Origin of the sequence: Mucilaginibacter sp. McL0603 (assembly GCF_049992945.1) — a bacterium.
In the GTDB taxonomy this organism is placed as follows: domain Bacteria; phylum Bacteroidota; class Bacteroidia; order Sphingobacteriales; family Sphingobacteriaceae; genus Mucilaginibacter.
Map to the genome: position 1 here is coordinate 1959580 of NZ_CP188251.1, position 114469 is coordinate 2074048.

The 114469-nt window shown below is 41.2% G+C and carries 120 protein-coding genes (2 of these 120 running past the window's edge); 56 read left to right on the forward strand and 64 right to left on the reverse strand.

The features are described 5' to 3' along the window. From ACPPVU_RS09095 to ACPPVU_RS09125, 7 genes are all read left to right on the forward strand, one after another. Window positions 1-120, forward strand: partial view of a hypothetical protein gene (locus ACPPVU_RS09095; RefSeq protein ID WP_426671380.1) — the final stretch only. The gene continues 579 nt to the left of window position 1, outside the view; 120 of the gene's 699 nt are visible here — the last part of the coding sequence; its start codon lies off the left edge, out of view; it ends in the stop codon at window positions 118-120. Window positions 121-232: 112 nt separating this feature from the next. Further along, window positions 233-823 carry a hypothetical protein gene (locus ACPPVU_RS09100; RefSeq protein ID WP_426671381.1) on the forward strand — a complete coding sequence of 197 codons (591 nt, stop codon included), beginning with the start codon at window positions 233-235 and terminating at the stop codon, window positions 821-823. 416 nt (window positions 824-1239) lie between these two features. Continuing rightward, window positions 1240-2052 (forward strand): serine O-acetyltransferase, encoded by an 813-nt coding sequence (locus ACPPVU_RS09105; protein WP_426671382.1) that lies wholly within the window; start codon window positions 1240-1242, stop codon window positions 2050-2052. 175 nt (window positions 2053-2227) lie between these two features. After that, window positions 2228-3100, forward strand: coding sequence for a cysteine synthase CysM (gene cysM, locus ACPPVU_RS09110; RefSeq protein ID WP_426671383.1), 873 nt, complete (start codon window positions 2228-2230; stop codon window positions 3098-3100). Between the two features lie 508 nt (window positions 3101-3608). Next, complete coding sequence (locus tag ACPPVU_RS09115; RefSeq protein WP_426671384.1) at window positions 3609-4013, forward strand: hypothetical protein; 405 nt, start codon at window positions 3609-3611, stop codon at window positions 4011-4013. Between the two features lie 81 nt (window positions 4014-4094). After that, window positions 4095-6272, forward strand: a complete 2178-nt coding sequence (locus tag ACPPVU_RS09120) for a TonB-dependent receptor (RefSeq protein ID WP_426671385.1) — start codon at window positions 4095-4097, stop codon at window positions 6270-6272. Window positions 6273-6490: 218 nt separating this feature from the next. Further along, a complete protein-coding gene (locus ACPPVU_RS09125) occupies window positions 6491-6919 on the forward strand; it encodes a PepSY-like domain-containing protein (RefSeq protein ID WP_426671386.1) in 429 nt (142 codons plus the stop codon). Window positions 6920-6929: 10 nt separating this feature from the next. Here the strand turns inward: ACPPVU_RS09125 and ACPPVU_RS09130 are convergent, their stop codons facing one another. From ACPPVU_RS09130 to ACPPVU_RS09145, 4 genes are all read right to left on the reverse strand, one after another. Then, window positions 6930-7523, reverse strand: coding sequence for a TetR/AcrR family transcriptional regulator (locus ACPPVU_RS09130; protein WP_426671387.1), 594 nt, complete (start codon window positions 7521-7523; stop codon window positions 6930-6932). Between the two features lie 288 nt (window positions 7524-7811). Next, window positions 7812-7997, reverse strand: a complete 186-nt coding sequence (locus tag ACPPVU_RS09135) for a DUF5808 domain-containing protein (protein ID WP_426671388.1) — start codon at window positions 7995-7997, stop codon at window positions 7812-7814. Window positions 7998-8003: 6 nt separating this feature from the next. After that, window positions 8004-9248 carry an alpha/beta hydrolase-fold protein gene (locus ACPPVU_RS09140; RefSeq protein WP_426671389.1) on the reverse strand — a complete coding sequence of 415 codons (1245 nt, stop codon included), beginning with the start codon at window positions 9246-9248 and terminating at the stop codon, window positions 8004-8006. A gap of 180 nt (window positions 9249-9428) precedes the next feature. Further along, window positions 9429-10328: an alpha/beta hydrolase gene (locus tag ACPPVU_RS09145; protein ID WP_426671390.1), complete on the reverse strand. Its 900-nt coding sequence runs from the start codon at window positions 10326-10328 to the stop codon at window positions 9429-9431. A gap of 200 nt (window positions 10329-10528) precedes the next feature. Between ACPPVU_RS09145 and ACPPVU_RS09150 the strand changes: the two genes are divergently transcribed. Both ACPPVU_RS09150 and ACPPVU_RS09155 read left to right on the forward strand, forming a co-directional pair. Continuing rightward, on the forward strand, window positions 10529-10669 hold the full coding sequence (locus tag ACPPVU_RS09150; RefSeq protein ID WP_426671391.1) for a hypothetical protein: 141 nt from the start codon (window positions 10529-10531) through the stop codon (window positions 10667-10669). A gap of 70 nt (window positions 10670-10739) precedes the next feature. Beyond that, window positions 10740-11300 carry a hypothetical protein gene (locus tag ACPPVU_RS09155; protein WP_426671392.1) on the forward strand — a complete coding sequence of 187 codons (561 nt, stop codon included), beginning with the start codon at window positions 10740-10742 and terminating at the stop codon, window positions 11298-11300. 60 nt (window positions 11301-11360) lie between these two features. Here ACPPVU_RS09155 and ACPPVU_RS09160 read toward each other — a convergent pair whose 3' ends face one another. From ACPPVU_RS09160 to ACPPVU_RS09170, 3 genes are all read right to left on the reverse strand, one after another. Then, the gene (locus ACPPVU_RS09160) at window positions 11361-12116 is read right to left on the reverse strand and encodes an ABC transporter permease (RefSeq protein WP_426671393.1); all 756 of its coding nucleotides are present in this window, start codon (window positions 12114-12116) and stop codon (window positions 11361-11363) included. Window positions 12117-12326: 210 nt separating this feature from the next. Then, window positions 12327-13103 (reverse strand): ABC transporter ATP-binding protein, encoded by a 777-nt coding sequence (locus tag ACPPVU_RS09165; RefSeq protein WP_426671394.1) that lies wholly within the window; start codon window positions 13101-13103, stop codon window positions 12327-12329. Window positions 13104-13243: 140 nt separating this feature from the next. Next, entirely contained in the window at window positions 13244-13459 is a 216-nt protein-coding gene (locus ACPPVU_RS09170; RefSeq protein WP_426671395.1) for a hypothetical protein, read from the reverse strand. 271 nt (window positions 13460-13730) lie between these two features. On the opposite strand from ACPPVU_RS09170, the gene ACPPVU_RS09175 reads away from it, so the two are divergent. Then, window positions 13731-14093, forward strand: coding sequence for a hypothetical protein (locus tag ACPPVU_RS09175; protein WP_426671396.1), 363 nt, complete (start codon window positions 13731-13733; stop codon window positions 14091-14093). A gap of 126 nt (window positions 14094-14219) precedes the next feature. Next, a complete protein-coding gene (locus ACPPVU_RS09180) occupies window positions 14220-14618 on the forward strand; it encodes a response regulator (protein ID WP_426671397.1) in 399 nt (132 codons plus the stop codon). A 108-nt stretch (window positions 14619-14726) separates the two neighbouring features. On the opposite strand, the gene ACPPVU_RS09185 is transcribed toward ACPPVU_RS09180, so the two are convergent. The 3 genes from ACPPVU_RS09185 to ACPPVU_RS09195 form a co-directional block, all read right to left on the reverse strand. Continuing rightward, complete coding sequence (locus tag ACPPVU_RS09185; protein WP_426671398.1) at window positions 14727-15521, reverse strand: PAS domain S-box protein; 795 nt, start codon at window positions 15519-15521, stop codon at window positions 14727-14729. Between the two features lie 144 nt (window positions 15522-15665). After that, on the reverse strand, window positions 15666-16466 hold the full coding sequence (locus tag ACPPVU_RS09190) for a PAS domain S-box protein (RefSeq protein ID WP_426671399.1): 801 nt from the start codon (window positions 16464-16466) through the stop codon (window positions 15666-15668). A gap of 181 nt (window positions 16467-16647) precedes the next feature. Further along, window positions 16648-17121 carry a rhodanese-like domain-containing protein gene (locus ACPPVU_RS09195; protein WP_426671400.1) on the reverse strand — a complete coding sequence of 158 codons (474 nt, stop codon included), beginning with the start codon at window positions 17119-17121 and terminating at the stop codon, window positions 16648-16650. 49 nt (window positions 17122-17170) lie between these two features. Between ACPPVU_RS09195 and ACPPVU_RS09200 the strand changes: the two genes are divergently transcribed. After that, entirely contained in the window at window positions 17171-17791 is a 621-nt protein-coding gene (locus ACPPVU_RS09200) for a class I SAM-dependent methyltransferase (protein ID WP_426671401.1), read from the forward strand. A 70-nt stretch (window positions 17792-17861) separates the two neighbouring features. On the opposite strand, the gene ACPPVU_RS09205 is transcribed toward ACPPVU_RS09200, so the two are convergent. The 3 genes from ACPPVU_RS09205 to ACPPVU_RS09215 form a co-directional block, all read right to left on the reverse strand. Then, on the reverse strand, window positions 17862-18938 hold the full coding sequence (locus tag ACPPVU_RS09205) for a hypothetical protein (RefSeq protein WP_426671402.1): 1077 nt from the start codon (window positions 18936-18938) through the stop codon (window positions 17862-17864). A gap of 196 nt (window positions 18939-19134) precedes the next feature. Continuing rightward, window positions 19135-20136 carry an EamA family transporter gene (locus ACPPVU_RS09210; protein ID WP_426671403.1) on the reverse strand — a complete coding sequence of 334 codons (1002 nt, stop codon included), beginning with the start codon at window positions 20134-20136 and terminating at the stop codon, window positions 19135-19137. A 173-nt stretch (window positions 20137-20309) separates the two neighbouring features. After that, complete coding sequence (locus ACPPVU_RS09215; RefSeq protein WP_426671404.1) at window positions 20310-20789, reverse strand: Lrp/AsnC family transcriptional regulator; 480 nt, start codon at window positions 20787-20789, stop codon at window positions 20310-20312. A 226-nt stretch (window positions 20790-21015) separates the two neighbouring features. Between ACPPVU_RS09215 and ACPPVU_RS09220 the strand changes: the two genes are divergently transcribed. Then, window positions 21016-21756: an FkbM family methyltransferase gene (locus ACPPVU_RS09220; protein ID WP_426671405.1), complete on the forward strand. Its 741-nt coding sequence runs from the start codon at window positions 21016-21018 to the stop codon at window positions 21754-21756. Window positions 21757-21852: 96 nt separating this feature from the next. Here ACPPVU_RS09220 and ACPPVU_RS09225 read toward each other — a convergent pair whose 3' ends face one another. Next, complete coding sequence (locus tag ACPPVU_RS09225; protein ID WP_426671406.1) at window positions 21853-22914, reverse strand: hypothetical protein; 1062 nt, start codon at window positions 22912-22914, stop codon at window positions 21853-21855. A gap of 174 nt (window positions 22915-23088) precedes the next feature. On the opposite strand from ACPPVU_RS09225, the gene ACPPVU_RS09230 reads away from it, so the two are divergent. Then, window positions 23089-23742: a hypothetical protein gene (locus ACPPVU_RS09230; RefSeq protein WP_426671407.1), complete on the forward strand. Its 654-nt coding sequence runs from the start codon at window positions 23089-23091 to the stop codon at window positions 23740-23742. Window positions 23743-23843: 101 nt separating this feature from the next. On the opposite strand, the gene ACPPVU_RS09235 is transcribed toward ACPPVU_RS09230, so the two are convergent. The 5 genes from ACPPVU_RS09235 to ACPPVU_RS09255 all read right to left on the reverse strand — a co-directional run bounded on the left by ACPPVU_RS09235 (window position 23844) and on the right by ACPPVU_RS09255 (window position 27027). Continuing rightward, window positions 23844-24353 (reverse strand): GtrA family protein, encoded by a 510-nt coding sequence (locus tag ACPPVU_RS09235; RefSeq protein ID WP_426671408.1) that lies wholly within the window; start codon window positions 24351-24353, stop codon window positions 23844-23846. After that, complete coding sequence (locus ACPPVU_RS09240; RefSeq protein ID WP_426671409.1) at window positions 24353-24715, reverse strand: helix-turn-helix domain-containing protein; 363 nt, start codon at window positions 24713-24715, stop codon at window positions 24353-24355. Before ACPPVU_RS09240 ends, ACPPVU_RS09235 begins: the two co-directional genes overlap by 1 nt. 193 nt (window positions 24716-24908) lie before the next feature. After that, on the reverse strand, window positions 24909-25283 hold the full coding sequence (locus tag ACPPVU_RS09245; protein WP_426671410.1) for a hypothetical protein: 375 nt from the start codon (window positions 25281-25283) through the stop codon (window positions 24909-24911). A gap of 124 nt (window positions 25284-25407) precedes the next feature. After that, a complete protein-coding gene (locus ACPPVU_RS09250; protein ID WP_426671411.1) occupies window positions 25408-26205 on the reverse strand; it encodes a hypothetical protein in 798 nt (265 codons plus the stop codon). A 117-nt stretch (window positions 26206-26322) separates the two neighbouring features. Continuing rightward, the gene (locus ACPPVU_RS09255) at window positions 26323-27027 is read right to left on the reverse strand and encodes a 3-keto-disaccharide hydrolase (protein WP_426671412.1); all 705 of its coding nucleotides are present in this window, start codon (window positions 27025-27027) and stop codon (window positions 26323-26325) included. Window positions 27028-27380: 353 nt separating this feature from the next. Between ACPPVU_RS09255 and ACPPVU_RS09260 the strand changes: the two genes are divergently transcribed. Continuing rightward, a complete protein-coding gene (locus ACPPVU_RS09260) occupies window positions 27381-27536 on the forward strand; it encodes a hypothetical protein (RefSeq protein WP_426671413.1) in 156 nt (51 codons plus the stop codon). A 164-nt stretch (window positions 27537-27700) separates the two neighbouring features. Here the strand turns inward: ACPPVU_RS09260 and ACPPVU_RS09265 are convergent, their stop codons facing one another. The 5 genes from ACPPVU_RS09265 to ACPPVU_RS09285 all read right to left on the reverse strand — a co-directional run bounded on the left by ACPPVU_RS09265 (window position 27701) and on the right by ACPPVU_RS09285 (window position 32329). Beyond that, window positions 27701-28021: a GYD domain-containing protein gene (locus ACPPVU_RS09265; RefSeq protein WP_426671414.1), complete on the reverse strand. Its 321-nt coding sequence runs from the start codon at window positions 28019-28021 to the stop codon at window positions 27701-27703. A gap of 301 nt (window positions 28022-28322) precedes the next feature. Then, window positions 28323-28592 (reverse strand): UBP-type zinc finger domain-containing protein, encoded by a 270-nt coding sequence (locus ACPPVU_RS09270; protein ID WP_426671415.1) that lies wholly within the window; start codon window positions 28590-28592, stop codon window positions 28323-28325. A gap of 76 nt (window positions 28593-28668) precedes the next feature. After that, a complete protein-coding gene (locus ACPPVU_RS09275; protein WP_426671416.1) occupies window positions 28669-28890 on the reverse strand; it encodes a hypothetical protein in 222 nt (73 codons plus the stop codon). 166 nt (window positions 28891-29056) lie between these two features. Further along, a complete protein-coding gene (locus ACPPVU_RS09280) occupies window positions 29057-30718 on the reverse strand; it encodes an FAD-dependent oxidoreductase (RefSeq protein WP_426671417.1) in 1662 nt (553 codons plus the stop codon). 210 nt (window positions 30719-30928) lie between these two features. After that, the gene (locus ACPPVU_RS09285) at window positions 30929-32329 is read right to left on the reverse strand and encodes an ATP-binding protein (RefSeq protein ID WP_426671418.1); all 1401 of its coding nucleotides are present in this window, start codon (window positions 32327-32329) and stop codon (window positions 30929-30931) included. A 353-nt stretch (window positions 32330-32682) separates the two neighbouring features. Here ACPPVU_RS09285 and ACPPVU_RS09290 point away from each other — a divergent pair, with 353 nt between their 5' ends. Further along, window positions 32683-33567, forward strand: a complete 885-nt coding sequence (locus ACPPVU_RS09290) for an ATP-grasp domain-containing protein (protein WP_426671419.1) — start codon at window positions 32683-32685, stop codon at window positions 33565-33567. A gap of 20 nt (window positions 33568-33587) precedes the next feature. Here the strand turns inward: ACPPVU_RS09290 and ACPPVU_RS09295 are convergent, their stop codons facing one another. The 3 genes from ACPPVU_RS09295 to ACPPVU_RS09305 form a co-directional block, all read right to left on the reverse strand. Next, a complete protein-coding gene (locus ACPPVU_RS09295; protein WP_426671420.1) occupies window positions 33588-34172 on the reverse strand; it encodes a TlpA family protein disulfide reductase in 585 nt (194 codons plus the stop codon). A gap of 5 nt (window positions 34173-34177) precedes the next feature. Further along, on the reverse strand, window positions 34178-34507 hold the full coding sequence (locus ACPPVU_RS09300) for a YnfA family protein (RefSeq protein WP_426671421.1): 330 nt from the start codon (window positions 34505-34507) through the stop codon (window positions 34178-34180). Between the two features lie 83 nt (window positions 34508-34590). Further along, window positions 34591-35577, reverse strand: coding sequence for a helix-turn-helix domain-containing protein (locus ACPPVU_RS09305; RefSeq protein WP_426671422.1), 987 nt, complete (start codon window positions 35575-35577; stop codon window positions 34591-34593). 465 nt (window positions 35578-36042) lie between these two features. On the opposite strand from ACPPVU_RS09305, the gene ACPPVU_RS09310 reads away from it, so the two are divergent. The 4 genes from ACPPVU_RS09310 to ACPPVU_RS09325 all read left to right on the forward strand — a co-directional run bounded on the left by ACPPVU_RS09310 (window position 36043) and on the right by ACPPVU_RS09325 (window position 39996). Beyond that, a complete protein-coding gene (locus ACPPVU_RS09310) occupies window positions 36043-36513 on the forward strand; it encodes a hypothetical protein (RefSeq protein ID WP_426671423.1) in 471 nt (156 codons plus the stop codon). Between the two features lie 21 nt (window positions 36514-36534). Continuing rightward, complete coding sequence (locus ACPPVU_RS09315) at window positions 36535-37965, forward strand: MBOAT family O-acyltransferase (protein WP_426671424.1); 1431 nt, start codon at window positions 36535-36537, stop codon at window positions 37963-37965. Window positions 37966-37975: 10 nt separating this feature from the next. After that, the gene (locus ACPPVU_RS09320; RefSeq protein ID WP_426671425.1) at window positions 37976-38848 is read left to right on the forward strand and encodes a hypothetical protein; all 873 of its coding nucleotides are present in this window, start codon (window positions 37976-37978) and stop codon (window positions 38846-38848) included. A gap of 200 nt (window positions 38849-39048) precedes the next feature. Next, window positions 39049-39996, forward strand: coding sequence for a patatin-like phospholipase family protein (locus ACPPVU_RS09325; protein WP_426671426.1), 948 nt, complete (start codon window positions 39049-39051; stop codon window positions 39994-39996). Between the two features lie 51 nt (window positions 39997-40047). Here the strand turns inward: ACPPVU_RS09325 and ACPPVU_RS09330 are convergent, their stop codons facing one another. The 9 genes from ACPPVU_RS09330 to ACPPVU_RS09370 are packed head-to-tail and all read right to left on the reverse strand — an operon-like array spanning window position 40048 to window position 45470. After that, window positions 40048-40941 (reverse strand): phosphatase PAP2 family protein, encoded by an 894-nt coding sequence (locus tag ACPPVU_RS09330; protein WP_426671427.1) that lies wholly within the window; start codon window positions 40939-40941, stop codon window positions 40048-40050. Between the two features lie 35 nt (window positions 40942-40976). Beyond that, window positions 40977-41621 carry a sigma-70 family RNA polymerase sigma factor gene (locus ACPPVU_RS09335; protein ID WP_426671428.1) on the reverse strand — a complete coding sequence of 215 codons (645 nt, stop codon included), beginning with the start codon at window positions 41619-41621 and terminating at the stop codon, window positions 40977-40979. An 18-nt stretch (window positions 41622-41639) separates the two neighbouring features. Then, a complete protein-coding gene (arsB, locus tag ACPPVU_RS09340) occupies window positions 41640-42716 on the reverse strand; it encodes an ACR3 family arsenite efflux transporter (protein WP_426671429.1) in 1077 nt (358 codons plus the stop codon). 6 nt (window positions 42717-42722) lie between these two features. Beyond that, on the reverse strand, window positions 42723-43163 hold the full coding sequence (locus tag ACPPVU_RS09345) for a hypothetical protein (protein WP_426671430.1): 441 nt from the start codon (window positions 43161-43163) through the stop codon (window positions 42723-42725). 14 nt (window positions 43164-43177) lie between these two features. Beyond that, window positions 43178-43642, reverse strand: a complete 465-nt coding sequence (locus tag ACPPVU_RS09350) for an arsenate reductase ArsC (RefSeq protein ID WP_426671431.1) — start codon at window positions 43640-43642, stop codon at window positions 43178-43180. A 10-nt stretch (window positions 43643-43652) separates the two neighbouring features. Beyond that, window positions 43653-44093, reverse strand: coding sequence for an arsenate reductase ArsC (locus ACPPVU_RS09355; protein WP_426671432.1), 441 nt, complete (start codon window positions 44091-44093; stop codon window positions 43653-43655). After that, window positions 44090-44521 (reverse strand): arsenic resistance N-acetyltransferase ArsN2, encoded by a 432-nt coding sequence (gene arsN2 / locus ACPPVU_RS09360; protein WP_426671433.1) that lies wholly within the window; start codon window positions 44519-44521, stop codon window positions 44090-44092. The genes ACPPVU_RS09355 and arsN2 overlap by 4 nt, the downstream gene beginning before the upstream one ends. 10 nt (window positions 44522-44531) lie before the next feature. Further along, window positions 44532-45092 (reverse strand): DUF6428 family protein, encoded by a 561-nt coding sequence (locus tag ACPPVU_RS09365; RefSeq protein ID WP_426671434.1) that lies wholly within the window; start codon window positions 45090-45092, stop codon window positions 44532-44534. A 48-nt stretch (window positions 45093-45140) separates the two neighbouring features. Beyond that, complete coding sequence (locus tag ACPPVU_RS09370) at window positions 45141-45470, reverse strand: ArsR/SmtB family transcription factor (protein WP_426671435.1); 330 nt, start codon at window positions 45468-45470, stop codon at window positions 45141-45143. A 282-nt stretch (window positions 45471-45752) separates the two neighbouring features. Between ACPPVU_RS09370 and ACPPVU_RS09375 the strand changes: the two genes are divergently transcribed. After that, window positions 45753-47189, forward strand: coding sequence for a sensor histidine kinase (locus ACPPVU_RS09375; RefSeq protein ID WP_426671436.1), 1437 nt, complete (start codon window positions 45753-45755; stop codon window positions 47187-47189). A gap of 174 nt (window positions 47190-47363) precedes the next feature. Here ACPPVU_RS09375 and ACPPVU_RS09380 read toward each other — a convergent pair whose 3' ends face one another. Next, window positions 47364-47747: a hypothetical protein gene (locus ACPPVU_RS09380; RefSeq protein ID WP_426671437.1), complete on the reverse strand. Its 384-nt coding sequence runs from the start codon at window positions 47745-47747 to the stop codon at window positions 47364-47366. Window positions 47748-47955: 208 nt separating this feature from the next. On the opposite strand from ACPPVU_RS09380, the gene ACPPVU_RS09385 reads away from it, so the two are divergent. Continuing rightward, entirely contained in the window at window positions 47956-48138 is a 183-nt protein-coding gene (locus tag ACPPVU_RS09385; protein WP_426672191.1) for a Pr6Pr family membrane protein, read from the forward strand. Here ACPPVU_RS09385 and ACPPVU_RS09390 read toward each other — a convergent pair. Together ACPPVU_RS09390 and ACPPVU_RS09395 are read right to left on the reverse strand one after the other, a co-directional pair. Continuing rightward, window positions 48123-48614 carry a hypothetical protein gene (locus tag ACPPVU_RS09390; RefSeq protein WP_426671438.1) on the reverse strand — a complete coding sequence of 164 codons (492 nt, stop codon included), beginning with the start codon at window positions 48612-48614 and terminating at the stop codon, window positions 48123-48125. The two genes, ACPPVU_RS09385 and ACPPVU_RS09390, sit on opposite strands and share 16 nt — an antisense overlap. A 372-nt stretch (window positions 48615-48986) precedes the next feature. Beyond that, window positions 48987-50345 carry a DUF1214 domain-containing protein gene (locus ACPPVU_RS09395; RefSeq protein WP_426671439.1) on the reverse strand — a complete coding sequence of 453 codons (1359 nt, stop codon included), beginning with the start codon at window positions 50343-50345 and terminating at the stop codon, window positions 48987-48989. 243 nt (window positions 50346-50588) lie between these two features. Here ACPPVU_RS09395 and ACPPVU_RS09400 point away from each other — a divergent pair, with 243 nt between their 5' ends. The 4 genes from ACPPVU_RS09400 (at window position 50589) to ACPPVU_RS09415 (ending at window position 53649) form a co-directional block, all read left to right on the forward strand. Next, window positions 50589-50993, forward strand: coding sequence for a hypothetical protein (locus tag ACPPVU_RS09400; RefSeq protein ID WP_426671440.1), 405 nt, complete (start codon window positions 50589-50591; stop codon window positions 50991-50993). 51 nt (window positions 50994-51044) lie between these two features. Continuing rightward, a complete protein-coding gene (locus tag ACPPVU_RS09405) occupies window positions 51045-52454 on the forward strand; it encodes a DUF4403 family protein (RefSeq protein WP_426671441.1) in 1410 nt (469 codons plus the stop codon). A gap of 93 nt (window positions 52455-52547) precedes the next feature. After that, window positions 52548-52853: a hypothetical protein gene (locus ACPPVU_RS09410; protein WP_426671442.1), complete on the forward strand. Its 306-nt coding sequence runs from the start codon at window positions 52548-52550 to the stop codon at window positions 52851-52853. Between the two features lie 94 nt (window positions 52854-52947). Continuing rightward, a complete protein-coding gene (locus tag ACPPVU_RS09415; protein WP_426671443.1) occupies window positions 52948-53649 on the forward strand; it encodes an L-2-amino-thiazoline-4-carboxylic acid hydrolase in 702 nt (233 codons plus the stop codon). 204 nt (window positions 53650-53853) lie between these two features. Here ACPPVU_RS09415 and ACPPVU_RS09420 read toward each other — a convergent pair whose 3' ends face one another. After that, the gene (locus ACPPVU_RS09420) at window positions 53854-54039 is read right to left on the reverse strand and encodes a hypothetical protein (protein WP_426671444.1); all 186 of its coding nucleotides are present in this window, start codon (window positions 54037-54039) and stop codon (window positions 53854-53856) included. A 149-nt stretch (window positions 54040-54188) separates the two neighbouring features. Next, complete coding sequence (locus ACPPVU_RS09425) at window positions 54189-54809, reverse strand: hypothetical protein (protein WP_426671445.1); 621 nt, start codon at window positions 54807-54809, stop codon at window positions 54189-54191. A gap of 319 nt (window positions 54810-55128) precedes the next feature. Between ACPPVU_RS09425 and ACPPVU_RS09430 the strand changes: the two genes are divergently transcribed. The 3 genes from ACPPVU_RS09430 to ACPPVU_RS09440 all read left to right on the forward strand — a co-directional run bounded on the left by ACPPVU_RS09430 (window position 55129) and on the right by ACPPVU_RS09440 (window position 59315). Beyond that, the gene (locus ACPPVU_RS09430; protein ID WP_426671446.1) at window positions 55129-56694 is read left to right on the forward strand and encodes a carboxylesterase/lipase family protein; all 1566 of its coding nucleotides are present in this window, start codon (window positions 55129-55131) and stop codon (window positions 56692-56694) included. 382 nt (window positions 56695-57076) lie between these two features. Beyond that, on the forward strand, window positions 57077-57928 hold the full coding sequence (locus ACPPVU_RS09435; RefSeq protein WP_426671447.1) for an N-acetylmuramoyl-L-alanine amidase family protein: 852 nt from the start codon (window positions 57077-57079) through the stop codon (window positions 57926-57928). Window positions 57929-58052: 124 nt separating this feature from the next. Further along, entirely contained in the window at window positions 58053-59315 is a 1263-nt protein-coding gene (locus tag ACPPVU_RS09440; protein WP_426671448.1) for a glycosyltransferase, read from the forward strand. A 113-nt stretch (window positions 59316-59428) separates the two neighbouring features. Here the strand turns inward: ACPPVU_RS09440 and ACPPVU_RS09445 are convergent, their stop codons facing one another. Next, window positions 59429-60502: a phosphopantetheine-binding protein gene (locus ACPPVU_RS09445; RefSeq protein WP_426671449.1), complete on the reverse strand. Its 1074-nt coding sequence runs from the start codon at window positions 60500-60502 to the stop codon at window positions 59429-59431. Window positions 60503-60798: 296 nt separating this feature from the next. On the opposite strand from ACPPVU_RS09445, the gene ACPPVU_RS09450 reads away from it, so the two are divergent. Next, on the forward strand, window positions 60799-61407 hold the full coding sequence (locus ACPPVU_RS09450) for a sugar O-acetyltransferase (protein WP_426671450.1): 609 nt from the start codon (window positions 60799-60801) through the stop codon (window positions 61405-61407). 126 nt (window positions 61408-61533) lie between these two features. On the opposite strand, the gene ACPPVU_RS09455 is transcribed toward ACPPVU_RS09450, so the two are convergent. Together ACPPVU_RS09455 and ACPPVU_RS09460 are read right to left on the reverse strand one after the other, a co-directional pair. Further along, window positions 61534-62370 carry an ATP-grasp domain-containing protein gene (locus ACPPVU_RS09455; RefSeq protein ID WP_426671451.1) on the reverse strand — a complete coding sequence of 279 codons (837 nt, stop codon included), beginning with the start codon at window positions 62368-62370 and terminating at the stop codon, window positions 61534-61536. A gap of 84 nt (window positions 62371-62454) precedes the next feature. Continuing rightward, entirely contained in the window at window positions 62455-65079 is a 2625-nt protein-coding gene (locus ACPPVU_RS09460; RefSeq protein ID WP_426671452.1) for a non-ribosomal peptide synthetase, read from the reverse strand. 210 nt (window positions 65080-65289) lie between these two features. Between ACPPVU_RS09460 and ACPPVU_RS09465 the strand changes: the two genes are divergently transcribed. The 5 genes from ACPPVU_RS09465 to ACPPVU_RS09485 all read left to right on the forward strand — a co-directional run bounded on the left by ACPPVU_RS09465 (window position 65290) and on the right by ACPPVU_RS09485 (window position 68558). Then, entirely contained in the window at window positions 65290-66393 is a 1104-nt protein-coding gene (locus ACPPVU_RS09465; protein WP_426671453.1) for a Gfo/Idh/MocA family oxidoreductase, read from the forward strand. Beyond that, window positions 66393-67325 (forward strand): DUF5996 family protein, encoded by a 933-nt coding sequence (locus ACPPVU_RS09470; RefSeq protein WP_426671454.1) that lies wholly within the window; start codon window positions 66393-66395, stop codon window positions 67323-67325. The genes ACPPVU_RS09465 and ACPPVU_RS09470 overlap by 1 nt, the downstream gene beginning before the upstream one ends. 54 nt (window positions 67326-67379) lie before the next feature. Further along, window positions 67380-67709: a hypothetical protein gene (locus ACPPVU_RS09475; RefSeq protein WP_426671455.1), complete on the forward strand. Its 330-nt coding sequence runs from the start codon at window positions 67380-67382 to the stop codon at window positions 67707-67709. 67 nt (window positions 67710-67776) lie between these two features. Further along, window positions 67777-68130 carry a hypothetical protein gene (locus ACPPVU_RS09480; RefSeq protein WP_426671456.1) on the forward strand — a complete coding sequence of 118 codons (354 nt, stop codon included), beginning with the start codon at window positions 67777-67779 and terminating at the stop codon, window positions 68128-68130. A 227-nt stretch (window positions 68131-68357) separates the two neighbouring features. Further along, complete coding sequence (locus ACPPVU_RS09485) at window positions 68358-68558, forward strand: hypothetical protein (protein ID WP_426671457.1); 201 nt, start codon at window positions 68358-68360, stop codon at window positions 68556-68558. A gap of 91 nt (window positions 68559-68649) precedes the next feature. On the opposite strand, the gene ACPPVU_RS09490 is transcribed toward ACPPVU_RS09485, so the two are convergent. Then, window positions 68650-69030 carry a hypothetical protein gene (locus ACPPVU_RS09490; protein ID WP_426671458.1) on the reverse strand — a complete coding sequence of 127 codons (381 nt, stop codon included), beginning with the start codon at window positions 69028-69030 and terminating at the stop codon, window positions 68650-68652. A 146-nt stretch (window positions 69031-69176) separates the two neighbouring features. Continuing rightward, window positions 69177-69686: a DUF3347 domain-containing protein gene (locus ACPPVU_RS09495; RefSeq protein WP_426671459.1), complete on the reverse strand. Its 510-nt coding sequence runs from the start codon at window positions 69684-69686 to the stop codon at window positions 69177-69179. A gap of 121 nt (window positions 69687-69807) precedes the next feature. Here ACPPVU_RS09495 and ACPPVU_RS09500 point away from each other — a divergent pair, with 121 nt between their 5' ends. Beyond that, window positions 69808-70461: an HAD family hydrolase gene (locus tag ACPPVU_RS09500; RefSeq protein WP_426671460.1), complete on the forward strand. Its 654-nt coding sequence runs from the start codon at window positions 69808-69810 to the stop codon at window positions 70459-70461. Window positions 70462-70481: 20 nt separating this feature from the next. Here the strand turns inward: ACPPVU_RS09500 and ACPPVU_RS09505 are convergent, their stop codons facing one another. Together ACPPVU_RS09505 and ACPPVU_RS09510 are read right to left on the reverse strand one after the other, a co-directional pair. Beyond that, window positions 70482-71144 carry an NAD(P)-dependent oxidoreductase gene (locus tag ACPPVU_RS09505; RefSeq protein WP_426671461.1) on the reverse strand — a complete coding sequence of 221 codons (663 nt, stop codon included), beginning with the start codon at window positions 71142-71144 and terminating at the stop codon, window positions 70482-70484. Between the two features lie 88 nt (window positions 71145-71232). Then, window positions 71233-72450: an ROK family protein gene (locus ACPPVU_RS09510; RefSeq protein WP_426671462.1), complete on the reverse strand. Its 1218-nt coding sequence runs from the start codon at window positions 72448-72450 to the stop codon at window positions 71233-71235. Window positions 72451-72724: 274 nt separating this feature from the next. On the opposite strand from ACPPVU_RS09510, the gene ACPPVU_RS09515 reads away from it, so the two are divergent. Continuing rightward, a complete protein-coding gene (locus ACPPVU_RS09515; RefSeq protein WP_426671463.1) occupies window positions 72725-73408 on the forward strand; it encodes a porin family protein in 684 nt (227 codons plus the stop codon). Window positions 73409-73471: 63 nt separating this feature from the next. Here the strand turns inward: ACPPVU_RS09515 and ACPPVU_RS09520 are convergent, their stop codons facing one another. After that, on the reverse strand, window positions 73472-74938 hold the full coding sequence (locus tag ACPPVU_RS09520; RefSeq protein ID WP_426671464.1) for a PAS domain S-box protein: 1467 nt from the start codon (window positions 74936-74938) through the stop codon (window positions 73472-73474). 316 nt (window positions 74939-75254) lie between these two features. Next, on the reverse strand, window positions 75255-77648 hold the full coding sequence (locus ACPPVU_RS09525) for a glycoside hydrolase family 3 N-terminal domain-containing protein (RefSeq protein WP_426671465.1): 2394 nt from the start codon (window positions 77646-77648) through the stop codon (window positions 75255-75257). A 442-nt stretch (window positions 77649-78090) separates the two neighbouring features. Here ACPPVU_RS09525 and ACPPVU_RS09530 point away from each other — a divergent pair, with 442 nt between their 5' ends. Then, window positions 78091-78540, forward strand: a complete 450-nt coding sequence (locus ACPPVU_RS09530) for a DUF2147 domain-containing protein (RefSeq protein ID WP_426671466.1) — start codon at window positions 78091-78093, stop codon at window positions 78538-78540. Between the two features lie 65 nt (window positions 78541-78605). Here the strand turns inward: ACPPVU_RS09530 and ACPPVU_RS09535 are convergent, their stop codons facing one another. After that, window positions 78606-79178 carry a YceI family protein gene (locus ACPPVU_RS09535; protein WP_426671467.1) on the reverse strand — a complete coding sequence of 191 codons (573 nt, stop codon included), beginning with the start codon at window positions 79176-79178 and terminating at the stop codon, window positions 78606-78608. 398 nt (window positions 79179-79576) lie between these two features. Here ACPPVU_RS09535 and ACPPVU_RS09540 point away from each other — a divergent pair, with 398 nt between their 5' ends. The 7 genes from ACPPVU_RS09540 to ACPPVU_RS09570 all read left to right on the forward strand — a co-directional run bounded on the left by ACPPVU_RS09540 (window position 79577) and on the right by ACPPVU_RS09570 (window position 90873). After that, window positions 79577-81412, forward strand: coding sequence for an ABC transporter ATP-binding protein (locus ACPPVU_RS09540; RefSeq protein WP_426671468.1), 1836 nt, complete (start codon window positions 79577-79579; stop codon window positions 81410-81412). 329 nt (window positions 81413-81741) lie between these two features. Beyond that, a complete protein-coding gene (locus ACPPVU_RS09545) occupies window positions 81742-84552 on the forward strand; it encodes a type I restriction-modification enzyme R subunit C-terminal domain-containing protein (RefSeq protein WP_426671469.1) in 2811 nt (936 codons plus the stop codon). 76 nt (window positions 84553-84628) lie between these two features. Further along, entirely contained in the window at window positions 84629-86092 is a 1464-nt protein-coding gene (locus tag ACPPVU_RS09550) for an ATP-binding protein (RefSeq protein WP_426671470.1), read from the forward strand. Window positions 86093-86183: 91 nt separating this feature from the next. After that, window positions 86184-87473, forward strand: coding sequence for a restriction endonuclease subunit S (locus ACPPVU_RS09555; protein ID WP_426671471.1), 1290 nt, complete (start codon window positions 86184-86186; stop codon window positions 87471-87473). Then, on the forward strand, window positions 87470-88111 hold the full coding sequence (locus tag ACPPVU_RS09560) for a hypothetical protein (RefSeq protein WP_426671472.1): 642 nt from the start codon (window positions 87470-87472) through the stop codon (window positions 88109-88111). Before ACPPVU_RS09555 ends, ACPPVU_RS09560 begins: the two co-directional genes overlap by 4 nt. Before the next feature lies 1 nt (window position 88112). Then, a complete protein-coding gene (locus tag ACPPVU_RS09565) occupies window positions 88113-89387 on the forward strand; it encodes a hypothetical protein (protein ID WP_426671473.1) in 1275 nt (424 codons plus the stop codon). A 4-nt stretch (window positions 89388-89391) separates the two neighbouring features. Then, a complete protein-coding gene (locus ACPPVU_RS09570; RefSeq protein ID WP_426671474.1) occupies window positions 89392-90873 on the forward strand; it encodes an N-6 DNA methylase in 1482 nt (493 codons plus the stop codon). 132 nt (window positions 90874-91005) lie between these two features. Here the strand turns inward: ACPPVU_RS09570 and ACPPVU_RS09575 are convergent, their stop codons facing one another. From ACPPVU_RS09575 to tyrS, 3 genes are all read right to left on the reverse strand, one after another. Beyond that, a complete protein-coding gene (locus ACPPVU_RS09575; RefSeq protein WP_426671475.1) occupies window positions 91006-91413 on the reverse strand; it encodes a hypothetical protein in 408 nt (135 codons plus the stop codon). A 108-nt stretch (window positions 91414-91521) separates the two neighbouring features. Continuing rightward, window positions 91522-92328 carry a hypothetical protein gene (locus ACPPVU_RS09580; protein WP_426671476.1) on the reverse strand — a complete coding sequence of 269 codons (807 nt, stop codon included), beginning with the start codon at window positions 92326-92328 and terminating at the stop codon, window positions 91522-91524. Window positions 92329-92706: 378 nt separating this feature from the next. Further along, a complete protein-coding gene (tyrS, locus tag ACPPVU_RS09585) occupies window positions 92707-93990 on the reverse strand; it encodes a tyrosine--tRNA ligase (protein ID WP_426671477.1) in 1284 nt (427 codons plus the stop codon). 323 nt (window positions 93991-94313) lie between these two features. On the opposite strand from tyrS, the gene ACPPVU_RS09590 reads away from it, so the two are divergent. From ACPPVU_RS09590 to ACPPVU_RS09610, 5 genes are all read left to right on the forward strand, one after another. After that, the gene (locus ACPPVU_RS09590; protein ID WP_426671478.1) at window positions 94314-94985 is read left to right on the forward strand and encodes an ACP phosphodiesterase; all 672 of its coding nucleotides are present in this window, start codon (window positions 94314-94316) and stop codon (window positions 94983-94985) included. An 84-nt stretch (window positions 94986-95069) separates the two neighbouring features. Further along, a complete protein-coding gene (locus ACPPVU_RS09595; protein WP_426671479.1) occupies window positions 95070-95513 on the forward strand; it encodes a hypothetical protein in 444 nt (147 codons plus the stop codon). Window positions 95514-95688: 175 nt separating this feature from the next. Beyond that, window positions 95689-97644 (forward strand): 30S ribosomal protein S1, encoded by a 1956-nt coding sequence (gene rpsA / locus ACPPVU_RS09600; protein WP_426671480.1) that lies wholly within the window; start codon window positions 95689-95691, stop codon window positions 97642-97644. A 399-nt stretch (window positions 97645-98043) separates the two neighbouring features. Further along, a complete protein-coding gene (locus ACPPVU_RS09605; RefSeq protein WP_426671481.1) occupies window positions 98044-98349 on the forward strand; it encodes a hypothetical protein in 306 nt (101 codons plus the stop codon). Window positions 98350-98369: 20 nt separating this feature from the next. Continuing rightward, entirely contained in the window at window positions 98370-98765 is a 396-nt protein-coding gene (locus ACPPVU_RS09610; RefSeq protein ID WP_426671482.1) for an ACT domain-containing protein, read from the forward strand. A 224-nt stretch (window positions 98766-98989) separates the two neighbouring features. Here ACPPVU_RS09610 and ACPPVU_RS09615 read toward each other — a convergent pair whose 3' ends face one another. The 4 genes from ACPPVU_RS09615 to ACPPVU_RS09630 form a co-directional block, all read right to left on the reverse strand. Next, on the reverse strand, window positions 98990-99448 hold the full coding sequence (locus tag ACPPVU_RS09615) for a VOC family protein (RefSeq protein WP_426671483.1): 459 nt from the start codon (window positions 99446-99448) through the stop codon (window positions 98990-98992). A 50-nt stretch (window positions 99449-99498) separates the two neighbouring features. Then, on the reverse strand, window positions 99499-99771 hold the full coding sequence (locus ACPPVU_RS09620; RefSeq protein ID WP_426671484.1) for a hypothetical protein: 273 nt from the start codon (window positions 99769-99771) through the stop codon (window positions 99499-99501). Between the two features lie 91 nt (window positions 99772-99862). Continuing rightward, entirely contained in the window at window positions 99863-104635 is a 4773-nt protein-coding gene (locus ACPPVU_RS09625) for a gliding motility-associated C-terminal domain-containing protein (RefSeq protein ID WP_426671485.1), read from the reverse strand. Between the two features lie 80 nt (window positions 104636-104715). Continuing rightward, the gene (locus ACPPVU_RS09630; protein ID WP_426671486.1) at window positions 104716-105888 is read right to left on the reverse strand and encodes a hypothetical protein; all 1173 of its coding nucleotides are present in this window, start codon (window positions 105886-105888) and stop codon (window positions 104716-104718) included. Between the two features lie 245 nt (window positions 105889-106133). Here ACPPVU_RS09630 and ACPPVU_RS09635 point away from each other — a divergent pair, with 245 nt between their 5' ends. From ACPPVU_RS09635 to ACPPVU_RS09645, 3 genes are read left to right on the forward strand one after another with little or no spacing between them, the layout of a single operon-like run. Further along, the gene (locus ACPPVU_RS09635; protein ID WP_426671487.1) at window positions 106134-106856 is read left to right on the forward strand and encodes a DUF5020 family protein; all 723 of its coding nucleotides are present in this window, start codon (window positions 106134-106136) and stop codon (window positions 106854-106856) included. A gap of 59 nt (window positions 106857-106915) precedes the next feature. Further along, a complete protein-coding gene (locus tag ACPPVU_RS09640) occupies window positions 106916-107089 on the forward strand; it encodes a hypothetical protein (protein WP_426671488.1) in 174 nt (57 codons plus the stop codon). Window positions 107090-107118: 29 nt separating this feature from the next. Beyond that, window positions 107119-107286 carry a hypothetical protein gene (locus ACPPVU_RS09645; RefSeq protein WP_426671489.1) on the forward strand — a complete coding sequence of 56 codons (168 nt, stop codon included), beginning with the start codon at window positions 107119-107121 and terminating at the stop codon, window positions 107284-107286. A 38-nt stretch (window positions 107287-107324) separates the two neighbouring features. Here the strand turns inward: ACPPVU_RS09645 and ACPPVU_RS09650 are convergent, their stop codons facing one another. The 3 genes from ACPPVU_RS09650 to ACPPVU_RS09660 form a co-directional block, all read right to left on the reverse strand. Then, entirely contained in the window at window positions 107325-108191 is an 867-nt protein-coding gene (locus tag ACPPVU_RS09650; protein WP_426671490.1) for a glycoside hydrolase family 16 protein, read from the reverse strand. A gap of 9 nt (window positions 108192-108200) precedes the next feature. Then, window positions 108201-108938: a hypothetical protein gene (locus tag ACPPVU_RS09655; protein WP_426671491.1), complete on the reverse strand. Its 738-nt coding sequence runs from the start codon at window positions 108936-108938 to the stop codon at window positions 108201-108203. Window positions 108939-109143: 205 nt separating this feature from the next. After that, window positions 109144-110136 (reverse strand): IS110 family transposase, encoded by a 993-nt coding sequence (locus tag ACPPVU_RS09660; protein ID WP_426668270.1) that lies wholly within the window; start codon window positions 110134-110136, stop codon window positions 109144-109146. 447 nt (window positions 110137-110583) lie between these two features. Between ACPPVU_RS09660 and ACPPVU_RS09665 the strand changes: the two genes are divergently transcribed. Continuing rightward, on the forward strand, window positions 110584-111849 hold the full coding sequence (locus ACPPVU_RS09665) for a metallophosphoesterase (protein ID WP_426671492.1): 1266 nt from the start codon (window positions 110584-110586) through the stop codon (window positions 111847-111849). A 60-nt stretch (window positions 111850-111909) separates the two neighbouring features. Next, window positions 111910-112113 (forward strand): hypothetical protein, encoded by a 204-nt coding sequence (locus ACPPVU_RS09670; RefSeq protein WP_426671493.1) that lies wholly within the window; start codon window positions 111910-111912, stop codon window positions 112111-112113. Between the two features lies 1 nt (window position 112114). On the opposite strand, the gene ACPPVU_RS09675 is transcribed toward ACPPVU_RS09670, so the two are convergent. The 3 genes from ACPPVU_RS09675 to ACPPVU_RS09685 form a co-directional block, all read right to left on the reverse strand. Beyond that, window positions 112115-113191, reverse strand: a complete 1077-nt coding sequence (locus ACPPVU_RS09675; RefSeq protein ID WP_426671494.1) for a PAS domain-containing sensor histidine kinase — start codon at window positions 113189-113191, stop codon at window positions 112115-112117. 109 nt (window positions 113192-113300) lie between these two features. Next, a complete protein-coding gene (locus tag ACPPVU_RS09680) occupies window positions 113301-113663 on the reverse strand; it encodes a response regulator transcription factor (RefSeq protein WP_426671495.1) in 363 nt (120 codons plus the stop codon). A 376-nt stretch (window positions 113664-114039) separates the two neighbouring features. Then, window positions 114040-114276 carry a hypothetical protein gene (locus tag ACPPVU_RS09685; RefSeq protein WP_426671496.1) on the reverse strand — a complete coding sequence of 79 codons (237 nt, stop codon included), beginning with the start codon at window positions 114274-114276 and terminating at the stop codon, window positions 114040-114042. Between the two features lie 181 nt (window positions 114277-114457). Here ACPPVU_RS09685 and ACPPVU_RS09690 point away from each other — a divergent pair, with 181 nt between their 5' ends. Continuing rightward, window positions 114458-114469, forward strand: the start of a protein-coding gene (locus ACPPVU_RS09690) for a glycosyltransferase family 117 protein (RefSeq protein WP_426671497.1). Its footprint extends 3015 nt past the window's final position; only the first 12 of its 3027 coding nucleotides appear in the window; its start codon is at window positions 114458-114460; its stop codon lies off the right edge, out of view.

The window sequence follows — 114469 nt, forward strand, 5'->3', positions numbered from 1 at the left end:
TTGAAATGGATTGTTGTTAAAATTGATGCTATAATCATTGGGGTTATAGTTACTGTGGCCGGGGGGGTGTTACTTATATGTGTAGTGAATTACTTCTTACACAAAGGCTTTAGGATTTAAAGTTACAATTTTGAACTGACAGGTATATAGTTACCTAATAAGTTCCAATTATTTATCTCATATATAAAAGCATCAATGTGAATCTTTATTTTTAAAACATATTTCTGGAATAATGCTACTTAACATCTCGGAGGATTTAGGTGCTTTGGCATCGGTAAGTCAAGCTTTTATCGCTTTAGGAGCATTAGTATGTTTTTATTGGACTTTTAAGTTACAAACATACACGTTTGAGGAGCAGCTTAAGGTTTCAAAAGCTCAATTAAAATTATTAGAAATTGAGACAATTAGACATAGAAAAGAGATAATGCCTCAATTCAAAATGGCCTATTCAAAGACACCATATAAAATGCCTAGTACCCCTGAAGGAAAGTATTTACTTCATTTATCTTTTGAACTAAATGAAAATCCTGTCAGAGATTTTAGAATGAAAATTACTGAAGCAGTAAATTTTGAATCTTATAATCCTTTCCCAAGTGGAAACATGAATGCAAAGTGGCAATTTGGACTTCAATTTCTATTTGGTTCAAATGATGGAACTATCCCATCTAAAACGCCAAATCAAAGTCACCTTATATTTAAATTAGATTTTAAAGATATTAAAGGGAACGAATATGAACAAACTACTGTTTTCGTTCCACACCTGACTGAGACTTCCTTTTCTAATGAACCAGTTCTTATAAAAGCGGTAGATTTAATTAATTAACTCAGCTGTTTAACACCCCCAGCCCCTCTCTGCTACGCAAAGAGGGGAGTAAAAGAAATAAAAAATTCCCCTCTTTCCGCGCAGCGAAGGGTGGCCGAGCGAAGCAATGACCGGGTGAGTAAATAACCCTACGCACATCCTCAACCCCCACCCGCATAAAAATCCGATTTTGACTATTAACCCCCTATATTATACAGGCAATAACTTTTAAGTTGTAACTTTATAGCCTGATTATACGTTTTTAGTGGTGTCAATCTGCCTTTGGTCATTCGTTAAAAACCGGCCCGGCGCTTTAAAAAAGGCGGTTTGCTGAAACCTTTTACTATAGCCGGTATTTTGACGTTGTGACGACGCGGATAAATCATCTTTTAATTAAAATTGTTAAGTAATAGCACTTGCAGTAAAGTGCCCGTAATATGGATAAATCATTTTACCAGCATATATTAGATAAACAGCAAATAACCGGTGCTGTGCCGTCCAACAAGCAGATTGCGGACTGGGCGCTGCAGGTTATCCGTTTGCTTTATCCGGAGCAGTCTAATCGCTTGTTTGCCTTTGTGCATCAGTTGGAGTCGGAGTTTAAGAAACTGGAGCACCAGCTTAATGATATTCTGAATGCGGCAAGCGGTATGTATAACGAAGCCAATGAAAAAGTAGCACATGATTTTTTCGAAAGTCTGCCTGAATTGTACCGCTTGCTGAACACCGATATACAGGCCACTTTTGATGGTGACCCTGCTGCCAAAAGCGAATTTGAGGTGATAAGGGCTTATCCCGGTTTCTATGCCATCTCGTTTTACCGGCTGGCACATTCGCTTTACCAGTTAGGCGTACCGCTGATACCGCGTATCCTGACCGAATATGCGCACTCAAAAACAGGCATCGACATACACCCGGCCGCGCAGATAGGCGAGTATTTCCATATCGACCACGGTACAGGTGTAGTTATCGGCGAAACCTGTGTAATTGGCAGGCATGTGAAGCTGTTCCAGGGGGTTACATTAGGCGCTTTGAGCGTGAGCAAAACACCTGTACATAAACAACGCCACCCTACGGTAGAAGATGATGTGGTGATCTACGCCGGGGCAACCATATTGGGCGGTCGTACGGTGATAGGCGAGGGTAGTATTATTGGCGGTAATGTATGGCTCACCAAATCTGTTCCTCCTTTTTCAAAAGTATATCACACGCACGAGGTAAGTTTGCTGAAGGAGAAAATTAAGGAATAGTTGAGGAAGAGTCAAGAGTTAAGAATCAGGAATCAAGAATTAAGAGTCAAGAAATAGAAATTAAGGTCAGGAACTGTATCTAGGAACCAGGATAATAACATAGCAAACCATTTTAGGTTCTTTTTATCCTGACTCCTGATTCTTAACTCTTGATTCTCTAATATACAATTAAAAAATGGCCGGTATAATAGATCTGATAGGCAATACGCCTCTTGTCGAACTAAAAAAATTAAACCCTAACCCAAACGTTACTATTTACGCCAAGCTGGAAGGTAATAACCCCGGCGGCAGTGTGAAGGACCGTGCTTCGCTGAATATGATTCGCAGCGCCCTTGAACGCGGTGATATTAAGCCCGGCACCAAGCTGATAGAAGCTACAAGCGGCAATACTGGTATTGCTTTGGCCATGATATCCTGCCTTTTTGGGTTGGAGATAGAACTGGTGCTGCCATCCAACTCCACCCGTGAACGTACGCTGGCTATGGAAGCATTTGGAGCCAAAGTGGTTTTGCTGGATGGGATAGAAGCCTGCCGGGATTATGCCGAAGAAAAGGCGGCCACGGGCGAATATTATCAGCTGAACCAATTTGCCAACCCGGATAATTATGCGGCACATTATAAAACCACCGGTCCTGAAATTTGGCGCGATACTGAAGGTAAAATAACCCACTTTGTGAGCGCCATGGGTACTACCGGCACTATTATGGGTTGCTCAAAATATTTGAAGGAAAAATCAGATCAAATACAGATTGTAGGTTGTCAGCCAACCGACGGATCATCCATCCCCGGCATACGCCGCTGGCCGGAGGCTTACCTGCCAAAAATATTTGACCCGAAACGGGTTGATAAGGTAATGGACGTTTCTGAACAGGAAGCCACCGAAATGACACGTAAACTGGCCAAAGTTGAGGGCATCTTCTGCGGCATGAGCAGCGGTGGTGCAGCAGCTGCAAGCATCAGATTAGCACAGGAGTTAAAGGAAGGCGTAATTGTATTTATCGTATGTGACAGGGGCGACCGTTACCTCAGCAGCGACCTGTTTGGTTGAAGAAATGATAAAAATAATACCAGTAAATTAGTATCTTGATATAAATATTTAATATATGTGTCAAAAATTGATAATATGGTAATATTTGCCGTTTTGGTTATTGTTTAAGCCTGTTTAAGCAGCAAATCACCCCTACAAATATGAGTTATTAACATTTTTGCCGAAAAGTGGCGTATTTTAATATAAATGTTGAAAAAATAGCATTAAAATAATAATAAAATATTAGTCTGTTAACCCGATAGACTTTATATTTGTACTAATTCATGAATTATCAATCTAAAACAAAAAACCGTTCTTTATGATTTAATTATGAGTTCAGTTAATTATTGAGAAGAAAAGAGAGAGCCCCAAACTTTCTCTTTTTTGTTGAATTTATTTCTTTTTGTTTGTTGCAACACAGATATTATAATATATGCTATGCATGCATAATAATATTATAGTCAGATATTTTGGCTTATTGGTTAAAGTTATCATTTTACCCTCCCGCGTTTTACTATCTTTGTAGCGTATGGTTAAGAAAGTGATTACCGTATTAATGGCATGCTTTATTTTAACAGGCAGCGTTGTTTTGCCTTTGGGTGATTTTTCGCTGACCCGCGACCTGCCCGAAATGTACCGCAGCTATTCAAAGATCACCACACCAGAAGAATTAGGGGTACTTGATTTTATAGGCGATTACCTGCTGCACGGTAAGGAGATGTTTGGCCATAATAATCATGACAAATCGCAAAATGGTAGTAACACGGTACAGTTTCAGCATCAGCCCGTGCCATTCTATGTGGTGCTTCCACCAATACATTTATCAGCAATAACCGTACATATGGATATTGTTGCACATCCGCCTATCGGTATCACAGCTCATACTTCAGAGTTTAAGAATAAATTGTTCAGGCCACCACTCGCCCTTGCCTGATCCTTCCTATTAACTTATTCAATTATTTCTTAAACATCTTGTCATGGCATTTGATGCTTTGGCTTGTCTATTCATATATTAATGAAAATATTTTTCATGCTCGTACTTTGTACGCTGTCATCTTGTTGGGGGATGGCACAAAATACGTTTAGGGCAAAAGCAATTAACAATCAAACCAAAGCTGTGCTTAAAGGTGCCACAGCCAATATACCCGATCTTAAAATATCTGCGAGCGCCGATACCAGCGGCCTGATCACCATAACCAATGTCCCCAACGGGAAATTTGAGATTGAAATTACCTATGTCGGTTTCAGCAAGAGCGACCAGGTCTACACATTTCCGCTAAAGAACCCGGATCAGGTGATCAACATCAGCCTTGAGCCCACAACCGGCGAACTGGCAGAAGTTACCATACAAACAACCCGCACCAACCAGAACCTACAGGATATTCCCACGCGGGTTGAAGCATTGCCTTTAGAGGAGCTGGACGAGAAAAGCACCATGCGGCCCGGTGATATTAAGATGCTGCTGGGCGAAACAACGGGTATACATGTACAGCAGACTTCGGCGGTTAGTGGCACGGCCAGTTTCCGTATACAGGGATTGGATAGCCGGTACACCCAGTTGTTGCAGAATGGGATGCCGCTGTATTCTGGTTTTTCAGGAAGCCTGAGTTTGTTGCAGGTAAGTCCGCTTGATTTAAAACAGGTGGAGTTTATCAAGGGTTCGGCTTCTACCCTTTATGGTGGGGGCGCTATCGCGGGTCTCGTCAACCTAATTAGTAAAACACCCGAAGATAAACCCGAGCTAACATTTTTACTGAACGGCACCAGTGCCAAAGGTGCTGATGCAAGTGGTTATTACAGTCAGAAGTGGAAACATGTCGGTACTACCATCTTTGGCTCCTACAATTATAACGGAGCTTATGATCCCTCTAATACAGGGCTTTCTGCCATACCACAAACCAATCGTTTTAGCATCAACCCAAAAGTGTTCCTTTATATTGATGAGCATAACACGGGCTGGTTTGGTGTAAATACCACCTACGAAAACCGTTTAGGAGGCGATATGCAGGTGATTAATGGCAGGGCAGATAGCATCCACCAGTATTTTGAGCGGAACAAAACATTCCGCTTTTCTACCCAATTATCCTTCACCCATAAAATAGATGGACAAAGCCGGATTAATTTTAAAAATACCATCGGCTATTTCGACAGGCAATTGGAAGAACCGGGGTATGCTTTTAAAGGCAGGCAGCTTTCGTCCTTTAGCGAATTGAACTATGTACATAATGGCGAAAAAGCATTCTGGGTGGCAGGGGCTAACTTGATTACTGATCATTTTACTGCTCAGCCACCGCAAAACAATCTGAGCTATGCCCAAACTACTGTAGGAGCGTTTGTGCAAAATACCTATAAAGCTACCAACTGGTTCTCGCTGGAAAGCGGCCTGCGGGTAGACGATAACACGCCTGCGCCCAGCAAGCCAACCAGCGGACTTTTTATTTTACCAAGAATAAACGCTTTATTTAAATTAAGCGATCACCTAACCAGCCGCATTGGTGGCGGTTTGGGCTACAAAATGCCAACTTTGTTTAATGACGAAAGCGAGCAGGATGGTTATCAGCATATACAGCCGTTAAGCATCGGCAATACACAGGCAGAGCAATCTTACGGGCTTAATGGTGACATGAATTATCGTAGTGCATTGGGTGATGAAGCATCTATTAATGTGAACCAGCTTTTCTTTTACACTTTCGTGGATAGGCCATTGCTGCTGCAAAACAATGCCTTTATAAACGCGCCCGGCCATTTGACGACACAGGGTGCAGAGACCAATATCAAACTGGTGATGGACGAACTGGTTTTTTACCTGGGCTATACTTATACCGATACCAAACAGCATTTTAACGGATCGGCAAGTACACAACCACTGACACCCAAAAACCAGTTAAGCTTTGATGCGACTTACGAAATTGAGGGTAGCTTCCGTTTTGGGGCTGAAAGCTTTTATACCGGGCCACAGCTATTGAGTGATGGTACCACCGGCAGGGGATTTGTGACATTTGGCCTGCTGGTACAAAAGATGTGGAAACACCTGGATATTTTTGTGAATGCTGAAAACCTGACCGACCAAAGGCAAACCAGGTGGGGCAGTATTTATACAGGCAGCATCACTAATCCTGATTTTAAAGATATTTATGCACCGTTGGATGGGGTAGTGGTCAATGCGGGAATCAGGATCAAATTATTAAATTGATGATCAAATAAAATCGCCTGTAGCGTTTGTAATTCTTTTACCGTAATGTATATATAGGCTGGTGTAAAGATGGGAACCGGCCAATTTGAATATATAATGAGTGATGAATGGCCGGGATAGTCCCGGCCATTTTTTTGAAATCCAGTTTTACTACAGATACTTTACCATATTTATACAGATTGACTTCTTATACTTGGGTAAATCCAATCTATAACAATATGAAAAAAATCATTCTATCAGCGTTTGTACTGGCGACATTAGCTGGCAGTGCCATGGCACAGGATATTAAAGCCAAAGATGTACCTGCGGCAGTAAAAGAGACATTGACCAAAAAATATCCCAACGCCACCAAAGTAAGCTGGGAAAAAGAAAAAGGAAACTATGAGGCCAACTGGGGCGGAAAATCCGGCGAGGATACTTCGGTACAGTTTACCCCGGCAGGCGCATTTGTTGAGGAGGTGAATGCCATACCGGTGAGCCAGCTCCCCGCAGCTGTATCTGCTTATGTAAAAACTAATTATAATGGCGCCAAAATAAAAGAAGCAGGTAAAGTGACTGATGCTGCAGGTAACCACTTCTTCGAGTCTGAAATAAAAGGGAAAGACCTGCTATTTGATGAGAGCGGCAAGTTTCTGAAGATAGATTAATTAAAAACCCTTATTTCTTCAACTGCAGGTCAATCAGCTTTTCCAACTGGTCAAGGCTTTGGTTGAGATAGCTGATATCACCAGATATTTTAGATACGGTAATACCGCCTTCTATCATAGCGATCATCAGTGAGGCAAAGGCGGCAACATCTGCATTCGCGTTCATCTCGCCCGAGCGTATGCCCTGGTGTATAATAGCCGAAATACTGCGGTGCCATGCAGTTACGGCATCGCTTACTTTTTTCTTCAATCGCGGATGGGTATCGTCAGCCTCTACACCGGTATTTATGATAGGGCAGCCGGCAGACAGGGTAGGGTTGAACAGACCTTTGCGGTAAACGTCAATATAAGCTTTCAACTTGCCTATAGCAGACATTTCCGGGGTTTGCAATGATTTTACCCGCTGCACCATACGACCCAGGTTATAGTCAAATGCTGCCAGGGCCACTTCGTCCTTGTTCTCAAAATTGCCGTATATAGCACCCTTGGTAAGTCCGGTGCTTTCTGTAAGGTCAGACATTGACGTGCCTGCATAACCCTTGCGGTTGAACAACGGCGCGGTCTTTTCAACTATAAATTCTCTGGTTCTTTCTGCTTTTCCCATATGCAAATGTAAATAAAATACCGATAGGTATAAAGTTTGTTTAATTATTTTACATTGAGGTTGAGTTGGTTAGGTTGGATTGATTAAGTTGATTTAATATCAGATTGAATTGTTTATTTGATTTATTGCCGTCCCTTTCAAGGGTCGGGAGCAAAGGGGATGGACAAAAGGGCTTTAGCCAAATGCAGATTTAGGCTGAAGCCATGCCAGTTGATTTATTTATTCCGTCCCTTGAAAGGGACAGCAATGAAGAATTGTTTGCTTTTAAACCGGGGTTAACTATCAGTTTTACAATAAGGCAGACAATACCGCAACACCTATAATAACTGCTACAAAAGCATAGCTGCCCGGTTGGGCAAAATTGAATGTCCATCCAAGTACCCTTGACCTTTTAGGCACCACCGTGCGAATGTCATTCCTGTTAAAATAGAAAACGCCCCATTTATAGTTTAGCGGGTCATCGATTGGATCCATAATGCATTATTTACTTGCCTGCAATTTATCTAATTTCTTCCTTGTATCAGGTGTCTCTTTGATCTTTAGTGATTTGGTATAGTACTCAATAGCCTTTGCTTTGTTTTTTTGGTTATCGTAGTAATCGCCCATGCTGTCGTAAGCGTTAAAGCTATCAGGATAATTTTTAATGTTGAGATTGAAAACGGCATAGGCACGCTCGGGCATGCCGATCCCCAAAAGATAGTAGCCTACCTGATTCAGCATGTCTTCGGGCGGAAGTATTTTATAGCCCATGTGCTTTGATACATCATCATAATGACTGCTGATAAGGGACTCTACATCAATTTTGGCATTTTTATCAATCATAGTGGCTTCAAACCCCGGAGGGAAATTGTAAAAGCTGAACAGGAAATGCATGCCATCATATTCGGCTATAAGTGGTACCGAGCCGTGACTGTCAGTGTTATAATATTTATAACTCCAATTGAGGCCATTGCCGGGGTTTTGTTGCAGGATATTTTTAAGCTGAAGTATTGACTTTATATGCCCTGAAGTGCCCGAAGTGTCTTTCTGCACCCGCAAAGTATCCATCCCCGAAGGCATGGTATTGGCAATAGCCAGGAACATGGACTTGCCCTCAAACTTTTTCTGTTTAAATACATCGCGCGCCTGGTTGAGCAGTTTGCGGCTGTCCCACCACATACTTGGGTCTATCACAATGTAAGAGTTGAACATATCCGTATGGTTGATGATGATGTTCATGGCTGTTAAACCGCCAAACGAGTGCCCGATGAGCATTTTGTAAGGCACAGTTTGATAAGCCGAATCGATATGCGGCATCAGTTCTTTTTGTATAAAGGCAGTAAATTTTTCGCCACCTCCTGATGTTTTGAAATCGTCCGTTTTCTTACCGTCCGGGTCAACATTGCCATTTGTAGGGGTAAGGTCGCGGGTGCGGTCTGTATTGGGGATGGCGACAACGATCATCGGCGGAAATACCGTATTGCCGATCACTTCGCTCAGCTCGTGTTCCATACCACTGAAGGCGGCGAAGTTCCAGTCGGCATCCAGCAGATAAACTACGGGGTATCGCTGTTTTGCAGCAGGATCATAACCGGTTGGCAGATAAATCCAGACGGTACGTTTTTCATTCAGTATTTTGGATGCTACACTATCTGTTTTGCCGATAACAACCTGGTGGTCTTTAATGGTTTGGGCATTAGCAGTGCTGATAATAGCTACCAAAAGCAAGGTGAAGAAGAGTTTCATGAGGTGGTTAAGTTTGTATCTAAGATATTGATTTTTAGTATCAATAAAAATAGTAGCGCGTGTTGACTCACCCCCAACATCGCTACGCTGGTCGACTCTCTTCGCTGCGCGAAAAGAAGGTTAAAAGATGAGCTAACCTAATCAACTTATTCTAACTTAATCAACCAATCAACTCAATTTTTACCCCGCCTTCAGCAGGCTATCCTCTTTAAAAACAAATGGCAATGCATCCCGCCAGGTGGCACTTGCGGCAGCAGTATGATCATATTGCCCGTAATATTTATAGCCGAAGTTTAAGCCATTTGCCTTGCTGTTTTCCAGCATATCGGCCAGTCGCAGTATGCTGCGGATGTGGTTGGTTTCGGAGGTAACCTCTGCGCGTACCTGCTCCACCTCAATGCCCGGCGGCAGGGTGTTGGCAATGCCGATAAACAAATTGCGGCCGTTAAAACGCTGTTGCAGTAATGCTACGCGTGCCTGGTTAATTATTAACTGATCGTCCCACCATACGCTGGGGTCGCTGGCTATGTAACTGTTAAACGTTGTGGTATGATGTAAGAGGGTATCAATAACCGTTAATCCGCCTAAGGAATGGCCTGCTAGTATCCTATTGTCTGATGCCGGGTATTTAGAGGCCACGTAGGGGATCAGCTCCTTTTCAATAAAGGCGATAAAATCCGCACCGCCGCCTGATCTTTTAAAATCATTCACCTTTGTGCCGGCAGCATTATACTTTGAGGGGGTAGGAGTAAGATCGCGCGAACGGTTGGTGTTAGGTATGCCGATCACTATCATTTCGGGAAATATTCTGCTGCCGTCGGCCTCGTTCACCTCCTGTATCATAGTGGTGAAATTTGCAAACTGTTCTTCGGCATCAAGCAGATAAACTACCGGGTAACGCTTATCAGGAGGCAGCTCATCATGACGGCGGGGCATACAAACCCATATTCTTCTTTCCTCTTTGAGGATGTAAGAAAAAAGCTTGTCGGGGATTCCTATACTGACATATTTTTTTTTGAGGGACAGCGCGCTGGCTATCGCTAATAGCACTACGATCAGGAGAAAGATTGCTAGTTGCATAAGGCGGGGATTACCTGTTTTATCATAAAATATGTAAATGTATTGCTCATATATGGATTGCTTGAATTGTAACGAATAAATTACTTAAAATGTTATCTGTTTTAAACCTTTTAGCTTTCCGATTGTCTAACATATCGACTAGCAGACGTCACATCCTCAGACTGTTGCTAACCGGGAAGTTTATTAAAAAAATAACGACCATGGATACTTTGAAAATGCTCAAAAGCGACTTCCACCATGTATTTATTGATGGTGAAGTAAAAGGCAAAGAATTTTTGCATGTATTTCTTGTGCTTGACATTCCTTTGCTTATAGCATTGGTTATTTATTGGCTTGTTTGAGCTGTTATTGCCACTGCGCTGCAACAATTATAGGTTATTGGTGTTGTTATTATAACATCATTTTACCACTATGAACACGATAAATAACACCATAATCAATATCAGGAATACTTTTGACGACCTGCAGCAGGACAGTTTTAAAAGACTATTTACCCATATAGACCAACTCGGCGTTAAGCAGGGTGTGGACAGAATGGGGCTCGACAAGTTTATTGAGCAGTGCGCTCGATTATCGGCCACTACAGGTGCTATTGCCGGTGGCGGTGGTGCACTTACTATGGCCGTGGGTATTCCGTTTGATTTTTTGAATATGATGACCCAGCAGATAAGGGTTACACTGGGTATTATTTATCACAACCGTGGCACCTACCGGATAGAGTTTGACGAATTTTTGGCAATCATGGCTGCAGCATTGCAGGTGGAGGCAGGTATTGCCATCACCAAAAACATACTGGAAAGGGGTGCCGAGCGAGTGATGGTAAGGATGGGCTCAAAAACGGCGACCCGGTTGATACCGATTGTTGGCGCTGTAATAGGCGGAGCCAGTAATTACCTGTTTATCAAACGCATGGCCGAAACCATTAAAAGAATGCAGCCGCGCTATCAGCCGCTGACGGTGCATTTGGAGTGATTTTTTGAGGTCAGAGGTCTGAAGTCTGAAGTCGGACATCTGACCTCCGACCTCCGACTTCTACTTAGTGCTCCACTTAAACCATTTAATGCCCAGTGTGGCAAATACAATGGTATAGCCTATGGTGAGCATTAATGCCATGCTGGTGTGGTTGCTCCATTTGGAAGGATCAAGACTGGCAGTCAATATATCTTTTACAGTGCCGTAAGGAGTCCAGTCTACCGCTTTTTTAAATTTATCGCCCAATACGCCAAGCTCGCCAAACATACCTACCATAATAAAGGCAAAATAGATCAGTCTTGATGTCGAGTTAACCGTCTCCGGGTTTTGGATGCGTCCAACAATAGCCTGCCCAAGCGCAAGATAAACCGCACCGCCGACAATGGCAGCTAGTAAAGTAAGGGCATAACTCCCAGCTGGCATTACTATCTTATCAAAATTATATCCCGACAGGAATACAACGATAGTCATGAGCAGTATCAACGTCAGTTGTACAATTAGTCTGCTGGCCATGATAGTCCAAAGCGGGAGCGGGGATACCCTTAAACGCTGGAAAACGCCCTTCTCCCGGTCGCGGGCTATGGAGTTGGTATAGCCCATTAGTCCAATAGCTACTAAGCCTAACGTGATACTGTTCGACAGCACGAAAGCGCCACCCGCAGTAGCAACAAGACCCTTCCACGAAAAAACAATGATCATCGGCACAATAAGCACCATAATAACCGCGCGGCGATTGCGCCACAGCGTAGTAAAATCGGCACGCAACAGGGCAGCCATTACTGCGGATGTTTTTGGTATTGAAATTTCCATTTCCATGGTTAGTTGTTTTATATTGATATATCTTGTTTATAGCGATGCGTTTTAAACACATCGCTATGATTGGTCTTACTCGTCGCGCGGCTATTTTACTCACCCGATCGTCGCTTCGCTGGACCACCCTCTCTTCGCTGCGCGGAAAGAGGGATTTTTGTTTTTATTTTTTACTCCCCTCTTTGGTAGCAGAGAGGGGTTGGGGGTGAATCAACTCTACGCCCTTACCGCCGTCCCTGTCAATGCTATAAACACGTCTTCAAGCGTTATCCTGCCGCGGCGAGATACTGCTATCACTTCAGGGGCGTTGCGGTGTTCGTCTATCAGCGATTGTGGTGTGCCGGTGGCTATTACCCGGCCGTGGTCGATAATGCTGATACGATCGCATACGGATTCGGCCTCTTCCATGGAATGGGTGGTGAGCACTACGCCGTTGCCTTTCTCACGAATGGCTTCGATGCGTGTCCACAACTGGCGGCGCGATTGCGGGTCGAGGCCCGAAGTCGGCTCGTCAAGCAATACTAGTTTAGGGTCGTGTATGGTAGTGATGGCCAGTGACACACGCTGCTGTTGACCACCTGATAGCTGTCCGAATTTCTTGTTCTCCGCATCAGCCAGGTTGATCTCGCTCAGCAGACTTTGCAGTTTTTCTTTGGACAGGTTGGCGCCGTAGATACTGGCGTATAGTTTTAATATTTCAGATACGTTCAACTCTGATTGAAAACTCGTGGCTTGTAATTGAACGCCCATTGCTGCGCGTGCATGCAGAGGATTCTTTAAAGTATCATAGCCTGCCACAGTAACTGTACCCGCTTGCTGCTTGATCAGGCCTTCCACCGCGCTCAGCGTACTGGTTTTACCGGCACCGTTAGGGCCGAGCAAACCAAATATCTCGCCCCGTGATACATGGAACGACACATTATTTACCGCCTGGAACTTGCCGTAAAACACGTTCAGGTTATCTACCTGTAAAATATTAGTTGGATTATCCATTTTTAATGGCATAAGGTTTTATATTGTTTTAGAACGACGGCGCAAGTTTAGCCTGTTGCAGCTCATCTGCAAAATAAGTGCGGATGAATATTACTGTTTGTTCGGTAAAACGGATGATTAAATCGGTAAATGGCTCCGATTTAGCTTGATTTTTTTCCCGTAACCACGATAATTATACCGCCAACCAGCAATATGGTACCCAGGTACGGTGGCCAACCGATGGTTTCTTTTTGATCAACCGAAACCTGTATGGGGCCGGCATCAATGATCTTTTTCTTTTTTGTATAGGTAACGCCCGTCCAGATCAGCATTATTGCGCCGATGACGATCAGTATAATTCCGAGGTTTTTGTTCATGATAGGGTTGTTTGAGTGATGTGATTAAGCAACTAATATCTTAAATATTTGTTGATTATCGTAAGATTGGGATTTTGGGGTTCAATTAATGTGTGGTCCCGCGGCAATTGAGCGGGCCTAAGCTGTCATTTAGTGTCTATATCTTATCAAATTAAACTATTGTCCATTTTTGTAGTCAAAAATCTATTTGAAAATACCGTGAAAACACGGGTTTTTTGGTGAATTTTTATGTACTATGTTTGTAACGCCATATACATTTATCACATTGACTATGACAACATTTGCCGCACGACAGAACCAGGGTCTTAAGAAAGCTTCGGATTATTTTTTGAAAATGTACAGCGATCTTGATCTTGAAAAATATAAATTAGACAAATACCAGGACCTGTTCAGACTATCCAGTTTCCAGGCCATGCATGACGCTGATCTGGCGTATCATAACATTTATCGTAAATGTTCAGAAAATGCAACCTCAAAACAGAGCTTGCTGAGTTGCCTTGAACAAGAAGAAATATTTTTGCCTGCAAACCACGATGCATTTAATTACGATACCTATCGCCGGCATGCGCTTAATGCAATAAGTGAGATAAGGGATCACCTAAAAAATGGCGATCTCGATCACCTGTATTTTTAATTTATACAGGTTGCTATAAATTTTTCTTCCTATTTGAATTTCACAGATGTGAAAAAAGTAATTTTAAATTAATTAAAACAATGTTTGGGTTAATTCTTTTAGTATTACGTAACGCCCTATGAAACCATGAGAAAACTTGTAATTATTGACGACGATCCGATCGATCATTTTATGATGAAGCACATCTTAAAAGACAAAAACTACTTTGATGCCACCACTTATACCTTCTATGGGGAATTGGTACTGGATTATATCGAAGAATATAAAGCTGAACCCGAAAAACTGCCCGATGTAATATTTTTAGATCTGAATATGCCTGAATTCAGCGGATGGGATTTCCTTGAACGTATGGAACAGATGCAGCATGAAGTAAACAAGAATATACAGGTTTATATCATATCCTCATCCGTGCGCCATATAGATAAAGAGGTCTCTGCAAAATATCCATTCGTGAATGATTTTATTAGCAAGCCTGTTGAGGTCTCTGAAATTGAACGGATAGTGGGGATGAAATATGTTGATTAGGTTGAATAAGTTGATTGAGTTGGATTAAGTTGAATTTTTATAACCTAATCAACCTAGTCAACCACTTAACTCAATCAACTATTTATTAACTTAATCAACTAAAAAACATCAATGCTCCTTTAACTCATCTACGCGGCTATTTGTTTTTTTCAATACTTCATCCAGCTCATCAGTGCAGGTTTCTATCATACTGATATATTCTTTGTGCTCGTGTTCGGTTTGGGCATCCTTAAGTAATGCCACCAGACTCATAACCGAACAAAGCGATTTCCTTATTTGATGCGAGTTTACCCAGGCTATCTCGTGCAGGGCGGCGTTTTGCGCCTTTATTTTTTCTTCCTTTAATACGATATCCGTAATATCACTTATCATGCTCAATCTGCAGGGTTCGCCATTAAAAGCAAGGTCGTAAGTTACTATTGAGGCATAAATTAACTCACCGCATTTTTTTTGATGTAACCATACGCCCTGTTTGGTTAAACCCGGGCCAATTGAATTAACGCGTTCTATGAATTTTGCACGCTCACTCTCCGGGCGGATGTCCGTTGGGGTCATCGCCATAAATTCATCATAGCTGTATCCATACAAATCAACAGAAGCATGGTTTACTTTTACAAACTCAAGTGTGTTTGTGCGGTATATCCACATCGGGCTGGGGTTATGTTCAACCAGGTTGCGGTACTGCTCCTCTGACGATGATAATTTATGTTGCTGCTTTTTTATTTCGAAGTAAAGCACAACCGCAGCAATGACAACAAAAACCAGGTTGTTAATGGTTCTGATGAGCTCACGTGTTTCGTGAGTAAGCTCTTTTGGAAAGGAAATGAGGGGGCTGCTGCATAATGCCCAGAGTATCCCGGCAATTAAAAATTCAAGTGGAATTTTAATTGATCTAAGGGTCATATTATCGGGCTATTATAAAAAATAAACAAACAGGATCGGACAAGGAATTAGGCTTTTATACGTACAAAGTATACTTAGGGTTAATGATGAGGATGTTATTAAGTTAGATTAAGTTGAGTTTTTACAAGCTTAATCAACTAAAAATTAAAACTCCATTAATTCATCTACACGGTTGTTGGTTGCTTTTAATACATCATCCAGTTCGTGCGTGCATCTTTCCATCAGACCGATGTACTCTTTGCGTTCGTATTCGCTATCGCTATCCTTAAGCAAAGTGGTGAGGCTCATAACAGAGCAGAGCGATTTTCTTACTTTGTGAGAGTTTAGCCAGGCTATCTCAAGCAGGGCTGCGTTTTGGGATTTTATGAGCTCTTCTTTTAATATTACGCTGGTAATATCATTTGCCATTACCAGTGTGCCGGGTTTTTCGTTAAAATTCATATCATATGCTACAATGGATATATACAAAAGCCCGCCATCCTTTTTTAAATGTTTCCAGGTGCCTCTGCGTCTTACTTCATGGCCAAGCGTATTATAAATGGCATCAGCCAACTTTTTCCGTTCTTCATACGGGCGGATATCCTGTATGGTCATAGATGAAAATTCGTCCATCGTATACCCATACAGTTCTACGGCCGAATTATTTACCACAACAAAACGCAGGGTTGCACTATCATAAACCCACATAGGGTTGGGGTTCATCTCAAAAAGGCGCCTGTACTGCTCTTCTGATAATGACAGCCGTTTTTGCTGTCTTTTGATCTCAAAATAAAGAATGATCGACGCAAACACAACAAAAACAAAATGATTAAGACTCCTTATGATATCACGTATACCGGGGCTAAAGTTTTGATCCAATGTTGAAAGCAAAGGCTGGCTTAATAAAGCCCAAAGTATCCCTATGATTAAAAAGATAAATGGGATCTTAAATGACTTTAAACGCATAATTTAACCAGAAAGTAAGGAATGTAAAATGAATGGGGTATTCCTTTTTTTACGTAAACATACTTATAAAGTTAACTATAGGATAAATAAAATTGCAACTTTTTCGTTACGAGAAATGTGATATCTGTGTAAGATTAATTGGTATATCTTCGGATGCCTGTAGCCGTTGACTACCCTTTGATCATTTACTTGCCAAAGGGTATCCTTTAGCAATCCAGTTGGTTTTTAGGTTGATTGGCAGGTCCAGCACTTTTACGCTGGTAAACCCTAATCTCTGAATCTCCAAAAAAGCTGGTCTGATATTAGGGCATTTAGCAAAGGGGCAGCATCCGCAATAAATAACGACGGGCGTGTTTTTGGGTAAAGCAATTACTGTGTTTTTTAGCTTTTCCATATTTTTAGCATTATTTACTGCGCCAATATGTTTGGCTCCCGGGATATCGTCAACCGCACCGATATTTAAAATTAAAAAACCATTTGGTCCGGTTTCTTTAAGATGATCTGCCAGTACAGCGGGTTCTATCAATTGACTGTCTGTCCAGGGGACACTAACTTCCAGTGTCGGAACAGGTTTTGGAGAGGTTTGTGCCTTTGCAGATAAGCTGACAAATATTGTCAGAATCGTAAAAACTATAGGGGCGAATATTTTTTTCATACCAGGATAATTATGAAGACCTTTAATGCCGCAAAGATGTGGTTTATCAATGAAAGAAAATAGAAAAGCGCATTGGGAAAATGTTTACGCTACCAAAAACCCTGACCAGGTGAGCTGGACGCAGCATATCCCGCAAGTCTCGCTTGATCTCATCCATAGTTTCCATTTACCCAAAACTGCAAAGATCATCGACATCGGGGGCGGGGACAGTAAATTAGTAGATTACCTGCTTGAAGAAGGTTATGAGGATATTACCATATTGGATATATCTGCAACAGCTTTGGAAAAAGCACAAAGCCGGTTAGGAAGTAAAAGCAAACAAGTTAAATGGATCGTTTCTGATATTACAGAATTTGAACCACATGAGATATACGATGTGTGGCACGATCGCGCCGCTTTTCATTTTTTAACCACAGAAAACCAGATTGATACCTATTTAAATATAGCACAAATAGCCATCAGCAAGTATATGGTTATTGGTGCTTTTTCAGAAAACGGGCCCGAAAAGTGCAGTGGATTACCCATCAAACAATATTCTGAATCACAATTGGTAGATCAGTTAAGTAATTATTTTACCAGCATCAAGTGTATGAACGAAGATCATGTCACCCCGTTTAAAACCATACAGAATTTCCTTTTTTGCAGTTTTAAAAGGAAAATAGTGATATGATCAGGACTCCATGTTGACTCAACCCCGAACCGCAGGGTTCCATATCAGGGATACTGCATGGATACAATATTTACTGTTTATTTAAATAGATAGCGGGCGAATAACTATTGTTTGTACCATCAGTGAGGTGTGTGGGTTTACCGTTTTTCCAGTAGGTGGGAACATTGTGGCCCGATATATTTTCATAACCGCTTACGTAAACATCAGTATCCCAAACAGCGATTCCTGATGCTTGTGCTTCTGTGCTTCCCTCTGTAAGGTGATAGGCAGCTCCATTTTTAAAATAACTGGCTGCATTACTATCAGAACCGGCGATATAAAGCACATTATTCGCAACAGAAATCGCGCTGAAACTTTGACTCTGCGTGGCAGTTGCAATTATTGACCCGTTCTTCCAGATCGTGAAAACACCTGTTCCAACCGGGGCCCTGCCACAATAGGGGCAGGGATATGGTTGCATATACTCCGTCAGTAATGCATAAATATTATTTGCTGAAACAGCAATACTACCGGCTTCTGTACTATTTGATCCGTCACTTAAGCTTACTGCTGTTCCGTTTTTCCAATACTTTGCTACTTCAACCGTTCCGTTTGATTCCCAGCCTGCCGCGTACACGTCATTACCCGATACCACTATAGCTAATATTTTTGCATCATTCACGCCCGAGGTCAGATTCACTCCCTGCCCGTTTTTCCAGTATTTAGCAATTTTATGGCCACCATCATTCTCATATCCTGCAAAATAGATATCATTGCCGGATATCGTTGCGGTGCCTATATAAGCATCCTTCGAAGTGTCGGTCAGCGTAGCCATTACCCCGTTTTTCCAATACAATGCTACAGAATGGTTGTTGATAAACTGATCGCCCCCAACATATACATCAGTTCCTGATGCTACTATGGAGGTGGCTGTTATATATTTTGATCCATCGGTAAGATCTGTTAAAACGCCATTTTTCCAATAAGTGGCAACCTGATTACCGGGGGGATATGACCGCCAGCCTGCCAGGTAAACATTTACTGGGCCTATGTTGGGGTCGATTGTCGAATCAGTTTTTTTACAGGCAGAGGAGCCGACCACCACAATAAGAATTACCCAAAGCCAGTTTGGAAAATTGAGTTTCAAATGTTTGCCGGATTGTTTCATAAGTAACTGACTGCAAAATAAATATGTAAAGTATAGAGGTTTTTTAAGCTATACGGGATTATCCGTTGAAATGCTACAGGGATTGTAAATAATAATTGGTTGAAACATTATTGCTTGTGTCGACTAACAAAAAAACCTCTTTCCGCGCAGCGAAGAGAGGGTTGACCAGCGAAGTGTAGTCGGGGTGAGTTAATTGTCAGGTCGTGCACTCCTCCACAGAAGTTCCTTCAATAGCAATATCTTCTGTCACTTCCTGCTTTTCAGCCTTTTCCTTGCGGTATTTTGATAGGTTAATGAGCAATACGCTGCCTAATATGATGACAAGCCCGGTTATCTGAGTCAGGGAAATATGCTCACCGGCAAACAGCACGCCCAGTATAACAGCGATAACAGGGTTTACATAGGCATAAGTGCTTACCTGTGTAGCCGGGCGCACCTGCAACAGCCAAACGTAGGCGCTAAAAGCAGCTATCGACCCAAACAATATAAGATAACCCAGTGCCAGCCACGATTGCAGCGGGATCTGTTGCCATTGTAAATTGATAAACTCATGATTAATAAAACTGCCGGATACAAATACCAGTCCGGCAATTACCATTTGCCAGGCAACATTTACTGCAGCCGAACCTTCGGACGGGTGGTGCTTTGAGTATAATGATCCGGACGACCAGGCAATGGAACCGAAAATAAGTAATATCATACCCGGTAACTTTGAACCAACTGATCCGCCGCTGAACATTCCGCTTAGTTGCTCGCTAAACAATAATATCACACCGGCAAAACCTACAACAAGGCCCAGTATGGTTGATCTGTTGCGCAGGTTTACGCTCCAGTTGTGGCTATCCAGTAATACAAACCATATTGGTGCGGATGATACCAGGATGGCCACCATGGCGCTGGGCAATTTCTGCTCGGCCCATATTACGGCCCCGTTACCACCGCAAAGCAGCAATATGCCCACAATGGCCGATGTAATAATGCTTTTCTTAATAAATATCTTTTCGCCTTTGATAACGCACCATACCAGCATTAGTAAGCCGGCAATTGTAAACCGCATAGCGCCCATCAACAGCGGTGGAATGCCGCCTTGCAAAGCCATTTGAATGAAAAAGTAGGTAGAACCCCATACAATATAAACGGTAGCGAACGCAATAATAACCAATAGGGATGAGGCGGATCTATTAATGATTGGTGTCATGATGTATAATTTTCGGTTGTCAACATAAGTTTGATTATCTCTTGGCCTCATCCCAACCCTTCTCCAAAGGAGAATGGCTTTTTTTAAGTCCTCTCCTTTAGAGAGGATTATTCACCCTTTATTTGTTTTTTACGGCGTTCATGAGGGCTTTGCCGTTTAGGTGAGGCTTACTGCTAATTTTCAGGTATTAACAATTGTTGTTGTTCTTTCACTGTCTCCAGTACAATGGTGGTACGGGTACTTATCAGGTTGGGTATCTGGCTAAAACGATTGCGCATCAGTTGCACCAGCGAGGCCGAATCATAGGTGCGTATTTTTACCAGGTAGCAATCGTCGCCGGCTATGTGGTGCACTTCCTGTACTTCTGGTATCTGGGCCAATGCATTCGCAGTATCAGTACAGCCGGGGCCGTCGTTAGCTTTCATAAATATAAAGGCCAGCATTTTTTGCTGTAGTGCCACTGGGTTTATGCGGGTAGTGTACTGCTGTATCACCCCTTTCTGCTCCAGCTTTTTCACACGCTCAAGCACGCCCGAGGGGGCCATGCCCAGCTCGCGGGCCATATCGGCATTGCTTATGCGGGCATTGGCCTGCATCAGCTTTAGGATATGCAGATCGGTTTTATCAAGAAATAGTTCCGTTTCAGTAATCATACAATAAATATACATAATGTGAGAATATAATTCATAATATAATTATAAAAAATGAATTTAATTCGACAAAAGTGCCATATGCGTGTTTAAACATTTATTTTAACCGAAAGTGTAGTACGCCGTTATACATTAAAGTTCGCCTTGCTATTTATTGACGGCTAAAACTTTAACAGCAAATTAAAGTTCTTAAATTTGAGATAGTGACGGATTAAAGAGCGGTTGAAATATGGCAAAAAAAAGCAACGCCGAACGGGCTTTAATTATCAAGGCGAAAATTAAAAAGCTCATTTTAAGATTAACAGGGAAAGTTAAACACTTAAAAAAAGGCATTAAGCTTAAAAGTGTTTGGTATGGCAATCAGTACGGTGGTTTTTATGTTTATCCGGATCTGCTGAATGAAGACTCCATTATTTATTCGTTCGGCATAGGCCGGGATATTTCTTTCGACACTACAATTATTAAAAATCATAATTGTAAGGTGTTTGGGTTTGATCCTACTCCGAAATCCATAGAGTGGATCAAAGGCCAGGATGTACCGCCAAAATTTACTTTTCATGATTTAGGGATAAGCGATAAAAGCGGGTTCTGCGATTTTTATTTCCCTAAAAATCCTGATAATGTGTCGGGTAGCATTGTAGTGCAGAATAACATTGATGTTTGTGAAAAAACAACTGTCAAAATGCAATCAATTAAAGATATCATGACTGGGCTGGCACACACGCACATTGATATACTAAAAATGGATATTGAGGGTGCAGAATATTCGGTTATCGAAAATATTTTAGATTCAAATGCATCTATAGATCAGATTCTGATTGAATTTCATGACAGGTTTGTTGAAAACGGAAAGGCTAAAACCAAGCATGCTATCAGGTACTTAAATGATAAAGGGTTTGAAATATTTGCTATTTCTGATTCCTGCTATGAGATATCATTTATCAATAAAAATAAAATACTTGCCGCCTGATCTCCTGAAACACCGCTGAAAAATAAGTCATAATGGGTGATAACTTAATATGAAACTCAATTGGTTACTCATTATCCTTGATAAGACAGAGAATACTTACTGAAGCATTATCAGATTGCCACTGGTGTATAACCCAATTCCATCGTTTTTAGAAACGAAAAAGAACTTGTTTCTATCCATAACCTGAATTTTAGTAACATTCATTGGTGAGCCTACTGCATTTGATTGCCCGTTTGTCCAGTGCAATTTTGGTTTAATTATTTTCTCCCAATTTTCAATCTTTGAAAGATCATCTTTGATATTTCCCCTGAAAATGCCCTGGTGCGAATAAAAATATATACAATTTTCCTGTTTATTAAATGTAGCAGGACCGATGTATTGCGGATTGGGATTCTTTTGAGATTTTCCGTCAGGAGTATCGAAATATTCAGAACCATCAAAAATGAGCATGCTCTTAAAATTATTAACCTTTATTATACTTCCGGAAAGAAGCATATGCTGCAAGCCTGTTGAAATGTAAATATTATCATCTCCTTCAAATATTGATTTTACTGGGCTGATGCCATTTTTAAAGCAGGTATCGAGTTTTATATATTTCTTTGTGCGGGTATTAAATACAAATAGATTACCTCCCCACTCACCATGGCCAAAACCAATCCATATATTGTCGTTGGTATCTATAAAAAAGGCATCAGGTTTTACCATAAGGCCAGGTTGATACTTTATACTTTTATTTATAGATGTGGTGGATACATAGGAGCGACCTGTTCCAATATCCACAACACCTTTGGCAGTTAGTGCATAACAATTATTCTGATGATCAAATGTTATGGCATATACTGTACTGTCACATCTGCCGATAGTTTTTCTTTTAAAGCTTTTCTGATCTATTATTTGTATCCTGTCGGATGAATTGGCAATTACAATATTACTTTTATTGTCCTTTGCAAAAGCTACTATACTATGCAGATCATTGGTCTCTTTAATCAACGGCGAACCATCATTAAGGTTAAATGTCCTGATCTTGCCATCTGTAGTAAGTCCCCATATTTCATTATTCACAACAAGGGCGTCATTGTATTGCTTAGGAGGAAGCTGTCCTTTACAGGACGATAAACTAAGTAAAAAGACTATCCCTAATAAATATCGCAGGCCCATGTTAATAAGATTTAGTGATAGCAAAATACGTTATTTATCGATAACGGTCAATGTAAATAGCACAATCAGTTGGCAATCAAAAATAATTAATAGTTTGTAACGTTCTGACTGATCAAAGTGTCTTGGTATAGATGCTTTATAATGTTAATTATTAACTCTTTAACCTCTTTATCCATGAAAAGACCCTCTTTTATTTTAGCAGTGTTGTTACTGCTTGCAAGTCCGACCGCACTATATGCCCAAACTGTTGGGGATAAAGCAACGGGGCAGCTCGGAACAGACAAGTTAAATGTTTTTAATGGCAGGTATGTATCGGATCAGAACAAGGCCATATTTCTTCAGATCACGGCTGTTGACGGCCATTTGGTATTGAAACAATCATGGGACGGGCAGGAAGTAAGTTTTGATCAAAAGGGCGACCTGGACTTTTATAACGATGAGCGTTCATTTCCCCTTAAGTTTACAAAAAGCAGCACAGGCGCCATTACCCAGGTTTTAGCTTTTGACAGGGACGTTTGGATAAAGGGTGATGATAACTACCAATTTGTACCGCAAAAAACCATACAGCTTACCGCGGCCCAGCTTAAGACGCTCGAAGGTAAATACCAGATGAAGGATGGTGATAATTTTTTGCAGATCACCACAACAACCGATCATATCATCCTCAAGCAACTTTGGGATGAAAAAGAGATCACTTTTTCGCCGGTATCAGAAGTAGATTTTGTGAATGCCGATCAGACATTTCCGCTCAAATTTACCAAGGGAAGCGATGGATTAGCTATGCAAGTACTGGCTTTTAACAAAGATATGTGGGTGAAGGTGAAATGAGGGTTGGTTGAATAAGTTAAGTGGTTGATTAAGTTGAATAAGTTAAAGTAGATTAGCCGAAAACTCAATCAACATAATCCAACTCAATCAACTATTTAACCCTACCTAACAACAGATGTTTCCTTGGCTTTGAAGAAATAAAATGTCTGACTGAAATAACTGAAAAATACCACCAATACGGTAGCAGCGATTTTAGAAGGGGTAGGGTACCAGCCAAGGAAATCGACAAATAGTTTAAGAAATATAAAATTGAGGATTATACAGATACAGGTCAGCAGGATATACCTCATTAACTGGCTTCTGCGCCTTAAACCCGATTGCGGGAAAACCACGTAACGGTTAAGATAAAACCCCGTTGGCAGGCTGATACATAAAGCCATAAATAACGAAGCGATGTGCGGACTAAGCGTAATTAAGCCAAGTGATAAATTTTGTTTCTTTAAAACTATATTATAGCTGATAGCAAAAAGACTTATATCCAGCAGGGTATTAACACCGCCACATGCCGCATACCTAAAGGTTTGCAAGGGCATGATCTTTTTAAATGGCGAATAAAAGAAGTCGATAAGGCTTAAAATGGTATGCCGTAAAAACTGGTGTATTTTTTTCACTACCCGGCCTTTTTTTCGCTGTCGGGGTTTTCTCCCTGCAGATCTTTCAGTTGTATTTCAAATACGCGCATACGGGCGTGCAGAATGTCCACTTCGGTGCGCAGCATTTGTATTTCGGTAATGAGTTTGGCTGAATCGGGTTTGTTTAACTTTTTTTCACCTGTGCCGATGATGAGCCACTCGGGCGAGTATTTGAGCTGGAAACAGAGCTTACGGATAAGATAATAGCTGATGTCCTGCTTTTTGTTGATGACTTTGCTGATAAAGCCCTGGTCCACACCAATAGCATTGGCCAGTGCAAGCTGCCCTCCATGGTCTTTTACAATCACCTTTAGTCGTTTTATTATTGCATCGTCAGACATGCTATATTATTTGCAACAATAATAGTCAAAGGGCTTGTAAAAGTGAAATGGTTTGTTTAGTTGAATGGGTTTATTAAGTTGAATAAGTTGATTGGGTTAAGTGGTTGATTGAGTTAAGTATTGAATAAGTTTATTACGTACAGTTTCAACTTAATCAAACTCAATCAACCTAATCTAACTCAATCAACTCCAACTACAAACACGCCTGTATTTCTCCCTGAGGTACGGGATCAGGCGTTTTCATTTTATTAACTGTGATAAGCAACGAACCCAATTTGGCATAGTACGTTGCCAGTGGCATTTCGCGATTTTTGTAACTGCTCATTATCTGATCCAGTTGTACAATAAGGTTATTTTGAGTTTCTTCGCTATCTATATAACCGGGGGTGCTTAATGCCGATCTGATAGCATTAACTTTTAATTCGGCCGAACGAAGCATGAATAATGGGGGAATATTTTTATTAGCCCTAAGTATTTCGTTTACTCTTTTCTTATTCTTTATATCATAAAAAATGATCAAAAGAACGATAGCTGTACCGGCCCCTAAAAACAAGTAAAAATAGTTCATAACAGCTTTTAGAAATTAAGTTTAAAGTCCTTCTCGTGGTGAGTTTAATGGTCACCTTAACACCATTTTACGTAAGTTATAACTAATAGTTACAGTTATTTTATGTAAGTTTTTAACATTTCCACTATTGTGGGAAACTAACGTTCCAGCCATCAGTGGTAACGGTTTCGTATGACGAAAGATTGGTTACATCGCCCTCTATTGGTAAGCCGTCAGCATAAGCATTGATAGAAGTATTAAGGAATTTGCCGATAACATTAACCTTCAAATGGTCCTCTGTTTTTGCAGTAAATATTGATGAATAGGCTTTGCTGGTGTTATTGATACTATCCATTAGGATGGTTTTACCATCAGCCTTACGGGTTAAATATACCTTTACACTAAATACAGAGTCGTTTTTTACGGTTATCTTCACCAGGTTTCCGTTAAGGACAGTTCCCGAGCCTATTCTTTGTAAGCTTGTACTGGTTACTGCTTCTGTTGGCTCAAGCGTTCCGTTATGATAATAAACATCTGGCTGTGAAGCAGACAGTGTAAGTGTACTGCCATTGAGCATTACTACCTGGTAATCGGTATTGCTGCCATCGGGGTAATCAATGTGGATATATATTCCCCCTGTACTTTTGGTAGATAAAACATAAGTGCCATGTAATACAGTTTGAGGATCAGGCATAATATCTACGTGCATAAATCCATCAAAATAGAATGCTGATGCAGCCAGGTTTTGTGGCGGAAACATGGCTTTACCATTATCGTCAAGTACAGTTAAAGTTTTAACGGGGAACACCCAGCTTCCTTTTAACTGCGCGTTTACGCTGGCCAGATCAGCAGGTGTTATAGTAACATTGGTGCCGGTATCCTTTTTACAACTGCTTAAAAAAGCTGTGGCCACAAATAAAATAAGTAAAAGCTTTTTTAGCACTGGCAATAGATTAGTGGGACCTTATATTCAAAACGCTAATAAAAAGGCAAATGGTAGCGAGTTATCGTTACCATTTGCCTTTGTACGTGTAAGTAACCTTATTGTTACAACCAGTGCTTATACTTCGCGTATTTTGATATTACGGAACATAATGTGATAGCCGTGGTCCTGCAGCGATATGTGTCCTTTGTGAAATTTTGCGAAATCTTTCCAGGTTTTGAATTTGCTTTTGGCAACCAGTTCTGCCCAGTTGGCATCCCAAAGGGTTGTTTTAACAGTTTGTACACCGTTAAGCCAAAAAGTAAGTTCACCGTTTTTAAGACGTATGATGGTATGGTTCCATTGGCCCGCAGGATTTTCTGCTGCTTTTGTTGGCGCTATGATATCATAAAGCGATCCGGCCAGGTGGTTCGCCTGTTTATTGTCCTCTGCTTTTTTATCATCCAGCAACTGGTATTCCGGGCCAGTGATATAGGTATTTTCATAAGCCTTATCTTCGTGCACAGTAAACATGATACCGCTGTTACCTTCTTCGGCTATGTTCCAGTCTATTGATAGTTCAAAGTTTTCGTATTCCTTATCGCTCACAATATCGCCACGACCTTCTTTTACTGATGGATCCAACTTTAAAATACCATCACTCACGGTCCATGCTGGTCCGGCAGAAGGTTTTAAGTAATTGTGCCACCCCTGAGTGGTTTTTCCGTCAAACAGCAGTTGCCAGCCTTGATTTTTTTCCTTCGGGCTAAGCTCATTATTGGTTTGCGCCATAAGGCAGTTGCCTGCAAGCAACAGTGCAGATACGGTAAGAAATGTTTTCATAAATCATTTTAATAGTTAATCAGGGTAAATGTAAAGAATTAAGGGTTCATTAAAAGGAGAAGCAGGTAAAAATTGTGATATGTTTTGGTAAAAGATTAATCCGGCGCCCTGGAGTTTTATGCACATAAATATTGTCCATCCTCAATCCTGTTAATACTAGGCATGCTGCTTTTGAAGAACCTTTTTGTTGATAATGATTGTTATAAAAATATAGTAATTTTTAATTTATAGTATATGCGTGAAGGTGTAATTTCTATTTAGTAAAATAAATTTCTCAAAACAAAATACTGGGCGTCGTGTTGGAAATAATAGATAACCGCTTATTGGTTAACCAAAATTTAAAATTAGAAATTATGAAAAAGTTAATTGCAGCAGTGATATTATCAGTATTCACTTTAGGAACATTAGTCGCGTCAGCCAACCCTGTTTTACAACAGGATACATCTAAACATAAAATGAAACGCGATACTTCAATGAAGAAAGACACATCGATGAAGCACCGTAAGTAAGTAAATCAGCTTTTCGAAAAGAGGCCCGCTTAGTTTGTACTAACCGGGCCTCTTTGTAGTTATAACGATGTTTCGTTCAGCTCATGGCCACCATTGTTTTGCCTGGTTTCATCCGAAGCTGTTTTGTTGGCAAATGAGAATAATTAAATAGCAGAAAATAGATATCAGTTACCGGGAGCCCGATAATTGACAGTTAGCTTTGTCGCTTTATCAATATCCTCAGGATCGAGAAGAATTGAGGTGGTAACAGACGCCAACCCGGACGCATTTACATTCAGTGCCAGAGCTGCCCCGGATACTGTATCCGGTAGTTCGCCCAGCACGTAAGCATCATGTTCGCCGAAAGCAAAATAGAATGCTTCCATTGTACCGCCTAAGTCATTAATGGCTTTTTCAACAGCTTGTTTCCTGTATGTGCCACCAGTTTTAAGTAGCCCCTTTACACCTTCTGAGGTATAAGAAGCTTTGATCAGGAACTTCGTCATGATATGATTGGTTAAGTTTAATTGTATAATAAAATTAAAGAAACTTTTTCCTTTTTTCCTAATATAATTTTTTGAAAATCAACGAGTTATTTTAGGTTTATTAATAGCGGACGGGCTGGGGTTGTTTTTTAAAAGAGTTCATGAGGGCCTCGTCGTTTAGGTGAGGCTTCTTCCCTGGCAGCAGAACAGCTTCGAGTAAAATCAAACAAAACAGCGGTGGCCTTGAGAGTAAGAAGGGTAGAGTAAGTTTTGCTGAAGCTGTTGAGCTTTCTGACCTCCGAACCCGGACTTTCCGACTTCATCAATACTCCGCCATTTCCTCATCAACATAACACCATAACCAACGCTCACCAGGCTCGGCAGAGATCACTACCGGGTGACCGGCCTCGCGGGCATGTTTAGAAGCATGCTGCATAGGCGAACTATCACAACACAATGTTACGCCGCAGGTTTGGCAGGTGCGCAGGTGCACCCACGATCCGTTGTTTTTGATGCACTCTTCGCACACGTAATCTTTGGGGTGCTTTAGCTTTTTGATGGCTTGTAAATGTTCACATACCTGGTCGTCCATAGCATTTAATTGTGTTGGAAAGATAGTAAATTATTGGGGTTGATAACAACACAAACAGGTACAATATTAGGACAAACTACTCATCATCTGCACGTTTTTTTGTAGGACTAATTTCTTTAACATCATTGGTCTCTTTTAAAAGTTCATTGATCTCCTTAATACAGATCACTTTAAAAGGACCGCAACAGCAATTGATATCTATAATACCGTCATCAAATTTTACTAAAGGGTGCAGGTTGTGTGTGGTACAAGTTTTCGATTGAATGATAGTTTTTATTTTATAGTATAAATTATCCATGCCAGGGGAAATTTTTTTAACAAGTTAGAAATAAATTCTGTAGAGAATCTGAATTTTTTGTTAAAGTTAAGTATGAATGAAGGCGGGCGATTTAACTCACCCGGTCATTGCTTCGCTCGACCACCCTCTCTTCGCTGCTACGCGGAAAGAGGGATTCGGAGTGAACTTACACTTCTGCCAAATACTTGTGCACAAAGCTAATCGCCATAGAACCTTCGCCTACGGCGGATGCAACGCGGTTCATGGCGCCGGCGCGTACATCGCCTGCGGCAAATACACCGGGGCAACTGGTTTCCAGCAAATAAGGATCGCGTTTGAGCTTCCATACTTTAGGGAAATTATCGTGAGTGGCCAGATCGCGGCCGGTTTCGATAAACTCTTTATCATTTTTGATGATATCCAGGCCCACCCAGTCGGTATACGGTTTTGCACCTATAAAAATGTACAGGGCGGCAGCATCATAGGTATTTTTTTCCTTCGTTTTAATATTGGTGAATGTGAGCTGCTCGAGATAATTATGACCAATGGCTTCGCATATCTCTGTATTGCCCATTACTTCAATATTGGGCGATAGCCTGATCTGCTCAATCAAGTATGCCGACATCGTGCTTGTCAGATCCTCACGACGGATAATGATATTCACTTTCTCGGCAAATTTGGACAGGTACATAGCCGCTTGCCCGGCCGAATTGCCCCCGCCGATAACAAACACACTCTTATCCTTGCAGGCGCTGGCTTCAGTAGTGGCCGCGCCGTAATAGATGCCGGCGCCTGTGAAGTTTTCTACGCCTTTTACCTCGAGCTTGCGGTAATCAACCCCGGTGGTTATTACCACTGCGCGGCTTACTACCTCGGGGCCGTCGTCAAGGATGATCTTTTTATAGCCATCTTTTTGCCTGATCTCCTTTACGGCATGGGGCGAAAGAAACTGCGCACCAAGCCGTGTAGCCTGGCTGATGGCACGGCGGGTCAGGTCGGCACCGCTCAATCCGGCTGGGAAACCCAGGTAGTTTTCGATACGCGAACTTGTTCCTGCCTGTCCGCCCGGGGCGCGGCGTTCTATCAGCAGGGTCTTTAATCCTTCGGATGAACCGTATACTGCAGCTGCCAATCCTGCCGGACCAGCGCCTATGATCACTACATCGTAGATATCATTCTTTATCTGCGGGTTCAGGCCTGCCTTATCCGCAATTTGCCTGATGGTGGGCATACACGAACATGCGCCATCCTCAAAAATGATCACCGGAAGGTCATGGTTGCTCATATTATTTACTTCGAGCAGTGTTTTGGCTTCGGGATTGCTCTCGATATCAAACCAGCGATAGGGGATAAGGTTGCCGGCCAGGTAATCCTTTATCTCGTGCGATTTTGGTGAAAACTGGTAACCTATCAGCTTGATGCCTTTGAAATCCGGTGTATAGTGGCTCTGCCAATCGTCGAGCAGGTCGTTTATTACCGGGTATAGTTTTTCTTCGGGCGGGTTCCAGGGTTTGGTAAGATAGTAATCCAGTTGCACCACGTTAATGGCTTTGATGGCGGCTACCGTATCAGAGTAGGCAGTAAGCAGCACGCGTTTGGCCTCGGGATATATTTTAATGGCGCGTTGCAGAAAATCAACACCTTCCATTTCGGGCATGCGCTGATCAACCAAAAACATGGCAACGGTATCTCCGCTGTTTTTTAGATCAGTCAATGCTTCCAGCGCCTCATTTGCCGAAGTGGTGCTGATGATCTTATATTCGGAATTATACTGCGATTTAAGGTCGCGGCTAATGGCCCGCAGCACCTGTGGATCATCGTCTATTGAAAATATAATAGGTTTGTTCATGGGTTGTTGAGTTAGATTAAAATTGTATTAGTTGATTGGATTGGGTTGGTTTGATTGGGTTAGATTAGGTTGATTGAGTTGGATTTAGTTGATTAAGTTAGATTAGTTTTTGACTTAATAACCTAATCAACTCAATCAACCACTCTCTTAATCAACCATTTTTAATAACCTAATCAACTCAATCAACCACTCACTTAGTCAACTAAAAAACTATCCATTTATAGGGAAACACACAATAAACTCTGTATGCCCCGGTTCTGAATTTACTTTTATGGAACCATTATGCTGGTTCACTATCCTTTGTACTACTTCGAGGCCCATACCGGTGCCTTTCCCCATTTCCTTCGTAGTAAAAAACGGATCGAAGATACGCGATCGTATTTCATCGGGTATACCGGGGCCGTCATCACCAATGGTTACCTGTACAAATTCTTTATCCCTTTCTGTTTTAATAGTGAGTGTGCCTTTGCCGTTAGGTTCCATCGCATCTAATGCGTTATCAATCAGGTTGGTCCATACCTGGTTCAGTTCGCCTATTTGTGCCTTTACCGGCGGCAGTGTTTCATCAAATTCCTTTACCACTGTAATATTCCCTTTTTTGATCTTGTAGATCAGCATCTGGAAGGTATTTTTTATACCGATACGGATATCGGCATATTGTTTTTCCTGCCCCTGGTCCATATGGGTATAGGTTTTTACCGAATTTACCAGTGTTGCAATGCGTCGTGCTGATTCACCAATATCCTGTACCATTCTGTCGGTAACCAAAAGGGTATTCATCCAATTAAATACCGGCGATAAAAATTGATGAGGAATATGGTCTTTGAAAGCCAGAATATCCTTGGGTTCAAATCCAAATTCTACAAAATTCTCCGGCAGCTCAGGGTCATAAAACATTTCCAGTTCATCAAACAGATCGGTTAGCTCCTCTTCTTTATCCGCACGTTCCCGTATGGTAAGATTAGTTTCTTTACGCTGTGTTAAGAAACGGAAAAATTCATCGGTTACCGCGTCAACTTGTTCGGGTTCCATGCGGATAGCGATCATCGATTTAAAGCTGTGCGGCTCCATCTGTAAATGCTTCAACAGTGATTCCGAGTCGCGCACTATGGCTGATGCCGGGTTGTTCAGTTCATGCGTCAATCCTGCAGATAATTTGCCAAGCGCCAGCATCTTCTCATTCTGTTGCTGTAGCGTAGTGAAGGAGCGAACACGATTTGTCATGACATGTACCAGGGCCTGGGTAAGTTCAAACTGTGTCCTGATCATTGTATCCATCTTATCTTTGGGGAAGATCATAACTTGCGCAGGGCCTATAGCTACGATATAACCTGTGCCCGTTTTGGCACGCGAATAAGGTAAATAACCGCTGATCTCGCCCGTTTTAATATCGCCGATCTCGCGTTTTACACCCCCAATTGGCAAATACAAACGTACTTTGCCACTGATAACAAACCAGGTGCCTGATATCGGACTGCCCGGCTCGGCCAAAAACTCCCCATCAGCGTAATCATTGCAGTCGCTTTGGTCTATCAGCCATTGCAGCTGTTCTTCCGGCACTTCTGTTAGCGCCTCAAATGTTTTAAATAGTGCAGGTGTACATTCTACCATGGCCTAAAATTATGAAATTTTAGGCAGAGGGCGATATTTGTTTGAACCTGAAAAACATCAGCAATTGCAACTATCACTGCAATAAGTGGTTATAAAAAATGCGCAATTTTGTTGTTAATACCCCAATGCGAATGAAATTGGCCTGATATTTTATTCATTATATTTGCGACAGCTAAAACTTATTTCACAATTATGGCATTGACAGTTGCACCATATTTCTGGTTTTTTAAATAAATATTGCGATACTTGTTATACGAAAACCAATTGCAATCCAGGCCTATCCTGCCGGTATTTGCAAAGAACCCACGAACTATTTTATTGCTTACAATCTTTAATAATTTGAATTTTTTAATATGGCATTATCTGCACAACCTAAACTAAATTTTGGTTCGAGTTTTAGGGCTTTCGCGATATCTATTTCCAAAGTTGGTTTTTTTACATTTGAAAAGGCCAGAGCATATTTATTCCCGGTGCCGGGTATTAGGATATTATTTTCAGCCAATGAGGGTTTTGAGAAAAATATCCGTCGCGGATTCCTGTTCCTACGCTATGAGATACATTTTGACGGTTTTGCAGCGGAAAATATACGCAAAGGCGATTTGCTGGTGCCTTTAAATGTTAATGATGTAAGGGTGGCGAGTAAAATGGCGCATTTGACCGGAGATAGGCGCATCCCGTTACCAGTCCTGGAAGCTATTAATATTTGTGACGATAAATACTTGTTTAACAAGACACTTGTTGAAAAAGGATTTAAGGATATAGTGCCCAAAATAAGTAATAACCTGCCCACCCCATATTTTTTAAAGAAGAAGGTTGATTTGGGCGGCCGTAACAGTCATTTAATTTTAAACGCCGAAGCGGAGGCGAAATTTAAGGATATGATCAATAGCCCTGATTATTTTCGGCAGGAGATAGTTGAAGGGAAAAGCGAGTATGCCACGCATATTTTATTCAGGGATCATAGGATAGTAACCACCTTAACTATCAAACATACTTTTCCTAAACGACTACCCGTTAATGGTATCGACAAAAGCGTTTACTCAACTATAAGTAATTGCGCCTATTTAGATACTTTTTCGTCTGTACTTGAGGCCATTGGTTTCGAAGGGCTTTGTTGTTTTGATTACAAGGTAGTTGATGGCAAGCTATACATATTTGAAATTAACCCCCGGTTTGGAGGAAGCCTGGGCCCCTATTTCTTTACATTTTTGCGTCGCCTGAAAGTAAATGCAGCTTAGGTGTGTTTTGCCTGGGTAATTTATTGGTTGCTCAGGCTGATCAGGTACTGCTCAAACTTTTCATCAGCATAATTGGCTCTGTCGACATGGTTGAATACCACATCACCTTTTTTATCGATCACCAGCGTAGTGGGAATGCTGCCTGAGTAAAACGCAGGTGGCAGTGTGAGGTTGCCGCTATAAACCGGGAACAGATACCCTTTATTTTTAAGGAACAGGGATGATTTTGGCAGATTATTGTCCGCATCGATAGAAAGGAAAACGATGTTGGGATTGTCTTTTACTTTCAAATACAGATCATTAATAGAGGGCAGCTCTGCCAAACACGGCGGGCACCAGGTCGCCCAGAAGTTGATAAAAACCACCTTACCCTTTTGCTGCTGCAGATCAAGCACTTTGCCGTCAACTGTCTGCACTACCAGGGTTGGGGCAGATTGCAGTTTTTCGCCGGGTTTTATCTGCGGGATATGCGGATTATAAAATCCAAGCGCCATAAGACCCATCATCACCCAGCTTTTTACTCTTGCACTGAAAAGGACTGCAGCCGTAAACAGCACCAGCAATACCTTAAAAACTTGTGAGAGGGTTATCTTTTTGAATTTCATAAGCACTATTTGCGGGGCATGTACATGATAATACATACGCCAATTAAGGCTACCATGGCGCCTATAATATCGTATTTATCGGGTTTAAAGTTATCTGCTTTCCATGCCCAAAGCAAAGCCATCACTATAAATATTCCGCCGTAAGTAGCATATACCCGGCCAAAGTTGGCAGTTTGCCAGGTGGCCACTATGCCATACAACACTAAGATCAAGCCACCAAGTATGCCATACCACAGGGGTTTATCAGATTTTAGCCATAGCCATACCAGGTAGCCGCCGCCTATTTCGCACAGGCCTGCCAGTATAAACAGGGAAAAGGATTTGAGTATATTCATAAAGTTGAGCGCAAAATTAGAAAATTTGCACTGCCTAAGCGGATTTGGGCAAGGAATAAAGCGTATTGTTTTCAGCCTATGTTCTATTTCCGTTCATGTATTTTCTGCCGGAGGGTGTTAAAGAACATACTCCTTTCTTTTTCGCCCACCGTGCTGATATAGGTCGATTTGCGGATAATGTTGTGCAGGTTTTTGAAGGTATATTCACAAAAGTTGTGATCCTGGGTTACTGTAAAATTGAGCCCGTTATGATTAAGGCAAGTTACCTTCCGGCTGTCGCTGTTCACAAATATGGTATTATCGCCAATAAGGCATTCATTAACATAGATATTATAAGCTGCAGCATTAGGCAATGGCTGGTGGCCGGGTAAAAACTTTTTACCGTATTCGGCCTGTAGCTCTAAGCGGTTAAGCAGTTCGTTCAGCTGTTCATATATTTTTGCCAGTATGTGTTTATCAGCAAAAATGTTCGACTGCCGGTAAAACTCTATCTGCCTTATGGTGCTGTGCACATTCTCCTCATTCCATATTTCGGTTGATGGTATCTGGTTATAGAGGATGGTGATATTATTTGCAAGCTCAATAGTTTCCTCATCCTTTTCTATCCCGGTAAATTGCTGTTTGGCCAGCTCGGGGTAGCCAATGAGGGTGCGTTTCCAGAAAAAAAACTTAAAAGCCCTTAATTCGGGGAAAGACATAAAATGGAAAATAGGTATATCCTTATTGTAACTGTAAAGATGTGTGTTACCCATGGCCTTGAAATACTCCAGGTTTTTGACCACGTCTGCCAGGTATTGATTAAAGCCGAAGGAAAGAATATCAAGCTTATTGCCCGAAAAAATGACCGTGTTTGTTTGTATTTGTAATAGCTGATCAAGAGAGACATGGTATTTATTACAGATCATCCTTATCTCTTCAAGGCCCAATGGCTTTTCGCCCCTGATGCGCCGGTAGGCACTGTCGTTACTTATACTCAACAGATCAGCTACTTCGTCCACAAAAGAAAGGTGGACAGGCAGTTTGGACCTGATATGTTTAAAAAACAATTGCTGGGTTTGATTCGCATCCATTAAGCCGGGCCTGTTTTTTAGTATTATTTAATAATCAAAAAGTTATTATTTGCAAAAAATACTACAGGGGCTTAATATTTAATTAAATATAGTAATAATTACTTCTAATTTCCAATAGTGCTTTGGATATCCTATTATTTGTTGTATATTATATAACTCGCTGATTTTCCAATTTTTAACGAGCGTTACATCATGATAGATTTACTTTATAAATGTCACCGGGATATTAAAAAGTAAATTATTATAAGATCAACACTAAACACCTATTATCATGAAAAAAATATTGTTAACCTTATTATTAGCGGGGTGGAATTACATGGGGTTGTTTCGCTCAATCATCGTCTTTAAGCTTAAATAGTTAGGGGGATAGCCCGTGGAGACAGGGTTGATTTCTTCCAGGTCTTCCGGGTTGTTTTTTCGATCCAATAATCAAGAACTTTTCTTCAAATCCTAAAACAAAATATCATGAAAAATCTGATCCAATGCATAGCAGTAATGAGTTCATTATTACTATTTAGCTGTACCAAAACTATTTATACACATGAGCAGGTGCTGGATATGTACCAGACAAAAGCGTCTGTATCGAAGAAATTTGGGACCCCTACCGAGCGAAAAGTGAGCGATTCGACAGAGCAATGGCTTTATCAATATGAAAAGAGCGATCCGTTTAACAGGCACGTAATTGGGAAAACCCCCAATACAAAAACGGTAGATGTGGCCGATTTTAACCGGTACGACCGATACCTGATATTCACCTTCGATAAAAATGGCAATGTGATAAGAAATGATTTTAAGGGGGTAAACCTGGCAGTAAAAAAAGCTAACACCGTAGGGACAGTTTTGCTGGTTACAGGCATTGTTGGTGTGGTATTAGGCGCAACTGCAATCATATATAATTCGACTGATACTTACTACGGTATCCCCTTTACAGAATAAACGACAGACTGATTGATAGCTATGTTTTTTAATTCAATCATATTTGCCATTTTTCTTCCGGTAGTGTTTTTACTCTATTGGGCTGTCGCAAAAAAAGGGTTGCCGGTGCAGAACTTTATTTTGCTTCTGGCTAGTTATGTGTTTTATGGGTGGTGGGGGTATGGCTTCCTTTTTTTACTGGCTTTTTCTACTTCACTCGATTACCTTTCGGGCCTAAGAATTTACCATGCAAAAAGTCTTCGGACTAAAAAAACATGGTTGTATTTAAGTGTTATTATAAATATCGGGTTTTTATGTTTCTTTAAATACTTCAATTTTCTGGCGGGCTCACTGGTAAGCTTGTTTGGGTCGATAGACAATCAGCCCCATATATGGGCATTAGATATTATTTTACCTGTAGGTATATCATTCTACACCTTTCACGGGCTATCATATGTTTATGACGTTTATTATCAAAGGTGCAAACCCACCCGCAATTTTGTAGACTATTCTCTTTTTGTCAGTTTCTTCCCGCTGTTGGTTGCAGGGCCCATTGAGCGGGCCAAACATTTGCTGCCGCAGATACAGCTATCCAGAAATTTTGAGTACAGCAAAGCTGCGGACGGGATGCGGCAGATATTATGGGGACTATTTAAAAAAATTGTGGTTGCTGATAATTGCGCGCATGATGTAAACATCATATTCAGTCAGCCGGGTGATTACCGGGGAAGTACATTACTATATGGCGCTTTGCTGTTTACTTTTCAGATATACTGTGATTTTTCTGGATATTCAGACATCGCCATAGGCACAGCCCGGCTGTTTGGGTTTGATTTGGTGCGCAATTTTTCTTATCCCTATTTTTCGCGGAATATACCGGAGTTTTGGAGACGCTGGAACATTTCGGTATCCACATGGTTCCGCGATTATTTTTATGCTCCGATGGGTGGCAGATACGGAACCTGGTGGCAGCAGGCGCGTAACATTATGCTGATGTTTATCCTGATCGGTTTCTGGCACGGTGCAAACTGGACGTTTTTAACGCTGGGCTTGCTCAATGGCTTGTTGTTTTTACCTGCCTTGTTATCAGCTAAAAATAAAAAACATCGTGTAGCGGCAACAGTCGGGATATTTCCATCATTAACGGAAGCGATACAGATACTGACTACCTTTTTTTTGGTAACAATGGGCTGCGTGCTTTTCCGGTCAGCAACTATGCAAGAGGCGCTGGAGTATTTTAGGGGGATATTTTCAATGTCTTTATTCACCGGCCCACAGATGTTCAATAACACAATTTTTAAGGCGATACTGATTATGCTGGTTGTTGAATGGCTGCAACGCAATAAGCAGCATGGATTGCAGATAGAATGGATAAGATATAAAACCGTAAGGTGGGGGATATATATTGCGCTAATCTATTTTGTTTGCTATTTCGGCGGCACACAGCAAGGGTATATTTATTTCAAATTTTAATCCCGTGAAAATGGATATCAGGAAATTTTTACACAGGTTGTTGCTTTTCGGCATGGTAGCCTTGCCTTTGGTAAGTATGGAGAGTTTGTATTCCTACTTTACAAGAAGTTATGAACTGGCTGTAAATGGTAATGAGATATACATCTCGATAAGGAAAAGCAAAGTACAAAAAAAGGTAAAGATACTCATCATCGGCGATAGCATGGGAAAGCAGTTGTATGATAACAAAACCTATAACGATTCCATTTATTCGCTTACCTGTAATCAGGCTATTTCAATGGCAGGATATTATATTTTACTGCAGAATTTTATTAAAAAGAACAGGAACAACTTGCCTGGTAAAGTGGTATTGATAGTTGGTCCAAGCACGTTACGGAATAACCTGGATCAGACGATATCCTACCACTACTTTTTAAAACCTTTTTATAAGCCCGAAAATGAGAAGTATTTTACTGCGGCCTGCCTTGACCAGATAAGGAAAATCCCGTTTTATTATACCTCGCAGCTGCCATTTATCCTGAATACCAACTGGTCTCCAGCGTATAGTAAAAGTGACGGCCCGGCTTCATTCAGGCTTATTTCGCCTGTATCAAATGATTATCTGGTAAAAATCAGGTTACTCTGTTCAACTAATAAAATGCCGTTCAGTATTTACTGTCCGCCGGTAACCATTGCAAATAAAAAATGCGTAATGCAGCTTTCGGCCAATATGAATGAATTTGAAAAATGCGGTATGAAAAACGAATTTATAGTCTATTTTAAAAACATAGCGTATATGCCCGATAGCTTGTTCCAGGATCAGCGCCATTTTAAAAAGCAATACATACCTGTTGATTATTTTAATTTATGCCGGAATAATGATATGCGTTTAGCGGATAGGTAAGCGGGTTGTATAATATTCTTTTTTTAATCAGAAGCCAGATTCCAGGGTTTGCCGGAATCGGCATAGCCAATTAAGCATCGCAATTTAATCAGATTAATTTATTTGCTTAGTTTATATTACCTTGCCTGGCGGCTTACGTATAAACAGCTTTTAGCGGTTGAAATATCCGTGGAATAAGTTTATTATTAATTTTTGTGAATATGAAGAGTGATGAAAGCCTGAAACGAAAAAACAATAAAACCAAACAGAAGGTATCCCTTGTGCTATCTGGCGGTGGCGCCAGGGGAATTGCACACATTGGAGCAATAGAGGTGATTGAAGAAATGGGCTTTGAGATAGCATCAATTGCAGGTACGTCAATGGGGGCAGTTGTAGCTGGGGTTTATGCCCTTGGCCAAATGGAAGAGTACAAGCAATGGCTTTGTTCCCTTGATAAGTTAAAAGTATTTAGTTTGGTTGATTTTAGTTTCAGCTCACACGGGCTGGTTAGGGGCGACAAACTGTTCAACATAACCAAGCAGTTTATCCTTGATGCAAATATTGAAGATCTGGATATACCATTTGCTGCTGTGGCTGCAGATATTATCAACAGAAAGGAAGTAGTTTTTACAAGCGGGAGCGTATTTGATGCTGTAAGAGCTTCTATTGCCATACCAACCATTTTCACCCCGGTAAAAACTGCGGACGGCGGCTTGCTGGTAGATGGCGGTATTATCAATAATATCCCTATTAATCATGTAACAAGAGTGCCTGGCGATATATTGATCGTGATAGATGTAAACGCTGACGTACCAGTGGATAAGCCGGTAATTGCCGAAAATGAAACTGTAGCCAAACAATCCGTTTATCAGAAAAAGATCAAATCGTTTTTCGGTCAGCTACAGGGCATACTGCCTTCAAACCATGCCGAATCAAGACTTGGTTATTTTGACGTGATCAATAAAACGCTTAGTTTAATGACCTATCATAACACACAATTGGCATTGGAAAAGCATTCGCCGGATATGATAATCAATATATCGCGGTTATCTTGTTCAGGTTATGATTTTTTTAAAGCTGAACAAATGGTTGAATTAGGCCGGAGCGCCGCAATTAAAAGTATTGAAGCGTATAAAAAGCGGGGGGCGTTAATAGCAAAATTAACCTGAGAATTGTAAGAAATGCCCGGCAAACCATTTGGCTGCCGGGGACTATGTTTTCTATAAGTTGTGTTTTTTTGCAAATTTGTCCAGCTCGGTCCGGGCGCCTTCGAAATCAATTTTAAATTTCGGGTCTTTTTTGTAGATCATAAACATTTGAAATGCGATATCTCTCGATGCTGAATTATCGCTCGGATAGTGTATCCCCATAACTTCTCTGGATTGTCTGATCTCATCTGCGAGCCTTAGAAATTGTTCTTTTTTCGACGGAATAAGCTCTCCCCAAACATACGCTTGCAGGTAAGCCCATAGTGAGTGACCACTGGCGAATGAAGGCGAGTTGATTCTGTCTAATGGTTGTAGATTCTTTTCAAGGTGATAAGGTCGTGCACGTAAATACTTGTATTTAATTGTAAATTCTATTACCCTGTCATCCTGCATTATGCCTTTAAAAAGCATTGTGCTTTGCGGTAAGTTTTCTGGCGCCCATTCCCGTCCCAAAACACTTCTGGGTTCAAAAAACAAGTCTTTAAGCGTTTTTTGATAATCTGGATGAGAAAGAAGTTGTGCAACCTGCGGCCAAAAGCCGATGTCACCCAGCTGCTTCACCCTTTCAACCTGTTCGGCTGTACGGGTGGATTGTAAGTTTAGCAAATAATCTAATTCGGCTCTTACCCTGTCCGAGCTGTTAGCTGGCGGTGTAGTTAATTTCGACAGAAATTGTACCTGTTCAGATGATAGATAATAAGGCCTGACCAATGTAAAAAGGATGGAACTTCCATACTCTGCGGGTGGGAATTTAATAGTGTCCATCCAAGCCCGGGAGGGATTTGGCAATGAACTTAACTCTTTAAAATGCTGATAGATGCCTGTTTCGGGCTGCTGAACATTGCTCTGTGCGATCAAATTTGATGCTGATAAAAACAGCATCACTGCGATAATGATTCTTTTCATGGATTAAGTTTTTTACACCCATGACGCAGCGGCTGCTAAAAAGACGCAAAAAAGTTTGAGTTTGCATTTTTATGAAAGTCCTGCAATATCATGCAATCGTCTTTGGCCTCCCCAGATAATATTTTTCCATTATTTGATATTTCCAGACGGAGGCATTCAAATAGCAATTCTTTTATCATTCGCCTGGATCGTTGTATACGCGATTTAGTTGCAGATAACTCTAGTTGTAAGTGAGCTGCAATGTCTTTTTGTTTTACGCCGTTCAGGTCAAGTTCCAACGGTGTAGCGTAAATTTCTGGCAGACATTTTAACAATGGCCTGATATATATGGAAAGTTCCTGATATTGGTCTGCTTTGTCATGATCATGCGCAGACATTGATCGGGTATCGACCAGCTTTTTAGCCTTCTCTTTTCTGAAGTGGTCTATTACTTTATTATGTGCCGTTTTAAACAAAAAGGAGCGGACATTATTTATTTCATTTCCTGAATTGGTGTAATGGTGGAATTTAAGGAAAACATCATGACAAATATCTTCACTAATAAACTGATCTTTTATGAATTTAAATACAAAGTTAAAAACTATATCCCTATGTCTCAACCAAAGTAGTGCGATTTGATTTTGGTTAAGATCATTTTTGTTGATATTAAGACTTTGGGGAGTGCAGCAATTTGAAAACATATATCATTGGTTTCGTAATCAGACGGTTGCAGTAGTTGCATAATATTTCTTTCTTAACCAGAAAGCCAGGTTGACTAAAGCAATTAAAGCGGGAACTTCAACAAGCGGACCGATCACACCGGCAAACGCTTCACCTGAATTAATACCGAATACACCAATAGCAACTGCTATAGCTAGTTCGAAGTTGTTCCCGGTAGCGGTAAACGCTATCGAGGTGCTCCTTGAATAATCCGCGCCGAATGATTTTCCGATAAAAAAACTTATCGTAAACATAATAGTAAAGTAGATCACCAAGGGTATGGCAATGCGCACCACGTCCATTGGTATCTGCACGATCAGGTTGCCTTTCAGGCTGAACATGACAACGATCGTAAAGAGCAAAGCGATCAAGGTTATCGGTGAAATGACGGGCACATATTTCTTTTGAAACCATTCTTCACCCATAATTTTTATTAGCGAATAACGGCTGATAACACCTGCTGCAAATGGAATTCCTAAATAGATACCTACACTTTTAGCGATTTCGCCAATCGTGATATTAACAGCCAAACCCCTTAGCCCAAATAACGGTGGTAATAACGTAATAAAAACATAAGCATATACACTGTACAACAATACCTGGAAGATGCTGTTTAATGCAATCAAACCGGCTGCATATTCCCGGTTACCTTCTGCCAGTTCATTCCATACAACCACCATAGCAATACATCGTGCCAGGCCAATTAGAATTAAACCAATCATATAAGCAGGGTGGTCGCGCAACAAGGTTATCGCTAATACAAACATTAGGATTGGACCGACTATCCAGTTTAATATTAAAGAGGCGCTTAAAACTTTAGTATCCTTAAATACCTCGCCCATATTTTCATATTTAACTTTGGCCAGGGGAGGGTACATCATCAGAATTAAACCGATAGCTAAGGGAATATTGGTGGTGCCACTGGAAAAGGAATTAATGAAAGTTGCTGATGATGGGATAAAATAACCGACAGCAACACCGATGGTCATTGCCAAAAATATCCACAGGGTTAAAAACCGGTCAAGGAAATTTAGTTTTTTTCTTTCTGCCGCTGGGGCACAATTGTTTGCACTCATTGTTTATTATAGTGGTTTTAATATATCCCATACGCTGTTTAAACGCGGGATATTGAAAAATTTAAATGTATTTATTTTTTTGTCTTTGACACTTAATTTCCAGGTGATACCATTAGGATCCTTTATGTTAAAGGCATGATTGTCAGGGCCGAATGAATTATAATCCGCTTTTAACGTATTAGCAAATCCCTCTCTTGTAAATTGCATGAGCCGTTCATAAACTTCTTTATCTGAATTGAAGAACAGGTTATAATTGCCGCATACAGGCTGAACCATATCTGGGTTTTCAATAAAGGTCAAGGTCAATAACTGGTTTTTAATCATATAGATAACATGGCCTTCAAACAAGTCCGCTGCCCATTCTCCAAGTAAGATATTATAAAAGTCCATAGTACGTACCAGGTCTTTCACCTCATATTTAATATTGAAACTTGAGTAATGAAGCATATTCCTCTAAAGGATTAAGAATTGATTCTTTGTTTTGCCCAATATTCCATGTGTTTTGCCTCATCGATAAAGGCAAGTACAGCCTCCTTAATTTCATCTCTTACTTTGCGTGTATTTTCCAGGATTTCTTCTTCGGTGCCGGTAAAACTTGAAGGATCAGGGAACGACCAACCTAATCTTCTGATAACGCCGGGAAAAATGGGACATCCTTCAGCACTTGCTTCATCACAAACCGTTATCACTGCCTGAAACAGTCTGCCTTGTCTGAAAAGATCAAATGCTTCTTGTGTTCCCTTTTTACTAATATCAATCCCGACCTCCTGCATTACCTTAACGGCATAAGGATTAAGTTTACCGGCTTCTAATCCGGCGCTTTCAGCTATAAGACATTCACCGTCGAGTGTATTCAAGAAAGCCTCTGCCATTTGGCTGCGTGCTGAATTGTGAATGCATACGAATAATACTTTGTGCTGTATCATAACATTAGATTTAAATGGTTAATGAATTGTTATTTTCAGTCAGATGTTTGCTCACAAATACCTTGCTGTACACTTTTATCATATCACGCACCCGCCTGAACTCGTCCATCACTTCATCCGCGCTGCCTGTAGCCTTTGCCGGGTCGGGGAAGTTTTGATGAAAGCGCTGCATTTTGCCGGGAATGTAAGGGCAATTCTCGTTCGCATTATCACAAACGGTTATTACGTAATCAAAAGGGATATCCAGGTATTCGTTCACGTTATTGGAGGTGTGTTTGGATATATCAATATGATCCTCGGCCATTACCTGGATGGCTTTTGGATTTACGCCGTGGGTTTCTATCCCGGCGCTATAGATTTTGGCTTTCTCGCCTGCAAAATGCTTTAAATAGCCTTCGGCTATCTGGCTGCGGCAACTGTTGCCGGTGCATAGTATTAAGATGTTTTTCATGTTGATAAGGTCTTTTTCATTACAATGGCTGTTTGCGGACAGGCATAACTAAACTCTGATGATTGCTGCACTTCGGCAGGTACATCCGCACGCGTTATTTTTGTATAATTCTTCCGGTCGAAATATTCCGGTGCTGTTTCTGTCAAAAGGAAGATCGATTTTAACCCTTTTGAACCGGCCAGTGTTTCAATCTGCTGAAGGAGTTCATTGGCGATGCCTTGGCCGCGCAGGGCAGGGCTTACCGCCAGGGAACGCAATAATCCGTAGTCGCCATAAACTTCCAACCCAGCGGCACCAATCACGTCATAGTTTTGGATAGCAACTATAAAATTATCCAATGATGCCGGCAGATCATCCACCGGCAATTTTTCTGACGACAGTAAAGACGTAATGCTTTGCCGATAATTGGTTGCTTCTTTAATTTCCATGGGTTTTATTTTAGCAACATCCTGAGCCGGGTGTGCAGCAAGCATCCGCAGCAACAGCGAGGTTCTTTAATTCTACCTTTTGTTTTGCAGGTGCGCAACATTCTTCGCCTGTGGCAGTTGTACCGCAGCTTCCGCCGCGTTCTATGGCTTTGCACTGAACAGTATCTGGCCTCAGATCAATAACCAGGTTTTCGCCATTTGCAGTAATGGTATTAGGAAACATCTGCCGGGTATCAAATTCAGAATTACCGAACTCTATTTTTACCGTTCCATTAGTATCTAAAGGCAACATCTTTTCTACTATATCTACAATAGATAGCGCTTTGTTTACCTTCATGGGGCGTAATTGCTGCTGTTCTTCGGGTACCCAAAGCTGTACGATGATCTCTGTCCACTCATTCTTCACACCGCCGCAGTCGACAGATACAATGGGCGCCTGTTTAATTTCGGTGATATGATAGGAGGGGGATACCCATTGATTTTCGGCATATTGAAACTGGAGGTCGAGTGTTGGGTTTTGTATCAACGTTTCTTTAAACGGTCCCCATTTGATGGCTTCTGGTTTGTTCATGATTATTTGATTTAATTGTAATATTACGATTGATATAAATAATTTTTTTTAACAGCACTTACCCGGATCGGCATACGACCCGAAAAATGCATTCAATTCTTTTTGTAATAATTTCCAGGCATTGGGCTCAATACAATAGCAAACGCTTACACCTTCGATGGTGCCTTGTATTAGCCCGGCATTTTTAAGTTCTTTTAAATGCTGCGATATGGTAGCTTGTGCAAGGCCCAGGTCATCAACCAGATTGCCGCAAACACAGGCATTAGCTTTGATGATCTGCTGCAAAATGGCAATGCGTGCCGGATGAGCCAATGCTTTCAGCATAATGGCCAATTGGTTTTGCTCTTCAGTAAATATTTCCGTTTTTGTTAAGCCCATAAATCAATCGCAATATTACGATTTGTTTATGGATTGTCAACTATATTTTTTACTTTTTATAATATTTATTATTTCTTAAAAAGCAATATTGGTATGTTTGTTTAAGTATAAATATAATTATGAAAATATTCGTAACCACCATAAAGCACAATAAAATGGGACACTAATCGCGGTTTTTTGTTTAATAATGAATGCTTTATACTATTTGCATGGTTAAATATATATTTGTAGCATGGAATAGTCGGGAATATATAATATCATAATAGTTAATAACTACCTCAATTGAAAGACAAGCCAACATACACTATAGACAGGCTTACATCATTAATAAAAAAAAGGGTGCTAATTTTACTGCTGGTAATGGGTGTGGCATCTGCAGCCATTATTGTGGTTAACTATTATTCTATCAGGATGCTGTCGGGCACAAGGGCCTATATTAATGGTGAGTCGGAATATTCAAAAGGGCAAAAGGATGCTTCGGCCTATCTTATCAATTACATTTATTTCGGAAACGAGCATGATTACAAATTATTTGAGCGGGCAATAAGCATACCCAAAGGCAATTATATAGCCAGGCTGGCTTTAACTTCTGCCAACCTTAATGTTGAACTTGCCAAAATAGGGTTTTTGAAGGGGAAAAATAATCCCAAAGATGCCGACGAGATGATATGGCTTTTTAAGAATTTTAAGAACCTGGCCATGTTTGAAAAAGCGATAGGGATATGGAAGGCTGGGGACACTATGGTTGATGAACTTGATCGTATTGGTATACAGGCTCATGTAAAAATAAAAAATGGAAAGCTATCGGAAGATGATAAGAAGGCGATGATATTGGCCACTAATGATAACTCGGCCAAAATGACCTTAAAAGAAGAAGCCTTTTCTCAAACACTGGGAAATATCAGCCGTAAGGTTAATGTTTTTGTATTTGTGACTAACGTGCTTATCACGCTGGTGATTGTATTCACTTCGTTGTCGTCAGCTGCTATCATGATCAGGAGGCTGGACAACTCCAAAAAGAAAATTATGGAGCAGAATGATAACCTGCAGGTGATCAACGCAGGGCTGGATAAATTTGTGTTCAATGTAACGCACGACCTGCGTTCGCCGTTGGCTGCATTATCGGGACTTATAGACCTGATAGATGAGGAGACCGACCCAAAGCAGATAAAAGCCTATAGGCTGATGATGAGGGATAGTTTGGAGAAGCAGGACCGCTTTATTAATGAAATGCTAACGTTTATCAAAAGCAAACACATTGGGGTAAGCAAGACAGAGTGCAACCTTACTACTATAGTTGACAATGTAATAACACAAAACAATTCTTACAACGGCGGCAAGGGGGTGAAGTTTTATAAAGAACTGGAGCTTACACAAGTGCTAACCGATGCGCTTAAACTGCAGGTGATACTAAATAACCTGGTATCCAACTCTGTTAAATACAGCGATCCGAATAAACCAGAGCGATGGGTAAAGGTTAAAACTTACCGTTCGGATACACATATGATTATAGAGGTGGAGGATAATGGTTTGGGCATACGCCCCAAAGATCAGGAACGTATTTTTGATAAGTTTTACATGTCAGGCGAGAATAAAAAGAGCTCGGGTATTGGTCTGTACCTGGTTAAAGATGCCGTAACACAGCTTAATGGTAAAATAGAAGTATATTCGGAACCCGGTATAAGCAGTAAGTTTAAAGTGAGTATTCCTTTCTGCTAATCTTTTAGCCCCAACGTAGTTCGGCAGTTAAAAAAGAAAATCCCGTTAATTTTATAAAGAGTAAGCTGGTTATTTCTTTAAGAGACAAATAAAGAAATAATCAGCTTACTAATTGGTAATCGTCGCATTGCAAAATGCAATAATTAAGAAAACTGCTCATATATCAAATCCAGGTTAATATATTAAAAGCGCCTGTGAGCTTGCAAGCGGAATAAGCACATTTAAGTTAGCGCGAGGACCATTTATAGGCGCTAACCCACCCCATGAAATAGTATGGGAAGTATAGCTACTTGCGCCTGCAGGATATATTTCTACATTGTAAGCACCTGCTTTAACTGAAATTACCTGCCTGCTATTTGCTTGTATATCAACAGTGGATTTGGTAGTCCCTTGAAATGATACTTCGTAGGGAGTAGAAGAATTATTGATCATGCTGACGGCAACCAATGAATCCTGTGGTTGTATTTCTTTTGACTGTTGAACCAAGGGTTCTTTCTGGCAAGATGCAGCCAGTAGAACGATGAATAGTACGAATGGGGAATAAATGAGATTTTTCATGATGACTTAATTTTTAATTGTTTAAGAAAAATGTTAAACTATGTCCAGACTTGTCTCATTAGTCGCAAAGTGCATTCCCCGGGGAAACATCTTTTATGAAAACTATTGGTAAATAGAAAGAGCCAGGTATTGGCCTGTACCTGGTTAAGGATTCCTGTTAAAAAGAGATCATCATTTTGCTATTAAATAAAGCATATCGCGAATTTTAATACGCGGTGCATTCTCGGGCTATTACCCTTACCCGTTTGTAGATGTTACCAAACCAGGATATCCGCAGGCGCTATTGAACTGCCTGGGTATAGCTGTGGCTTTTGTTATTATTTCGCTATTATTTGTTGGGATTGATAAACTGATAGGCAAAGATCTGCCAGGTAATTATCGGGCTTTATAATCCACCTTTTTTGCTGAAGCTGTTTTATTGGACATTAGTTTAACAGCGATCACATTTTTAAGTATCAGCAATCCGGTGATCACATAAATATTAAAAAGCGTGCTGATATTATCCGCAATCGTAGTCATGTGTATATTGTTATACATGATCATGATAAATATTTGCAGCGGCCATATTAAATAATCAACAGCTATAGAGATGATGAGTTGTTTGGCGGTTTTGGTATGATAAATATCCAGCAGGAAACGGTTTGCCAGGTAGCAGAAGATGGAAAGTATCAGCAGTAAAAAGTAAAGCTCCTTGGTGAAATTTGGCCCCGCCTCGTACCGTACTTTGGCGAATTTATAGATAAACCCATGAAACCAATAGTTGATGGTGGTATATATTAACAACCAATAGAAAGCGGCAACGCCAAGCAATTGTAATAAATAATTAAGAATGGTAGAGGCAATACTGTCGCGGTTATCAGTTTTCATATTCATTATCTAAGTGCTATAAAATTGGTGCACCAAACTATAAAATATTTATGAAAAATAACAATGAGATTTTACTCACCACCTGGTATCCCCCTCTGCTATGCAAAGAGTTGGTGAGAAAAAGAAAAAAAGCCAGTCTCTCTTTCCGCGCAGCAAAGATCGGGTGAGTCAAATGGGCATTGCCTGCGGCCGGGCCCATATCTTTATATTTATATAAAATCAGAAAAAAGAAGGCACTTTGCGGGCTGGTCCGGTTAGTTATAAAGCGTGACATTTCCCTAACAGTAAAGTGGTGATCATACCTCGTACCAGGAAGAACCAAAGTGGTTTGTGGACAGGGTTTTGCCGTTTTTGGAGAGGTAATTTAACCGCCTACTTCACCTTATGTATAGCAGCCGGGAACCATTTGCCCTGCAGCACCGGGTCTTTAGAAACATACATCCGGAATGTAAGCGCAAAGCCTTTACCTTTGGGGGTTGGCAGCCAGTTTGTTTGCGGTATATCTTTTGGCATTTTGGATGCAAGCCAGATGCTTACGGACTCATCATCATTGCTTTTTAAGCCAGACAGATTATTGATATTATATCGTTTTATAGAATTCTTGACCACCCTGTAATCCGGCACACTATAAAGTGTGACCGACCAGAATGCGTTGACCATTGTGCCAGGTAAACTGTCTTTTGAGAAACAGATCTCGTACACATTATCGCCCGATAATGGCTCTTTGCCGCTATCGGTCAACCCAACAAAATAGATGGCTTCCTGTATTGCATTGGCCCATAAACCGCCATAATTGATAATGTCGCGCGCCATCATATCATCCCCGAAATTCCCCGCTACGTAGGATACAGACCAGCCACCTTTTTGCGTACCGAACCCTTTTGCACCTGCCAGGAATGCGGGGATAGCCCTGGCAACCACAATGGAATCAACCCGTCTTTTTTCATTTGGACCGCTGCTATTGTAGATGGCTACTTTTTCGGCGGTGGCCTGCAGGTCTTTAGCTTTTGGCATTTTATCGGGATAGGAGGACAGCACTTCTTCCACCTTATCGAAGATTGCACCGCCTATAGGTTTTTGCGATGTAAACTCAGGTATGTTAACAGGCGAATCGATCCTGATGCTATCGGGTACGGTTAAAGTGAACTGCTTCTGCAATTTTTTTGCTATGGCCGGGGTGTCTTTCAGCTCGACCCGGGCCAGCATTTTAATTTTTGCTGAAGGCAGTTCTATCTTTACCGCATCGGATGGTATAGGTGGGTTGGTTCCTTTGATACAAAGTGCAAATTTTCCGTATGGTGTTTTCGGGTAGTTCCTTTCGTTAATGTTGGTGATCACCTCGCCCCAGCCGTCCAGCAATTCGACGGTATAATACCTGTTTTCTATTTTGGGGATATTAAGGATAACGGCATGGGTGCTGTCGACTGCAATCCACGATTCCAGGTTAGCAACATCCAAATTGGGGTTTACAAACTGGGCCGAGCCAAGCGGATTATATTTAATCTTATTATAACCCACCCGCTCCGTATTGATATCATGATTTTCCTGTTGGATAACCAGGTAACGGCCATACAAATAGGTATAGGCATCAACAATTTCCTGGTCGGATACAGGTACTGTATCTTTTTCAATGCTTTTTTGTGCCGGATGGTTTGATTTACAGCCTGGTAAATACACACAGGAAAGCAATATTAAAAGCAGGGTCAACGGGGTTTTGTAATAGTTTCTCATAGGTAAAGGATTTTGGTTTATGAAAATATTGCAAGCGGCCCCGCAATAGCTACGCTAAACGCAATAGATAATAGCTATACTAAATTAGAGCAGAATAAAAGCCTGGACGAATTATCAGATATCTAACAGGTTGCATTTTATAATTTGGAACATGTGGAAATCTAAAACAGGCAATGCCGAACCTACAGGCACCTTATCTGCGTAAAAAGAACCTATATTAGCGCGCTTAAAAACTAGATCATAATGAAACAATCTACCACCAGATTTATAATGATATTGAGTGCTATATTCCTGGCTACTATGGGACTTAGCCTCACTTTTCTTCCAACTGAAATCGGTGAACTTACTGGGATAAACCCTGATAAAACTTTCACAGTGATATTGCAGATAGTGGGTGCCCTGTATTTTTCGTTTGCTATGCTCAACTGGATGGCGAAGGGAACTATTATCGGCGGCATTTATAATAAGCCGGTATCCATTGCTAACCTGACACACTTTGTTATCGGCGGCCTGGCTTTGATCAAATTATTGCTGAATAATCATGAACTGCCTTATCCAATCTGGATATTGGCCGGCATCTATACTGTTTTCGCTGTATTGTTTGGGGTGATATTTTCCAAAAATCCGGTGGCTGAGAGGAATGATTGACCTGTAAATCCCAAACCTTTATTATTTTTACCCATTGATATCCCCTAAACAATGATACTTAAACCCAGACAATTTTTCGCGGTGGTAATGTTGCCGTTTGTGCTTTACTCCTGTGCTACAGTTAAGCCTCTTGCTCCGGCAAACACCGGGGTTGATATCCCGAAGTTGGTACAGCCTGTTTCCAATCTCGAAGTGCCAGTTTTTGTCGACCTGAAAAACTATTTTGTACAGGCCGAAAACTCGGTGCCTACTAAGTACTCTGATAACCAGCAGCCCTGTGAGGGATTGCGTTACAACTATGTTTTTACCCGTACGCCTTTTACTATTACCGGCGGCAGCAACAATACCGTGAACCTGAAATTTGTGGGCAGTTATGGCTTTAGTGCATCTTATTGTGCTAAGTGCTCTACGCTGTTAGGGTCCGGTGCGCAGTGTATTGTGCCTACCGTATCGGCGCAGTGTGGTTGGGACGGTGAGACGCCGCGCAGGATGGAGATAGCCTATAAATCCACCATTAATGTGATGCCGGATTATCATTTACGTTCTAAAACAGTCTTATATCCCACCCCAAAACCGCTGGACCGTTGTAACGTATTTATGGGGAATATTGACGTTACTGACCGCTTAATTGAATACATTAACCAGCCACTGAACGATCTGGGCAAACAGGTGGACGCCAAAATTGCCGCCTATAACATCAGGCCGATGGTGGAGGAACTATGGAAAAACATTGCTACCGAAATGAAGGTGGGTGATGTGGGCTACGTATCCATCAATCCGCAGTCGGTGCGGTTAAGCAGTTTTAATCTGAATGGCTCACTGCTTAATTTCTCGGTGGGATTGTCGGCAACGCCTGTTGTTACTACGGTGAGTAATCCCCAGCCAGTAAAGCCGTTGCCAAACCTGAGCACCTATACACCTGCCAATGGCTTTAATGTTTACCTGGACCTGTTAGAGAATTACGATCACCTCAGCAAAATGGTGAATGAGCAGGTAGTCGGCCAAAAAATGGATGTGGCAGGTAAAGAGTTTGTGGTGACCAACACCAAAGTGTGGGGCGTTGGCAAACAGATAGCTATGCAGATAGATTTTACAGGATATAGCACAGGCACCATTTACCTGGTTGGCACGCCGACTTACGACCCGGCTACACACATCATATCCTTCCCTGATCTGAGCTTTGACCTGCAAACAAAAGCATGGATGCTTAAAGCTGCCAAATGGATGTTTACCGGTAAAATAACCAATACCATACGCGAACGGGCTTTCTATAACCTTACCCAATTTATTACCGATAGCAAAAAACGTCTGCAAAAAGAACTAAGCCGCGATTTAGGCAACAATATCCGCTCGGAAGTGACGATAAAGGATTTGGATATACAGGCGATCTACCCGACTAGTGAGAAACTGATCATCAGGACGTTGTCTGATGGGCAGTTGAAGGTGAAAGTGGCGATGTGAGGCTGTAGTTGAAAACTACAGGCATAGAGCGGAGCGAGATCATTTTTCTGACGATCAGATGCTTAAGCAGTAAAAAAAAAGTTAACAAGTAATATGGAAGAGAAAGCTGTCGACAAATTGTTTGAATTGATATCGGCTATTGTAAAAAGACCTGCTATGTATCAGGTTTCCAAAGTTGAAGATATATATTTGGTGATTTTTGGCTATTTAGCCGGTAGCAAATATGAACTTCTAAATATATTTCATGAGAACTTTAGAATATTTGTAAATGAACATTTTAAAGAAGACTTTGTATCAAAAAGTGATTATGACTGGCCAAGGTTGATTCGCTTTTATTCCGCTGGCGATAAGCACTCCATCGAGCTATTCGGACAATTGTTTGAACAGTTTAAAGGGTAGACTGTAAAACTCCCGCTGGGGCTGACCTTTTTGGTCAGCCCCAGCGAGCAAGACTTCGAACAGCAGGGAGGACCGTAATAATTTTCATAAATTTGTGTACAAGCAGTTAACTTCTGTTGCCGAACCCGTTGACATTTGGTTAACTGTTTATTTTATACACAAGACAATGAAGGGGAATTCGGCTTATAAATATTTCTTTAAAAAGGCCATTAACCAGCATTTTCCGGACACCTCCGTCGTATTGATAGCTGAAGTTGAAGAGCGATTCGCCGAATTGTCTAAAGACACAAAGTTTGCGGCTAAATCAACCAATCCAATAGATAGGAGGCTTGACTTCTCAGCCTATTTTTTGGCCCTGATAAAGGTTCTTGAAAACAAAGGCTTATCCTATGAGCAAATAAGGGCTATTTGTATCGAGATCACCATTGACTTTGTTTCGCCCAAAAACTTTATCCAGAAATGGTTGAAGCAGCTTCCTCCAAAACTGGTTGGATTGAAAATAGCTAGGGGATTTTTAAATACACTGAATAAGAAAGTTAGCGTAAAGGGAAACCCAGACGGATTCAGAGCAGTGATCTTAACAGATAAAAGGGAGACTTATGATTTGGGATATGGAGTAGATATTTTGGAATGCGGCATTTGTCAACTATTTCAAAAACACCAGGCAAATAAATATGCATCCATTTTATGCGAGGTGGACAAAGTAACCTCCGGATTGGCCGGGCTTGAATTAATAAGAAAAGGTACCATTGCTAATGGCGCGGAAAAATGTGATTTTAGGTTTAAAAAGAAGTAAAAATGCTGAAAGCTGAAAGTTGGATGCTTATTCTTGCTATGGTGGCGTGGGTGCCCCGTTAGTCTGGATTTATAATCCCTGGCTAAAAAACCAAGGGATTTGTAACCTCAGTACCTAAATTTTTTCGTGGATTGCAAATCCACAATTATCAGGGTCGGAGATTATAAATCCCGATCAACGATGGGACAGATAAGCGAACCGATCTTAACTTTCAACGTAACCAGCGTCAGAATCGGTTTTCTTTTTTATCATAGAACGCCATAACTCTAACACTTGATTTTGATATTTCCGCACCCGTTCTATAGCTTCACCCTCTTCGTCCTTTTCGCATAGTGGCCTGTCTGTTTTGATTCGATTTTTGTCGCCAATATCATTATTGGCTTTTTCCATGATAATCATAACTAAATGCTTTAACTACCCTAAAATTACGCAAGAATAATGATTTAAAGAATGATCATAGTCATATTAATAAATGAGATGTATTACATTGCAAGATGAAAGTGGCAAATGCTTTAAGTTATAAGTTGTAGTTAATGCACTCATTTAAAAAGTCTCATCACCCTCAACTTATTATATTGCTGTATCAGTATGGGGCAAACATTATAGATCACATTTACCACCAGGATTAAAACGGCTGCTATATATCGCTGACTGATAAGCGCATGAATAACGGTGAGTACAAAGAATATAAAACAAAGCAGATGATACCGCTCGTACATATTAATTGTGTTAAGGTATTGGCGCGCCTGCGTACGATCTTTAATGAGCCTATATTCAGGATTGTTTTTGCGGATGGCCTGGTTAACATAAGTGCCATTTTGAACAAATTTTTGGATGAACTTTACACCCAGGTTTTCATAAAACGCTGTACTGTTGCTTAGTTGAAAATAGCGGAAAATACTGCCGGGCAGCAAAGCGATGATCAAACTGAATAAAGCAAAAACATAAAGCCAGAAAGTAGGCTCACCTATCCAATAAGTAAGCACAGGCATAAAGCAGAGGATGGTCCAAAAAAAGTTGACAAACTGGTTAATGGCCTGGTTTTTCAAATGATGATGATCTTTTGATGCTGATATGGCTAATTTAATCAAAAGTAGCTCACTAAAAATACTCGAAGGGCGTGTACTGAAATTTGCAGGAGATGTAGCAAGGTGTTGCACTACGTTATACCCCGAAAAGATGAAAGGGAAACAGCCGTACACTAATGCGCAACCATCTCCCCTAATTAATTTAACTTATGTCAAATATAGTAATAAATACTGAATTAAATCTGTATAAATGCGATTTTTTTTAGTTAAAAACAGTGTTTTTGAACCGTTTTTAAATACGGTATTTATGACAACCCCGGATTTATAATAACAGGGCAATAAATCGACCCTCTTTGCGACGCGGGTGCGTCCACTTTTTCTTTTTTGATTTCTGAGAAACAAATATTAGATTGCGTCAAACCGACACATTTACACCCTTTTATTTATCGTAATGAAGAAACTTACTAATCTAATCTTGGGCGCTTTGATCTTGTCAGCGTTTGTCTTTTTTTATTCGTTTGTTAGCACTAAATCGCCTTTAGCAGAAGTGCGTACCGAGGCTGGACTGGTTTCAGGCCTAGCAAATAGTACCGGGGATGTAACTGCTTATAAGGGTATCCCGTTTGCTGCACCGCCGGTTGGTGATCTGCGCTGGAAGGCCCCTGAGCCGGTAAAGCACTGGGACGGTGTACGTAAATGTGATGCTTTCGGCCCAAGTCCAATGCAGGAAAAGCCAACGCCGTTTATGGTTTATACTTCTGAGTTTTTAATACCCGAAACACCCATCAGCGAAGATTGCCTTTACCTGAATGTGTGGACAAACGCTAAGACCCAGGCAGATAAAAAGCCTGTTTTTGTATGGATATACGGCGGCGGTTTCGGCAGTGGCGGCAGTGCATGCCCGATATATGATGGTGAGGCGATGGCTAAAAAAGGAGTGATATATGTATCCATCAATTACAGGGTAGGGGTTTTCGGTTTCCTGGCGCATCCGGAACTGACCAAAGAGTCGGGCGGAAAAGCGTCCGGCAATTATGCACTGCTTGATCAGATCGAAGCCTTAAAATGGGTAAAGAAAAATATTGCTGCTTTTGGCGGTGATCCGGATAACGTGACTATCGGCGGGCAGTCGGCGGGCTCAATGAGCGTGAATTGCCTGGTGGCATCGCCGCAGGCAAAAGGATTGTTTAACGGAGCCATTGCCGAGAGCGGATCATTTTTAATTAAAAATCCTTTGCTCCCTGCCACAACACTACAAAGCGCAGAGGAGCAGGGGGTGAAACTGGCCGGAAAAGCCGGCACAAAATCACTGGCCGAAATGCGTGCCATGCCCGCTGATGAAGTGATGAAGAAGTTTAACGGCCGTTTTACACCTATTGTTGACGGCTATATACTGCCCAAAGCAATACCCGATATTTTTGCCGAAGGCAAGCAGAACCACGTACCACTGATTACCGGTTGGAACTATGACGAATTTGGCGCACCTGCCAAGAGCAAGGAAGATTTTAAGAAACAGGCACAACAGCAATACGGTGCCGACGCGGAGATATTTTTAAAGTATTTCCCTGCCGAAACGGATGAACAGGCCAAAGATTCGCAAGACAGATTGGGCAGGGATATGGTTTTTGCTTTATCAGGCTACAAATGGGCCAACATACAAAGTGAGGCGCCCAATTCACCGGTTTATGTTTATAATTTTGACCGTAAAGTACCTGCAACCGGTAATATGGTGAAATATGGTGCCTTCCACACAGCCGAGGTGCCTTACATGATGGACAACCTTAAATTTCTGAATAACCGCCCGTTTGAACCTGCCGATAATGCGCTGGCAAAACTGATGGCTGATTATTGGGTTAACTTTATAAGCACCGGGAATCCAAACGGAAATGGCCTGCCTGAATGGCCAAAATACAATACCAGCCAGTACCAGGTAAAAGTATTTGATGCAAAATCAGAAACGAAAGCTTTGCCGGAAAAAGATGGACTTGATTTTTTATTATCAAAAGCAGGAAAGTGATGGAACAATAAAACGGCAGGAGCACTATGAACAACTACTTTGACTCCCGCCGTCCCTTATCAAAGTTCAACCATTATAAATACGATAAGCCGAGCGGATTGGTTGTCTGGGTATAAGATTTTTTTTAGCGATAAAATAACGGCAGGGGCACAATTAATCCACCTCTGCCGTCCCCTTATCAATGATCTGACCCCAGATCATTAGCGTTCAACCTTTTGACAGGTCTATAACATGTACGGCCGGAAACCCTAAATGGTTGCCTGCCGCGATATTTTTTTGTTTAATAAGCCTATATTATTATTCTTATTAGCATTGTTTTATTTTTTTCAAAAACATAATATGGATAACACACTTATTAGTTAAAATTGCACTCAAATTAGGTATGGTCGTTCAAAACTTATCACTTTCTAAAATATTTGCGTTTATTGTTTTTATTACGATATCAGCCTTCTGCCTTAATACTTCGGCCCAAACCAAAACGAAACATCATAAAAAAACTACTGAAGTAAGCCATACAGCACCTGTATTTAAGTTCAGAACAATTATTATTGATGCCGGGCATGGCGGTAAAGACCCCGGTGCACATGGCGCTTATTCGAAAGAAAAGAATGTTGCTTTGGCCATCGCCAAAAAACTAAGAACTTCCATAAATAAACAATTGCCATCAATAAATACGGTAATGACCCGCAGGACAGATGAGTTTATCGAGCTGCACCGCCGGGATGATATTGCCAGCGCGAACAAGGGTAACCTGTTTATATCCATCCACTGCAATGCCTCGCCGCAAAAAGTGAGTGATGAGCGCGGTGTGCTTTTGCTGGTATATGGTTATCACCGAAAAGATGAGCAATTGGAAGCTTTAAGGGAGAACTCATCCATCTTTATCGAAAAGAATTACAAAACCAAGTACAGTGGTTACGGGCAAAACAGCGCGGTTAATACCATCGTATTAAGTAACTATCAGCAAAAATACCGTACGGAGTGCATTCGCTTTGCGGACCTGGTGAATAAGGAATTTAAGACAGTCGACGGTCGCCACAGTCTCGGTGTAAAGGAGCAGGGCGTACTGGTGTTGCAGCAAAGCGCCATGCCGGCGGTACTGGTAGAGACCGGCTTTATCAATAACCCCAAAGACGAAGCCTACCTTAACTCTCAGGATGGGCAGTATGCTATTGTGCATTCTATCGTGCGCGCTATTAAGAAGTATAAAGCGAGTTTTGAGGAACAGAAGTAAATGCTCATTGAAAAAAGGGTGTCATGGGTAGCTCCGTCGAAGCATGGTGAGATGGCCTTACCGCACACCCTTGACAGGCTCAGGGTGACATCCATCATTAGAATAATATTCACCATATTTGACCATGAACATTGGCATTTTTACCTATGGCACGCGCGGTGATGTGCAACCCTATATTGCTTTGGCTTTGGGGCTTTCGGACAAAGGACACAACGTAACTTTAGGGGCGCCGGAAAACTTTAAAGAACTGGTTGAGGGCTTCGGGCTAACTTTCCATCCGCTTTATGGTAATGTAGAAGAAAAGATGAACTCGCCCGAAGGACAAAGCGTATTGCAGACGGAGAACACCATTAAGCTGATGAAGTATTTTTTTAAAGTGCTTAACTCTTTCAAAACGCCGTTGCGGAAAAGCTATATCGATGGCATCAGTAAAGTGGATGTAATTATTGCCAATTCGGCTACGCTCCATACGGTGAGTGCTATTGCAGAAAAGCAAAACAAAAAGGTCGCTTATAGCTACTTTATGCCTCCTGTGGCTGCAACAGCCGAGTTCCCTATAAGTGATTTTGACTTTCTGAATTTCCCATGGTATAACAAATTGACCTATAAGCTGGCCCATACTTTTTACTGGAAATTTGTAAAGAATGAAGCCAACGAGTTGAGACAGGAATTGGGGTTGCCCATACTAAAAGAAAATCTTCTGTATTACATCGACAGGCAAAAAGTGCTGGATCTGCATTGTATCAGCCCAACCCTGATCCCCCAACCAAAAGATTGGGAGCCTCATCATAAAATAACCGGGTTTTTAACTGTTCCTGAACAGAAAAGGGAAGACCACTTGATGGATAAGATTCCGGCAGAGTTAAGCACATGGCTGGATGAGGGAGATAAGCCGATCTACATGGGTTTCGGCAGTAACGGTATTGGTAATGCGGATAAGTTTGTAGCTGCTATAAATGGCATCATTACCCAAACCAATGAGCGGGTGTTATTTTGTACGGGCTGGTCGCAGTTTGATCATCTGCCCAAGCATAAAAACCTGTTTGTAACCAAATATGTAAACCACGAGGCAATATTGCCAAAATGCAAGCTGGGGATATTCCATGGTGGTGCGGGTACGCTGGCGGCTATGCTCAGGCACAAATTGCCGGTCATCATTATTTCTTTTTATACCGATCAGCCAACCTGGGGTAAGATCATCGAAAGGATGAAACTGGGTGCTCATATTCCCCTAAAAAAGCTGACCACACAAAGGCTACTGGCTGCAATAGAGGCAGTGCAGCAACCATTAGTAAAGCAAAATGCAGCAGCGGTAGGGGATAAGATCAATAGTGAAGATGGATTGGGTAATGCGATAAAAGCGATTGAAGAGTATTTTGCGATGTAAGCCTCATCCCAACCCTTCTCCAAAGGAGAAGGGCTTAAAAAATCTCACATTGGATAGTCAAAGTCCTCTCCTTTGGAGAGGATTTAGGTGAGGCTAACCACTCACTCACTCAACTATTTCAAATACGATTCCACAATATCTGTAACTTCCTCAACGGCTGGTTTTTTAAAGAAATCGTTATGTTTAGTGTCTATTATTTTTACGATAACCTTCCCGTTCACGTACTCCTGCCATAGTTTTGGGAAGATGGAATTTCTGTAAACCTGCGCCTTCTTATATTCTGAGGGGTGACCATCAGGACTTGTCTCGTAGATCAAAATCAGGTCACCATTGTATTTAGCGCTCGTTTCGTAATGCTCGTGTATCTCCAGTATTTTCTTTTGGGTATCGATATCTACCTTGATCTCCTGTTTCTCATGGTCGCCTTTGATTAACAGTTTTACGAAGTGAGGGAAACGGTTGAATAAATATTTGACCTTAAGACCCATATTTATACTGGTGAATATCCTCACCTCATCACGCATCCTGCGACTGAGCAAAGCACCTTTTGGCGGGAATGCAGGATAATGACTTATTACCGCTAATAATTCAACTTTATCATTTGCCTGCTGCATTTGTATGCCCACTTCCAGTATGGTTCTTGCGCCCAGGCTGTATCCAAGCAAGGCATAAGGGCCGGCAGGTTGAATGGATTTAATGGCATCAATAATATACCGGGCGTAATCCTGTACGGTCTTAAAAGGAAAGTCTTCGGTATCTTCTGTATAGAGGATGCCATACAGCGGGCTGGTGCCTTCGTAATGATCAACAAACTCGTTAAATATGGTGGGATAACTACTCCACGGCGGAAATATGAACAAGGGAGTGCCTTCGCCTTGCTTTAGTAACACTATCGGGCTTACTTCTTCTGTGGTGCTTGTTTCCAGTTTTGCCGCCAATTGTCTGATAGTAGGTTGCTGATATATACTAACCAAACGCAAATTACTGCCGAATTGTTTATTGATCCGGTTGATAATTTTTATCACCGTTAAAGAGGTGCCGCCCAGGTCAAAAAAATCATCATCAATGCCAACACGCTCAATATCCAGCATATCCTGCCAGATGTCTGCCAGTGTTTTTTCGGCTGCTGAGGCCGGTATTGCAAAATCCCCTTTTTTCAGGTGATAGCGTTCTGTCAATTTTTCCATTATTATTTAACGAGAAATGCCTAAATAGCTGCTTTATTTGCTTGTGTTTGCTTAACTTGCTCTTCAAACAAGTCCTATTATGGTTTTGTCCCCGGGATAATTCTGGGAGACATAATCTGTAAAAAGATAAGCAGGGCACCAAAGGTATAAAATCGTTGAATTAATCGTTCTGCCTTAAAGAGGGGATACAGGCGGTATACGAAAAGTGAAAAAAGAAGTCGGCAGATCAATGAATTTTTACTGAACCTAATTGACTGCTATTTGTACATATTGATGATACCTGATCGTGATTAATTATGAACCAAAAAGAAAGAATGTTGGCCGGGCTCCCCTATAAAGCGTGGATGGATGGATTGGCAGAAGAACAGCTGGAAAACAAAAAAAGAATTTACGAATACAATCTTTGCCGGCCTGACGAAGGTGAAAAGATTGAAAGAAGCATAAGGGATATTCTTGGAAAGGCCGGAAAAAACGTGTACATCCTGGCACCTTTTCATTGTGATTATGGCAGGCATATAGAAGTGGGGGATAATTTTGTTGCAAATTATAATTGCGTTATACTGGATGTGGCAAAGGTGGTGATAGGGGATAATGTGATGTTTGGTCCCAATGTTTCGTTACTAACCGCCGGGCATCCTATTCATCATGAGTCAAGAAACTCGGGCTATGAGTATGGCATTGGCATCAGCATCGGAAATAACGTATGGATAGGCGGACATACTGTTGTAAATCCCGGGGTGAGTATTGGGGATAATGCGGTGATTGGCTCGGGTAGTGTGGTGACGAAAGATATTCCTGCCAATGTGGTTGCAGTAGGCAATCCGTGCAAGGTTTTACGGACGATCACAGAAGCAGAGAGAGATTATTACCATAAAGACAAAAAATTTGATGTTTCAGACTATTGAATCCAGATAAGATCCTTTAATTATTAACTATGAAAACATCCGGCAATTTTTCATGGTGTGATTTTATTCGTGCGGGGCAATTGGCGTAGGCGCATTGCCTGCCTTTTTCATCTACTGCAAAGCTATTTAATTTTTTGGGGAGGGTAGATATTTTAAAAAGGAAAAGAAAAACATACTGAAACTTCCGCCAAACCGGGGATTAATCTCGAAGACATAGGGTTTTCCGTCAATCTCTTTGTAATTAAAACAGCAAAGCCCTTCAAAGCCAATCGCGCTAAGTATATTCCCAAAGAGATCAAGATGCGGGCACTTGCATAATTTATTACATATAAATTTGTCTACCCCTTTAACATAAGTGAGCGAAGAGAAAATATAAATAACATTTAAAGCGGCCACTACCTTGCCATCCTTGAATAAAAGATGCGTTGTATATTCCTTCCGCCCCGGAACGATTTCCTGGCAAAAATAATCCGGATCATTGATCTCACTTTTATATTTTTCTTCTTTTTCAAGTGTATCTATCACATAGCAATTTTGTCCCATGAGCGCTACCTTTTTCTTCACTATATATGGGATAATAAGGTTTTTACCAGCCCTGGGCATATCATTTTCAAAGCCCTTTGCCGCTAAAGTTTGATAAAACAGATATTTATCATCGCATATATCAACCGATTCCATAGTAGGTGTAGGTATGGGGTTGTTTTCGGCTAATTCCCGGTACGAAATCAGCTGCCGGAGATTATACATATTTAATGGCACCACCAGGTCATTCTTTTTGATGTTCTCAGGCGTAAACTCATCAAAACTGATCTGGTGATGAAGGAAGCGAAAACTTTTTTTGATATCCTCTTCGCGTTCAGCATTTTGAGAAAATAAGATTTTGATCCTGCGTTTTGAAAATAGCGCACGGAAAGTTTCATAAGCCAAAAAGGCGAACTTATTAATCGTTGCGTCCCAACGCATTATTTTGAAAACAATTTTATTTTTATTGTCAGAGGTCATCCAGTTTATAATGGCGTTGTTGAATAAGAATTTAAACACCGGCTTTTATATGGGGTTTTTAATCCGGCATAGTTGGGGATTCTCTTTCAAATATGATTCCACGATCGCGACTACATCCTTAACAGCAGGCTGTTTAAAAAAGTTGACATGTTTGGTGTCAACGATATTAACGAAGACTTCGCCGTTGATGTGTTTGCGCCACAGTTTTTTGAATATGGAATTGCGGTAAACCTGTACTTTTTTAAATTCCGATGGGTGGCCGTCAGGACTGGATTCATAGATCAAGACCATGTTGCCGTTGTATTTATAAGCAGGTTCGTATTTTTCATGCAGTTCCAACACCTTTGTCTGCGTTTCAATATCCACTTTCACATCTTGTCCTTCCTTTTCTCCTTTTATTGCTAATTTCAGAAGATGAGGAATACGGGTATGCAGATATTTGAATTTATTACCCGCACTGATACAATTGAAAACCCTGATCTCATCACGCATCCGGCGACTAAGCAGCATACCTTTTGAGGGGAACGCCGGGAAATAACTTATCGCCATCAGCAACCCTATTTTATTATTGGCTTGCTCCAATTGTACTGCAACCTCTAATATTGTCCTTGCACCCATGCTATAGCCGATGAGGCCGTAAGGACCCTCGGGGTAAAGCTGTTTCATGAACGGAATGAGGTATTCAACATACTCCTGTAAGGTATTGAAAGGGAAATGTTCGTTGTCTTCGGTGTAAATAATGCCGTACAGCGGGTTTTTTTCCTTGAAGCTGCTGACAAAATCATTAAAAATTGCCGGATAACTGCTCCATGGCGGGAACAGAAATAACGGCATCCCTTCACCTTCTCTTAACAGGAAAACAGGGCTTACCTTATCTACCGCATGGGAATCAATTTTTTCTGCCAATTGGCGGATCGTAGGCAGCTGATATAAACTTGCTATAGTCACATTGGCCCCGGTTGTGGTATTTATCTTATTAATAGCATTGATGGCTACCATTGAACTTCCACCCAGATCGAAGAAGTTATCATCAATACCGATACGTGTTATATTTAAAACTTCCTGCCATACCTTTGCCAGGTTTTTTTCTGTATCGGAAACGGGAGCTGCAAAATTTTCAAGTTGTGGGCGATCACTTTCATTCGGCATTGGCAGCGATTTGCGGTCGATCTTGCCATTTGAGGTTAAAGGGATCGCTTTGACGCCTACATAATACGTTGGTACCATGTATGCCGGAAGTTGTGCTTTAAGGAAGTTCCTTAGTTCGGCCGCTTTTGCATCTCCGGTGGTATAGGCTATCAGTTCCTTTTCCTGTCCGCTTACCACGCGTGCTACTACCACTGCCTCTTTTACGTTGCCATGCGTTTGCAGTACCGCCGATATCTCGTCCAACTCAATGCGAAAGCCACGTATCTTTACCTGGTCGTCAACCCTGCCCATGCATTCGATATTGCCATCCGGCATCCAGCAGCCAATATCGCCCGTTTTATACATCCGTTCGCCAGGCCTGAATGGGTCGGCCACAAACTTCTCGCTGGTCAATTCGGGACGGTTCAAATAACCCCGCGTTACGCCCGTACCTGCAATATGCAGTTCCCCGGCAACGCCTACAGGGATTAATTGCCCCCGCTCATTCAGAATATATACATATTCCCCGATAAGCGGCTTTCCGATATTAACTTTGGTACTTTCGCGTACAGGCAGCCATGTGCTCCAGATGGTAGCCTCGGTAGGGCCATATACATTGAGCACTGACACGTGCGGCAGTTCTTTGCGCAGGTCCTTATACATCTTGTCGGGCAAAGCCTCGCCACCGATCATCAGGATATCCAAACCGGATAAGGAATCATAGCCCGAACTGGCTGCGGAAAGCTGATTAAGGCGCGAAGGAGTAAGTTGCAAAATATTGATCCGATGGTCTTGTAATTGGGCCAGGATTTGTAAAGGATCGATCTCGTCCATTACCCGCACATGCACCCCGATACTTAACGTACACAGGAGTTCCAGTACCGAAATATCAAATGTGTAGGTGGTAAGCGCAGCAAGCTTCATTCCGGGCAAAAAGCCATAGCAATTGGTAAGGTTTTGGTTGAAGCAGGCCAGGTTGCCGTGTTCCACCATGACCCCCTTTGGCTTACCTGTAGAGCCGGATGTATAGATCACATAAGCCAGGTTGGAAAGCCCGCTGATGTAAGGAAGATCCTGCTTACTATAATTGTTTTGCTGCAGCTTAAACTTGTCGAGTTCTTTCGGGGTGATCATTACTTTGCACTTGCTGTCTTCCAGCATATAAGCAATACGATCCTCCGGGTAAAGCGGGTCAACAGGAACATAGGCAGCTCCCGATTTGAGTACGCCCAGCATAGCGATCACCATCCATTCACTTCTGTCTAACAACAGGCCGACAAGGTCATCGGCTTTAATATCATAATTGGCGCGGAGGTAATTGGCCAGCTGGTTGCTCTTTTCATTAAGCTCCCGGTAGCTGAGTTCTGTTTCCTTAAAGGCCAGTATCTTCATATCCGGGTTTTGAGCCGCTTGTTTTTCAAATAAGGCCACAATTGTCTCATTGGCAACATAGCCCGTATTGATATCATTGAACTCTTCTATTAGCTGTCGCTTTTCTTCACGGGTAACCAGGTTTGTTGATGTTAGAGTCTTATTTTGCATTGCGCATCTTCCCCCAATTTAGAACATTAAGCATTAAATACTATTTTATTGTTTGTGGGGTATAGCGGCTATATACGTAAACTAAGTTGTGAAAGTTCCCCGCAGAATGAAACTCAAAAAAGACTTAATTTTGCTTTAAAAGGATAAGATAACATATTAGGGCTGTAACTGTTATATTTACGTATCTATAATGCATAAATTTTTCAGACAATGAAAGTATCCGGTAATTTTTCACGGCGCGATTTTATCCGCACTGGTGCCATCGGTGCAGGCGCACTGGCCTTGGGCAATCCATTTGATTTATTTGCGGCAAAGCCTGCTAAGAAGCTGGGCATAGCCCTGGTGGGTTTGGGTTATTATAGTTCCGGGCAATTGGCTCCGGCGCTGCAGCACACTCAAAACTGTTACCTGGCGGGGATAGTTACCGGGCATCCGGCAAAAGCCGAGGCCTGGAAAAAACAGTATAATATTCCTGATAAGAATATTTACAACTATGAGACCTTCGACCAGATCGCCCATAACCCGGATATTGACATCATTTATGTGGTTCTGCCTGTATCTATGCATAAGGAATATACCATCAGGGCGGCAAAGGCAGGCAAGCATGTGATATGTGAAAAGCCGATGGCGCTTAATGCGAAAGATTGCCAGGAGATGATCACCGAATGTAAAAAAGCCAATCGTTTGCTCTCCATAGGCTACCGTCTGCATTTTGAACCGCATACATTAGAGATCATGAAGCTGGGGCAGAAACAGGTTTACGGCAAGGTAAAATCTATCGATACCGGCAACGGCTTCACCTATCGCGGCGATCCGAATGCATGGCGATTAAAGAAAGCAATGGCCGGCGGGGGCGGGCTGATGGACATGGGTATCTATTCTATACAAGGCACGCGATATACTTTAGGCCAGGAGCCCATAGCCGTAACTGCTACGCAGGAAAAAACAAGACCGGACTTTTTTAAAGAGGTAGATGAAACAATATTTTGGGAATTGGAATTTCCCGGAGGGTTTGTGGCAAAAGGTAAATCAAGCTATAACCATGATTGGAGTTACCTGCATGTAGAAGCTGAGCGCGGCAAATTTGGACTGGAGCCAGCTTTTGGATATGGTGGTATTGATGGCTATACCTCAAAAGGTCCTATGAACATACCACAGATCATACAGCAAGCCGCGCAGATGGACGATTTTGCCACTTGTGTAGTGCAAAACAAGCAATCGCGCGTGCCTGGTGAGGAGGGGCTGAAAGATATGAAAGTAGTGGATGCGATCTACCGCAGCCTGGATTCGGGCAAAAAAGAAAGGATAGTATAATGGCTGATCAGACTAATACCTGGCCCAAACTTGCATTTGAAAACTGGAAGGATACGCTGGCTACCGTACACCTGTGGACCCAGATAGTAGGTAAAATACGCTTAAAGCAAATGCCCTGGCTAAATCACTCGTGGCATGTTACGCTTTACGTAAGCGCCAATGGTTTAACTACCGGGAGTATACCTTATGAGGGCGGCGTTTTTCAGATCGATTTTGATTTTATACATCATGCCGTTCATATCATTACCAGTGCGAGCGGCGTTGCCAGGGTACAGCTTTATCCGCGAAGCATAGCTGACTTTTACCGGGAACTGTTTGAAAAGCTGGAAAGTGTAAATGTAGATGCTTACATCTACGCAGCGCCAAATGAGGTTGATCCGGCTATCCCTTTTGCATTGGACGAAACCCATAAATCATATGATGCTGAACAGATGCACAACTTTTACCTGGCATTGGTTAAAATTCATAATGTGTTTACAAAATTCAGGGCGAGTTTTACGGGGAAGTGCAGCCCGGTGCACTTTTTTTGGGGAGCATTTGATATGGCAGTCACCCGTTTTTCAGGCCGACCGGCACCTTTACATCCGGGCGGGGCACCACATATGCCCAAAGCTGTGATGCAGGAAGCCTACTCACACGAGGTAAGTTCATGCGGTTTTTGGCCGGGGAGTGAGCAGTTTCCGCACCCGGTATTCTATTCTTACTGTTACCCCACACCGCCCGAATTCAGCAGGCAACCGGTTAAACCCAACGAGGCATTTTTTAGTGGCGAAATGGGCGAGTTTATGCTGCTTTATGAGGTAGTGCAACGATCGGACAACCCTGAGGATATGCTGATGCAATTCCTCCAAACCACCTACGAGGCCGCCGCCAATACCGGGCATTGGGACAGGAAGGCACTAGAGTGTGATTTTACGAGGTTTGAAAAGTGAATCTATTACATGTAGCGTTAAGGCTTGAGTTATCGTATATGCAATAAAATTAATATGAAAACATTGATGTTTATTTTTTGCATAAGCTTATTAGTTGTAATTGGCTGTAAAAAGGCCAATGAAAATCTGTATCAAAGTGAAGGGGTAATAACCGGGTATGATTATCGTATGTGCGCTATATGCGGAGGTCTTGAAATAAATATTAAGAACGATACTTCCAAAAATCCACCTCCATTTTATGAAATTAATTCAAGTTTGGCCCAATTAGGTATAAGTGAAAATACTAAATTTCCTATGAATGTTAGCCTAAATTGGAAACATGATACCGGAGTTTTAGGCTCTTACCATTATATTACAGTCTCAAAAATAATGGTGATCAAATAATTTACTTGTCTTTTTTTATGGCATTGACGTGTTTGATTTCCTGTTTTTATGTGATAGATTTGGCCCGATGAAATTCATTGCCACTATATTGATCTTATATTTCGGCTTGCTGATGTTGCAGCCCTTTTATACTATCGATGTAGCTATGGCCAAACCCATCAAGACCTGCACCGGTGCAATGTGCAGCAAGATGAAAAGTCAGCATAACCATAAATCGCCATGTAGCAATTCTGCCACCTGCAATACTGATTTTTGCAATCCGTTTGTACCCTGCGGAATTTCAATAGCTTACCGGGCATTACACATCAACTTTGTGAACCCGGTGCTGGAGCTCTCAAAAAACCAGAAACCAACAATTAATGATGATATAACTTCTGACTATTTAGCTGATTGTTGGCGCCCGCCCAAGCTATTGTCCTGAATATCGAAATTTAGCCTCACCTAGATCCTCTCCAAAGGAGAGGACTTTGAATGCTTTTATATAAATAACTGTACTGTAAACCCTCTCCTTTGGAGAGGGCAGGGTGAGGCATCGGGATAATTTATTAAACATTTAAAAATTCTTAAAAATGAAACCATCATGAGCGCCTTTATGAAAGGTTAATAATTGCTCATGATAGCTTCATTTCCATTTAAAAAATTATAAAAATGAAAAAGATAAGCTTAGGCGTAGCGGCAATATTATTGACCGGCGCAACTGTATTTGCAAACGGACCTGTTACTAAAACTGATGCCACAAAGGTAAAGCAGGAATGTCAGGGTAAATGTTTGAAAATCTTCAAAACCGGAACATGTAAGAGCGATAAAGCTTGCTCTGATATGAAAACCTGCGGAGGTAAGTGTTCATAACATTTGCGGAATGCTAAAAATGAAAGGCTCTGGGTAACTACCTGGAGCCTTTTTTGTTACTATATCAAGATTGAAAATACTCTTAATTTTTTTACTTGTTAACAGGCGCCGCACTCAGTATACTATCTACAACAAAAACACTAACGCCCCGCCATGGTAATGTGTGCAGGTATTCACGATAATGAAGTTCGAGAAAAGAACCGGCATGGGCGTTGAGTTTTTCCGCTACGCTTTTGCTGGTTACAGAGAACATAAACTCATTGGATTCGATAGTGCCGGCTACCTGCGTTTTTATTCCGGATTGGATCAGCTTTCCCTCATAGGTTTTAAACATATAGCCCTTTTTTACAAAGTAATTTAACTGTCCGGCCTTAACCCCCTCGCCAAATACGAAGTAATAGCGATAGTAAAAAATTCCAATTATTAGAAGAAGTACAACAAGGCTGATTATTGTAATTGTTTTTCTTTTCATGGCTTATTGAAGTAGTATTTGAAGGGCTGTGAGGTATTAAGTTAGATATTGATAAAGATAGAAAATTTAATTACGATGTAATCAGCGTGCCAATAGATATGCTGATTAAATGTAGATACTCTAATTAATGCATTATAATCACACTCTTATTTTACTGCTTTCATCGTCTCCTTTGTCACCCCGCATTCGATCATCTTTTTACCATAATAGGGATTTTTGATGGTGGCTGATTCACTGATCCATGATTGCTTTGCCATTGGGCAGTATTGTTTGTAAACAACAATATCATTTGCCGGGAAAGCTTTTAATACGGCATACATATCGGCTGACAGGTCGCCAAAATGTTCACGCTGATGTGCAATAGCCGTTGATTCACCTATGTGTTCGCCATTGAAACGCAGCTTTTCAGCATATTTCGTCCATTCAGATTTTTGTTTGGCGTTCATCTGGTCTACAGGCACTGCTTTAAGTGCGGCTGTGAATTTTTTGGCCTCATCATTAGCAGCTTTGCTGTTATCAGCAGTCAATGCATTCTTGATGCCGAGATAGCTTTTTAAAACATTATTTACGGCTGCGTTTACATCAGCAGGACTGGCTTGTACTTTATTTATCGCTATAAACAGGATGATAGCGATTAGATATTTGATTGATTTCATGGGATATTATTTTTTAGTAAAGATATTGTGTTTATGAATAAACGCACAATGCTTACAATAATTTGACGCTGATAATAAAGATCAGGATTGCCGCAAAAATAAATCTGCTATTTTTGCGGCCATGCAAACAAACGGTAACTCATTAAAAAATAAATTCGATAGTATCATTTTTGACCTTGACGGTACCCTTTGGGACTCGACAGGTAACGTAGCCCTTGCCTGGGAAGATGCCCGTAAACAAGTAGACTATGTGGTTGAACCTATTACGGTAGAACGTGTGAAATCAATAACCGGCATGCCATATGATGTGATATTTGAAGTATTACTGCCCGATCTGGATGTTGAAAGGCGTGACTATTTTAAAGCCATATGCGCACAAAGCGAGATAGATATATTGCATGCAAAAGGAGGGGAGTTGTACCCCGGTTTGGCGGATGCCATAAAAAAACTGGCGGGCAAATACAAGCTTTACATTGTGAGCAATTGCCAGAGCGGTTATATCGAAACCTTTTTGAGCCATTGCCCGGTTGCCGAATATTTTTTAGCCCATCAGTGCTATGGTACCAAGGGTCAGCCTAAAGCTGAAAATATAAAGGATATTGTAAAGGATCATCAGTTGCAATCGCCGGTTTATATTGGTGATACAATGGGCGACTATACATCAGCCAAAAAAGCTGGTGTGCCATTTATTTTTGCTGATTACGGTTTCGGCAAGGTTGAAAACGGGCAGGTAGCAACCATCAGTAGCCTGGGTGATCTGGTAGAAATATTATAAGCACGTCCTTGCGAGAAACTTTAATCCAACTTGTCGGAAACAACAGGGCATTGCTTGTTATACAGGTTGTTTTCTAAAACATCCAGCATAAACAGGGCTACGCTTCTGCGACTGACAGTTAAAGATGGTTTTGGCGTATTATTTAAAGTGATCTTTATTCCCTTCTCTTTTTCAGAATCGGTGAGCCCTACCGGACGTACTATGGTCCAATTCGTGTCAGAATTTTTCAGCATTGCTTCCTGTCGTTCATGCTCCTGGTAGGGGTAACGGATATTGCTGTGATCAATGAGCCATCTGAACCAGAATGGGATATCACTTTTTGTTTCAGCAACACCCCATGCGGTGGTAATGATGATGCGCTTTATATGTTCTTTTTTAGATGCCTCCAGTACCTTTTGCATGGACGCAGATAAAAAGTCTTTCGAAGTGCGCAATTTAGACCAGGGGAAATCAGACATGCGGGAAATATTTAACGTACTTAATACGGCGTCGCAGCCTGCCATGGACTCGGCAAGTGTGAATATGTTTAGCGGTGTTCCCTCATAGGCGTTTACAAGGTTGGGGTTCATGCTTAAGCTGCCTTTATGGCCCACCAGCACGTTTACGCGATGACCCCGTTTTAGTGCTTCGTTAACCAGTATTCTTCCAGTTCGGCCCGTCGCACCTAAAATGAGGATATGCATGATATATCAATATAAGTGATAAAGGCGTCAAATATAGAAGTTATTGAGTCAAAGTAAAAAGGGGTTTAAATTAAAAGAAAGTAAAATTTTAGTTCAGAACCGATGATATAGTTTTTACCTCTTTATCAAAATTTTCCATCATCAATACTGCCGAACCTATCAGTTCAGCATCGAAGCCAAGGTTTGATATCAGCAACTGAGTGCTTTCTGCCAGGCGTGGTATGCAATACTTGTGTAGCGCCTGCTGGATAGGCGCCAGTAGTATTTTGCCCGCACGCGCCCCGCGACCACTTAATACGATGGTCTGCGGATTCATGATATGGATGAGTATGGCCAGGGCTTTACCTATTTTGTAAGCCGCGTCCGAAAGCAGTTCGATAGCAAACTGGTCGCCATTGCCTGCAGCAGTTAATATATCATCACCTAATGATTTGGACGGAACATCATCCAGGGTTTTTAAGCTGGTAACACGCCCGCTCTTAATTCCTTCTATCGCTTTTTCAACAACTACCAGCATTGACGCCACTGTTTCAAGACAGCCACGCTTTCCGCAGGCACAAAGTTTTTCATCATCAGATAGCGGAATATGGCTAAGCTCACCCGCAAAACCATTGTGCCCTCTAAATATTTCACCATTGACGATCATCCCCAAACCAATACCCCAGCCCAGGTTAATTACCATCACGTTTTGTTGTGCCTTGGCAATGCCGAATCTTTGTTCGGCCAGGGCGATCAAACTCGAGTCATTATCTATATAAACAGGCAAGCCAATTTGGTCTTTCAAATATTGTGTAAGGCTTTTGCCCCCGGCACTAAGATAAGTATAGTTAATACCCTGCCGCACATTGATAAAACCGGGCATTCCCATACCTATACCCGCAATTTTTTCTTTCGGGATACCTGTTCTTATAATGTAATTATTAATGCTTTTAATAAGTGTACCAAGCGCCTCATCACTATTGTGCAGTTTCAGGTCGATCGTTAAGGAATCTGCCACCGGACGGTTTAAAAGATCAAGCAATTGTATACGAGTGGAAAGCTGGTCCATGGCCACTGCCAGGATGTACATGGCATCGGGTTTAATGGAATATAATAAAGGACGACGGCCACCACTTGACGGGGCATAACCCTGCTCAACCACAAAGCCTTCGCTCATCAATTCATTAACTGCCTTTGTTATAGAAGGTATACTTTTATCAAAAAGTTCACTTAGTTCCGCACAAGAAAGCGCCTTGTCAAAATAAAGTTGCTTAACGATCAAATTTTTTAATTGAGCGCTCTTTATTGTCTTAGGTTTAATTTCCATTAAATACGTAGAGTTGGTTAGGTTTATAAAGCCGGAAGACTTCTTAAAATATTTATAAAAGTAGATAATTATAAAGTAATCTGCAAGACGATAAACTGTCAAACCTGCAAATAATTTTAATTATTTATGGGACGCAGCCTTTTGAGTCCAAGTTTCAATAAAATTTGGCTGTATTGAAAAAGTTACAAATGACAGGGTAACCATCAGTTACAAACAAGCGTAAGAGTAAGCTGGGTTCCCCGTTATTTTTGTCGCTGTAACCAAACCTTATAACATGAAGAAAACTCTACTCGCAATTTGCCTTGCTTTGGCAACTACAACAGCTTTTGCACAATTTAATCAAAGCGACTATCCGTCTGTTACGTTTGGCCTCGTAGGGGGTGTAAATGCTGCGTTTTTGAAAACCAAAATGCCCCAGGGCTCAGCCGTTTCTAATAATGTGATATTCCCCGGCTCATTGGGCATAAACGCCGATTTCAGGTTTAACGATTACCTGTCTCTGCGCCCGGGTATATCCTATTCAGGCAAAGGTGGGGACCTGCAGTATATTGAATCGGTTTCTGCACCTTTTGGAACTATGGATCAAACCGTGGATCAGAAATTTGCGTTGAATTATATTGAAGTCCCCGTTAATCTAATTGGCCATATTCCGGTGACTGATAGTTTTAATATTTTGATAGGTGCCGGGCCTTACGTAGCCATGGGTTTAAGCGCGAAGACCACTACCACTGTGGGTGATTCTGATCCGGAAACCGATAAATTGGAATTTGGCAACAACGGCGATTTTAAGTCCACCGATTTGGGAGCTGCTACCATGCTCGGTTTTGAAACTTCGAGCGGACTTATTTTTGGCATTAACTATGATATAGGCCTTACCAATATTGCTCAAAACGGCGATTCGAACAACAGCTTAAAAACCGGTACAATCTATGCATCCATAGGTTTCTCATTCCATTAAATATTAGCAACAGATCTGTTTGGTTTCAAGCCATGCAGATCTGTTTTTAGTTCGCGTACAGGATTATAATTCTTTCGGTATTTCAAAGTAAAACGTAGAACCATTGCCCGGTTCACTATCTACCCATATACGTCCGTTGTGTTTCGTTACAATATCATAAGAAATATAGAGCCCTATCCCCAAACCTGAAATTGATGGGCTGGTATCCTCAACCCGGTAAAATCGCGAAAATATTTTTTGCTGCTGGTTTTTTGCTATGCCTATGCCAAAGTCCTTCACGGCTACCTGTATTTTATCATCCGTATCGGTCACTGTCATAATTACTTTATTGGCCCTGGGCGAGTATTTAACGGCGTTGTTCACCAGGTTTATCAGTACCTGTTCAATTCTTTGCCTGTCGCCGTTAAGCATAACGGGATTACCTGGTTTAATTAATTCCAGATCATGCGTGGCAATGGTATCGTTGATAGTAATAATTGTTTCATCAAGCAAATCATTGAAATCAAACACATCAAGATTTAAAGTAAGGTTACCTGTCTGTATCTTTGACATATCAAGTAAGTCGGATACCAGCAACGATAGCTTCCTTGCCTGGTTTACTGCACGTTTTACAAAAATTTTTGATTTGTCTTCCTTTAGTGTTGATTCCAGTAGTTGCAGGTAACCGGTTATACTGGTAAGCGGCGTTTTAAGTTCATGACTGGCAAGGCCTATAAACTCGTCTTTGTATGAATTTATTTTTTCAAGCTGCTCATAGTACAGCTTAATTTTTTCGCGGTTATCTATCTCTTCTGTAATATCACGGGCGATCTTTGAAGCGCCGATTATTGTCCCGGATGAATCCTTAATAGGAGAGACACTGAGCGAGATAGGTATCAGGCTGCCATCTTTTTTTATGCGGATAGTTTCAAAATGCTCCACCCTCAGGCCATCTTTTATTCTCGAAATAATAGTATTTTCTTCATCCAGTCTTTCCGTAGGAATGATCAGCGAAATGTGTTTTCCAATGGCCTCTTTATCTGTATAGCCGAATAACTTATATGCAGCTTTATTCCAGGTTGTAATAATACCTTTTAATGTTTTACTGATAATAGCATCCTCAGATGAGTTTACTATGGCTGCAAGCATGGCCTGTTTTTCTTCGCCTGTTTGTTGTTCGCTGATGTCCCGCGCAATTACAGTGGTTCCTATAAAGTTGCTATCAATATCTTTAACGGCCGATACGGTTAGTGAAATAGGGATATTCCTTTTATCTTTTGTTATACGCCAGCTATGATAATGCTCCACCCGCTCGCCCTGCTGTATTCTTTGTGTAATTTCATCTTCTTCCTGCTTTAATTCATCAGGAATAATTATCGAGATGTTTTTTCCAACTATCTCATCAGTTGTATACCCAAATATCCGCTCAGCAGCCCGGTTCCAGTTAATGATTTCCCCGTCAGATGTTTTATTGATAATTGCATCCTCGGAGTTATCAAAAATTGCATTAAAATTTGAAAAATCGTCAACAGGGATTTGTCTCTCAATCATGGTATTTCTGCGCCTTTTCAGGCTATACTATATTAAAGCGTTTAGATAAAATTTATAATATTCTTATTTAACTAAAATAAAATACTCGTTGAGCCGGGTACATTCCTGATGCGGGAATATTGGTGTAATTAATAGCACCAATGTCGTAATTTTATTTTTGTTGTATATATAATAATGCTATATCCTTAAAAAAGTTTTACTGTACTTCAAACTCTTTCTTCAACCTTATATCTTCATACTTGCAGTCGTTGCAAACGAGCGCAAGTATTTTTTAGACTTCCGAAGTTTTTAAAAACTTCGGAAGTCTGCACATCTGTTATTTTTCTACCTCGAACTCTTTCTTTAGCTTAATATTTTCTGATGAATTACCGATCATCACCTGGAACTTGCCCGGTTCTACGGTCCAGTTCATATTCTTATCCAGTATGGCCAGGTCGTCCGGGTGCAGGGTGAACTCTACCGTTTTCTTTTCACCGGGATTAAGGCCCACACGCTCAAAGCCACGCAGGTCATATTCATATGTAGTTACGCTGCTTAGTTCCTGTTTAAGATATAACTGCACCACTTCATCGCCCTTCACTTTGCCGGTATTGGTAACATCCACAGTTACTTTGATATCACCCTGCTGATGTTCTTTCTCCGGCGATACCTGCAGGTTGCTGAAATCAAAAGTAGTATAACTTAAGCCATAGCCAAAAGGATAAAGTGCACCGTTCACGCTGGTTTTACCCCAGCTATTGGCGCCGCCCTGCCCGGCCTGTGAAGCAGGCTTAAACGGGAAGTTAAATTCTATCTGCCCTGTTGTTTTCGGAAAGGTGATGGATAGTTTTCCGCCCGGATTATTATCGCCAAATAAGGTTTCGGCTATTACTTTGCCGCTTTCTGGTCCAGGGAACCAGGCTTCTAATATAGCCGGCACAAATTTGTTTTCCCAGTTGATGGTTAGCGGTTGCCCGTTTATCATCACCATTACTACAGGTTTGCCCGTAGCCTGTAAAGCCTGTATCAACTTTAACTGGCGGCCTGGCAGGTTAAGACCAGTGCGCGACAAGCTTTCGCCCACACGATCCACATCTTCCCCAACAACAGCTATTACCACATCGGATTGTTTGGCCTGATTTACTGCCGAGTCAATACCCGCCTGTTCCTGTGCAGTAAGCGGAGTTTCGATGATCTCGCTTTCGGGCCAGGTAGCATCAACAATATCGCAGCCTTTGGTGTAAGTAACCTGGCTGCCATTGCCGACATAATTTTTTATCCCTTCCAATACACTGGTAACAGGATTGTGCGATGGGCCATAGCGACTGATGGCATAATTGGTCTCTTTAGCCAGCGGACCTGTTACCAATATCTTTTTAACCGAGCTCTTATTTAAGGGCAACAGGTTATCAGCGTTTTTGAGTAAAACCATACTTTCACGGTTCATTTGCAAACCCATGGCCTGTGCCTGTGGGGTATGTACAATTTTATCGGCTGCCTTAGGGTCTTTCACATAAGGGTAATCAAACAAACCAAGCTCAAATTTTACCCTTAACACATCCGCAACGCGCGAATCCAATGTTTTCATAGACACCTTGCCTTCGCTCACCAATGCACGTAATGGCATAATGTAGGTTTGCGGCATGGTAAAGTTGGTGCGCACGTTTAGGCCGGCCTCTATGGCCTGACGAACGGCTTCTTTAATATCTCCGGCAACATGGTGTTTGGAGTAAAGGTATTCTACCGCTTCACTATCGGACACTACGTAGCCGGTAAAACCAAATTTCTGGCGCAGCAGTTCAGTCAGGAAATAATAGCTGCCGGTTATTGGTTCACCGTTCCAGTCGTTATAGCTGCTCATTACACCCATGGCGTGGGCCTCCTGTATCACCCGGCGAAAGGGGTAGAGGTATATCTGGTACATCTCTCTCGGCGCCACATGCGGGTCGGTACGGGCTGCGCCATCGCGGCCGCCTTTGGGCACACTATAAACTGCAAAATGTTTTAGGGTTGATGCCACGCCTTCTTCTTGTATACCCAGGGTCATTTGCTTGCCCAGTTCAGCTATCAGGAAAGGATCTTCACCATAGCATTCCACCACACGTCCCCAGCGCTGATCACGTGCAGGGTCAAGGATAGGAGCATACACATTAGTATAGCCCAAAGCCTTTGCTTCACGACCAACGGTTTGTCCGGCTTGTCTAACTAAATTTTTGTCCCAGGTACTGCCGATACCGATAGGGGCGGGCAGTGAGGTTGCACGGTCGTGATTTAGTCCGTGGATACCCTCGTTAGTAAAATCAACCGGGATACCCATACGGGTTTCTTCTACAAACCATCTTTGCACAGTATTTATGGCATCAGCATGCTTGCTGTAGGGGTAAGAGTATTGGGTAGAGGCGGCATCAGTTTTTGAGGTCAAATTATTCAGTTCCTCATCAATATTGGCAATCCCGTCTTTCCAAACCTCGTTCTTCCATGATTCGGTCGGCATTTCCTCTTTTAGTACCCGCTTGTAACCGTATAAAGTTGCAAGCTGACAGGTTTTTTCTTCAACGGTCATCTGGCTTAGCAGGTCGGCAATGCGTTTATTTATTGGTTGTGATGGATCTTCAAACACATCCATTTTGCCGTTCTTATTAAAATCGACCCAACCCTTATGGTAAATATTTTTTTGCTGAGCGAATACGAGGGAAGGGAGCAGTAGCAGTAGCAGAGGCAGTTTCGTCATTAGTTTTGGTAATAATAGGTTTTATCAAATATAGAAGAAGTGTAGGAATTTCTCACTCTTGTAAATCAGTATATCCACAGTTTTACAATCAGAGGCAGGGCTTAGATTATTTGGCTAAAGCCCTTTAAATTGTTTTATTATCCGTCCCATAAATGGGACGGCAATGAAAATAATAAACACAAATGGCTTTAGCCTCATAATAAGGAGGTTCTGAAAAAGTAAGCTTTCTTATTTGATTTAGTATTTACTAATTCATATCAATTTAAACCTACTGCCATGCAATCCCCTGCCAAAACCGCTCAGGAATAATAGCGACCCTTTCCACCCAACAGGAGATAGATGTATGATATCCCAATCAACCCAATCTAACCTAATCAACCCAATCCAACCCAACATTACTATCTTTGCCAAAACCTATTAAGCAGTTATTGGTTTATTGGCTATGTTTAAATTACTGTCTCTTGTTTTTTTTATTGGTTTAGGGTTTCAATCATTCGCAAATACCGCGCCTGAAAGCGACCGGATATGCGGTAAATGGATATCATCTGATAAAAAACTGATCGTAGAGGTTTATAAGGAAAAAGGTGAGTTCAGGGCTAAAATTGTTTGGTTTAATGATGATCCGAGCAAGCCGATGGAGGAGTGGCGCGATAAACACAACCCTGATCCCGCTTTGCGTAATCGTAAAATAGTAGGTCTGGATATATTAAACGGTCTCAGATACGATGCCGATAGCCATACCTGGGAGGGCGGGACCATCTACGATGCCCAGCACGGTAAGCAATGGGATGCCGCAGGCTATATTGATAAAGATGGAGAATTGAAGGTAAAAGGCTACTGGCACATTAAAATCATAGGCCGTACAATGACATTCACAAGAGTGGCAGCATAAAAAAAGCGCCCCGGAAATCTCCGGACGCTCATCACATATTATAATTTAATCTGGAAAAACTATGCTTAGTTTGCTTTATCAAACTCGCCTGATGCTTTGAAAGAAACTTCGTCGCTCAGCATTGGTGAACCAAATTTGCTTCCGAAAGTAAAATCAGAACGGTTGATAGTACCTGTAACCTGGAAACCAGCATCAGGAGCTTTGCTCATTGGGTTGGTAATAGTACCACGGTACCAAAGGTCAAGTGTAACTGGTTTAGTAACACCGTTTAAAGTTAAGTTACCGTTTAATTTGTAGTGGTTAGCAGTTGTAGGTGTGATAGAAGTGCTAACAAAAGTAACAGTAGGGTATTTAGCTACGTCAAAAAAGTCAGGGCTTTTGATGTGTGTGTCGCGTTGGTCAACACCTGTAGTAACAGAAGCAGTTTTTGCAGTGAAGTTAAATTTAGCATCGCTGAAATCTGGTTTTGATGAAACGATAGTAGCATCAAAATCTTTAAATACACCGTCAACGTCAGATACGGCTAAGTGAGTAATGGTAAATGTAAAATGCGAATGCGCTTTATTTACGTTCCATGTTTGTGCAAATACTGCAGTGTTCAACAGAGCAACGGCAGCTAATAAAATGATCTTTTTCATTTAATGTCTTTTTTGAATTGTTTTAAAATAATAGTACAAAGGTATTAATTAGATGTTTAAACATCTAATGTAATTGGTCTGCAAATTGTAAAAATAATACGATATAATTAGTAGACTTTTATAAATAATATTTTATTCAAGAATCAAGCGCTAAGAATCAGGATTCAAGAACTAAGATTGAAGAGCCTGGAAATAGTTACAAATGAAGTTGCTTTTTATTTTCTCTTGATTCCTGGTTCTAACATCCTGATTCTTAATTTTTGATTCCTTGATTCCTGATTCTATCATCTTGACTCTTGAGACATGTGTCATTTACGGCTCACAAAACCTGCATCGCTAAAAACACTACTCCAAATTAAGTAATTTTACTTAAAGTTTTAAAAAAGAAAGATAAACGATTGAATATCCGTCCACCCAAAAACACACGCATAGACCCCCTTACTTTAAAAGAACGCCTTGCTGCGCTACGCAACCTGCCGGCCTTTTTTAAACTGGTTTGGCAGACTAACCATTGGATGACCATTGTTACCTCAGTTCTCCGCATCCTGCGCTCAGCTATGCCGCTTGCCCTGCTTTTTGTAGGCAAGCTGATTATTGATGAGGTTATTAAATTAAATCATTCGCATAGTGCCGGTACGCATCATTTATGGGTATTGGTGGGAACTGAACTGGGCTTAGCTATATTAACTGATGCATTGAGCAGGGCCATCACACTGATGGATAGTTTGCTGGGCGACCTTTTCAGCAACCATACCTCGGTAAAGATAATGGAGCACGCTGCTACGCTTGATCTTGACCAGTTCGAAGATTCCATTTTTTACGATAAACTGGAACGCGCCCGGCAGCAAACCGTTGGGCGCACCATATTACTATCGCAGGTAATGAGCCAGGTGCAGGACCTGATCACCATGGGTTTTTTGGCAGTAGGTTTAATGGCTTTTAATCCATGGCTTATTGTTCTGCTGCTTATCGCTATTATTCCAGCCTTTTTAGGCGAATCCTATTTTAACGATAAAAGTTATGCGCTAACCCGCGGGCAAACGCCGGAGCGCCGGGAACTGGATTATGTACGATACCTCGGTGCCAGTGACGAAACAGCTAAAGAAGTAAAAATATTTGACCTGTCGGGATTTATCATAGAGCGTTTCAGGCAGTTATCGGGTAAGTTTTATGATGATAACAGGATGCTCTCTATCCGCCGCTCCATATGGGGGACTATTTTTGCCGTGCTGGGCAGTCTTGGATATTATGCGGCTTATGTGGTCATCATTATAAAAACAGTTGATGGCAGTGTGACCATCGGTCAATTAGTTTTCCTGGCGGGGTCATTCAGGCAATTGCGTAGTTTGCTCGAGGGCATTTTAACCCGTTTTACATCAGTATCACAAGGCGCTATTTACCTGCGCGACTTTTTTGAGTTCTTCGAGATCATACCTAAAATCAAAGCATCAGCTAATCCGCTGCCATTCCCCAAAAAAATGCAGCAGGGTTTTACTTTTGAGGATGTAGGTTTCAGATATGTCAATTCAGAGCGTTGGGCTAACCGCCATTTGAGCTTTACACTTAATCCCGGCGAAAAACTGGCTTTGGTAGGGGAGAACGGCGCTGGCAAAACTACCCTGGTAAAATTGCTTTCCCGCTTATATGATCCAACCGAGGGGCGCATCCTATTAGATGGCATAGACCTGCGCGAATATGATCTGGCTGATCTGCGCCTCAACGTCGGTATCATTTTTCAGGATTATTTGCGGTACCAGATGACCTTTGCGCAGAATATCGCCGTAGGGAATATCAATCAAAAAGAAAACCGTCCGCTCATCGTGTCTTCGGCGCAGCGCAGCATGGCTGATTTACTGGCTTCCAAATTACCGGGATCATATGACCAGATGCTGGGCAAACGCTTTGCCGACGGGGTAGAGCTATCAGGCGGCGAATGGCAGAAAGTAGCCCTAGCCCGTGCCTATATGCGCGATGCACAATTGTTGATACTGGACGAACCAACCTCCGCACTGGATGCACGGGCAGAGTTTGAAGTTTTCCAGCGTTTTGCTGAGCTTACCAAAGGTAAATCTGCCGTCCTGATCTCGCACCGGTTTAGTACCGTACGTATGGCTGATCGCATATTAGTTTTGGAAAAAGGCGAACTGATAGAAATAGGCAGTCACGAAGAGCTACTGATAAAGGGCGGCCGCTATGCTGAATTATTCGATCTGCAGGCGATGGGGTATAGGTAAAAGCTTAGATTATTCAGCAACGATGAGGATTAATTCTTCCTGCCTTTTTGCGTTGGTGTTCACGTTCACGAGCGCATGAACGCTTATGAACAATCAGTTAATCGCCTAATTATCAGAATTTTAAATTTTCTCAACTACTGACAAAACAGTGTCACCACAATATTAAACCTCAGCAAACTCCTTATAGCTGATTAAAAGAAAAGCCTGGCACCCTGCTGGTCTGTCTTTCACAAATTTGTTGTTGCTTAATATGAATTAAGACATATCATCTGTAAAAGTTCTTTGATTTTGATAAGGAAACGCTATTTTTATAAACCAAACCCTGAATCTTGAACCAAAATCCTGAACAGATAGCCAGAGACAATATCGACAAGCAGTTGATCGCGTCCGGTTGGGTCGTTCAGGATAAATCCAAAAGCAACATCAGCGCAGGTTTAGGCGTAGCGATAAGGGAATATCAAACTGATATTGGCCCTGCTGATTATGTACTGTTTGTTGATTCAAAACCAGCAGGAATTATTGAGGCCAAGCGCGAAGAAGAAGGATTAAAACTCACCATGGTTGAGGACCAATCAACCGAATATGCTACCGCGAAACTTAAATACCTGAATAATGACCCTCTGCCTTTCGTATATGAAAGCACGGGCGAACTAACAAGGTTTACAGATTATCGCGATCCGAAACCAAGGTCAAGACCTGTATTTACTTTTCATAGGCCCGAAACATTCCTGCAATGGATAAAACAGGATAAAACGTTGCGCAAACGCCTGCATGATATACCGGTATTGCCCGAAGATGGCTTACGCGCCTGTCAGGTGCAGGCAATTACCAACCTCGAGCATTCCTTTAAGGATGCTCGTCCAAAAGCCTTAATACAAATGGCTACCGGTTCTGGTAAAACATTTACGGCTATTACTTTTATATACCGTTTGCTCAAATTTGCACGAGCCAAACGGGTTTTGTTTTTAGTTGATACACGCAACCTGGGCGAACAGGCTGAACAGGAGTTTAAACGTTATGAACCGCAGGATGATAACCGCCTGTTTCCCGAATTGTATGGCGTTACCCGTTTAAGCAGTTCCTTTATTCCGGGCGATAGCCAGGTTTATATCAGTACCATACAGCGCCTTTATTCTATATTAAAAGGGACTGAATTGGACGAGCGGGACGAAGAAGAAAACCCCAATGAAAAGAAATTTACTACCAAAGAACCCCTGCCTGTGGTGTATAATGAGCGCACACCCATGGAGTTTTTTGATTTCATAGTGGTTGATGAATGTCACCGCAGCATATACAACCTGTGGAAACAGGTATTGGATTATTTTGATGCCTTCCAGATCGGTTTAACTGCTACGCCCGATAACCGCACCTTTGGTTATTTTAACCAGAACCTGGTTTGTGATTATGGCTATCAAAAAGCGGTGGAAGATGGCGTGTTAGTACCTTACAACGTATTCGAGATAGAAACGAAGATCACTAAACAAGGTGCAAAAATAGAGCTTGGCGAATACATTGGCCAGCGACAAAAGCTCACCCGCAAGCAGTTTTGGAATACCCTGGACGAAGAAGTAGAATACTCAGCTAAACAACTGGATGATAAGGTAGTAAACCCCAACCAGATCAGGATGATCATTAAAGCGGTTAAGGATAGTTTACCTTCGATGTTTCCTGACCGAATCCAAATAACCCCTGCAACTGCTACTGCCCCTGCTACTGAGTCATTCGAGGTTCCCAAAATGCTCATCTTCGCAAAAAGCGACAGCCATGCAGATGATATCATCAACATTGTCCGCGAAGAATTCGCCGAGGAAAATAAATTCTGCAAAAAGATCACCTACCGAAGCGAGGAAGACCCTAAAAGCATATTGCAGCAGTTCCGCAATAGTTATTACCCACGTGTAGCGGTTACGGTGGATATGATCGCTACAGGTACCGACATTCGCCCGCTGGAAGTATTGCTGTTTATGCGCGATGTAAAAAGCCGCAGTTATTATGAGCAGATGAAGGGCCGCGGTACCCGCACATGCGGACTGGAAGAACTGAAAGCTACCGGCACACCTGCTGCCAAATTTACCAAAGACCATTTTGTGATCATTGATGCCATTGGCGTAGAGAAAAGCCAGAAGACCGATAGCCGTCCGCTTGAAAAGAAACCGGGTATGTCATTAAAGGAAGTGGTGGAAAGCATTGCTATGGGTAATAAGAGCGAGGATATGCTGACCACTTTGGCTAACCGCCTTATCCGCCTGGATAAGCAGATCAGCGAGCGGGAAAAGATGACCTTTGCCGAAAAAGCCGATGGGCAAACCATTAACCATGTGGTAAAGCAATTACTGAACGCTTATGACCCGGATACGGTGGAAAGCATGCGCCGGAGTATTGATGAACAATTTGCGGGCGCAGCACCTTTGGAAAAGGACAACTTACTAAACGAAAGACATAACGATTTGATAAACCGCGCTACAGCCATTTTTAATAATTATGAGCTGCGCGATTTTGTGATAGACGTACGCAAAAAGTACGACCAGGTAATGGACCATATCAACCCCGACGAATTATTGAACATTGGCTGGGTGAAGGATAATAAAGTGGTCGCCGAAAGTTTAATCAACGATTTCAGGGTGTGGATAGAGGAACACAAAACCGAAATTACCGCCCTGCAAATATTTTACGGACAGGCTTACCACCGGCGCGAGCTCACTTATAAAATGATCAAAGACCTGGTGGAAGCGATAAAAACCAGCAAGCCAACCATTGCACCGTTAAATATCTGGCGGGCTTATGAGCAACTGGAAAAGGTGAACGGGCAGCCCAAAAACGAACTGATGGCCCTTGTGGCATTGATACGCAAACTGATAGGCAATGATGCCACGCTGACGGCTTATGATAAAACGGTGGACAAGAACTTCCAGGATTGGGTGTTTCAGAAACAGGCCGGTGGCGCGATAAAATTTACCGAAACGCAAATGCAATGGCTGCGAATGATAAAAGATTATATAGCTTCGTCCTTTCATGTGGAGGCGGACGATTTTGAGCTTGACCCTTTTAACAAACAAGGCGGCCTGGGCAAAATGTGGCAGCTATTTGGCGAAAAAACCAATGAAATTATTAACGAATTGAACGAGGTACTGGCGGCATAGTCTGTTTAACAGTAAAAACTTTATATTGCATAAACTACTGTAAATCAGTTGATTTTTGCTTAATTAGGAAAACGACATGGACAAAAACTGGATATCAAGAGCATTTGGATTGCTCGATAATAGTTTGAAACCTATACCACAAGAACTTAATGAAATAGATTGGAAAGAAGACCTATCTCCCAAATCAGATAAACTTGCCCAACATATATCCGCATTTGCTAATCAACCAGGAGGAGGAATTATGGTATTTGGCATTGATAACAAACAAGGCAATGTTGTTGGTATAGATCAAAAACACGCAAATGATATAGTTGAAAGGTTAAGTTCAATCAGTAGAGATGCGTTGGAGCCTCTGGTAACTATTGATCATGCAATTGAATTATACCAGAATAAACCCTTGTTGTTTGTACACATTAAAGAATCATCGATTAAGCCCGTTTATATTAAGAGTAAAACTATTGAAGATGCCTTTATAAGATCGGGAGGGACTACCAGAAAATCTTCCAGACAAGAGTTAGGTGGGTTGATGTTAAATAGCAAAACACCTCAATACGAAGAACTAAACGCTTCGAAATTGATGACTACATTCGAAGTGCTATCAATAATTGATTATAAAAGTATTTTCAAATTACTTGCGAAACCGGTTCCTAATAATGCTGATGAAACACTTAGCATAATGCAACATGAGAAAATGATTAAGGAAATTGATGGGGTTGGCTATTATATTACAAATTTCGGTGCTTTAGCAGGAGCCCATAATTTACCAGATTTTGATGATTTGGCAAGGAAATGCATAAGAGTAATAAAATACAAAGGTTTAAATAAGAATGAAACAATAAGAGAATTTCCTGGATCAAAGGGCTACGCAATTGGGTTTGAAGGTTTAATTGATTTTGTAAAACAATTATTACCATCAAGTGAAATAATAAAATCTGCCTTTCGTACTGAGATTACTGTTTTCCCGGAGATAGCCATAAGAGAACTATTTGCTAACGCCTTAATTCATCAGGATTTTACAATTAAAGGCACAGGGCCGCTTATTGAAATTTTTGATGATAGAATTAGTATAACCAACCCAGGTAAACTACTTCCAAGTAAAAAAATTGAACGCTTGATCGGAACAACTCCAGAATCACGAAATGAACTCTTAGCTTCTTCATTTAGACGATTTGGAATATGTGAAGAGAGAGGTTCAGGCTTTACCAAAACTATTTCCGCAATCGAGTTTTACGGGCTGCCCCCTTTAAAACTGGAAGAATTTGATAATTCTTTTAGGGCAACCTTATATGCACCTAAAAGTTTCGCAAAATTAACGGAACGGGAACGAGTTGAGGCATGTTATCAGCACAGTATTATCAGATATCTAAGTAGCGGCAGTATGAATAATACTAGTTTAAGAGAACGTTTTAAAATGAGCGAAAGACAACGACCTCAAATTTCACTAATAATCAAACAAGCCTTGAACGAAGGAAAGATCAAGCCAAAAGATCCTGAAAATACTTCGACAAAGTACGTTGAATATTTGCCTTATTGGGGATAAAATAATTCTTCCTTAACTAGGAAAACGACAAAATGCATAACTGTTTAACAATCAGCAATTACTTGCTTAATTGGCAAAACGACACTAACAGATGAATAATCAAAACCATAATGTGATTGATAATTTACCAACAGGATGGGAAATTACAAAGCTTGGAGATGTTTGTGATACAACAAGCGGGGGAACACCAAGCAGAAAACAACCCGAATATTATGGTGGAAATATCCCATGGATAAAGTCAGGCGAGTTAGATAAAGGCGTAATATTTGATTCCGAAGAGAAAATAACCAATGAAGCTATTAAAAATTCCAGCGCAAAAGTATTTCCAAAAGGGACTTTGTTGATTGCCTTGTACGGTGCAACAATTGGCAAATTAGCGTATTTAGGGATTGATGCTGCAACAAATCAAGCTATATGTGGGATTTTTAAAAATGACAAAATAGATCAACGCTATCTTTATAATTATTTGTTTTTTAAACGACGGGATTTAATCAATCAAGGCATTGGAGGTGCGCAACCTAATATAAGCCAGGGTATTTTAAAAAACTTATATATTCCTTTACCGCCCCCCGATGAACAAAGTAATATTGTTGAAAAAATAGAAGAACTTTTTAGCGAACTAGATAAAGGCATTGAAAATTTAAAGATCGCGCAGCAGCAGCTCAAAGTTTACAGGCAGGCGGTTTTAAAATGGGCTTTTGAGGGGAAATTGACCAATGAGAATGTAAAGGATGGGGAATTGCCAGAGGGGTGGGAATGGGTGAAATTGCGAGATGTTTGCGACAAGATTCAAGATGGCTCCCATTTCTCACCACAAGTTCAATATGATGAACCCGGCGAAAATCGTTTCATGTACATCACTGCTAAAAACATCCGTAATAATTACATGGATTTTCGGAAGTTATATTACGTGGATAAAGATTACCACGAATCAATTTATGGAAGATGCAATCCGGAATATGGGGATGTCTTACTAACAAAAGATGGAATCAATACAGGTGAAGTAACTTTAAATACATTAAAGGAACCTTTTAGTCTACTATCAAGCGTCTGTTTATTTAAACCTAAAAAACAGATTTTAAGAGCCGAGTTGTTAAAATATTTTATACAAAGTCCATTTGGCAATAAAGTGATATTACAAAGCATGACCGGCACTGCTATAAAAAGAATAATTCTCGGGAAAATTAAAGAAGCAAAAATTTCACTTCCTTCTTTAAAAGAACAATCAGAAATTATTCTGGAAATAGAAAGCCGCCTGAGTGTATGTGATAAAATGGAAGAAACCATAAACAACAGCCTGCAACAAGCCGAAGCCTTGAGGCAAAGTATTTTGAAAAGGGCTTTTGAGGGGAAGTTGGTGAGAAACTACGAATCGGTATGAGCGTTTATTTTACATCTTTTTATCCTCTGCGTTGTACAAAATCTGGTTTAGAAGCAGTTGAAAAATATAGTTTTCCGGAATACATAGACGGCTCATGTAGAAGAGAGCCTGACTTCCAAAATGATCATCCCTGTATAACCGGTTTATGCAGGCCGGGATTTTCTAAGAAGCTGCAAAAAGGCGATAAGATTATTTATACAACCAATAAAATGGGTGTAGGCACCAGGAAACTGGTAGCCATTTTAGAAGTAGAAAGAATTATAGAAGGACACCGAGATGCAGCTGATTGGTATATAGAGCATGATTATTCATTACCAAATAACCTGATGGTTCAAGAGAACAAACCTTATCCTTTAGAGCAAACTCACAAAATGGGTGGGTGGAATAATTGGGTTGACGACAGTGGTTCATTATCTGGGTGGGATAATGGCTATATAAAGAGGTCGACCGAATCTTCGATAGTAGCGATTTGCCACATTTGGGGGAATCACAAATATTTAGAGAACCCGCCTGAAATGACTAATGAAGATTTGGATAAGATTTTTAAGAGAATTCCAGGTACGCGAACACCGCCAAAATTGACCCCGGAAGAAGAAAAACATTTTTTCGAGTGGTTATTTACAATAAAAGCTAACTAGGATGAAACTACACGAGGTTATTGTTAATGTCTTACAGGAAGCCGAGGGGCCACTATCAGTTGGAAACATCGCGGATATCATCAAAGCGAAAAACTTATGGCAGCGACCGAAGGATGGGAAATCTCCTGAAGCAGAACAAGTAAGTGCAAGAGTCAATAATTATCCTCATCTATTCATAAGAGAGGGGGGCGTAGTTAAGTTAAAAAATCAACAAAAAAATGAAAAGCGGTTACTCCGTCTAACCTGGAATAGTAAAGGATGGGAAGCACCCTGCGGGCACGAATGGAAGAAAAAAAATCAGGGTGATTCAAATATTGCTTTTGAAAATCAATATGGATTTGGTGGCGAAGAATGGTTATTCAATACAAGATATCAAAAAGACGGTTTTCAATATGGTTATATTAGAGGCGTTCATGGTCTTTCTGAAAATGTTGAAGTAATCGATAATGCCTATTTATTCACTATCAAGCCTCAAACTTCCCAGAGATACATCGTCGGAATAATTCATAATCTCGAAGTTATTGTCGGCTACGAACCGGAAGAAAAAATTGCTCAAAAACTTTATGATAAATATCTTGATGATATGAAATCAGAGTTGATTGAGGCTAAGGCAGATGAAAAAGGTCTTTATTACGGCTTTGTTGCATCAGTGAAATTTAAAATAGAGGGGAACGAATTGTTCGAAAAACCTATACCAATTCCGGGGTTAAAAGGGCGAAAGTACAATCGCTTTCAGCCTTATATAATTGACGATACATTAGACGAGATTATTGCCGGTGTCCTGCCTAAAGATGCATTCTTTTTTAATAGCGGTGTCGCTGAAAACAAATTAGAATTTGAGAGGAATTTGACAAGCTCTACTAAAACCATTACCCGTGTGCATAGCGATATAACAACGGAGTTAGAAAAATTCTTAAAGCCAGTGTACACGTTAAAAGCAGGAAATCTATCTGTAGAAAAAACCAGGTTTGGAGATAACACTGCTGATGTCGTTTTAAAACATTCTGAAAAACTCTATTCTATTATTGAAGTTAAAACAAGCATTAATGTCAGGAAGAATATCCGCGAAGCTTTAGGGCAACTGGTTGATTATGCTTTTTGGTATGATGATATTTTAATAAAAGATCTGATAGTTGTTTCGCCATCAGCGTTAGAGGGTCAAATGCTAAATTATTTCAAACGGTTAAAGCAAAGACTCAATTTAAATCTGCAATACTGGCAATTTCTTCCTAATACAAAAAAGGACCAAATTCCTTTTTTAAAAATTATTTCATAATCATATGACATCCTCCGCAATCATATCCAAAGTCTGGTCCTTCTGTAATACCCTGCGCGATGATGGCGTAAGTTATGGAGATTACCTGGAGCAGCTTACTTATTTGCTTTTCTTAAAAATGGCGGATGAGTACAGTAAGCCGCCCTATAACCGCAAACTGCCGATACCCAACGAGTATAACTGGGAAAGCTTAACCGCTTTGCGCGGCGCACCTTTAGAAAGTCACTATACCGAGTTGCTGCGTACTTTAGGCACACAAAAAGGTGTACTGGGCCAGATATTCACCAAAAGCCAGAATAAGATACAGGACCCCGCCAAACTGTATAAACTGGTTGACCTGATAGACCGTGAAAACTGGATCATGATGGGCACCGATGTAAAAGGTGACATCTATGAGGGCCTGCTGGAAAAGAATGCCGAGGATACCAAAAGCGGCGCCGGGCAGTATTTCACCCCAAGGGCTTTAATCAAAGCTATGGTAGCCTGCGTTCGCCCCCAACCCAATAAAACCATTGCCGATCCTGCCTGCGGTACAGGAGGCTTTTTCCTGGCTGCCTATGATTACCTAGCCGACGAAAAGAATTACAAGCTCGACAAGGAACAAAAGCAATTTCTGAAATACAATACCTTCTTTGGTAATGAGATCGTAGCCGGTACACGTCGCCTGGCTTTGATGAACCTTTTCCTGCACAACATCGGGGATATTGACAGCGATAATAATATTTCGCCGGCAGATGCCCTTATCGCGCAAAGCAGTATCACTTATGATTATGTGTTAGCCAATCCGCCTTTCGGTAAAAAAAGCAGTCAAACTTTTACCAACGAAGAAGGCGAACAGGAAAAAGAAGACCTCACCTACAACCGCCAGGATTTTTTCGCCACCACCAGTAATAAGCAGCTTAACTTTGTGCAGCACATCCGCACCATGCTCAAAACAACTGGTATGGCTGCAGTAGTATTACCGGATAATGTGTTATTTGAAGGCGGGGCAGGGGAGTTAGTCCGCAAAAAACTTTTGGAAACTACCGACCTGCATACCATCCTGCGTTTGCCTACAGGAATATTCTATGCCAATGGTGTAAAAGCCAACGTGGTTTTCTTTGATGCCAAACCATCATCAAAAGACCCATGGACAAAAGAAGTGTGGTATTATGATTACCGCACTAACATCCATCATACCCTGAAAAAGAACCCGCTGAAGTTCGATGATCTGCAAGACTTTATCACTTGTTACAATCCCGAAAACAGGCATAAACGCAAAGAAACTTATCACTCCGAAACCAACCCCGAAGGTCGGTGGAGAAAATTTAGCTACGATGAAATCATCAACCGCGACAAAGCAAGTTTGGATATTACCTGGTTAAAGGATAAATCATTAGCCGATCTGGATAACCTGCCTGATCCTGATGTTTTGGCCTTGGATATTCTTGAAAATTTAGAAGCAGGGCTGGAAAATTTCCGGGCGATTATTAAACAACTACAGTAAAGCCGACCATTCTTAAATAATCTAATGTTTATACAAATTTTAGCCTCTTGGTGGTATTCATCACACTGGCATTTCGCAAATGCACATTAATAGGTGAGATCAATTTATAGGGACGGTTAAAAGCTTCGGCGATTATTTTAAAGTGACTTTCTCTTTCAAGGAAATCCTTCCTTTTTCTACTGCCGCAGAAACATTTTTAAAATCATCAAGGATTTTAGCGAATTCACTTATGTCCATTACCGGCGCAAACGAAATGAAAATCATCTTTTCAAAGATGTTTATTGCTGACATGAAATGTTCCTTGCCGGATGCTGAGCTAATCTCCGAATTTATCTTTTGGGCGTGTTTTTTCGCTACGTAGGTAAAATAGGTTTCTTTCGGAACCTTATAAAGTTTTAATGCTTTTTCCAGGGTAAAAACGCCATCGGATAATGTACGTTCTACCGACCGGCATTTGCTGTCCATAGCGAGATCAATTCCGTTTAGCATTTCTTCTCCGATATGCTCTGCTTCCCTGAAATTCTTATTATCGACCAACATATTCTTTAAAGTTAAGTAATTCTTCTTGATTTGTCAAATCGATCCTTCCGTGCCAATTGTTCGTGTCCAGTTCATAGATGTTCGGAAGATGGCCAAAAGAGAAGATTGTCATTCTGAGCGATAGCGAAGAATCTTCTTCACCAGGACTTCACGGTGGAAAGTATAGCGCATACTTAGTAAACGCAGAAGATTCTTCACTACGTTCAGAATGACAAAATGAATAGTGTTGTATATTTTTTCGATCTTCCGAACACTTTTAGTGTCCAGTTTAAGAACAGGTAACATCGCGTCAATGTTTGCCCAATCTTCGATAGGAAATGCTTTTCCATCTGGTTCTTTTTGATAATAATTATTAAAAATAGCTTCGACATCCTGCAATTCTTCTGTGCCTGCAAGAATGGTTCTCGCAGATTGTAAAATGTTTTCCATCTCAATTTTATCCGTGGCTTTGAATCCAACTTTTGCCCAAACTGCACCTCCGTCCTTTAATCCTGCATGCACCCGGATCTCTTTAACCCCCATATTTACATATTGGTCAAACCATAAAGCCATGACCTTGGTGCCAAGACCTTGTCCGCGGGTGCTCTTTGGAATAACCAGGTAATGATGATAAACGATCAGACGGCTGTTTTCGTACTCAAAATACCTTGACATGGTTAACCCCCTGTCTTCGTCAGCATAGTTATTTGACAAATAAAGAATTTGGAAATAAGGTGCCGGAGCAGCATCAATTACAATCCGTTTGTTTGCTGGTTTTTCAGTATGAGCATCCAATAGTGTCTCAATACCTGCCAGCAAAGTCATAAGTTCTAATCCCGGGAAATGATCGTTAATTTGTTTTGCGGCCAGATCGGATGGAACATCGACTGTATAACCTAATTTCTTTGCGTCATTAATATCTTGTTCGGATACCATTAAAAAGATTAAGATTTAGACATCAAATATAAAAATATCAGAACAAGGTTCCCGATTACGAGCAGGCTAATTTTTGATTTCGTTTTTGCCCCCCATCGATGCAGTCCGTAGTCTCCTGACAATGGACTTACTATGCTTGCAGACTGTGTCTGCAATACGTTATCTAAATGTGCCGGGGCTAAGAGAAACCTAAAAGCCTAAATTATTCAGCAACAATCAGAAAGTAATTCTTCTTCCCTTTCTGTGCCACCAGGAATTTGCCCCCGATAAGACTCCATGCTGTCCGTAGTCTCCTGACTACGGACTAACTATGCTTGCAGACTGTGTCTGCAATACGTTATCTAAATGTGCTGTGACTGAGAAACTCTAAGGCTTAAATTATTCAGCAACTATCAAAAAGTAATTCTTCTTCCCTTTTTGCGCCACCAGGAATTTACCCCCGATAAGACTGCTATTATTATAGGTATCATCAGCCGAACCAATTTTAGCTTTGTTGATAGCCACACCACCGCCCTGTATCATTTTCTTCGCTTCGCCTTTTGATGGGAACACGGTTGTTTTTGCGCCAAGCAGATCAACTACGTTAATGCCTTCGGTCAATTCGCTCAAAGCTATTGTAAAGTTGGGTACGCCCTCAAATAAACCCAATACTTCAGCCTCATTCAGCTCATTTAAAAACTCGATACCAGTATTGCCGAATAAGAACTCAGACGACTGTATGGCTTTATCATATTCCTTTTCGCCATGTGTACGGATAGTGATGTCTTTCGCCAGCGCTTTTTGCAATGCCCGCATATGTGGGGCAGCAGCGTGTTCAGTCTCAATCGCTTCAATGGTATCCTTATCAAACAAAGTAAATATGCGGATATAAGCTTTGGCATCCTCGTCGCTGGTGTTTAGCCAGAACTGGTAAAACTTATAAGGTGATGTCTTTTCAGGATCGAGCCAGATATTGCCGCCTTCGGTCTTGCCGAACTTGGTGCCGTCCGCCTTTTTGATCAATTGAGTAGTCAGGGCATAAGCTTCACCTGCATCCTTACGGCGTATTAATTCGGTACCGGTTACGATGTTACCCCATTGGTCCGAACCACCCATTTGTAAAGCACAGCTATGATGTTTCCACAAATAATAAAAATCATAGCCCTGTACCAACTGGTAAGTAAACTCGGTGAACGACATACCAGTATCGCCACTGATACGGTTCTTCACCGAATCTTTGGCCATCATATAGTTCACAGTGATATGCTTGCCCACTTCGCGGATAAAGTTGAGGAAGGTAAAATCCTTAAACCAATCGTAATTATTTACCATTTGTGCGCTGTTGGCGCTGCTGTTAAAGTTAAGAAATTTCTCCAACTGGGCTTTTATACCTGCAAGGTTATGCTGCAAAACATCTTCGGATAACAGGTTACGCTCGGCTGATTTGCCTGATGGATCGCCCACCATACCGGTGGCGCCGCCTACCAAAGCAAAAGGTTTATGACCGGCACGCTGAAAATGGATCATGGTCATGATCTGTGCCAGGCTGCCTACATGCAGCGAATCGGCAGTAGGATCAAACCCGATATAGCCGGATACCATTCCTTTATTCAGTAATTCTTCAGTTCCGGGCATAATATCATGCAGCATGCCCCGCCAGCGTAGTTCTTCAACAAAATTCATCGTATTTATTTAAGCCGATTGTTATCGGGACTGCAAAGATAATAGAATAGCGGAAAATCTCTTTTTTACCTTGAGGGCAAACGCGTCAATGTTGTAAATTTAGAAAGGAGGCACCTATGGTTGGCAATTTTGCCTCACCCTGCCCTCTCCTTTGGAGAGGATTCTAATGGAAGAGCGAAGTTAAAGTCCTCTCCTTTGGAGAGGATTTAGGTGAGGCAAAATTGCCATGTTCGCTCAATATACTTTTTTACCTTCAGCTTAAACAATAGTCAAAAATGTTTCGTATTTTGACCTTGATTAAAATCGACAGAAAGTGAAGATATATGAATTTCCTATCGCATTACTATTTCGACCGGGACACCACCAACTGTTACCACACGCTGGGTACGGTACTGCCTGATCTTTTAAAAAATGCGGATAAGACCATCAATATCCACCCCGAAAAACTTCACCACCCCGACAAAAATATAAACGATATTATACTTGGCTGGCAAAAACACCTGGAGGTAGACCGTTTTTTCCATTCCTCCGGATTTTTTGTTGCCCGTTCACATGCCGTAAAAAACTTATTGGCGCCTGCTATTACGGGCTCACCTGTGAAACCATTTTTCCTGGGGCATATTGCTTTAGAAATACTGCTGGATAACCTGCTCATCACTAATAATAAAGTATCGGTTGATGATTTTTATAATCATCTGAATTCATGTAAAACTGAAGTAATAAAAGAGTTTCTCAATTTCTCCGGACTGAAAGACACTGACAGGTTCTTTAAGTTTTATGAAGAATTTAAAAGAAGCCGCTATCTTGAAAGCTATGTACACAACCACCAGATAACCTATGCACTAAAACGTATATGCATGCGCGTATGGCATGATCCGTTTACCCCCGAACAAGAAGAAAAAATGACCGGTATTATTACCGCCTACCGCGGTGCCTTACAGGTTGATTTTATGTCAATTTTTGATTATATCTCTAAATTGTTATCACCCGATTAGCAGCGTATATTGAAAATATATTTATAAGGATTTTATTATTATATTTGATGAGATAGAACCTAAACGGACATCAATTTAACCTAAATGCTTTCTCAAGATAAAAGCAATACTCCTGAAGACAATGAAAGGCCTTTTGTAAATGGCGACAGACCTGTTCCGATAATTCCTGAAAGGCACGGCTGTGTAACTGCATGGCTAATAGTAATGCTAATAATAAACTCTATTTGTACTTTGATTTATTTCTTTGCAAGTAATTTGATGGAGAAAAGGCTAAAAGTTTCCTTTGTAACTATAGCGGCGATCGTTATAATAGGAGTTCTTAATAGTGTCTTTTCTGTAATGTTATTGTATTGGAAAAAAGCTGGGTTTTATGGGTTCTTCGCAACAACAATTATATCATTCATAATAAACTTTTGCATCAAGCTGCCCTTGATACCAACTATATTGGGTCTGTGTGGGATCGCTATTTTGTATGGAATCCTCCACATTAAAAAGGGAGGCAGATCTACTTGGTATTATTTAAAATAATGATATAGCTCATCCCAATTTCTGCCGATTTTATATTTTCATTTTTCCAATCGGCAATTTTTCTCGCTCAAAAGGCCTAAAAGCCAGTATTTAAGAGTAAATATTTTTTTATTACTCAAAAATATATCCGTACCTTTGCAGTCCCAATTGTATTGGGAAAAGGAGAAAATTTATTTTGGCAAAAAAACAAGAAGCAGAAAAAGAATTAAAAGCAAAGGAAGCTGAGCTGGATGTAGTTACAGCAACCGTAGAAAAAGAAACCATTGAATCAGAGGCTGATTCTCTGTCGATCGAGGAGATCAAATCAAAAGTTACAGCACCAAACGCAGATTTCGATTGGGACGCAGATGACAAAAAATTTGGCAATTACAATGATGCCGAGCGTGAGAAATTAGAGAAAATGTATGATGGAACGTTCAGCTCTATCAACAAAGGCGAAATCATCACCGGTACAGTTGTAAATGTTAACAGTAAGGACGTAGTATTAAACATCGGTTTTAAATCTGATGGTTTAGTATCCCTTTCTGAATTCCGTGATACACCAGATCTGAAAATCGGTGACACTGTTGAAGTATTTGTAGAGTCGCAGGAAGATGCTAACGGCCAGTTAGTACTTTCACGCAAACGTGCAAAAACACAGAAATCATGGGAAAGAATTAATTCCGCATTGGATAATGACGAGATCATCACCGGTTTTGTGAAGAGCAGAACTAAAGGTGGTTTGATCGTAGATATAATGGGCGTTGAAGCCTTTTTACCAGGTTCACAGATCGACATTAAACCAATCAGGGATTATGACGTTTATGTGGGCAAAACAATGGAATTCAAAGTTGTTAAGATCAACCACGAGTTTAAAAACGTAGTGGTATCGCACAAAGTGCTGATCGAAGACGATTTGGAAAACCAAAAAACTGAAATCGTTGCCAAACTTGAAAAAGGTCAGGTATTGGAAGGTACAGTTAAAAATATTACTGATTTCGGTGTATTCATCGACCTTGGTGGTGTTGACGGCTTACTGCACATTACTGACATTTCATGGGGACGTATCGAGCATCCGAGGGAAGTATTGGCACTTGATCAGAAGATCAACGTGGTTGTGCTTGACTTTGATGATGAGAAAAAACGTATCGCCCTTGGCTTAAAACAATTAACTCCTCACCCTTGGCAGTCATTAGACGATAAGATCGTTATCGGTTCTAAGGTTAAAGGTAAAATTGTTACCGTTGCTGATTACGGCGCATTCCTTGAAATCATCCCGGGTGTTGAAGGTTTGATCCACGTATCAGAAATGTCATGGTCACAAAACCTGCGCAACCCTCAGGAATTCCTGAAAGTTGGCGACGAGATCGAAGCACAAGTATTGACTTTAGATCGCGACGAACGCAAAATGTCATTAGGCATTAAACAATTAACGCCTGATCCATGGCAACATGCTGCTGAGAAATACGCAACAGGTACTACTCACATCGCTACAGTTAAAAACATGACTAACTTCGGTGTGTTTGTTGAACTGGAAGACGGCATTGACGGATTGATCCACATCTCTGACCTTTCATGGTCTAAGAAGATCAACCATCCTAATGAATTCACTAAAGTTGGTGAAAAATTAAACGTGGTTGTATTAGAACTGGATGTTGAGAACCGCAAGCTGAGCTTAGGTCACAAACAACTGGAAGAAAACCCATGGGATACTTTCGAAACGATCTTCACTATTGATTCAGTACATGAAGGTACCGTGTTGAAAGTAACCGATAAAGGCGCTATTGTTGCCCTTCCTTATGGTGTTGAAGGATTTGCTCCTGTTAAACACATCGTTAAGGAAGATGGTAAGAGCTTAAAAGCTGAAGAAGCTGCTGAGTTCAAGATCATTGAATTTAACAAGGAAAACAAACGTATCGTTATTTCACACTCACGTATCTGGGAAGAAGCTCGCGCCGAAGCAAGGGTACATGAATTTGAAAGCCGCAAGAAAGAAGCTAAAGCAGCTAACACCGCGGTGAAGAAAGTGAAAGATTCGGTTGAGAAATCAACTTTAGGTGATCTTAGCGTATTGGCCCAACTGAAAGAACAGATGGAAGGTGCTGAAAGCAAAGCTAAGAAAGCTAAAAAGTCTGAAGAAGAAGCCAACTAAAAGCTTAAATAAATTAAATCCTTTAAGCCCTGTCTGCTATGGTAGACGGGGCTTTTTTGTGGCTTCACCCAGCCCATCTCCAGATGGCTTCGCGTATAGATATCTAAAATTATATCCCTGGAAAAAAATTATATCCCTTGAAAAACTGCTCCGTCAGGAGCAAAATGTTGGTGGAAAAAAATAATTAAAGCGGATTTTTGCGCCTTAGGTGCAATACACGAATGTGCATTTATTATCATTTTGTACGATGGCGTAAATGTGTTGCACCTATGGCGCAAATATGGTTTCCCTTGCTTTTTTATACCAACATTGTGCCCCGATGGGGCAAACAGGGCTATTCCAAACAAAAACAAATGTAACCAAGATTAAACTTTACCGTATTGATATTACATTTACGATATGAAGAACCCTAATCCCGACGAACGCAATTCAAAGACCTTTGCTTTTATCATTATTGTTGCCCTTATCATGACCATATTGATGCGTGGCGTTAATACCCGCATGGATGTGCCTCATATTCTTTATGTTGCGGTAGCTGTGCTTAGTGGCGTTGTAAGTATAATCAGCTATATTGGCTTTATTTATTGTAAGATGTATAAGCCTGTGGGCTCACAGATTTTAATGGATATGATCAAGATTATCCTTTTGGGTGTAATTGTGTACTTTACGGTAACTTTTTCAATTACTGTTATATCTAACCTATAAATATTTTATCGGATTCTGATATGAGTGGCGAAACCAATATTGAATCCCTGTTAAAAAACATGACCCCAAAGCTGAACGAAGGGGAGTATGTTTTTTGCACCGTGCCGTCAGTTGCTGAAATTAATATGGCGGACGTAATTGGAGCATTCAAAGAGGACGAGGGCTGGACGATCATCCTTAATAAAGAATTAGCCGATAAGCAGGGCTATAAATATTCGTACGTTGCTGCCTGGATAACATTAACCGTACACTCATCCCTGGAAGCGGTAGGATTAACTGCTGCATTTTCATCAGCACTGGCAAAACATTTTATAAGCTGCAATGTGGTTGCAGCTTATTATCACGATCATATTTTTGTAGCACAGAAAGACGCGGAGAAAGCATTAAATGTGCTGAAAGAGTTATCACAGGTATAACGTGAATTGTCAACCACTACCAGCAGCAAAGCCTTCAATAACTTACTAAGACAATATTGCATTAGGCGTCGTAGACGCTAAAGCTTTGTAGAAATTTATAACGGCCCCATTTGCGTGCCGTTAGGTACGCAGACTTGTTCCGTACTTAACGGCACGGATTTTTAGACGTTTTGTTTTCTACCAAGCTTAAACCCCGATGGGGTTTCATCAAAATAAGAAAGGTCTTATTTCGCGTTATTCACCTCTATCCAATAACCATCAGGGTCCTGGAAATAGATCTGCGTTACGCCATCGGCTCTTAGCTGGGTCTTTTTGTAATCGCCTGCCCAATTGCCGTATTTGATGTTGAACTTATCAAGATGCTTCATGAAATCCTCCAAAGAAGCAACGCTGAAACACAAGTGATTATTGATGTCATGCGCAACGGTGGGGCAATCGGCCTGTATCACGTGCAGTTGGGTACCCGGACCTATGCTGAACCATTGATGAACGGTATCATGAAATGGGTTAGCGATCTTCGTTAATTCAAGTACATCGCTGTAAAAATCGACACTTTTTTTAAGGTCATGGGCACAGACAGCCACATGGTTAAGGGTTGGTTTATTGCCCTGCGCATAGCAAATTCCCGAAAGGGTTAGGGTGATAAACAGTACAAAAAGTTTTAAGGTATTGATCTTGTTCATGCTAACAAGATACAAAAAAGGATATAAGGCAGGTAGGGGTCAGACAAATGTTACATTGCCGGTAAAAAGAAGGTGTAATTCAGTTTGCTGTCATAACAGGCTACCATATTAGGAACTATCGGTTCAGGTTCTGCTGTAACGGTGTTCTGCATATTCCAATCGTCAATATCTATCATGATGCCTTTTGCATGGTAATGGTTATCATCCGCAGGGCATTTAACGGTATACTCCTCTTTGCCGGTTAACGCAATAATGGGCCGCGAGCCGCAATATTTGCACACCTGGCATTTAATAGTTTCGGGTATATTGATGTAATCACGCATGTGGAGTATTAATACGGTGCGCTGCTGCAATAGGTTACTTGCAATAAGGTTTTTATTATCAGGCAGATATGCGGATATCCTTAAACAAACACTATCGTATCAACGCCACATAGCCCGATAATGGCTTAGTGCCATTTTTAAGATCGATAATATAATAGTAGGTGCCTGTGGGTAACTGCGAGCCATTATAAATACCATCCCATGCACTCGGATAACCTCTGGATTGGTAAATAAGGCCTCCATAGCGGTTATAAATGGATACCATACATTGCGGATAACCTGCCAGCGCTGGTATATTCCAAAGATCATTATAACCGTCACCGTTAGGCGTAAAGGCATTTGGTATGACCACATTGGGCGATACCGCTATAATAGTTAACGTACCCGGAATTGGATTAAATGTATAGTTGTTTGACAATTCGCCACTTATGTTGATCGGGTATTCACCCGGTGGCGATGTTTCATTTGCGGGGGTTGTTGCCTGAGCCTGAGCAATTAATTGTGCCTGCGTTTCGCCATAAACAAACCCGGTGTAGGTAATAATAAATTCGGGGTTGGGGGTACCATAAAAGCGGGTTTCATCCCTAACGGTGATGGTTAACAACGCCTTATTAACTGTAAGCACTTCAGTTACCGGACTGGCCGCAATAAAATCGGCATTGCCAGCTTGTGATGCGGTAATGTTTGCTGTGCCTGCACCGGTAATATGTATATTACCATTTACAATAGTGGCTACGGCAGTATTATCGCTGGTGTAAATAATAGGTATGGCATTGTTGGTGCTTAATGCTCCAGGGTCAAAATCGGCATCGCCATAAGTTTTTTGCGGGATGGGATTGAAGGTGATGGTTTGTGGTGTGAGTACCTTTGCAACCACCGTAATATTGATAGTGAATGAACCGCTCCCTCCAGAATTACTTGCTGTTATCGTATAATTAGTAGCCGGTGAAACTACAGTTGGCGTACCGCTGATGATGCCGGTTACAGGATTCAAGGTTAAACCTGCGGGCAACGGTTGGTCTGCCGTGTAACTGGTAGCTGCCCCACCAGTGTTAGTCGGTGTTAATGGGGTTATAGGTGTATTCACAGTATATACTTGCGGCGTTGGGTACGTAATGACAGGTGCAGGAAGAATAACGGATATAGTGACCGTGGTGCTATAGTTACCACCTTCATTGTACCCCGTAATGGTATAAGCAGTGGCTGGGGACGGTGAAGTAGGTGTACCGCTGATAACGCCTGTAGCACTATCAAAATTTAACCCGATTGGCAGTGATGGTTCGATGGTATAGCCCGTTACAACTATTTTCCGTACGCAGGTTTGGTCGGTTGCATAAAGTACGCCGTGGGTATATACCAGGCCGGCGGCGTTATAAAAATTGGCCTCTCCGCCTATACCGTCTGCTGAGATCTTTCTCAAATTATCACCTGCTATGGGCACTACTACTCCTAACTGATTGATCATCCTTACCACAAGGTTATGAGCATCCGCTATGTAAATATCACCCGCAGGATCTGTTGCCAGCGCAGACGGTTTAGTAAAACGAGCCGACGTTAAAGGGCCATTTATCAAACCGGGGGTAGTGGTACCGGCAAGGGTGCTAACTATACCAGTATTACCTATCTCGCGTATCATGTTATTATTTTGATCCGCGACATAGAGGTTACCCGAGACATCAAACTTAACGTCTGACGGATTATTAAACGTTGCAACAGCAACAGGGCCATCATTAGAACCTATAACTGTAGGATTACCTGCGAAAACGCTGGAAGTAGCATCGGGCAAGATCTCCCTGATAACGTCATTTGACTGATCGGCTACAAATAAATTACCGAATTGGTCACTCGTTACACCAATGGGATTAAATAAATTGATGCTACTGCCGGCAAATGTTGTTACTGCACCGCCGGGTGTAATTTGCCTTATAGAACGATTGTTAATATCGCCTGCAAATATATTCCCCGATGGGGAAACGGTTAATCCGGCAATATTATTAAAGCCTGCAGCAGTGCCGGTCCCATCTGATGCGTTGCTGGGGTTGCCGCCTGCCAGGGAAGTAACTAAAGCCGCAGGTGTTATTTTTCTGATCCTGATATTGTCAGCAACATACAGGTTTCCGGAGGCATCAATATCTATTCCCCATAAACCGCTAAATTCGGCATTGGTACCTGTGGCATCAAGAAACCCGGAAGTGCCGTTTTTACCTGCGAATGTGGAAACACTCCCGAATATAGTGGCTGGTACCGGGCCGCCTGTCGTTGTCGGTCCTAAAGGCGGTATCAGGACATCCACAGTATAAACTTGAGGCGATGTATAGCTAAAATGTGGTCGTACAACAGGAAGAACAACCTGGTTACGCACGGTAATAGTGATCGTGAATTGGCTGAACCCACCGCCATTGTAAGCTGTAACAGTATACTGCGTAGGAGGGAATATTATAGTGGGTGTGCCTGTAATAATACCGGTAGTAACATTAAAAGTTAAACCCGGTGGCAAGGGTTTATCAATAGTATAGCCTGTAAGCACTATTTTTCTGATCATGCCATTGCGTGCATCAGTTACGTAACCGGTACCGGTGGCATCAATATAAAGATCGATAGGGTGAAAGAATGATGCCGCTGTACCTGTCCCGTTGGCCGAGCCCTGTGCCTGTGAAGCGCTGCCCGCAACCAATGATACGGTTCCATCAGGCATAATCCTCCTGATATCATTATTCCGCAAATCGGCCACATAGATAACTTTCCCCGAACCGATGGCAACGCCTGTAAGGTTATTGAACCTCGCGACAGTACCAACCCCATTAGCAAAGCTTCCTGTATTGCCGCTGACATTACTTCCGGCAACGGTAGTTACTACACCCGCCGGTGTGATCATTCTTACGGCATTGTTCAAATAATCTGCCACATAGATATTGCCTGATGCATCTACCTGTACATCTTCCGGCAGATTAAAACGAGCTGCTGTACCTGTTGCGTTTATGTACCCTACATAGGTTGAAGGGCTACCTGCAATTATCGTAAGTACTCCTGCCGGACTTATTGAACAAATCTGGTTGGCGTCTTGCGCCGAAACAATAAGATTTCCGGAATTATCGAAGCACACACCCGTCGGGCCAAAAGCTCCGGGGGCCTGGTAAAAGGTAGATACAACGCCTGCAGGAGTGATCTTCCTTATCGCATTATTGCCATAATCGCCTACAAAAAAATTGCCTGATGCATCTATTGCTATACCATCGGGGTTTGAAAATAGTGCTGCAGTGCCCGTAGCATTTACAAATCCGGGTGCTCCTGTCAGGCTTCCGGCAAAGGTGGTTACTGCGCCGGTTGGTGTTACCTTGCGTATGGCGTTATTGTTGGCATCAGCTACGTATAAATTGCCTGCTGCATCGGCAACTGCTGTGTAAGGAATGTTAAATTGAGCACTTGTGCCTGTATTATTTACATAACCGAGTGATCCCGAACCCGCAAGCGTACTTACTTGTCCGTAAATTGTTGCAGGTACTGCGCCACCGCTATTGGTTGGTGCTAAAGGCGTTATAGCTGTACTTACAAAATAGTTTTGCGGCGTTGTGTAGGTGATGTTGGGTGCTGTAACGGATGGGGGTGGTATTGAGGCGCCATTTACTGTAATTTTAAATGTAATTGGCGCACTATTGCAACCAGTACCTGCTGAAATAAAATTGCCAAGCGAAATAGGGCTGAGTCCGGCAGTTATATTATTAGTTACGGCATTAGTTGCAGTATTAATTACAGCAACGCCATCCGGATTCTCCGTAGCTACATAAATTTCACTACCATCAGGAGCCATCGAGATACCATAGGGATAACCATTTGTTGGTATCGTTAATAAAACAGTGTTATTTATCGTACTGATTACGTATACTCCTTTGGGAGATAAAGTCGTAACGTATATTTTGCTGCCATCAGGAGTTACAGAGATGCCATAAGGGTTTCCTCCTACCGGAATTGTGGTTAATAAAGAATTTGTTGCAGTATTAACAACCATAACCGTACTAGCATCATTCTTCGTTATATAAAGTCTGCTACCATCCGGGCTTATCGCCATGCCCGAAGAATATGAGTTAGTTGGAACTTTTGTTACAATTGTATTGTCTATTGTATTAATTACATACAGGGCCAAATCTCCGCCTGCAACACTTAGCACATAAAGCCATTTTCCATCTGGACTAATAGTAATCCCTGTTGGCGCAGAAACCAGTATAGTTGAAGTGACGGCATTTAAGGCAGTATTAATTACCGAAACAGTTCCACTATTTGAATTAGTTACATATATTTTACTGTCATCCGGACTTATTGCTATCCCAAAGGGAGTTTTATCTACAGGAATAGTTGTGGTGACGATATTTGTTAAGGTGTTTATTACAGAAACTGAGCCATTTGGAGAATCAGAGGTAGTCGGAGTTTGACTGGCATTTGCCACATATAAGCGAGTCCCATCATGACTAATAGCTTCTCCCCAAGGTTCAACCCCTACCGGAATTGTTTTTACCAGTGTATGGCTGGCAACATTAATTACTGTAACATCATTTGAACCTGAATTAGTTATATAAGCAAATCCAGACGAAACTGGAGTCGCCGTAATAGTGGCAGTCACCGGCCCATTACCAGTATTTGAAGCGGTAAAAGACGGAATATTACCGTTTCCGCTTGCAGGCAGACCTATGCCAGGTGTGTTATTAACCCATTTATATGAGCATCCGGTTGCTGGAAAGTTAATGGCCGTTGTTGTAGCGCCATTTGGTATAGTTTGATTAGAAACCTGCGCCAAAACACTATTAAAACCACCCCATATGATCGATAAAAAAAGAGCCAGGAATATGTTTAAACAGTATTTGTGCATCATATGCAAATTGTGTACGGTTTAGTATTGGATGTTAAAAATACGAAATAAATATTTAACAGGTTGTGGTTTAAAGTAACAATTTATTGACTGCATATATTTCCGGCTATCCTGAAGAAAGTAAAATGGGCTGGAATCACAGCCGTACTATCCTTAAATCCTTTAATGGCAAAAATGCCGATGTATTTGGGTTGAATATCAAATTCCTGGCTTATTACCTCCTTAAAGGCGGTGTTTTCGCTTATGCCTCCTGAGTATAGGAACCGGAATCGTTTGCCTGTTTTTTCAATACGCAGGGCTGAATTTTGCAGATTTTTGATCAATCCCGGGTTATGGCTTGCGCTGTCAAGATATAGGATAGTTTTATGAGCGATCTCCTCCGGCTTCCCGAAACCTTTACCTAAGGAGGTAATGGCTTGTATTAATATCTCTTTTGAGGCCGGATATCCGCCAAAAAAATCGTTGTAAGCTATGGATAGCCTGATGCTTTTACCTGTGAGCGTAGTATCTTCTAATAAAAGAATGCCAGCTTGTTGCCATTCTTCTTTCGGGATAAAGTTGTTCAGGTGCACTTCGGCAATAAAGCAATCATAAGGTATGGGCCTTAAAAGCAAATTTTTGATAACAGGCTGATTTGCCGGATCGGGCCAGTTATCGCCCTTTAAAGTGAAAAGTGTGAGTTGGCCGGGTGTTTCACTTCTTTTGGTCCAATAGGTATTGTCAGCGTCCTTTATAAACCATCCCCTGGTGGTAAGGTTATTACCGGCGACAGCTTTAAAATCATCCGTAAATTCTGCTGAGCCTTTTGAAAAGATGTGGTTCATATACATCACCGACAGGATGATAATGACTATACCCGCAGCAAGTATCCAGGCCGCTGTAGCCCATCCTTTGGGTGGTGCTTTTTTACGCGACTTATTAAATTGTTCCTTATATAAAAACCAGTAGGGGTGATGGCTCTCATCATTTTTTCTTTTGATCTCGGTAGTATAGGGGGCCCGCAATACGTACCGGGCCAATGTATCAAGCGTAGCTACGGATGGATTTTCAGGTTTTGCCGTGTTTGGATCGACAACAAAAAAGGAATAGTTCTTTACACTTTTCCAGCCGATGGAAAGACCGGTTTGATCCAGTACCTGGTTGCAAAGCAGCTTGCTCTCGGTTTCTGATAACGGATTTTCTAAAGCCTGCCCGAAACATTTAAGGTATGCCTCCTTAAATAATGCGGTAAAGGCTAAGTAGTCCGAATTGTTCATATAGTGCTTATAATCAGTATTTTAGTTTAGCCTCACCTAAATCCTCTCCAAAGGAGAGGACTTTGATTGGCAAAAAGAATATTTTTCTTTTAAGCCCTTCTCCTTTGGAGAAGGGTTGGGATGAGGCTAATATACATTTCCGCGACATTTCCGCAGCAATTACGCCCCGTCAGTTCTACTGTAAAGATATTTACAAAGATGCCGAAAGAACAAAGTTTTTTCACAACCCTGCATCGCATTGAATTATGAAATTTCGCTTGCTATTTATCTTAGGAATGTTGCCATCCCTGCTTTTTGCCCAAACGCTGCAATTGCATTATGATTTCAGGCACACGCTTGATCCATCGCACAATTCAATGAATTTCCCGACCATCTATTTTGAGTACTTTAAACAAAAGGATACGTCCGGCGCATTTTTTTTGAAAATGGAAAGTGATTTGAATGGACAAAACCATAACATCGGGAAGTTTTATACGCAGTTAACCCAATCGTTTAAATTCTGGAAACCCAAAGTTTATGTGCAGGTACAATATAGCGGTGGTCTGGGGATTTCTGAGCCTGGATCGTACCCATACTATATCGCCAATGCTTTTTCTTTGGGCGCGGTGTATCCTTTTCGATGGAAAGGGGCATGGTTTAGCACGGCATTATCCTACACTTATAATGCTTTTAAAAAGCCGAGTAATGATGTGCTTTATTCGTTCTACTGGGGCCGTGGTTTCTGGAATTATAAGGTTGAATTCATCGGGGATGTGGAGCTGTATACGATGAACAGGAACACAGGAGATAGTTTTACCAGTGACCTGAATGGCAAAAGTGTGGCCTTTTTTGGCGAGCCGCAGGTATGGTTCAGGATACATAAAGGGTTTGCAATAGGGTCAAAAATCAACCTGTATTACCATGTATTAACCAATGAAGATCTATTCCAAACATACCCCACTTTAGCTGTGAGGTTTAAGTTTAACTAAACAATTTCGCTGATTTTGTAGTTATACGAATAACATCTAAGAAAAAAAGTATTACTACCATGAAAAAGCAAATTTTGAGATTATTAGCTCTGCTGATATTTGCGTCAGTAACTATTACAAGTGTAACAAGCTGTTCCGTTGAATATCGTGAACGCCACGGACACCATGACGGTGATCATGGACACGATCATGATCATGATCACGACCACGATAATAAATACCGTAATTATTAATCAATTATTTCACGAAAATTAAATCAATAATGAAGTATTTAAAAGTATTAGCGGTAGCTATTGTATGTTTATTAGCGTTTGGTGCTGCACAGGCACAGGTTGTTGTAAGAACCCAGGTAGGCCCGCAACACCGATACCATCATCGGTATCATCACGCAAGGTATCATCATCATCATTACAATCATTACCGCCGTTAATAAAGAGAGGCCCGGGAGTTTAATTCCGGGCCTTTTTGTTAATTTTTAGGTTTGGTTACCAACACCCAATCTACCAGTATTTTTGCCTGTCCCGCCTTTATCTTATCCACGGTAGCCTGCGAAATTCCAAAGTAAGGTGCTTTAACTTTATTTACACCCTGGGGATATCCGCCGCCCAATGCAAAATTAAGGATGATAAACTTAGCATTATCATAGGCCCAGCGACCATAATGTTCAACCATGGCGCGGGTAACCGTATAAGTGGTTATGCCGTCTGTTTTGAAAACCAGCAGATCGGGCGTCCAATCAACAGAATAAACATGCCATTGATCAACATCCATACCTTTCGGGAAAATATAACGATAAGCTAAAGGCGTGTTGCCGAAATAGTTTGGCCCATGCAGGGCATTGCTTATCCAGCTCGAATCACCTACGGTTTCCATCATGTCAATTTCACCGCAATCGGGCCAGTTGCCATTGCCCAGGGCCCAAAAAGCCGGCCATAAACCCGCACCAGAGGACATCTTCATCCTTGCTGAAGCGGTGCCATAAGTAAATTCCATCTTACTGCGGGTGTTTATCCTGCCCGAAATAAAATCGTATTTCTTTTGTTCCTTACTGGTATAACCGGGATGGTAAATGGGCTTAATAACCAATGCACCATTGCTGGCACCTTCGGCGTCCTTGCCATGCACCATGTATAGTACCGATGATGAGTCGACATAAGCCTGTTGTTCGTTATTCACCGTATTGCCTGTTATCTCAACGTTCCACTTACTGCGGTCGAGCTTGTTGGCGTTAAAATCTTCAAAAAATACGGTATCTGTTTTTGTTTTTTGCTGCGCGATACTGCCCAGCGGCGCCATAAAAAGTGCCAGGATAGATAAAGAAAAAAGGGTTCTCATAAATGGATCTTATTTTATGATGTAATTATAAGAAATTGACGCTGAAGTTCTGCCAACATTCGCCATAGCTTTTACAGGGAACCCATCACTATTGTAGGTATAGATGTAGGTATCAGCGTTTTTGAGCACCACATTATTTATAAGGGAGCTTTCATCATCATAAGCCAGGTACATAAAAAAATAATTATTGGGCGCCATATCCACGAAAGGATTTTTTTGAGCGTCGTACTCGTAATTGATATAATTATAAAGATCATTGGAGCCATCCGCATTAAAATACTCTAAACTTGAAACATTGCCCCGGCTGTCATAAGTTAAAACCTGGTACCCGGATTGTTTGGTTTGTTTCTTTACCATTTGTTTTTTATCATTAAAAATAAAAACGGTGGTATCATGGGCAAAATTAGGGCCATATGAATAATAGCCTATAGTATCAGCCCGGTAAAAAAAATCGTATTCAATAACCAGCGCTCCATTATTATTGAATTTTTTCCCAATACTTACACGACCCTGGCCATCATAGTTAATAGTGTAGCTCAACTGGCCGGGGTGTGAACCGGTTACTATTGTTTTCATTCGGTTATTGTCATCGTAAGTATAAGTTGTGGTGTCGGGCTGGCTGCCTTGTGAAGCTTCATTAATGATCTCCTCTTTTAGCAAATAGATCTTCTTATTCTGATTATCCTTTTTACAAGCAGCAGCCAGGCATATCATCAACACAAAAACATACAGCAACAACTTTTTCATGACGAAAATTTATAGGTTTTCCCGAAGGGCATGCGGAAATGAAAATGAAAAGGTACTAAATTTTTGATAAAGGCAAGTATTTACCTTTTTAATTTGCTATAAACAGGTTATTCCTCACGGAATTAAAATTTAGTTAAGTAAATAGGTAATGGGCTCCGTATTCTAGGTTTACCATATATCCAAATTAATTTAAAATTGCTTTTTTTCAGGCTGATCGTTTGTAGTTATCCACATACATTTCACCTCTTTTTACTAAGGAGAACATTCGGAGGATCAGCTTGAATTTAACATTGTTTAATACCAGTGGATAGCATTTGTTTTTGAACTTTCTTTCGGCATATGCTTTGAGTTCAAGGTCATGCGCTATCGCTGTTTTTGCAGCTTGATTCAACTCCTGTTTCAGTTCCTTATTTGCAAGTTTACTGACCCTTGTGCGGCCTTTGACACTTGTTCCCGATTTATGACCAAATGGAAGCACACCCACATACACTGCGTACGTTCTTGCATCCGGGAAACTGGTAAAGTTTTCGGTATAAGCGATGGTCATCCATGCATTTATTTTACCGATGCCCTTGATGCTGGTTATTATCCGGTAGTTTAACAACATAGCGTCATTGGCTTTAACTATTTCCATTATCTGTTTCTCCACCTGGTTTATGTACACCGTGTTTGATTTCATTTTTGCCTTACTAACACGGGTAATTGTATCGGCTGTCTTTATCTCGTACATGTGCTGGCGCTCGCTTAATGTGCTTTGCAAGCCCGCATTTTCCCGTACCAATCGTTTACGAAAAGATAAGAGCTGTTTAAGTATCAGGATGGTTTTATCCAACGGCCTTGAAGGCTCAATGTCTTTTATCCTTTGTTCACCATATTTGCTGATACGAAAGGAGTCGGCCTCATCACTTTTCCCCCTGGTCATACCCATGGAGTTTTTTATTTCAAGTCCAGGCACCCTGCAATATGAAATAGAAAAAGCCTCGCAAAATTGAATGAACCTGTATTCATAACCACCCGTGTATTCCATCACTATCAGGGTTTCTTGCAAATCGATGTTATGAGTTTTACACCACTTCTGAAATACCTTGAACCCCGCAGAACAATTGTCGATTTTGATGTGCTGCCCAAGCTCGTAACTACTTACGTCCAGTGTCAACTTCGACACATCCACCCCCAGAATAACATTCCACTTTCTCATACGTTTATAATTTAAGTTTATAAAGATTGCCTTTTGCCGAAAAAACCTTTGTTGTAGCAAGGTTAGTATTCTAGTTGGGCCTTGGGCAATCATAAAGGGCAGGGACTAATACGGAGCATAGTTCTGTAAACTTAGTAGGAGCTCAAGTTCACCCTGCCCTTTATCATAACGTTATTCACAAAGTTTTTAGTTTTTAACACCCCCCAGACCCCCCGTTTCAAACAATAACAATATTTATAAAAAATACTCTTAATTAGACCAAAGGGAGGAGCTGCCTGTTTATAGAAAAAATACAAATAGAACCGGGCTCTGCCAGGAGCCACCTAATTGCATATTGCTTCGAAGGGATTATTGACAGAATTATTTTAAACGCGATCCCCCTGAGAAAGGCAAGTATTTACCTTTTAATTACTTTCGGTTTTATAAATTGCAAAACGAATTGATTATATGCATAGAGGTGGTTTTTTCAGGATATTTCTAATAATGGCGGCTATTACCCTGCTGCTCGACGTATATGTTTTCTTTGGATTGAGAACGTTTGTAAGGGACTGGCAGTCGCAACGGTTAAAACGGGTGGTGCTTTGGGGATACCTGCTTATATCAGTAGGAGTTACTGCTTTGTTCCTTTTGGGCTTCGGCAGTTATAGTACGGCAAAAGGCATGACACCTTTTCATGAATGGATGCTGAGCCTGTTCATTACATTTCTAATCACCAAAATATTCTTCGCTCTTGTGTTGGTGATAGGGGATTTGGGAAGATTATTTTATGGTGTGGGCGACCGTTTGATAGGAGGTGAAAAGAAAGCAGGAGAACCCTTTTTTCCGGCACGCCGCAAATTCATCAGTGAGATTGCGATACTGGTGGCCGCTGTGCCGTTTACCGGGTTCTTTTATGCCATGTTTAAGGGTAAATATGATTATAAACTGCATAAAGAAACGCTTTATTTTGATGACCTGCCCGATGCTTTTGACGGTTTTACTATCACCCAGCTCTCGGATATCCACTCGGGTAGTTTTGATAATACAGATGCTGTTCAGCGCGGTATCGACCTGGCTAAAGCCCAGAAAAGCGACCTGTTTGTTTTTACAGGCGACCTGGTAAATAATGCCGCCTGGGAAATTGAACCTTATTTAGAACGTTTTAGTCAATTGAAAGCGCCTTACGGGCAGTTCTCTATATTAGGTAATCATGATTATGGTGATTATATTATTTGGGACAGTGAGGATGAAAAGGCTGCCAATCTTGAAAAGCTAAAACAGCATCATAAGGCACTAGGCTATCGTCTTTTGCTGGATGAAAATGTTGTGTTAGAAAAGAACGGACAAAAGATAAGCCTGATAGGCGTACAAAACTGGGGAAGGGGATTTATACAGATAGGGGATCTGGACAAAGCACTAACTGGTGTGGATAAAGATGCTTTTAAGATATTACTATCACATGATCCAACACATTGGGAAGAAAAAGTACGATATGATCCTACAAAAATACATTTGACCCTGGCCGGGCATACTCACGGAGCGCAATTTGGTGTCGAAGCAGCGGGTCTGCGCTGGAGCCCGGTACAATATCGTTACTATGACTGGGCCGGTCCTGCCGGGCAAAATGGAAGGCAACTCTACGTAAACCGGGGCTTTGGCTTCCTTGCATTTTCGGGTCGGTTGGGTATATGGCCGGAGGTGACGGTGATTACACTGAAGAAAAAAGTAGCTTAATTTCGAAATTATATTAAACAATCGGGTTCTTCATAGCTTTTATAATCAATACAATAAGCTATGGCTGCCACCAAAGTAAAAATCATCGACCCAAAAGGGAAAGACATAAAACATACCAATCGCGATAACTGGGAAGTAATGAAACCTTTTGTGAAGTTTTCATTTGCAGCTATCAAGATGATCGGGCTGGCTTTAATAGCAGTAGTAAGTATTTTACCAATGCTAAAGCCTCGTCCGGATAACACCAAAGTAAAACGAAGGTGAATTATTTGTTTAATATACTGACAACGAATGATGTGCCTTTTCCCGGCTCGCTTTTGATCGCTAATTTCCCATGGTGATTTTCAAGGATTTCTTTAGCCATCACCAATCCCAGGCCAAAACTATCAGTTATTTGATTTTTTAATCTATGACTGCCTTTGTTATTTAAAATACGTTCACATTGGGCTTCTGTCATACCTGGGCCGATGTCTCTGATCACCAGCTCTGAATAATCCCCTTTTTTATCTAATGAAATATAGATATTCCCATTTTCAGGACTGTATTTGATGGCATTATCAATTAAATTGCGGCATACCACATCCAAAATAAAAGAATCAAAATATAAGCTGACATCTTCCGGCAATTCAAAAACAAAATCAATATTTTGTTTCTCCATGCGCTCTTTATAATATTCCCGGTATTTAAAAAAGAAGTCTTCAATATGGATACTTTCACGCATTTCAATTAAACTGCCCCTGTCTGCGCTGGTACGTACCAGTAATGAGTTGATGATGTTAAAAACATAATCAATTTGGGTGCCCATACTAAAAAATATCTTCTCCATTTCCTGGTCAGACAGATCCATATTTTTATAATTGTTAACGATGTGCTTCAGGTTGCCCAGGGGACTTCTGACATCATGGGCGATTATTGATAACAAAATATCTTTTTGCTTTAAAACATCTTTAAGCTCCTCATTATTTTCCTGCAGCGAATTTATATCTAAAAAATTGATCACCTTATTATTACCATGAATGCTTTCGTGGATGTCAAACCATTTATAAGAGCCATCGGCACAGCGCACTTTTGTGATCATGTGCACATGGGTTTCGCCTCTGTTCCTAGCTTCTTCCAGTCTTTTTTTCCAATTCGCTTTTACTTCGCGCCGGTAATCCTCGTCAGGGTGAACTTTGTCGAACCAGATTTCCTGGTCCAGTATATCCTCAGCATTATATCCGATCTGTGATAAAAAAGCTTTATTTACATATTGGCATACCGTTTCATTATTGGCTAATAGAATAGGTGTAGTTATAAGGTCGATCGTCTCGTAAAATTCATTCGTTTCAATAAGTTGTTCCATAGGTAGGTAATGATGGCGTAAATTTAATTTACTTCTTTAAATAAAGAAGATAAATTATTCATTTTTAGACTTGTGTAGCCGTCACTAATTAATTAGGTGGTTTTCACCGCTAATCTAAAATAAGATGATTCACTTTATTCACCAATTCTTCCAGTCCGAAGGGTTTGGCTATGATATCATCGCAGGGTATTGCCGAGAAATCAGCACCAAGGTGATAATAGTAAGAGCACAGCATTACAGGCGTATTACCAAACTTGGGATGCCATTTTATCTGGTTGCAAATACCATCGGTTTTATGGCCAACAAGCCTGTCGTCAAGTATAAATAAATCGGGCTGGAAAATTTTAGCGATTTCGATCAGGTTATTACTGTCTGAAGTGATCAGCACCTGGAATTTCTCGTAGGATAAGGCCTCTTCAACCATATCTAATATTGATTGATTGTCGTCTAATACCAATATACGCTTAAGCATAGTTTGTTTTTTAACAGGGTTGCGTACAGGTTTTACCGATAAAAATTGTGTTAGGTAATTAAATAAATCAAAAACGAGGTTATGACTGTTATAACGCAAATAGGTTTAACCTATTTTAATTTAAATGTTAAATAGTGTGAAACTTTTATCCCCAATTGTCAATTGAGAGCGAATGATCGATAGCTAAAAAATATATCTTTGGCGCCGCAATGGTAAACTCCCGATCAAAAAGTTATTACGTGGCCGCTATTATTATAGGACTGGCAGTTGGCCTGGCAACAAGGGACATGCCCGTTGGTATTCTATTGGCTGTGGTATTGATGATTATTTTTTCGAGTTTGAGAAAAAGAGACGATCAATAAAAGGAGCGATTTGCTTATGCTCTTTCGCCTTTAATTATCTGGCGGGCTTCATTTCTGTTATAAGACTTGCTTTGACCGCCCACGTGCAGTTCCCGTTCTTTATCTAAGATTTGCAATTGCTCATCAGATAACACAAAAAGTTGTTTCTCATCAATTTCTTTTTCAAGTAATGTAAAAACAGCTTTTACCTTATTGTCATCTGGATCTGCAAGATAAGATATTAGACGATGACGGATTGCGGTTATAGTCATAAAGCTTTTTTATACAAATATAAAAAATTTAACAATCTGTTACCCCTTTATTCATTTAGTATCGCGAGCCCAACGATTCGTTAAATAATGTTAAAAGATGTTAAACCAAACCCCCTCATTATAAATAGCTTATAAATAAGGCGGATATTAGTGTATTGATAAAACCTTTACACTAATATCTATGCAATTTAAC

What these genes read in the sequence shown, in the direction of transcription:
- ACPPVU_RS09100 (WP_426671381.1), top strand. Translation starts at nt 233, where the DNA reads ATGCTACTTAACATCTCGGAGGATTTAGGTGCTTTGGCATCGGTAAGT.
- ACPPVU_RS09105 (WP_426671382.1), top strand. Translation starts at nt 1,240, where the DNA reads ATGGATAAATCATTTTACCAGCATATATTAGATAAACAGCAAATAACC.
- cysM (WP_426671383.1), top strand. Translation starts at nt 2,228, where the DNA reads ATGGCCGGTATAATAGATCTGATAGGCAATACGCCTCTTGTCGAACTA.
- ACPPVU_RS09115 (WP_426671384.1), top strand. Translation starts at nt 3,609, where the DNA reads ATGGTTAAGAAAGTGATTACCGTATTAATGGCATGCTTTATTTTAACA.
- ACPPVU_RS09120 (WP_426671385.1), top strand. Translation starts at nt 4,095, where the DNA reads ATGAAAATATTTTTCATGCTCGTACTTTGTACGCTGTCATCTTGTTGG.
- ACPPVU_RS09125 (WP_426671386.1), top strand. Translation starts at nt 6,491, where the DNA reads ATGAAAAAAATCATTCTATCAGCGTTTGTACTGGCGACATTAGCTGGC.
- ACPPVU_RS09130 (WP_426671387.1), bottom strand. Translation starts at nt 7,523, where the DNA reads ATGGGAAAAGCAGAAAGAACCAGAGAATTTATAGTTGAAAAGACCGCG.
- ACPPVU_RS09135 (WP_426671388.1), bottom strand. Translation starts at nt 7,997, where the DNA reads ATGGATCCAATCGATGACCCGCTAAACTATAAATGGGGCGTTTTCTAT.
- ACPPVU_RS09140 (WP_426671389.1), bottom strand. Translation starts at nt 9,248, where the DNA reads ATGAAACTCTTCTTCACCTTGCTTTTGGTAGCTATTATCAGCACTGCT.
- ACPPVU_RS09145 (WP_426671390.1), bottom strand. Translation starts at nt 10,328, where the DNA reads ATGCAACTAGCAATCTTTCTCCTGATCGTAGTGCTATTAGCGATAGCC.
- ACPPVU_RS09150 (WP_426671391.1), top strand. Translation starts at nt 10,529, where the DNA reads ATGGATACTTTGAAAATGCTCAAAAGCGACTTCCACCATGTATTTATT.
- ACPPVU_RS09155 (WP_426671392.1), top strand. Translation starts at nt 10,740, where the DNA reads ATGAACACGATAAATAACACCATAATCAATATCAGGAATACTTTTGAC.
- ACPPVU_RS09160 (WP_426671393.1), bottom strand. Translation starts at nt 12,116, where the DNA reads ATGGAAATGGAAATTTCAATACCAAAAACATCCGCAGTAATGGCTGCC.
- ACPPVU_RS09165 (WP_426671394.1), bottom strand. Translation starts at nt 13,103, where the DNA reads ATGGATAATCCAACTAATATTTTACAGGTAGATAACCTGAACGTGTTT.
- ACPPVU_RS09170 (WP_426671395.1), bottom strand. Translation starts at nt 13,459, where the DNA reads ATGAACAAAAACCTCGGAATTATACTGATCGTCATCGGCGCAATAATG.
- ACPPVU_RS09175 (WP_426671396.1), top strand. Translation starts at nt 13,731, where the DNA reads ATGACAACATTTGCCGCACGACAGAACCAGGGTCTTAAGAAAGCTTCG.
- ACPPVU_RS09180 (WP_426671397.1), top strand. Translation starts at nt 14,220, where the DNA reads ATGAGAAAACTTGTAATTATTGACGACGATCCGATCGATCATTTTATG.
- ACPPVU_RS09185 (WP_426671398.1), bottom strand. Translation starts at nt 15,521, where the DNA reads ATGACCCTTAGATCAATTAAAATTCCACTTGAATTTTTAATTGCCGGG.
- ACPPVU_RS09190 (WP_426671399.1), bottom strand. Translation starts at nt 16,466, where the DNA reads ATGCGTTTAAAGTCATTTAAGATCCCATTTATCTTTTTAATCATAGGG.
- ACPPVU_RS09195 (WP_426671400.1), bottom strand. Translation starts at nt 17,121, where the DNA reads ATGAAAAAAATATTCGCCCCTATAGTTTTTACGATTCTGACAATATTT.
- ACPPVU_RS09200 (WP_426671401.1), top strand. Translation starts at nt 17,171, where the DNA reads ATGAAAGAAAATAGAAAAGCGCATTGGGAAAATGTTTACGCTACCAAA.
- ACPPVU_RS09205 (WP_426671402.1), bottom strand. Translation starts at nt 18,938, where the DNA reads ATGAAACAATCCGGCAAACATTTGAAACTCAATTTTCCAAACTGGCTT.
- ACPPVU_RS09210 (WP_426671403.1), bottom strand. Translation starts at nt 20,136, where the DNA reads ATGACACCAATCATTAATAGATCCGCCTCATCCCTATTGGTTATTATT.
- ACPPVU_RS09215 (WP_426671404.1), bottom strand. Translation starts at nt 20,789, where the DNA reads ATGATTACTGAAACGGAACTATTTCTTGATAAAACCGATCTGCATATC.
- ACPPVU_RS09220 (WP_426671405.1), top strand. Translation starts at nt 21,016, where the DNA reads ATGGCAAAAAAAAGCAACGCCGAACGGGCTTTAATTATCAAGGCGAAA.
- ACPPVU_RS09225 (WP_426671406.1), bottom strand. Translation starts at nt 22,914, where the DNA reads ATGGGCCTGCGATATTTATTAGGGATAGTCTTTTTACTTAGTTTATCG.
- ACPPVU_RS09230 (WP_426671407.1), top strand. Translation starts at nt 23,089, where the DNA reads ATGAAAAGACCCTCTTTTATTTTAGCAGTGTTGTTACTGCTTGCAAGT.
- ACPPVU_RS09240 (WP_426671409.1), bottom strand. Translation starts at nt 24,715, where the DNA reads ATGTCTGACGATGCAATAATAAAACGACTAAAGGTGATTGTAAAAGAC.
- ACPPVU_RS09245 (WP_426671410.1), bottom strand. Translation starts at nt 25,283, where the DNA reads ATGAACTATTTTTACTTGTTTTTAGGGGCCGGTACAGCTATCGTTCTT.
- ACPPVU_RS09255 (WP_426671412.1), bottom strand. Translation starts at nt 27,027, where the DNA reads ATGAAAACATTTCTTACCGTATCTGCACTGTTGCTTGCAGGCAACTGC.
- ACPPVU_RS09260 (WP_426671413.1), top strand. Translation starts at nt 27,381, where the DNA reads ATGAAAAAGTTAATTGCAGCAGTGATATTATCAGTATTCACTTTAGGA.
- ACPPVU_RS09265 (WP_426671414.1), bottom strand. Translation starts at nt 28,021, where the DNA reads ATGACGAAGTTCCTGATCAAAGCTTCTTATACCTCAGAAGGTGTAAAG.
- ACPPVU_RS09270 (WP_426671415.1), bottom strand. Translation starts at nt 28,592, where the DNA reads ATGGACGACCAGGTATGTGAACATTTACAAGCCATCAAAAAGCTAAAG.
- ACPPVU_RS09275 (WP_426671416.1), bottom strand. Translation starts at nt 28,890, where the DNA reads ATGGATAATTTATACTATAAAATAAAAACTATCATTCAATCGAAAACT.
- ACPPVU_RS09280 (WP_426671417.1), bottom strand. Translation starts at nt 30,718, where the DNA reads ATGAACAAACCTATTATATTTTCAATAGACGATGATCCACAGGTGCTG.
- ACPPVU_RS09285 (WP_426671418.1), bottom strand. Translation starts at nt 32,329, where the DNA reads ATGGTAGAATGTACACCTGCACTATTTAAAACATTTGAGGCGCTAACA.
- ACPPVU_RS09290 (WP_426671419.1), top strand. Translation starts at nt 32,683, where the DNA reads ATGGCATTATCTGCACAACCTAAACTAAATTTTGGTTCGAGTTTTAGG.
- ACPPVU_RS09295 (WP_426671420.1), bottom strand. Translation starts at nt 34,172, where the DNA reads ATGAAATTCAAAAAGATAACCCTCTCACAAGTTTTTAAGGTATTGCTG.
- ACPPVU_RS09300 (WP_426671421.1), bottom strand. Translation starts at nt 34,507, where the DNA reads ATGAATATACTCAAATCCTTTTCCCTGTTTATACTGGCAGGCCTGTGC.
- ACPPVU_RS09305 (WP_426671422.1), bottom strand. Translation starts at nt 35,577, where the DNA reads ATGGATGCGAATCAAACCCAGCAATTGTTTTTTAAACATATCAGGTCC.
- ACPPVU_RS09310 (WP_426671423.1), top strand. Translation starts at nt 36,043, where the DNA reads ATGAAAAATCTGATCCAATGCATAGCAGTAATGAGTTCATTATTACTA.
- ACPPVU_RS09315 (WP_426671424.1), top strand. Translation starts at nt 36,535, where the DNA reads ATGTTTTTTAATTCAATCATATTTGCCATTTTTCTTCCGGTAGTGTTT.
- ACPPVU_RS09320 (WP_426671425.1), top strand. Translation starts at nt 37,976, where the DNA reads ATGGATATCAGGAAATTTTTACACAGGTTGTTGCTTTTCGGCATGGTA.
- ACPPVU_RS09325 (WP_426671426.1), top strand. Translation starts at nt 39,049, where the DNA reads ATGAAGAGTGATGAAAGCCTGAAACGAAAAAACAATAAAACCAAACAG.
- ACPPVU_RS09330 (WP_426671427.1), bottom strand. Translation starts at nt 40,941, where the DNA reads ATGAAAAGAATCATTATCGCAGTGATGCTGTTTTTATCAGCATCAAAT.
- ACPPVU_RS09335 (WP_426671428.1), bottom strand. Translation starts at nt 41,621, where the DNA reads ATGTTTTCAAATTGCTGCACTCCCCAAAGTCTTAATATCAACAAAAAT.
- arsB (WP_426671429.1), bottom strand. Translation starts at nt 42,716, where the DNA reads ATGAGTGCAAACAATTGTGCCCCAGCGGCAGAAAGAAAAAAACTAAAT.
- ACPPVU_RS09345 (WP_426671430.1), bottom strand. Translation starts at nt 43,163, where the DNA reads ATGCTTCATTACTCAAGTTTCAATATTAAATATGAGGTGAAAGACCTG.
- ACPPVU_RS09350 (WP_426671431.1), bottom strand. Translation starts at nt 43,642, where the DNA reads ATGATACAGCACAAAGTATTATTCGTATGCATTCACAATTCAGCACGC.
- ACPPVU_RS09355 (WP_426671432.1), bottom strand. Translation starts at nt 44,093, where the DNA reads ATGAAAAACATCTTAATACTATGCACCGGCAACAGTTGCCGCAGCCAG.
- arsN2 (WP_426671433.1), bottom strand. Translation starts at nt 44,521, where the DNA reads ATGGAAATTAAAGAAGCAACCAATTATCGGCAAAGCATTACGTCTTTA.
- ACPPVU_RS09365 (WP_426671434.1), bottom strand. Translation starts at nt 45,092, where the DNA reads ATGAACAAACCAGAAGCCATCAAATGGGGACCGTTTAAAGAAACGTTG.
- ACPPVU_RS09370 (WP_426671435.1), bottom strand. Translation starts at nt 45,470, where the DNA reads ATGGGCTTAACAAAAACGGAAATATTTACTGAAGAGCAAAACCAATTG.
- ACPPVU_RS09380 (WP_426671437.1), bottom strand. Translation starts at nt 47,747, where the DNA reads ATGAAAAATCTCATTTATTCCCCATTCGTACTATTCATCGTTCTACTG.
- ACPPVU_RS09390 (WP_426671438.1), bottom strand. Translation starts at nt 48,614, where the DNA reads ATGAAAACTGATAACCGCGACAGTATTGCCTCTACCATTCTTAATTAT.
- ACPPVU_RS09395 (WP_426671439.1), bottom strand. Translation starts at nt 50,345, where the DNA reads ATGAGAAACTATTACAAAACCCCGTTGACCCTGCTTTTAATATTGCTT.
- ACPPVU_RS09400 (WP_426671440.1), top strand. Translation starts at nt 50,589, where the DNA reads ATGAAACAATCTACCACCAGATTTATAATGATATTGAGTGCTATATTC.
- ACPPVU_RS09405 (WP_426671441.1), top strand. Translation starts at nt 51,045, where the DNA reads ATGATACTTAAACCCAGACAATTTTTCGCGGTGGTAATGTTGCCGTTT.
- ACPPVU_RS09410 (WP_426671442.1), top strand. Translation starts at nt 52,548, where the DNA reads ATGGAAGAGAAAGCTGTCGACAAATTGTTTGAATTGATATCGGCTATT.
- ACPPVU_RS09420 (WP_426671444.1), bottom strand. Translation starts at nt 54,039, where the DNA reads ATGGAAAAAGCCAATAATGATATTGGCGACAAAAATCGAATCAAAACA.
- ACPPVU_RS09430 (WP_426671446.1), top strand. Translation starts at nt 55,129, where the DNA reads ATGAAGAAACTTACTAATCTAATCTTGGGCGCTTTGATCTTGTCAGCG.
- ACPPVU_RS09435 (WP_426671447.1), top strand. Translation starts at nt 57,077, where the DNA reads ATGGTCGTTCAAAACTTATCACTTTCTAAAATATTTGCGTTTATTGTT.
- ACPPVU_RS09440 (WP_426671448.1), top strand. Translation starts at nt 58,053, where the DNA reads ATGAACATTGGCATTTTTACCTATGGCACGCGCGGTGATGTGCAACCC.
- ACPPVU_RS09445 (WP_426671449.1), bottom strand. Translation starts at nt 60,502, where the DNA reads ATGGAAAAATTGACAGAACGCTATCACCTGAAAAAAGGGGATTTTGCA.
- ACPPVU_RS09450 (WP_426671450.1), top strand. Translation starts at nt 60,799, where the DNA reads ATGAACCAAAAAGAAAGAATGTTGGCCGGGCTCCCCTATAAAGCGTGG.
- ACPPVU_RS09455 (WP_426671451.1), bottom strand. Translation starts at nt 62,370, where the DNA reads ATGCGTTGGGACGCAACGATTAATAAGTTCGCCTTTTTGGCTTATGAA.
- ACPPVU_RS09460 (WP_426671452.1), bottom strand. Translation starts at nt 65,079, where the DNA reads ATGCAAAATAAGACTCTAACATCAACAAACCTGGTTACCCGTGAAGAA.
- ACPPVU_RS09465 (WP_426671453.1), top strand. Translation starts at nt 65,290, where the DNA reads ATGAAAGTATCCGGTAATTTTTCACGGCGCGATTTTATCCGCACTGGT.
- ACPPVU_RS09470 (WP_426671454.1), top strand. Translation starts at nt 66,393, where the DNA reads ATGGCTGATCAGACTAATACCTGGCCCAAACTTGCATTTGAAAACTGG.
- ACPPVU_RS09475 (WP_426671455.1), top strand. Translation starts at nt 67,380, where the DNA reads ATGAAAACATTGATGTTTATTTTTTGCATAAGCTTATTAGTTGTAATT.
- ACPPVU_RS09480 (WP_426671456.1), top strand. Translation starts at nt 67,777, where the DNA reads ATGAAATTCATTGCCACTATATTGATCTTATATTTCGGCTTGCTGATG.
- ACPPVU_RS09485 (WP_426671457.1), top strand. Translation starts at nt 68,358, where the DNA reads ATGAAAAAGATAAGCTTAGGCGTAGCGGCAATATTATTGACCGGCGCA.
- ACPPVU_RS09490 (WP_426671458.1), bottom strand. Translation starts at nt 69,030, where the DNA reads ATGAAAAGAAAAACAATTACAATAATCAGCCTTGTTGTACTTCTTCTA.
- ACPPVU_RS09495 (WP_426671459.1), bottom strand. Translation starts at nt 69,686, where the DNA reads ATGAAATCAATCAAATATCTAATCGCTATCATCCTGTTTATAGCGATA.
- ACPPVU_RS09500 (WP_426671460.1), top strand. Translation starts at nt 69,808, where the DNA reads ATGCAAACAAACGGTAACTCATTAAAAAATAAATTCGATAGTATCATT.
- ACPPVU_RS09505 (WP_426671461.1), bottom strand. Translation starts at nt 71,144, where the DNA reads ATGCATATCCTCATTTTAGGTGCGACGGGCCGAACTGGAAGAATACTG.
- ACPPVU_RS09510 (WP_426671462.1), bottom strand. Translation starts at nt 72,450, where the DNA reads ATGGAAATTAAACCTAAGACAATAAAGAGCGCTCAATTAAAAAATTTG.
- ACPPVU_RS09515 (WP_426671463.1), top strand. Translation starts at nt 72,725, where the DNA reads ATGAAGAAAACTCTACTCGCAATTTGCCTTGCTTTGGCAACTACAACA.
- ACPPVU_RS09520 (WP_426671464.1), bottom strand. Translation starts at nt 74,938, where the DNA reads ATGATTGAGAGACAAATCCCTGTTGACGATTTTTCAAATTTTAATGCA.
- ACPPVU_RS09525 (WP_426671465.1), bottom strand. Translation starts at nt 77,648, where the DNA reads ATGACGAAACTGCCTCTGCTACTGCTACTGCTCCCTTCCCTCGTATTC.
- ACPPVU_RS09530 (WP_426671466.1), top strand. Translation starts at nt 78,091, where the DNA reads ATGTTTAAATTACTGTCTCTTGTTTTTTTTATTGGTTTAGGGTTTCAA.
- ACPPVU_RS09535 (WP_426671467.1), bottom strand. Translation starts at nt 79,178, where the DNA reads ATGAAAAAGATCATTTTATTAGCTGCCGTTGCTCTGTTGAACACTGCA.
- ACPPVU_RS09550 (WP_426671470.1), top strand. Translation starts at nt 84,629, where the DNA reads ATGGACAAAAACTGGATATCAAGAGCATTTGGATTGCTCGATAATAGT.
- ACPPVU_RS09555 (WP_426671471.1), top strand. Translation starts at nt 86,184, where the DNA reads ATGAATAATCAAAACCATAATGTGATTGATAATTTACCAACAGGATGG.
- ACPPVU_RS09560 (WP_426671472.1), top strand. Translation starts at nt 87,470, where the DNA reads ATGAGCGTTTATTTTACATCTTTTTATCCTCTGCGTTGTACAAAATCT.
- ACPPVU_RS09565 (WP_426671473.1), top strand. Translation starts at nt 88,113, where the DNA reads ATGAAACTACACGAGGTTATTGTTAATGTCTTACAGGAAGCCGAGGGG.
- ACPPVU_RS09570 (WP_426671474.1), top strand. Translation starts at nt 89,392, where the DNA reads ATGACATCCTCCGCAATCATATCCAAAGTCTGGTCCTTCTGTAATACC.
- ACPPVU_RS09575 (WP_426671475.1), bottom strand. Translation starts at nt 91,413, where the DNA reads ATGTTGGTCGATAATAAGAATTTCAGGGAAGCAGAGCATATCGGAGAA.
- ACPPVU_RS09580 (WP_426671476.1), bottom strand. Translation starts at nt 92,328, where the DNA reads ATGGTATCCGAACAAGATATTAATGACGCAAAGAAATTAGGTTATACA.
- tyrS (WP_426671477.1), bottom strand. Translation starts at nt 93,990, where the DNA reads ATGAATTTTGTTGAAGAACTACGCTGGCGGGGCATGCTGCATGATATT.
- ACPPVU_RS09590 (WP_426671478.1), top strand. Translation starts at nt 94,314, where the DNA reads ATGAATTTCCTATCGCATTACTATTTCGACCGGGACACCACCAACTGT.
- ACPPVU_RS09595 (WP_426671479.1), top strand. Translation starts at nt 95,070, where the DNA reads ATGCTTTCTCAAGATAAAAGCAATACTCCTGAAGACAATGAAAGGCCT.
- ACPPVU_RS09605 (WP_426671481.1), top strand. Translation starts at nt 98,044, where the DNA reads ATGAAGAACCCTAATCCCGACGAACGCAATTCAAAGACCTTTGCTTTT.
- ACPPVU_RS09610 (WP_426671482.1), top strand. Translation starts at nt 98,370, where the DNA reads ATGAGTGGCGAAACCAATATTGAATCCCTGTTAAAAAACATGACCCCA.
- ACPPVU_RS09615 (WP_426671483.1), bottom strand. Translation starts at nt 99,448, where the DNA reads ATGAACAAGATCAATACCTTAAAACTTTTTGTACTGTTTATCACCCTA.
- ACPPVU_RS09620 (WP_426671484.1), bottom strand. Translation starts at nt 99,771, where the DNA reads ATGCGTGATTACATCAATATACCCGAAACTATTAAATGCCAGGTGTGC.
- ACPPVU_RS09625 (WP_426671485.1), bottom strand. Translation starts at nt 104,635, where the DNA reads ATGATGCACAAATACTGTTTAAACATATTCCTGGCTCTTTTTTTATCG.
- ACPPVU_RS09630 (WP_426671486.1), bottom strand. Translation starts at nt 105,888, where the DNA reads ATGAACAATTCGGACTACTTAGCCTTTACCGCATTATTTAAGGAGGCA.
- ACPPVU_RS09635 (WP_426671487.1), top strand. Translation starts at nt 106,134, where the DNA reads ATGAAATTTCGCTTGCTATTTATCTTAGGAATGTTGCCATCCCTGCTT.
- ACPPVU_RS09640 (WP_426671488.1), top strand. Translation starts at nt 106,916, where the DNA reads ATGAAAAAGCAAATTTTGAGATTATTAGCTCTGCTGATATTTGCGTCA.
- ACPPVU_RS09645 (WP_426671489.1), top strand. Translation starts at nt 107,119, where the DNA reads ATGAAGTATTTAAAAGTATTAGCGGTAGCTATTGTATGTTTATTAGCG.
- ACPPVU_RS09650 (WP_426671490.1), bottom strand. Translation starts at nt 108,191, where the DNA reads ATGAGAACCCTTTTTTCTTTATCTATCCTGGCACTTTTTATGGCGCCG.
- ACPPVU_RS09655 (WP_426671491.1), bottom strand. Translation starts at nt 108,938, where the DNA reads ATGAAAAAGTTGTTGCTGTATGTTTTTGTGTTGATGATATGCCTGGCT.
- ACPPVU_RS09660 (WP_426668270.1), bottom strand. Translation starts at nt 110,136, where the DNA reads ATGAGAAAGTGGAATGTTATTCTGGGGGTGGATGTGTCGAAGTTGACA.
- ACPPVU_RS09665 (WP_426671492.1), top strand. Translation starts at nt 110,584, where the DNA reads ATGCATAGAGGTGGTTTTTTCAGGATATTTCTAATAATGGCGGCTATT.
- ACPPVU_RS09670 (WP_426671493.1), top strand. Translation starts at nt 111,910, where the DNA reads ATGGCTGCCACCAAAGTAAAAATCATCGACCCAAAAGGGAAAGACATA.
- ACPPVU_RS09675 (WP_426671494.1), bottom strand. Translation starts at nt 113,191, where the DNA reads ATGGAACAACTTATTGAAACGAATGAATTTTACGAGACGATCGACCTT.
- ACPPVU_RS09680 (WP_426671495.1), bottom strand. Translation starts at nt 113,663, where the DNA reads ATGCTTAAGCGTATATTGGTATTAGACGACAATCAATCAATATTAGAT.
- ACPPVU_RS09685 (WP_426671496.1), bottom strand. Translation starts at nt 114,276, where the DNA reads ATGACTATAACCGCAATCCGTCATCGTCTAATATCTTATCTTGCAGAT.